Genomic DNA, 114328 nt, shown 5'->3' with positions numbered 1-114328 from the left:
CTCGACCTTCATCTGCGCACACAGCGCATTGGCAATGTCGATGTCGAAGCCCTCGATCTTGCCGTCCGCGGTGATGGTGTTGAAGGGCGGATAAGCGCCCTCGGTGCCGATCTTCAATTTCTCCTGCGCCTCAGCCAGCGAGCCGGCCGATATCACCAGCATGGCAGCGCCCGCTGCCGATATGATCCATCTTGAAATCTGCATTTTGGTTCCCCTTGCGCGCCGTTCTCTTGCCGGCCACCGAAAGGCAGCCAAGCATGGTGAGGCAGCGCAGGCAAGTATTTTGCCTGACGGTGATCGAAGGTTCAGCCGGCGGGGCGGAAATGCTTGGAGAGCTTGAGGCCTTGCGCTTGGTAATTCGAGCCGAGATCGGTGCCGTAAAGCGCCTGCGGCCGCTTCAGCATGTGTTCGTAGACGAGCCGGCCGACGATCTGGCCGTGGTCGAGGATGAACGGCACTTCGTGGCTGCGCACTTCGAGCACCGCCCGGCTGCCGGTGCCGCCTGAGGCCGAATGGCCGAAGCCCGGATCGAAGAAGCCGGCATAGTGAACACGGAATTCGCCAACCAGCGGATCGAAGGGCGTCATCTCGGCGGCGTAGAGCGGCGGCACGTGCACGGCTTCGCGGCTGACCAGGATGTAGAACTCGTCCGGGTCGAGCACCAGTTCGCCGGCGCCGCTCTTATAGAGCGGCTCCCAGAAATCGACGGCATCCTGGGCGGCGCGCTTGTCGACATCGACCAAGCCGGTGTGATGCTTGCCGCGATAGCCGACCAGGCCGTTCTGGTCGCCGTCAAGATCGATCGACAGCGCAATGCCGCCGCCGGAAATGTTGGGCGGCTCGGTCGCCACCAGCATCTCGGCGCGGTGCAATTCGTTCAGTTCTGCCTCCGACAACAGCGCGTTGCCGGTGCGAAAGCGGATCTGCGACAGCCTCGATCCGGCGCGTACGACGATCGGGAAGGTGCGTGGACTGACTTCGAGATAAAGCGGCCCGTGATAGCCGGGGGCGATCTTGTCGAACTCATGGCCGCGATCGGTCATCACCCGGGTGAAGATGTCGAGCCGGCCGGTCGAGCTCTTCGGGTTGGCCGAGGCCGACACGTTTGCGGGCAGCGCCAGGCTTTCGAGCAGCGGCACGATGTAGACGCAGCCGGTTTCCAGCACCGCGCCCTCGGCGAGAGTGAATTCGTGCAATTTCAGCCGGTGAAGCTTGTCGGCCACCAGATGATCGGGACCCGGCAGGAAGGAGGCGCGCACGCGAAAAGCCTTGTCGCCGAGCCTGAGATCGAGGCTCGCCGGCTGCACCTGGTCGACATCGAGCGCGCGCGGCGACTTCAGCGCGCCGGACTGAAACAGCGCGGAAATGTCCTGATCGGGAAGAATGCCTGTCTGCCGCAAAAGGCTGGCTCCGCTCCAAGGTCGGTCTCTTTGTGGCAGGTTCTTGCCGCAAAACCGCTGGATATTATTGCGGAACCTGCCTGGTACAAACCTCTTAATGAAGCCGGCAATTGACGCAAGCGCAGGTGAGGTCTAAAGGGTCGTTATCCCGTGGTGATTTGGCCGGTCGGCTTGCAGCCACGTTAAACAAGTCGCTAAAGGACCGTCGGGCCGCAAGGCCATATGGACCGGTTGCGACTTTCGCGGCCGGTTTTTTTGTGTCTGGAACAAAAGCGATGAGCACCAAGAAGCGTAACTGGAAACCTCAGACCGCACTCGTGCACGGGGGAACGCTGCGTTCCCAGTTCGGCGAGACGTCCGAAGCGATGTACCTCACCCAAGGCTATGTCTACGAGACGGCGCAGGCTGCCGAGGCCCGTTTCAAGGGCGAGGAGCCGGGCTTCATCTATTCGCGCTATGCCAACCCTACCGTCGACATGTTCGAAAAGCGCATGTGCGCGCTGGAGGGTGCCGAAGATGCGCGCGCCACGGCGTCCGGCATGGCGGCGGTGACGGCAGCGCTCCTGTGCAGCGCCAAGGCCGGCGACCATATCGTTGCGGCGCGCGCGCTGTTCGGCTCCTGCCGCTGGGTGGTGGAGACGCTGGCGCCGAAATACGGCATCGAGGCAACGCTGGTCGACGGCACCGACATCGCCAACTGGGAAAAGGCGGTGCGGCCGAACACGAAACTGTTCTTCCTGGAAAGCCCGACCAATCCGACGCTGGAAGTGGTCGACATCGCAGCGGTGGCGGCGCTCGCCACCTCGATCGGCGCCAGGCTGATCGTCGACAATGTCTTCGCCACGCCCTTGCAGCAGAAGCCCTTGCAGCTCGGCGCCCATATCGTCGTCTACTCCGCGACCAAGCACATTGACGGCCAGGGACGCTGTCTCGGCGGCATCATCCTGTCGGACAAGAAATGGATCGACGAGAATTTGCACGACTATTTCCGCCACACCGGCCCGAGCCTGTCGCCGTTCAACGCCTGGACGCTGCTCAAGGGCCTGGAGACGCTGCCAGTTCGGGTGCGCCAGCAGACTGAAAGCGCGGCCAAGATCGCGGATTTCCTGGCAGGACGGCCGGAAATCGCCCGCATCATCTATCCCGGCCGCGCCGACCACCCGCAGGCCGACATCGTCAAGAAGCAGATGACAGGCGGATCGACGCTAATCTGCCTCGACGTCAAGGGCGGCAAGCAGGCGGCCTTCGCCTTGCAGAACGCGCTCGACATCGTGCTGATCTCCAACAATCTCGGCGACGCCAAGAGCCTGATCACCCATCCGGCGACCACCACCCACAAGAACCTCAGCGACGAAGCTCGCGCCGAGCTTGGCATCGGGCCGGGAACGCTCAGGCTGTCGGTCGGTCTTGAGGATACGGACGATCTGCTGGAGGACGTTGCGCAGGCGCTGAAGGCAGCCGGATAGGCCGCGAGGCGTCACGCTCCCGACGAAACCTCTTCCAGTTCGGCCGTCTTGGTGCCGATGGTCATGATGTTGCCGCGCCAGTCGACGGCGCCGCTCAGCCAGCCGCGCGCCCAGATGGCGGGAAGCATCATGTCGCGCACCATCATCGCCGGGACCATGCGCAGCGACAGGTGCCAGCCCTTGGCCGCGGCCAGCGCGCATTCGGGAATGTAGGCCGCCGCCAGCACGGCCAACACCGTGGCCGGCAGGCTGACGCCGGCACTTGCTGCCGCCACCAGCGCCAACGCCAACGGCACGGCGACGCCGGTCAGGATCTCGGGTGCGAAAAACAGCGGGAAAGTGACGCGGCGCAACCGCGCCCAGCGCGCCTGACGCGACCAGATGTCGGCAAGTCGGCGCTGCCCCAGTGGTTGCTCGAAAGGCGAGGCAACGAGATTGACGCGCAGGCCCAGTCCGTTGACCAGCTTGGTTGCAGCAGCATCCTCGGCGATCTCGGCGGCCAGCGCGCGGATACCGCCATTGGTATCGAGCATCGGCTTGTTCCACAGCATGCTCTTGCCCTGGGCAAAGCCGAGGCCAAGCGCCTCGCCGGCATATTGCCAGCGCGCCTGCAGCGTGTTGAGGAACGCGCATTCGACCTCGGCCCAGAAGCCATCCGGCCGCGAGCCGATCGGCGTCGAGCAGATAAGCCCGGTATTGGTCCCCCAGGCCGCCATCAGGTGCTGGACGTAATCCCTAGGCATCAGCACGTTGGAATCCGCCAGAATGACCCAATGATTGCGCGCCGCTTCCCAGCCCTTGACGCAGTTGTTGAGCTTCGGGTTGCTGCTGACGCGGTCGTCGCCGATCAGCAGCCGGGCCGGCACGTTGGGAAACAGGACGATCGCCCTGTTTATCAGTTTGACGACGGGATCGTCGGCGTGAGCGACGCAGAAGATCAGTTCGTAGCGCGGCCAGTCGAGCGAGAAGGCTCGCTGCAGCGTCTCTTGTGTGAACGGCTCCACGCCGCGCGACGGCACGACGATCGAGACCGGTGGCTGCTCGTCGGACGGCGGAGGGATAAGGCGACGCGCTTGCAGTTTCGACGAAGCAAGCAGGATGCTGGCGAGATTGGAAAGAAGCAAAGCGGAGGAAGCGAAGGCGGCTGTGAGAGCTGGTTCCATGAGATCTGGTCACTCCGGAAAGGCCGCTCGCGGCTGCTTTGTCAGTCGACAGATGGGCCTTGAGTCGCCGGCAAGGTTTGCGCACACCAACACTGTCATGTGTCACTTAAATGACATTGTTTGTCGGCACCTCCGCTTTGAGGCTGGCAGGACATGCCGTTGTGCGCGTATCAAACCGCATAGCGCGACAAATGTTCCTTGCTGCGCAACCGGAGCAGCCCATGTACCGCGCCGTCACGCGCAACATCGAAGTGCAGGTCAGACCGTTCTACCTGGAGGACCGCTCGGACCCGGCGGAGAACCGTTATGTCTGGGGCTACCAGGTGACGATCGACAACCAGTCGGACGATTTCGTGCAGCTTATGGCGCGTTACTGGCACATCACCGACGGCAGCGGCCGGGTCGAGGAAGTGCGCGGCGCCGGCGTGGTCGGCGACCAGCCTGAGCTCAATCCCGGCGACAGCTATCAATACACGTCAGGCTGCCCGCTCTCGACGCCCTCCGGCTTCATGGTCGGCCACTACACCATGCGCAACAAAAAGGGCGAGACGTTCGACGTCGCTATTCCCGCGTTTTCGCTGGATCTGCCGGGGACCCGACGGACGGTGAATTAGGGGTTTTCTCCCCGTCACTATACGGGGAGAAATGCCCGGCAGGGCAATGAGGGGCAGCGCCAGAGTCATGAGGTTATCTTCCACGCACATGACCTAGGCTATGCGCGGCCATTCACCAAAGTTCGCGCTGCCCTCATCCGCCCTTCGGGCACCTTCTCCCCGTGAACGGGGAGAAGGAAGAGATGCTACTGAGTTGCAAACTCCGCCGGGTCGAAGTCGTACTGCTTCGAGCAGAACTCGCAGGCGACGTGGATGCCGCCATCTTCGGTGCTGTCCTTGATCTCCTGCGCGGAAAACCCCTCGAGGATGCCGCGTATCTTGTCCCTTGAGCAGGAACATTGGTCGGCGACCGGCACGCCGCCGAAGACGCGCACGCCATGTTCGTGGAACAGCCTGTAGAGCAGCCGCTCGGCGCCGATGGTCGGGTCGATCAGCTCGGTCGGCTCGATGGTGCCGAGCAGCGCCACCAGCTCGCGCCACGAATTGTCGGCCGGCTCCTGCGTCACGTCACGCGGATCGCCGTCGCCGCCCGAAATGTCGGGCACGCGCATGCGCTCGGGTGACTGCGGCAGGAACTGCGCCAGGATGCCGCCGGCGCGCCACTGCTCACGAGCGCCGCCGGGACCTGGCGTCAGAAGCTTGGCCACCGACAGCCTGAGGTCGGTCGGGATCTGCTCCGACTGGCGGAAATAGGTGCGCGCGGCGTCCTCCAGCGTCTCGCCGTCGAGCTGGACGATGCCCTGATAGCGCTGCGTGTGCGCGCCCTGGTCGATGGTCAGCGCCAAAACGCCGCTGCCCAGCAGCGTCTGCTGCGAGGTCTGGCCTGCGGCCACCAGGGCCTCCAGCCGGTCGGCGTCGAAACGCGCATAGGCGCGCAATGCCGAAGGCGTGGAGAAATCCGCGACCAGCATGTCGACCGGGCCGTCGGTGCGGGTCTGCAGGATGAACTTGCCTTCGAATTTGAGCGAGGTGCCGAGCAGCACCGTCAGCACACAGGCTTCCGCGAGCAGGCGGGCGACCGGCTCGGGATAGTCGTGACGGTTGAGGATGGCGTCGAGCATCGGCCCGAGTTGCACGGTGCGGCCGCGCACGTCGAGCGGGCCGACCTCGAAGGGTACGACATGATCGTCGCCGGCATAGCCGAACTCGCCGAGTTTGGGGTGATGTTCAGTCACTTGATGCGTTTCCAACATGACAAAGCTCCAGGGCGCGGCCATGCGGCCCCGGAGGGGTGCATGCGTCCAAACGCGCTTGATTTGCGTGATGGGGCGCAAATAGGCATCGCGCCGCCCCGGATCAAGCGCTTGGAGATCAAGCGCCTGGAGATCAAGCGCCCAGACACCAGGCCAAAACCGCCTTCTGGGCGTGGAGCCGGTTCTCGGCTTCGTCGAAGACAACCGAATGCGGACCGTCGATGACCTCGTCGGTGACTTCCTCGCCGCGATGCGCCGGCAGGCAGTGCATGAACAGGGCGTCGGGCTTGGCCCTGGCCATCAGCGCCGCATTGACCTGATAGGGCGAGAAGACATTGTGGCCGCGGGCGCGGTGTTCCTGGCCCATCGACACCCAGCAGTCGGTGACGATGCAGTCGGCCTGGTCGACGGCTTCCTCGGGCGAGCGGGTGAAGTGCAGCTTGCCGCCATTGCTCTTCGACCAGTCGATATGCTTTTGCGCCGGCTCGCTGCCTTCCGGCACTGCGACGTTCAGGTTGAAGCGGAACCGCGCCGAAGCTTCGAGCAGCGAATGCAGCACGTTGTTGCCGTCGCCGGTCCAGGCGATGGTCTTGCCGGCAACCGGACCGCGATGCTCCTCGAAGGTCATGATGTCGGCCATCAGCTGACAGGGATGGGTGTCGTCGGTCAGCCCGTTGATGACCGGAATCGTGGCATTCTCGGTCAGCTCGAGCAGCCGCTCATGCGACGTGGTGCGGATCATGATGGCGTCGACATAGCGCGACAGCACCTTGGCGGTGTCGGCAATGGTCTCGGAACGGCCGAGCTGCATTTCGGTCCCGGTCAGCATGATGGTCTCGCCGCCGAGCTGTCGCATGCCGACGTCGAAGGACACGCGCGTGCGCGTCGACGGCTTGTCGAAGATCATGGCCAGCACCTTGCCTTCGAGCGGTTTGGTCCGTTCGCCGGCCTTGAGGCGCGCCTTGCGCACCACCGCATCGTCCAGCATCAGGCGCAGATCGCCTTCGGAAACGGCGGAAAGATCGGTGAAATGGCGAAGGCTCATCGGGAATGGTTCTCGGGATTACTTCGCGGCGGCCGCGGCGATGGCGTCGGTCAGGCCCTTGGCGCCGGCGCGGATGCGATCGAGCGCTTCGCCGATCTCGGCGTCGGTGACGGTCAGCGGCGGCAGCAGACGAATGACGTTGTCGCCGGCCGGCACCGCCAGCAGATGCTGGTCGCGCAGCGCCATGTTGACCTTGGTGTTGGGCATGGCGCATTTCAGGCCAAGCATCAGGCCGCTGCCCCTGATGCCTTCGATGACATCAGGAAATTCGTCGGCGACCGCCGCCAGGCCCTGCTTCATCAGCAATGCCTTGCGCTGGACGTCTTCGAGGAAGCCGTCTTCCAGCACGACGTCGAGCACAGCGTTGCCGACCGCCATGGCCAGCGGATTGCCGCCGAAAGTGGTGCCATGCACGCCTGCCGTCATGCCGACGACAGCGTCGTCGGTGGCGAGGCACGCGCCCATCGGGAAGCCGCCGCCAATGCCCTTGGCAATCGCCATGATGTCGGGCGTCACGCCGGTCCATTCATGCGCGAACAGCTTTCCGGTGCGACCGATACCGCACTGGACCTCATCGAAGATCAGCAGCAGGCCGTGCTGGTCGCAGAGCTGCCGCAGCCGTTTCAAGGATTGCGTCGGCACCGGGCGGATGCCGCCCTCGCCTTGCACCGGTTCGATCAGGATCGCGGCGGTCTCTGGTGTGATCGCCTTCTCGGCGGCGTCGATGTCGTCGAAGCCGACCTGGTCGAAGCCTTCGACCTTGGGCCCAAAACCTTCGAGATATTTGTACTGGCCGCCGGCGGCGATGGTCGCCAGCGTGCGGCCGTGGAAGGCGCCTTCGAAGGTGACGACCCGGAAGCGCTCGGGATGGCCCTTGACGAACTGGTAGCGCCGCGCCGTCTTGATCGCGCATTCGAGCGCCTCGGCGCCGGAATTGGTGAAGAACACCTTGTCGGCGAAGGTGGCGTCAGCCAGCCGCTCGCCGAGCCGGGTCTGCCCCGGGATCTCGTAGAGATTGGAGACGTGCCAGAGCTTGGCCGCCTGTTCGGTCAGCGCCGAGACCAGATGCGGATGGCTGTGGCCCAACGAATTGACCGCGATGCCGCCAGCGAAATCGAGATATCGCTCGCCCTTGTCGGTAACCAGCCAGGTGCCTTCGCCATGATCGAAGGCCAAAGGGGCGCGGGCAAAGGTCTCGTAAAGCGCCGAACCGCTCATTATATGCGTCTCCGGTACCGGAAAAATCAAAAAAGCCGCCAAAGCGGCGGCCTTTGCGGCTTATCGTGTTTTTCGGCCATGAAGTCAACGAAAACGTCGTGCAGAGGCGCCTGGCCAGCTCCCGACGAGACGCCGGCTCATAAGCGACCGGGCAAGTTGGGGAAAACCTAAAAAACCGATTCGTGTTGCACCTGGGACTCTTGTCACCGAGTCAACACATGAGGTAATTGTAGTCGGGAAATAACTAGATTTCGTGCGGCGGACCTAATCACCTAATATATGTGGTGTCTGCCCCGGCAAAGATTGCCGGGTCGGGAACGGATTGCGGCTGCCGCACACTTAGCAGGAGCGCGGTCTCATGAACTGGACTGACGAGCGGGTCGAACTTCTCAGGAAACTGTGGTCGGAGGGCTTGAGCGCAAGCCAGATCGCCGCACAACTCGGCGGGGTCAGCCGCAACGCGGTCATCGGCAAGGTGCACCGGCTGAAGCTGTCGGGCCGCGGACGCTCGACCGCGACGCCGGCGCGTCAGAAGAAGACAACGCAGGGATCTTCGATCCAGAAATCGGTGCCGCGCGCCGCAACCACGCAGCGCCATGTCACGACGTCGATCGGGGCGAACGCGCTGCAGGCGCAGTTCGACGCCGAGCCAGTGGCGCGCCACTACATCCGCCCGGTCGAAAACGTCGTCGTGCCGATCTCGCGGCATCTGCAGCTCACCGATCTCACCGAGCGCACCTGCAAATGGCCGAATGGCGACCCGCTGTCGGAAGACTTCAACTTCTGCGGCAACGAGGCGGCCGAAACCGGACCTTACTGCAAGTACCACGCAAGGGTGGCGTTCCAGCCGGCTTCAGAGCGGCGCAGAAGCCGGTAGTTAGGAATAGGGATTGGGGACTGGGCAGTAGGGAATGGGGTAGCGCTCGTGAGGCGCTACCTTATTCTGCCTACTGCCTACTGCCTACTGCCTACTGCCTACTGCCTACTGCCTACCATCACAGCCACCCACTCTTCCGAAATCGCCAATACAAAAACGAGCAGATCAGCGCGATCGAGACCAATACGACGGGATAGCCGTATTGCATCTTCAGCTCCGGCATGTCGTCGAAATTCATGCCGTAAATGCCGGCGAGCGCCGTCGGCACCGCCAGGATCGCGGCCCATGAGGCCAGCTTCTTGGTGTTCGCGGTTTCCTGGCTCTGGCCGACCAGCAGGCTGGCTTCGAAAGCGAAGGCCAGAACCTCGCGCAGGCTGTCGATCTTTTCCTGCACGGTGCGGATATGATCGGTGACATCGCGAAACAGCGGATGCATGGCGGTATGGATCTGCGGCAGGTCGGCGCTGGTCAGCCGGCGGCAGACCTCGACCAGCGGCAGCGCCGCATTGCGCAGGCGCAACAGATCGCGGCGCAGCATATAGAGCCGCTCGATGTCGGGACCGGTCATCGGCTTCAGCAGCACCCTGTCCTCGATCGCCTCGACCTCGTCCTCGATCTGCTCGAGCACCGGCATGTAGTTGTCGACGATGAAGTCGAGAATGGCGTAGAGGACGAAATCCTCGCCCTTGGCCAGTGAGTGCGGACAGCTTTCCCAGTGCTGGCGCACGGCGGCGTATGAGGTCGAGGGACCATGCCTGACGCTGACGATATAGCCTGAGCCGACGAACAGATGCGTCTCGCCGAAGGTGACGCGTCCGTCGATCAGCTGTGCAGTGCGGGCAACGATGAACAGCGCATCGCCATATTGCTCGATCTTCGGCCGCTGGTGCGGATGTTCGGCGTCTTCAATCGCCAGCTCATGCAAATGGAATTGCGCCTTGACGCGCAGCAGAAGCTCGCGGTCGGGTTCGAGCAGCCCGATCCAGACGACATGGCCCGACTTCTTGGCCCATTCGCCGGCTTCCTCGATCGGTATGTCGGCGATGCGCTTGCCGGCGGTGTAGACGCTCGACGCGATGATGCCGGACGATGCCGGCGCCGGCTTGAACTCTCGGACATATTCCATCGCAGCCTCCTGAGCGCCTGGCCTTGGCCAGGAACCGAGACGCTAACATCCGGGCAGTTTAGCGCAATATGATTAAGCATTCGAGGGGCGCGCGATCACTTCACCGGCAGCGCCGGCAGGGCAACCTTGTCGGTCTTGTCGCCCTTGGGACGCTCGGCCGGCAACTGCTCGCCGGTGACGATGTAGTAGATCGTCTCGGCAATGTTGGTGGCGTGGTCGCCGATGCGCTCGATGTTCTTGGCGCAAAACAGCAGATGCGTGCACGGCGTGATGTTGCGCGGATCTTCCATCATGTAGGTCAGCAATTCGCGAAACAGCGAGGTGTACATGGCGTCGATCTGGTCGTCGCGGTCGCGAACGAAGCCTATTTTCTCGACCGAGCGCGAGGCATAGACGTCGAGCACTTCCTTGAGCTGGGTCAAAGCGAGTTCGGCCAGCGCCTCGAGGCCGCGAAACAGGCTGGTCGGCTGGCGGCCGTCAATGACGCTGACCACACGCTTGGCGACGTTCTTGCCGAGGTCACCGACCCGTTCGAGGTCGGCCGAAATGCGGATGGCGCCGACGATCTCGCGCAGATCCGTCGCCATGGGCTGTCGCTTGGCGATGATGACGATGGCTTTGTCGTCGATTTCGCGCTGGCCATCGTCAAGCACGATGTCGTCACGAATGACCTTCTGGGCGAGGCCGGGATCGGCATTGACCAGCGCCTGGATCGCCTGCTCGACCATGCGCTCAGCATGGCCGCCCATCGCAGCGATGCGCTTCGCCAGGTATTTCAGCTCTTCGTCATAGGCGCTGACAATGTGTACGGACTGCATGGGCGAAATGCCTTCCTTAAATCTTTGGCCTTTTGAGTCGTTTTCCTCGACCCTGTGCTGATACGCTAGCCGGATGACAGAAAGAAGAAACAGGCAGTTAGCAGATAGTACCGCCTCAGCCTGCCGGCAAATGGACCGTGAACGCCGCGCCCTTGCCAACCTCCGACTTGATCGAAAGCCGGGCGTTGTGGCGCGTCAGAATATGCTTGACGATGGACAGGCCAAGACCGGTGCCTTTCTGCGTGCGGCTGCTCTCCACGTCGACGCGATAGAAGCGCTCGGTAATGCGCGGTATGTGCTCTTCCGGGATGCCCGGGCCGTAGTCCCTGATGGTTACATCGATGCCCGGTTCCGGGCCGGCCTCGCCCCGCGCGATCGACACCGTGACGCGTCCGCCAGGCTGGCCGTATTTGCAGGCGTTTTCCAAGAGATTCTCGAACACCTGGAACAGCTCGTCGCGGTCTCCGGGCACGTCGAGCGGCCCTTCGGCGTAGTCGCGTTCGATGACGACGCCGTTCTCGCTGGCGAGCGGGCCTAGTGAATCGATGACGCTGTCGATGGTCTGGCGCAGATCGACCTCGGTTCCCGGCCTCAGGTAAGGCTTCATTTCAAGCCTCGACAGCGACAGGAGATCGTCGATGAGGCGCGCCATGCGGCCGGTCTGGTTCTGCATGATCTGCAGGAACTGCTCGCGCGCCGCCGGATCGTTGCGGGCCGGGCCGCGCAACGTCTCGATGAAGCCCGAGATTGAAGCAAGCGGGGTGCGCAACTCGTGGCTGGCATTGGCTATGAAGTCAGCGCGCATGCGGTCGATGCGGCGCGTCTCACTCTGGTCCTTGAATACCAGCACATAGAGATCGGTGGCGTGGCCGACCGAGGACGCGCTGACCCGGTAGGCCCGTTCCACCGGCAGCTTCTCGGTGTAGTCGACGGCATCGGAGGCGACGGTTCCCGACAGCACGCCGTCCAGCAAGGCCTGCATTTCCGGCGCGCGGAATTTTAGCGACAGCGACAGGCCGGGCGCGATACCGACAAAGGCGGCAAAGGCGGCGGCATTGGCGTGGACGATGGTGGCGGTGCGGTCGAAGATGATCAGCGGATCGGCAACGGCAGCCGCAAGATATTCGCCGGAAAGCCGCTGCAGCCCGCTCGCCTCGATCGTGGCAATGGTCTCAGCAGACCGGCTGGCGCCTCCGGTTGGCAGAAGCGCGGCGGCCAGCAGCACCGTCAACGCAGCCAGGACGACATAGGCGGAGATACCGGCAAAACCATAAACGGCCAGGATGGCGATCGCACCGGCGGCAAGCAGCCATCGGCTGTTCCACAGCCGGCCGGCGACGGCCTGCCCCGTGGTTGTCCGCTCTGCGCCGGTGTCAGCCATTCGTGCTTTCCGTGCTTCTGCGCCGGTCCCGCCGAAACTTCCGCTGGACCGGGTTTGAGGCCCCCCATAGCATGAGTCCGCAAGCTGGAAAGGTTCGTCTCGATGAAAAAAGCCAAGGAAAGTCCCGCCGCAGAGCCGGCAAAGGGGCCGCTGAAGATCAAGGTGGACGGCAAGGAGCGGGAGTTCGACATCGAAAACCCCGAGCTTCCCAGCTGGATCGAGGACCACAAACTGACCGCAGGCGACTACCCCTACGACAAGAAAATGAAGAGCGAGGAGTATGACGAGACGCTGGAGCGGCTGCAGATCGAACTGGTCAAGGCGCAGGCCTGGCTGCAGGCGACCGGCAGCAGAGTGATGTCGCTGTTCGAGGGGCGCGATGCCGCCGGCAAGGGCGGCACCATCTCGGTGCTGCGCCAGTATCTCAATCCTCGAACCGCGCGCAACGTGGCGCTGACCAAGCCGACCCCAACCGAAGTCGGGCAATGGTACTACCAGCGCTACGTCGCCCATTTCCCGACATCGGGCGAATTCGTCACCTTCGACCGGTCCTGGTACAACCGCGGCGGCGTCGAGCCGGTGATGGGCTTCTGCACACCGGAACAGCATGCAAAATTCCTCGACGAGACGCCGCATTTCGAGCGGATGATCTCCAATGAGGGCATCTATTTCTTCAAATTCTGGCTCAACATCGGCCGCGAGACCCAGCTCGAACGGTTTCACGACCGCCGCTGGTCGCCGCTGAAGAACTGGAAGTTCTCGCCGATCGATATTGCCGGCATCACCAAATGGGACGACTACACCAAGGCGCGCGACCAGATGGTCGAGCGCACGCACAAACAGTTCGCGCCCTGGATCATCGTGCGGGCCAATGACAAGCGACGCTCGCGGCTGGCCGTCATGCGGCGCATCCTGTTGTCACTGCCCTATGATGGGCGCGATCTCGACGCCATCGGCAAGGAAGATAAGAAGATCGTCGGCGAAGGGCCGTCGTTTCTCGAGAAGTAGAGACTGGCCTCGATAGGCAGAGGCTGAAATTACAGAGCCCACCCCCACACGGAGGTGGGCTCTGTGGCCATTGTCTAAAGCGCATCGCATTTGAACGGATTCACGCGACGCGCTTTAGGTCTTTGTTTCATGCATGTCGTTCTCTCAAAACCGGGGCCACTTTGAGCGACATGCATTAAAGCGCGTCGGGTGAAGACAGTCTCACGACGCCTGCCGCATGCCGAGCATGTGGGGGGTGCCCCTGACCAACACCGGGGCGTGATGGTTGCGGCGCGAACGCACGACATCCAGCGTATGCTCGTTGAAGGTCAGCAGTGTGGCGACGACCTGCTGGTTGCCATAGGTGCGCTGGTAACCGAGCGGCGTCGCCAGGAAGTGCAACTGCAGCGTCCGCAGCACCCACACCGGCTCGACCTCGATAATGACCTGATCGACATTGCGAGCAAGGCCCCATTCGACGAAGCCGGCGATCAGTTCGGTGCCGACCGTAGACACGCCGCGCTTGCCATCGCGAAAGCCTGGCGCCACCGCGTAACGGGTTAGCTCCCAGACATTCGGTCCCGAAGGGCGCTTTCCCTCGCAGAGTTCCGGCATCACATCGCTAAGGAGATGCGGCCGTGTGGTCGGCAGCATCCGATGATAGCCTGCAAGCTCGCCATTGCGGATGACCAGGTGGTGTTCGGCCTCATCATGGTCGAATTGATCGATTTCGAGGCCGTCCGGGCGATCGAGATCGGTCCACCGCATCTCATCGACGAAGACCTTGTAACGCAGGCGATGGACGGCCTCCCATAGGTCGGGACGTTCCATCAGTTGTTGAGTGGTAAGGGAAAATAGCATTAGCCGTCTCCTGGGCTTAAGAGGAAGATACGGCCGGGCTTTCCCGAAAAAATTGCGCGAAGGTGTTGGCAAGGATTTCCAGGCTGCCACAGCCGACATGGCTAATATAGCTGCGCCTAAACGCCTCCGCGATGGCGTGCACCCTGTTGGCGACGCCGAGTCTGCTTTTGGCGTTAAGAAAGCATTAGCCGTCTCAAGAGGACGACAGGGGCCGGTCTTTTCTGAAGATATGACGCCGACAATGCGGCCATAAATTTCGGGCCGCCAGAACCGGCCTAGCTGATATAGCCGTGCCTGACTGCTTCGGCGACTGCCTGCACGCGGTTGGCGGCGCCTAGTTTGCTCTTGGCGTTGAGAAGGTGTTTCTCAGAGGTATGCTCCGAGATGCCGAGGATCTGCGAAATCTCCCACTCGGATTTTCCGACCGCCGCCCATTGCAGGCATTCGCGCTCGCGCGGCGTCAATTCAATGTGATCGATAGATTTGCCGGCCGTCGTTTGAAGCTGCATGGCGCGGCCGATGGCATAGGTGGAGGCCAGCGAGACCATTGCGAATTCGGCTTCGGACAGTTCGACCGCCTCACCGCCCAGCGAGACCAGCGCGATCTGGCCTTCGAGCGTGATCAGCGGGAAGGCGAGGCCGTCACGCAGCTTGAACTGCCGGGCGTCGCGCATTACCTCGGCGCTGCTCTTGTCGGCGGGCATGCTTTGAACGGCATCGCGCCATTGGAATGGCGCCCGAAACTGCTTCAAATGGCTGACGACCGGATCGTGGTCGACGTAGTTGCGCGATAAGTAACGCTCCAGCCATTCGCTAGGCCAATCGCAGAGCAGCACATGGTCCTTCGTCTGGCTGCTTGGTGTACCGGGCTGCGGCACCGTTGCGGCTATCAGGGCCGTCAATCCGAAATTCGAGGTGACACTAAGTAGCTGCTCGCACACCGCAGCCGACGTGTCGGCACGCTGCACCCGGTCAATATATTCAAGTGTCCGGTCAAAATAACCCATCGCAACATCTACCCCATGTTGCCTACCGCTCTTGAGACCGATGCTACGTGCCTGACCCGCACTTCGCCATCAACCCCGGATTGCATAGCCACATCCTTAGCTTTTCTAACGCCAGCGACCGCCAACCTCGGGCCGACTCTGTGCGGCTATTTGCAACCTCACCAAAGCATAACCCGAAATTTGCCCGTTGAAATCAAAAACAATTGTGCCTGCGCCGTTTTCGTATCACAAGCCAACGGCCAAGACGGGCGGAGTTTTTTCGTGACACCTCGCTGGATAGCCATCGCCTTACTGTCGATGCTGATGGGAGTGCAGCCGTTTGCCGGCGCTGCGCGAGCCGCGGAACCGCAGGTACCGGTGCTTTGGGATGCCAAGGAGCGGCTGCCGAAACCGGACCTTTCGGCGCTGCCAAGGCTCAGGTTCCTCACCACAACCGATTTCCCGCCCTTCAACTTTCTCGACGGCACGGGCCGATTGTCCGGCTTCCACATCGACCTGGCGCGGGCGATTTGCGCCGAACTCGACATCGCCGACAAATGCCAGATCCAGGCGCTGCCCTGGGCCGAACTCGACGACGCGTTGCAGAAGGGCGAAGGCGAGGCGATCATCGCCGGCATCGCCGCTACGCCGGAGACGCGGGCGAAGTACAGCTTTTCGCGCTCCTATCTACAGTTTCCGGCGCGCTTCATCATGCCGAAGACCAAGGCCTTCGCCGAGCCGATCCTCGACAAATTGCGCTCGAAGCGGGTCGGCGTGCTGGCCGGCTCGGCGCATGAAAAGATGCTGCGCGACTATTTCGGCACCGTGCAGATCATCCGATTCGACCGGCCGGAAGACCTCTACAGCGACTTGAAGAGCGCCAAGATCGATGCCGCCTTCGGCGACGGCATGCGCTTTTCCTTCTGGCTGGGCGGCACGGACGCCGCCGGTTGCTGCCGCTTCGCCGGTGGCCCTTACCTGGCGCCGGAATATCTGGGCTCCGGCATGACCATTGCCACCCGGGCCAGCGACCCAGCGCTGGCCGCAGCCATGGACTACGCGCTGCAGGAGATATCGGTGAAAGGCACCTTCGCCGAATTCTACCTCCGCTATTTCCCGGTCAGTTTCTTCTGATCCGGTTCCAGGTCGTTTCTTTCTGATCCGGTTCCCGGTCAGTTTCTTCTGATCCGGTTCCCGGTCAGCTTTTTCTGATCCGGTCCCGGTCAGCTTCCTCTAGGGGCTGGATCAGGTCAGCGTGCGCAGGCGGGCCTTCGCCCCGCGCGCGATGGCCGCGGCAGTTAGCGTGTCGAGATCGAGTTCACGCCGGATCAACTGCAGCACCCGCAATTCCTCCATGCGCATTTCGAGATCGACCGCGGCAACCTCGAAGGCCGCGGCATAGGCGGTGTCGTGCAGCCGTTCGGGCAAAGTCTCGGCGACACGCTCGAGCACGCCTTCCAACCCATCCTTTTCATGCAGCATCTTCTGGCAGTCCTGCGCAATGGCGATCAGCCTGTCCTGCTTGAAATCCTCGAACACCGGCCAGCTGCGGACGACGTCGCCGATGCGCGCCAGTTCGATATCGGTCATGTCGCGATCGGAAGCCGAGGTGATGACCATCAGGTAGATCAGGGCTTCATGGGTGGACGGCAACGGCATTCAAGACTCCTTGATAGTGAGGGTCGAAGGTAGGGACGCTACGGCGCCGTCGCAACGAAAACGCCTGATATCGTTGACGCTCCGCCCTGTCGCGCCTAGAGACCCGGTTGAAAAATCTTACCAGCCGCGAAAGCCGGCCATGACTGGAACTTTGACATGACGGGATCAAACATCGCCGATCTCAACCCCGAAATGCTTGCGGCAGCCGCCGAAAGCAAGGCTTGGCCGTTCGAGGAAGCCAAAAAGATCATCGAGCGCTACAAGGGCGGCGACTTCCCGGAGATCATCCTGTTCGAGACCGGCTACGGCCCGTCGGGCCTGCCGCATATCGGGACGTTCGGCGAGGTCGCGCGCACCTCGATGGTGCGCCATGCCTTTCACGTGCTGACCGGGAACAAGGTCAAGACCAAGCTGCTCTGCTTCTCCGACGATATGGACGGCATGCGCAAAATCCCCGACAATGTGCCGGATCGCGCAGCCCTCGAGCCCTATCTGCATATGCCGCTGTCGGCGGTGCCCAATCCGTTCGGCGGCGACTATCCGAGCTTTGGCGACCACAACAACGCGATGTTGTGCCGCTTCCTCGACACGTTCGGCTTCGACTACGAATTCGCCAGCGCGACGCAGTACTACAAGGCCGGCCGCTTCGATGCGATGCTTGTGCGCGCAGCCGAGCGCTACGACCAGATCATGGCGGTGATGCTGCCGACACTGGGACCCGAGCGCCAGGCGACCTACAGCCCGTTCCTGCCTATCTCGCCGAAGAGCGGGCGCGTGCTCTACGTGCCGATGAAGCATGTCGACGCCAAGGCCGGCACCATCACCTTCGACGATGAAGGCACCGAGACCACGCTTTCGGTGACCGGCGGCAAGGTCAAGCTGCAGTGGAAGCCGGATTTCGGCATGCGCTGGGCAGCGCTCGGCGTCGATTTCGAAATGTTCGGCAAGGACCACCAGACCAATGCGGTGATCTACGACCGCATCTGCAACATTCTCGGCGGACGCGCGCCGGAGCATTTCGTCTACGAATTGTTCCTCGACGAGAACGGCCAGAAGATCTCGAAGTCGAAGGGCAACGGGCTGACCATCGACGAATGGCTGCGCTACGCGCCGACCGAAAGCCTCGGCCTCTATATGTACCAGCGGCCAAGGCAGGCGAAAAAGCTCTATTTCGACGTCATCCCACGCGCCGTCGACGAGTACTACACCTTCCTCAACGCCTATCCGCGCCAGGACTGGAAGGAGCGGCTGGGCAATCCGGTCTGGCACATGCATGACGGCAAGCCGCCTTCCATCGACATGCCGGTGCCGTTCTCGCTGCTGCTCAACCTGGTCAGCGCCTCCAACGCGCAAAACAAGGATGTGCTGTGGGGCTTCATCTCGCGCCATGCATCTGGCGTGACGCCGGCGACGCATCCCGAACTCGACCAGCTGGTCGGTTTCGCCATCCGCTACTTCGACGATTTCGTGAAGCCGACGAAGACCTTCCGGCCGGCCGACGATGTCGAACGCGTGGCGCTGGAAGCGCTTGGCAACGCGCTTGCTGGCCTGCCGGCCGGCGCCGACGGCGAAGCGATCCAGAACGCTTCGCTCAACGTGGCGCGCAAGATCGAACGCTATCAGGACCATTCGAAGAAGAGCCCGGACGGCGGCCCTGGTGTCTCGGGCGCTTTCTTCCAGATGATCTACCAGGTGCTGATCGGCCAGGAACGCGGACCGCGCTTCGGTTCGTTCGCAGCCCTCTACGGCATCGCCGAAACCCGCGCGCTCATTGAGCGGGCGCTGGCTGGTCAGCTGGCGGCGTAATTTCCGTCCCGGCCGGCGGCGTGTCCATCGCCGGGGCATCGAGGATCGGTTGCGACGCCGTCGATGCCGCAACCGGCGTTGGCGCCGGTGGCAGGCCGCCAAGATCGGGCGCGGCACCGAAGACGCCCTTCTTGGCGGCGCGCGCCTTGTCGCCCGCTTCGACATAGGGGCCGCCTGCCGTGGCGCGCGCCCAGCCGTTTTCGACCAGCCACTGGCCGACATCCAGCTTGCCGATGCGGCATTCGGCGGCGATCAGCGCACGGTCGGCCTCCGGCGGCACCTTGCAGGCAACGGCCCGGCCGCGCAGGAAAGACCGGAACGCGGTGCGCGCCCTGATACCGCAAGCCCAGGACTTGCCGCCCTCGGTGCAGGTCTCGTCTTGCCTGACGATGTCGATGCCGGAGACCGTCACGGAATAACCATTGGCTTCGATCAGGCCGGCGGCGGCCGCGACCGGCTGGAACAGTTTTGTTCCTCCCCAGTCGTCGACCGCTCTGCGCCCACGCGGCTTGGGCGGTCCGGCCAGCGCCAGGTCGCTCAGCGGCTCGCGTGGCTCAACCCGTTCAAGTTCTTCTACCGGCAGCGGCGGCGGTGCGATGGCCTCGGGATCGATCGCCCTCGAATGCACCTGAGGCGAGTGCATCGGAGGCTTGACGGGCTGGACCTCGGGGATCGCCGACGTCGCCGGCTCCTCGGGCACGGCCTCGGTTTCCGGGTCGATCTGGTCGACAGTAATGGCGGGGCCGTCGCGATGCAGCGCGCGACCGCCGGCGACGACAATGGCGACCATCACCGGGATCGCCAGGAGGGCTATGAGGATTTGAAGCAGACGCACCGCGAGACCTACTGGCTTGCCCAGACGATCCGCGCCACCCATTCGACATCGCGCATCGCGATGTCGCGGTCCGGATGGTCGGGGTTGAGCGAAATCAGCACGATCGATTTCGTCGTCTGGCGGTCGAGCACCTTGGCCATGACTTCGCCGGCATTGGTCTTGACGACGACGCGGTCGCCCTTTCGGGTAGCGGCCCCGGGCTCGACGATCAGCACATCGCCATTGCGGTACAGCGGCAGCATGGAATCACCCTGCACCTTCAACGCATAAGAGGTTTCGGTTGCCCGCGCCGGAAGCTCGACAAGGTCCCAACCCTGGCCGGAGGGATAGCCGGCATCATCGAAGAAGCCGCCGGCGCCGGCCTGGGCGAAGCCGAGCAGCGGCACCGCCGAACGCTGCGGGGCTAACGAGCCCGAAGCTGTCTTGGCGCGGCCTTCGACCAGTCCGGTGAATTCGTCGAGCGAAGCGCCTGTCGCCTCGATGATCTTGGCCAGCGATTCGGTCGAGGGCCAGCGCGGTCGCCCATCCGAGGACAGCCGCTTCGACTTGTTGAAAGCGGTGGAGTCCAGACCGGCTCGCCGGGCCAGGCCGGAGGCCGACAACGAATAGCGCTCGGCGAGAGCGTCGATGGCTGCCCAAACTCGGTCATGCGAGAGCAATTCGCTCTCCTCAAAACAGGAAAAAATACCTTTTCCTTCTAACGCGCGGTCATCCGATTGTCCACCGGCGCGCGGCCCGATCCCCTAAAAAGCGGTGTGCGGCGAAGTCGTCATGGATGCCTCAAACTGCCTTGGCAAGGCTGCGCAATCCCTGGTCGGAGCTCATGAAAACCCGCTCGGCCTCGGTCGGCGGTCGCGGTTGAACGGAGCGGGCAAGCGTACTGTTGGACGCGCCAAGGACGCTGTAGCATTTTGATTTGGCACATGACCCCGAAAATCGATTCCGATTTTCGGGGTCATGCGCGAGGTCGGCGAGCATCATGTAGCGGGCGTTGTTGAGATGGAGGTTGAAGTCGATCTCGGTCGGCAGGCAGCGAAAAGCCAGTCGGCTTTCGCTACCGACCGCGTAAGGCCACGGCGCCTTGCCGTGGCCATCATGCGCGCAAGGCGCCCCCAGACGTACATGGGGCGCTAGCTCAAGCGGCCTTCTGCACCTCGCCTTTCGCATAGGGATCGAAGCGCTGGTAGAAGGTCTCGCCCTTCTCGGCCAGGTCGAGCAGCAGCTTTGGCGCCTTGAACTCGGCGCCGTATTTCTTCTGCAGGCCTTTGGCTATTCTGACGAACTCCCTGGCGCCGATGCCGTCGATATAGGACAGCGCGCCGCCGGTGAATGGCGCGAAACCAAAGGCGAGGATCGACCCGAGATCGGCCTCGCGCGGATCGGTGACGATGCCTTCCTCCATCACCCGGGCCGCTTCCAGCGCAATGGTTACCAGCAGGCGCTGCTGCAGTTCCTCATAGTCGACCTTCTCGGCCTCCAGCTGCGGATAGAGATCCTTCAGGCCCCGCCACAGCTTCTTCTTGGCAGGCTTGGCGGGATAGTCGTAAAAACCCTTGCCGTTCTTGCGGCCGAAGCGGCCATGGGTGTCGACCAGCGTGTTGATCAACGCCATCTGCCTGGGGTCGACGGCCTTGTCGCCGAGGTCCCTGATGGTCTGCTTCATGATCTTCTGGGCAAGGTCGATCGCCGTCTCGTCGGTCAGCGCCAGCGGGCCGACCGGCATGCCGGCGGCCTTGGCGGCATTCTCGATCATCGGCGCCGGAACGCCTTCGATCAGCATCTTGTAGGCTTCCGACATGTAGCGCAGCACGCAGCGGTTGACGTAGAAGCCGCGCGTGTCGTTGACGACGATCGGCGTCTTCTTGATGGCGCGCACGAAATCGATCGCGGTGGCCAGCGCCTTGTCGCCGGTCTTCTTGCCCAAAATGATCTCGACCAGCATCATCTTGTCGACCGGCGAGAAGAAGTGGATGCCGACGAAATTCTTCGGCCGCGCCGAATTCTTGGCCAGCGCGGTGATCGGGATGGTCGAAGTGTTGGAGGCGAAGACCGCTGACGATTTCAGCACGGCTTCGGCCTGCTCGGTGGCAGCCTTCTTGACGGCCGAATCCTCGAACACCGCCTCGACCACCAGATCGCAGCCGGCGAGATCGGCATAGTCGGCCGTCGGCGTGATCAGCGACAGAAGTCTGTCCTTCTCCTCGGGCTTGGCGCGGCCTTTCTTGACCTGATCGGAGATCAGGCTGTCGGAATGCGCCTTGCCCTTTTCGGCCGACGCCATGTCGCGGTCGAGCAGGACGACCGGGATGCCGGCCTTGGCGGTGACAAAGGCGATGCCGGCACCCATGAAGCCGGCGCCGAGAATACCGATCTTCTTGAACTTGGTCTCCGGCACGCCGGCCGGGCGGCGGGCGCCCTTGTTGAGCTCCTGCAGCGACACGAACAGCGAGCGGATCATCGCTGCTGCTTCCTTCGACTGCATGATTTCGGTGAAATAGCGCTGTTCGATCCGCAGACCGGTGTCGAACGGCACCAGCAGGCCCTCATAGACGCATTTCAGGATGGCCGCGGCGGCCGGATAATTGCCGTAGGTCTCGCGGCGCAGGATGGCGATGGCCGGCGGCCACAGATTGAAGCCGGCCGGCGTATAGATTTGGCCGCCAGGCAGCTTGAAGCCCTTCTCGTCCCAGGGCTGGACGGCTTTCAGGCCGTTCCTGATCATCGCTTTGGCGGTCTCGATCAGCTTGCCGGGTTCGGCGATCTCGTGGATCAGCCCCATCGCCTTGGCTTTCTGCGGCGACAGCGTCTGGCCGGTGGTCAGCATCTGCAACGCCTGCTGCTGGTCGGTCAGGCGCGGCACGCGTTGGGTGCCACCGGCGCCGGGGAAGATGCCGACCTTGACTTCCGGCAAGGCCATCTTGACCTTTTCGGAGTCAGCGGCAACGCGGCCATGACAGGCCAGCGACAGCTCGAACGCGCCGCCCATGCAGGTACCGTTGATCGCCGAGACCCAAGGTTTGCCCGACGTTTCGAGCTTGCGCCACAAGCCACCCATGCGGCCGGCATTGTCGAACAGGAGCTGTGCCGCCTTCTCCGGGTCCTTGGTCTTCTCCTTGGCAAATACGGCCAGCATCTTCTGCAGCATGGTCAAGTCGGCGCCGCCCGAGAAGCTGTCCTTTCCCGAGGTGATCACCGCGCCCTTGATGGCGGCGTCGGCCACCACCTGGTCGATGATCTTGTCGAGCTCGTTCATCACCTCTTCGGTGAAGACGTTTATCGAGCGGTCCGGCATGTTCCAGGTGACCATCGCGATGCCGTCTGCGTCCGTGTCGACCGTGAAGTTTGTATAAGTCATGTCTCTCTCCTTCCGGCCGAAAATCAGACGCGTTCGATAATCGTTGCGGTGCCCATGCCGGCGCCGATGCAGAGCGTCACCAGAGCGGTGTTCAAATCGCGGCGCTCGAGCTCGTCCAGCACCGTGCCCAGGATCATCGCGCCGGTGGCACCGAGCGGATGGCCCATGGCGATGGCGCCGCCATTGACGTTGATCTTGTCGTGCGGGATTTCGAATGCCTGCATGTAGCGCAGCACCACCGAGGCGAAGGCCTCGTTAAGCTCGAACAGGTCGATATCCGACAGCTTCATCTTGGCGCGCTTCAGAAGCTTCTCGGTGACGTCGACCGGACCGGTAAGCATCAGCACCGGCTCGGAGCCGATGTTGGCAAAGGCGCGGATGCGGGCGCGTGGCTTCAGGCCCATCGTCTTGCCGGCCTTCTTCGAGCCGAGCAGTACGGCGGCCGCGCCATCGACGATGCCGGACGAGTTGCCGGCATGGTGGACGTGGTTGACCTCTTCCACCTCAGGGTGCTTCTGCACGGCGACCGCGTCGAAGCCGCCCATTTCACCAGGCATGACGAAGGACGGGTTGAGCGAAGCCAGCGACTGCATGTCGGTCGACGGCCGCATATGCTCGTCATGATCGAGGATGGTGAGGCCGTTCTGGTCCTTGATCGGTATGACGGAGTTCTTGAAACGGCCATCGGCCCAGGCCTTGCCCGCACGCTTCTGGCTCTCGACCGCATAGGCATCGACGTCGTCGCGCGAAAAACCGTATTTGGTGGCGATCAGGTCGGCCGAAATGCCTTGCGGCACGAACCAGCCGGGCAGGCCGACGGACGGGTCCATGAACCACGCGCCGCCCGAGGCGCCCATGCCGACGCGCGACATCGATTCCACGCCGCCTGCAATGACGATCTCGTCGGCGCCTTGAGCGATCTTGGCGGCGCCGAAATTGATGGCGTCGAGGCCTGAGGCGCAGAAGCGCGAGATCTGCATGCCCGGCGCCTTGTTATCGTAGCCGGCCTCGAAGGCGGCGGCACGCGGAATGACGGAGCCGGCTTCGCCGACCGGATCGACGCAGCCGAAGATGATGTCGTCGACGTTTGCAGTGTCGAGGCCGTTGCGGTCGCGCAACGCTTCAAGCGTCCTGGCCGCAAGCCGCACCGCCGGCACCTCGTGCAGCGAGCCATCCTTCTTGCCCTTGCCGCGCGGTGTGCGCACGGCGTCATAGACATAAGCTTCAGCCATTTGCTTGCTCCTTGCTTTGCCGACGTCGCTCTCAGAGAGAGCGGCCGATCAGCAATTTCATGATCTCGTTGGTGCCGCCGTAGATGCGCTGGACGCGGGCGTCGCGGAACATGCGGGCGATCGGATATTCATTCATGTAGCCATAGCCGCCATGCAATTGAAGGCATTCGTCGACGACTTTTCCCTGCAGGTCCGAGAGCCAGTATTTCGCCATCGACGCCGTCACCGGATCCAGCCCGCCATTGATGTGGCGGGTGACGCAATCATTGTAGAAGACGCGGCCGATGGTGGCCTCGGTCTTCAGTTCGGCGAGCTTGAACTGGGTGTTCTGGAACTCGATGATCGCTTTGCCGAAAGCCTTGCGATCCTTGACGTAGTCGATGGTCAGCGCCAGGGCGCGTTCGATCATGGCGATGGCGCCGGTGCCGATCTGCAGGCGCTCCTGCGGCAATTGCTGCATCAGCTGGATGAAGCCCTGTCCCTCTTCGTGGCCAAGCAGGTTCGAGGTCGGCACGCGCAGATCATTGAAGAACAGCTCCGACGTGTCGTTGGCTTTCAGGCCGATCTTGTCGAGGTTGCGGCCGCGTTCGAAGCCTTCGGCCTCGTCGGCCTCGACGACGATCAGCGAGGTGCCCTTGGCGCCTTTGGCCGGATCGGTCTTGGTGACGACGATGATGAAATTGGCCAGTTGGCCATTGGTGATGAAGGTTTTCGAACCGTTGATCTTGTACTGGTTGCCGTCCTTCTCGGCGCGCGTCTTGACGCCTTGCAGGTCGGAGCCGGCGCCCGGCTCGGTCATGGCGATGGCGCCGATCAGTTCGCCGGTTGCCAGCTTCGGCAGCCATTTCTTCTTCTGCTCCTCGGAGCCGTAATGAAGGATGTAAGGAGCAACGATCGCATTGTGCAGGCCGATGCCGAAACCGTCGACGCCGACATGGCCGATCGCCTCGATGATGGCGCTCTCATGCGCGAAGGTGCCGCCGGAGCCGCCATATTCCTCCGGCATAGAGGCGCAGAGCAGGCCGGCGGCACCCGCCTTGCGCCAGCTCTCGCGGTCGACCATCTCGTTCTTCTCGAACTCGTCGTAGCGCGGCGCGATCTCTTCCGACATGAAGCGGTGCGCCATGTCGTAGAGCATGCCGACCTCGTCCGCCGCCCAGGCGGGCTTCGGCAAGGAGAGCACTTCGGCTGGATTTGTCATGCCGTTTCTCCCGCGCCAACGTCCCCCTCCCCCTCGAGGGGAGGGTGGCCGCGAAGCGGTCGGGTGGGGTCGCCGATGACGTGCTCGACCTTATCTTCGGAATTGACGCGGGTTTGGGGCATTGCGATCATCTCCTACCAAAGCGCCAACCAGCCGGCGCACTGCACGCAAGGACCCCTCCCGGCCCTTCGGGCCACCCTCACCTCAAGGGGGAGGGGGACGCCAGCCATTTCTAGAACGCTTCCGCAGGCAGCGCCATTAGCGTGTCCGCACCACTGGAAATGCGGGCGAGATGTGCCGATGTCTCGGGCATGATCCGCTCCATGAAGAAGCGCGCCGTCACCATCTTGTTATCGTAAAAAGCCCCATTTTCGTGGACAGATTGGGAGCCATTGGCCCCGGTCTTACCGAGCGCGGCCTTGGCCATCTGCGCCCACATATAGCCCAGCGCGACCAGGCCGAAGAGATGCATGTAATCGGTCGACGCGGCGCCGGCATTGTCGGGCTTGGCCATGCCGTTCTGCACCAGCCACATGGTCGCCGCCTGCAGATCGTTGAGGCCCTTCTTCAGCGCCTTGGTGAAAGGCGCCAGCTTCTCGTCGGCGCGGTTCTCCTCGCAGAACTCGCCGACGTCCTTGAAGAAGGCCTGCACGGCGCGGCCGCCATTCAGACCTAGCTTGCGGCCGACGAGGTCGAGCGCCTGGATGCCGTTGGCGCCTTCATAGATCATGGCGATGCGGGCATCGCGCACGAACTGGCTCATGCCGTGCTCTTCGATGTAGCCGTGGCCCCCGAACACCTGCTGCGCCATGACTGCATGGTCAAAACCCTTGTCGGTGAGCACGCCCTTGATCACCGGCGTCAGCAGGCCGGTATAGTCGTCGGCCGCCTGGCGATCCTTGTCGTCGGCGGAGCGGTGGGCGATGTCGGACTTGATCGCCGTCCACAGCGCCAGCGCGCGGCCGGCCTCATTGAAGGCCTTCATGGTCATCAGCGAGCGGCGGATGTCGGGATGGACGATGATCGGATCGGCTTGTCTGTCCGGCGCCTTGGCGCCAGACAGCGAGCGGCCCTGCAGCCGGTCCTTGGCGTAGGAGACCGCGTTCTGGTAGGCGATCTCGGACAGCGACAGGCCCTGCAGGCCGACGCCGAGGCGGGCTTCATTCATCATCGTGAACATCGCCTTCAGGCCGCCATTGGCCTCGCCGAGCAGCGTGCCTTCGGCCTGGTCATAATTCATGACGCAAGTCGAATTGCCGTGGATGCCCATCTTCTCCTCGATCGACCCGCAGGAGAGCGTGTTCTTCTCGCCCGGATTGCCCGAGGCATCGAGCTTCAGCTTTGGCACGATGAACAGCGAGATGCCCTTCACGCCTGCCGGCGCGCCTTCGATGCGGGCCAACACGAGATGAACGATGTTTTCCGACATGTCGTGCTCGCCGGCCGAGATGAAGATCTTCTGGCCGGATATCTTGTAGGTGCCGTTGCCGTTCGGCACCGCCTTGGTGCGCAGCAGACCGAGATCGGTGCCGCAATGCGGCTCGGTCAGGTTCATGGTGCCGGTCCAGGACCCCTCGACCAGCTTCGGAAGCCATGTCGCCTTCTGCTCGTCGGTGCCGTGGGTGATGATCGCCGCGATCGCGCCTTGCGTCAGGCCGGGATACATCATCAGCGCCATGTTGGCCGAAACCATGTATTCGGCAACCGCGGTGTGCACGGCATAGGGCAGCCCCTGGCCGCCGAACTCGACGGGCGCCGCCAGTCCCATCCAGCCGCCTTCGCGATACTGGTCGTAGGCTTCCTTGAAGCCCTTCGGCGTCGTCACCGAGCCGTCCTCATGGCGCACGCAGCCTTCCACGTCACCGACGCGGTTCAGAGGATGCATAACGTTTTCGGCGAGCTTGGCGCCTTCGGCGAGGATCGCCTCGACAACGTCGGGCGTCGCGTCGGCAAATCCGGGAAGGTTGGAGTAGCGCTGATAGCCCAGCACCTCGTTGAGCACGAACAGCGTGTCCTGGACCGGCGCCCTGTAGATCGGCATGTGTTTCCTCCACCATGCGGGTCTTGGCCGCGAGATCGAGCCCCGAAACATGAGGTTGGGGCGGCATGCGGGCCAATGTTGAAAGCGGGATAGCAAAAATTGACGTTTGCGTAAACGTCAATTTAGTCGCCGCGACAAAATTTACTTATGCCAGCCTGTCGCACGAGCGGTGCATGGCTTTGCGCAAAGCAAGGGGGGTCAAACAAAAAGAGCCGCGCGGGCGGCCGCGCGGCTCTTCCGTTCAAAGCTTTCGCCGGGAGCTGCGGAGCAAAATCAGCTGGCGGCGCTGGCCGGGGCCGAACGCTCGGACAGCATCTGGCGCACGGCCGACATCGAGCCGCTCAACTCGTTGATGGCGTCGTCGATCAGCGCGCGCTGCTTCTGCAGGCGGGCAAGCTGCTTCTCCGACTTGTCGAGAGCCAGCCGCAGCTGCTTGGTGTTGGATCCCGTCGGATCGTAGAGATCCATCATCTGCTTGACGTCGCGTAGCGAGAACCCGACCTTGCGGCCGAGCAGGATCAGCTTCAGCCGCGCCTTGTCGCGACGCGTGTATAGCCGCGTCGCCCCATCGCGCTTTGGATTGAGCAGGCCCTTGTCTTCATAGAAACGCAGCGTGCGCAGCGTCACGCCGTATTTCTTGGCCATCTCGCCGATGCGCACGAGCTCCTCACTGGCTTCGGCAGACATATTGTTGGTGTTGGCCGCGGCTTCGCCGGGCGAAACAAGTTTCATAGTCACTGGCTTTCCCCTGTCGTGGCATCGCGGTCTCGGACCTTGCAACGCCTGAGTGGAAGCGGGGGCATGCTTCCAGTCGTGGTTTCAACTAATTCATCGCAAAAGGCACGAACGGCGCCCCTCTTACGTTTACGTCAATTCTATATCGATAGCCGCCGCATGACGCAAGGGCGTTCTGGGATTGCGAAACCTTATGCCGCACCCCCGGCGCCGGGTCCGAACGGGCACCGCCTGTATTTCAGCAATGCCGTAACTTCTTAAGCTTGGTTAACACCTTGTTTACCACGATGGGTGAAATGTGCGGATGTCGGTCACCCGTGTTTATCCTGTAGCGAATTTTTCACGGTTTTTCGGAGAGCGGGCCTGGCCCGGGAAGCTCGTCTTCCGCCGCAGCAGTGCCGCGCGGCCGCCTTCGTTCCCGACAAGGACTTGGGAAACTGGCAGCAAGCCAGCCATTCTGAAAAACGGACGCATCGATGAACAGCAAGCGGTCCTATCTCGATACACTCAACGCCGGCAGGCCGCGCAGGCCGAACACCACACTTGATGAATTGAACCGCTCGCTGGAAACGCTGGAGCAGCGGCTGGAGCGCAAGCGCGAGGACGCCGCCGAGCGCTTCGATCCGCGCCGGCCGCCGGCAGAGCCGCGCTACGCAAGCGCCCAGCCCTACGCCCCGCCGCGCTGGTACGAGGACCCGCAGCCCACGCCGCGGCCGAAAGGCGCCGGGCCGGCCGGCTTCGACCAGAACTATCAGGCGATCGCGCGCGACATCGACCGCGTGCGCGGCCAGGAAGACAGCGTCGCCGTGGTCGGCAAGATCGCCGGCGAATTGCGTGGCCTGCGCGAGGAACTGCGCCATCAGATGACGGCCGGCCTGCAGCGCGAATTCGCCGCGTTGCGCAAGGACATCGAACGGGCCTTCCAGGCGAGCAACCAATCGGGTGGTCAGGCAGGCGGCTTGCCCGGCAAGGGCAGCGCCGAACTCGGCGTCGAATTCGAGCGGCTGTCCGGCGCCATCCAGACGCTGGCCGAGAAGAGCGACGACCGAAGCGTCAACATGCTGCGGCTCGAGCTCGAGCAGGTAAAGACGGCGCTCGACACATTGGCGCGCGAGGAAAGCGTGCTCAAGGTCGACCGCCGCTGGGACGATTTCGACCGCCGCTGGAGCGCGTTCGAGGACCGTGTCGACGCCGACCAGCGCAACCGCGCCGACGGCCCCGGATTTTCGACCCTGACCGACCGGCTCGAACAGATCAGCAATGCGGTCCACAATCTGCCGGAATCGCTGTCGCTGCGCTCGATGGAAGAAAAGGTCCGCACGCTTGCCGGCGCCGTCGATCATTTCGTCAGCCAGCAGAGCAACCGCGGCGGCGACACGCTTGGCCTGATCGATGAACGGCTCGACGAGATTTCGCGCGCCATCGTCGCCTCGACCGTCGCCGCACAGGCCAATTCCTTCGACCCCGAACCGTTCGAGCGCATCGAGAAGCGGATCGCCTCGCTGGCGCAGCAGATCGAGGAAGTCGTGCAGGTTCGTCCGAGCGGCGAGGTTCTCGACCGTCTCAGCACGCTGTCGAACAGGGTCGACGAGCTTGCCGGCCGCGCCAATCTGCCGGAACAGGCGATGGAGCGCCTCGGCAAGCAGATCGCGATGATCGCCGACAAGATCGACCGCGCCCCGGCCATGCCCGACGCCGACTATATCTTCCAGGGTCTGGAACAGCGCTTCGACGTGCTGTCGGGCATGATGGAACGTCGGCAGGGCGATGCCATCGAACAGGGCAACATGCTGTTTCGCGATCTCGAGCGGCGGCTGGACGAGGTTGCCGACCGGCTGGACCAGCGCCAGCCGCAGGCTGACAGCGCCGGCATCATGGACGCCATCGATGCACGCTTCACCGCGCTCGCCCAACGCATGGAGACGCGCATTCCCGATCCTGCCAACGAGGCGGCGATCCGCGGCCTGGAAAGCCGGCTCGAAGACATTTCAAGCCGGCTGGAATCGTCGGCCGCGCAGGTCGCCGGCATCGATCCGGCACTGATCCGCAGCCTTGAGGCGCAGGTCTCCAGCCTATCGGCGCATCTGTCGAAGCCCGGCACGCCGCTGCCGGAATTCGAGGACATCAGCCCGCGCCTCAACGAAATCGAGAAGTCGCTGGCCGGAACCCGCGAATCCATCATGGGCGCGGCACGCGAAGCAGCCGAGAGCGCCGTGCGCTCGCTGGCAGATTCCAACGCCAACACCGCGGCCGTTACCGGCCTTGCTCAGGATCTGAAGACGCTGGAAGCGCTGACGCGCCGTTCGGACGAGCGCAATTCACGGACATTCGAGGCTATCCACGACACGTTGCTCAAGATCGTCGATCGTCTGGGCTCGCTGGAGACCAGCGAACCGGCCGAGGCGGTGAGCGAGCTTCTGGATGCCCAGGCCGAGCCGGCGCGGCGGGCCCGCGCTGCACGCGCCTCCAAGATTTCGGTGCAGGACGCGCCGTCGATGGATATCGACCAGCCGCTGCCGCTGACCGGAGACATGGCCGATCTCGACGGCCGCGCCGCCGCCATCATGCGCAGCGAGCCGGATATGCGCAGCGACCCGGGTACGCGTAGCGACCCGGTCATGGGCAGCGAACCAGTGCGGCGCTCGCCAGCCGAAGCTGCCGCGGCCGCTGCCCAGGCAGCGCTCGGTTCCGACAGGATTGCCGAGAAAGGCGAAGGCACGGCCAAGAAGTCGCTGTTCGGAGGATTGGCGCGCGCCTTCAGGGGCAAGAAGCCGGCTGACATGCCGCCGCTTGCCGGCTCGGGGCCCAATGTCGACATGCCGAGCGTCGATCTCGACGAGCCGCTCGATCCGAAGCTCGCCAACCGGCCGTTGGAGCCGGGCTCCGGCGCGCCCGACCTCAACGCCATCATGAAGCGCGTGCGCGACGAGCGTGGCCCACCGGTGCGCCAAAACTCCGGCGATGCATCGAAATCCGACTTCATTGCCGCGGCCAGGCGCGCGGCGCAAGCCGCGGCCGCCGAGGCCGACGCACTGAAACGCCAGTCCACCATGAAGGGCCCGGTCAAGGCGCTTCGTATCGGCGACCTGCTCAAGGCGCGGCGCAAGCCGATCCTGATGGGAGCGGTCGCGATCATGCTGGCGCTTGCCGGCCTCCAGTTGGGCAAGGCCTTCTTCGCCGACCCGGTCGAGGTCGCAAGCAACGATACAGCGCCGATCGTCGCCTCGCAGCCGGTCGAGACTGCCTCGGTCAACGCTGCCAGCCAACCCAAGGCAGAACAGCAGGTGGCCGTGCAGGACGTGCCGGCCCGGATCGTCAGGCAGGCGGAGCCCAGGGAACCGGCAGCTGGCAACGATGCGCCAATGAATGCCGCCTCGGTCGCTGGGCCCGAAGTGCCGGCGGTGGAGCCCGCGCCGATGGCTTTGGCCGATCCGGCCCCCACGCCAAATGCAATGCTGCCGACCACCGCCACTGCGGAACCGGCGGCTGCCGACGCGCAGCCTGCGGCCGCCGTCATGGCGCCCTCGGCCTCGGATACGACGGCCTCGGATACTACCGGCGCCGTTCCGCCGGCTGATGCCGCGGCAACACCTGTCGTGGCCAAGATAGACGTTCCGGCCGATGCCGGCCCGCAAGCCTTGCGCGACGCGGCTGCCGGCGGTGACGCCAAGGCGCTGTTCGAGCTCGGTTCGCGCTATGCTGAATCGCGCGGCGTCAAGGAAGACATGGCGGCAGCGGCCAAATGGTACGAAAAGTCGGCCGAGCTCGGCTTCGCACCGGCGGAATACCGCATCGGCAATTTCTACGAGAAGGGCATCGGCGTCACGCGCGACGTCAAGAAGGCAAAGACCTTCTACCAGCTCGCCGCCGCGCAGGGTAATGCCAGCGCCATGCACAATCTGGCCGTTCTGTTTGCCATGGCCGCCGACGGCGTGACCGACAATGAATCGGCCGCGCACTGGTTTCAGGCGGCGGCCGATGTCGGCGTCAAGGACAGCCAGTTCAATCTCGGCATCCTGGCGGCAAAGGGCGTCGGCATGAAGCAGAGCCTGGAGGAATCCTACAAATGGTTCGCGCTCGTCGCCAAGACCGGCGACAAGGATGCGGCTGCAAAGCGCGACGAGGTCGCCACTGCGCTGCGCCCCGAACAGCTGGAGCGGGCGCGCGCCGCCACGGAACTGTGGAAGCCGAAGCCGCTCGACCCGGCGTCCAACTCGGCCGATATTCCTGAATCCTGGCAGGAAGGCACGCCGCAGACCACCGCCAGCGTCGACATGAAGAAGGCGGTCAAGAACATCCAGCTCATCCTCAACAAGAACGGCTACGATGCCGGCGGCGCCGATGGCGTGATGGGCGGCAAGACCAAGACCGCAATCATGGCTTTCCAGACTGACAACAAGATGCAGGCGACCGGCGAAATCGACGAAAAGCTGGTGAAGGCGCTGCTGGCGCACAAATAACGGCAGATGCGTCGCTAACGCGACGCCCTTGCCATACATTTGCCTGTTAACTGCTTGAGATGTTTTTTGTTTCGGTAGGGCGGCGGGGTTCGATCCCACTGCCCCGGCGGTGCAAGAAAGAATTGGCTTTTCGGTGCGACAATGCCCTGGAATGGCTGCAATCGCCGACAGGCAAACTGATCGAGACTGACGGGTGGGCATCTATCTCCCGATCGCGGAAATTTCCGTCAACGTCTTCGTGCTGCTGGCAATGGGCGCGGCGGTGGGTTTCCTGTCGGGCATGTTCGGGGTCGGTGGCGGCTTTCTGATCACGCCGCTCTTGATCTTCTACAACATCCCGCCGGCAATCGCCGTTGCCACTGGCGCCAACCAGGTTATCGCCTCCTCCTTCTCCGGCGCGCTCTCGCACATGAAGCGCGGCACGCTCGACTTCAAGCTCGGCGGGGTGCTGCTGGCCGGCGGCATCGTCGGCTCGACCGGTGGTATCTTTGTCTTTGCCTTCCTGCGCCGGCTCGGCCAACTCGATTTGTTCATTTCGCTGCTCTACGTCGTGCTGCTCGGCACCGTCGGCGGGCTGATGCTGGTCGAGAGCGTCAATGCGCTACGCGCCACGCGCAGCGGTGCGGCGCCGGTCTTGAAGAAATCCGGCCAGCACAACTGGATCCACCGGCTGCCGCTGAAGATGCGCTTCAGGGCCTCGAAGCTGTTCGTCAGCGTCATTCCGGTGCTGGGGCTCGGCGCCGGCATCGGCTTCCTGTCGTCGATCATGGGTGTCGGCGGCGGCTTCATCATGGTGCCGGCGCTGATCTATCTCTTGAAAGTGCCGACCAACGTCGTCATCGGCACCTCGCTGTTCCAGATCATTTTCACCTCGGCCTACACCACGCTTGTCCACGCCACCACCAACCAGACGGTCGACGTCATGCTTGCCTTCCTGCTGATGGCGGGCGGCGTTGCCGGCGCGCAATATGGCGCCAAGGCAGGACAGAAGCTGCGCGGCGAACAGCTCAGGGCACTGCTGGCGCTGCTGGTGCTGGCGGTCGCGATCCGGCTTGCCATCGATCTCTTCGTCACGCCGCCAAACCTCTATTCGCTGACCGCCGCGGGCCTGAACTGATGCCGCGGTGGGGGATTTTTTCGGCCGCCGCTTTGCTTATCGCCGTCGCTCTGCCGGCCGCAGCGCAATCGCCGAACCCCTTGCCGGAAGGCATCCAGATCGGTCTCTCCACCGACGCCGTGTCGATCACCGCCGGTTTTTCCGGCGCCGACCTGACCATTTTCGGTTCGCTGGAAAATCCCGACCCGCTGGTCGCGCGGCAGGGGCGCTACGACGTCATCGTCGTGCTCGAAGGCCCGCCGCGGCCGGTGGTGGTGCGCCGCAAGGACCGCGTGCTCGGCGTCTGGGTCAACCTGGAATCCGAGACCTTCGAGAACGTGCCGGTATCCTACTCCGTCGCCACGACGCGGCCGCTGCAGGACATCACCGAACCCAACAGCTACAAGCAGCTGTCGCTCGGCGCCTCCAACCTTTACATGCAACCGGCCGACGTAACCGACAGTCCGGCGACGATCGGGGAATTCACCGTGGCGCTGCGCGAGCGCAAGGCGGCGACCGGCCTCTACAGCGAGAATGTCGGCGGCGTGCAGTTCCTGTCGCAGAACCTGTTTCGCGCCACGGTGCGGCTGGCGCCCAACGTCCCGGTTGGAACGCATAAAGCCCGCGCGTTCCTGTTCAAGAGCGGCCTGTTCCTCAAGGAAAGCTCGGCCCAGCTCGAAATCCGCAAATCGGGTTTCGAACAGTCGATCTTCCGCGTCGCGCATGATTACTCCTTTCTCTACGGCGTCTTCTCCGTGTCGCTGGCCATGATCACGGGATGGCTCGGCAGGCTGATTTTCCGCAGGGATTGACGCGCAGGACCCATTTCCGGGGAAAAGGGGTTCCCCTTTTCTCAGTCTTGCGATAGACCGCCGCCTCCCAACCCTCGGGTAACACGCACAATCATTCGGCAGAACGGTCAGGCCTCTGGACGGCGCGCGCCTTGCGGACGCCTGCCACAGCGACGACCCAATGACAGGAGGCTGCAATGCACCAGGCATTTGGCGGCATCGATTTCGGCACGTCCAATTCTACGGTGGGCGTGATCCGCAACGGCCAGGCACGGCTGGTGGCGCTGGAAGGCGGACAGCCGACATTGCCAAGCGCGGTTTTCTTCAACTTCGAGGACGGTCACACCTATTTCGGCCGCCGCGCCATTGCCGACTACACCGATGCCATCGAAGGCCGGCTGATGCGGTCGCTGAAGAGCGTGCTCGGCAGTTCGCTGGCGCATGAGAAGACGCGGATCAAGGCCCGGCAGATCGGTTTCATCGACATTGTCGGCATGTTCGTCGGCCATTTGAAGAAGCGGCTTGAGGAAGATGCCGGCGCTCCGGTGGAGAACGTTGTGCTCGGCCGGCCGGTGCAATTTGTCGACGACGATGTGGAAGCCGATGCCAAGGCGCAAAGCGAGCTTGAAAAAGCGGCGCGCGCGCAAGGCTTCAAGCACATCGCCTTCCAGTTCGAACCGATTGCGGCAGCACTCGACTATGAGCAGGACGTGAAGCGCGAGGAACTGGCGTTGATCGTCGACATGGGCGGCGGCACGTCCGACTTCTCGATCGTGCGCGTTTCGCCGCAACGCGCCCGCTCACGCGACCGCAAGGACGATATCCTGGCCAACCGCGGCATCCATATTGGCGGCACCGATTTCGACCGGCTGCTCAGCATCGCCCATGTCATGCCCAAGCTCGGCTATCTCTCGCCCACAAAAGACGGCAAGCGCAACCTGCCGGCGAGCTATTTCATTGATCTCGCGACGTGGCAGCGCATCAACCTCGTCTATACTGCCAAGGCGATGACGCATCTGAGGCAAATCCGCTTCGAGGCCGTCCGCGCCGACCTTGTCGACCGCTTCATCCATATTGTCGAGCACCGTTACGGCCATGCGCTGGCCGGCCTCGTCGAACGAGCCAAGATCGCGCTGACGGATCAGGCTTCGGCCGATGTAACGGTGGCGCTGCCTGGCGCGCATTTCGCCGCCGAGATCTCGCGGACCGGCCTGGAAGAGACCATCGCCGCCGACATCGAGCGGGTGTCCGCTACGGTGCGGCAGACGATTGCCGATGCTGGCGTGAAAGCGTCCGACATCACCGCCGTGTTCCTCACCGGCGGCTCGACCGCCATCCCGCTGGCACGGCGCGAAATCCTGTCGCTGGTGCAGCAAGCCGCCGTTATCGAGGGCGACATGTTCGGTTCGGTCGGCCTTGGCCTGGCGCTGGATGCACAGCGGAAGTTCGCCTGATCGCTTACGCCGGATTGCTGACGGCCTCAGCGCCGAGATGCGCCTTGAGCGCCATCTGGGCGAGGCTTGCCTGGCGGTCGCGATGGGTGATCATGGCGAAGTCGCGCTTCGGCAGTTCGAGCGGCACCGACCGGAGACTGCCCTCGGCGACGGCGCGTCCGACGACGAGGTCCGAGATGATGGTGGCGCCGGCGCCGGCCTCGACCGCCTGGCGAACCGCCTCGTTGCTCGGCAGCACCAGAAATATCTGCAGGTCGCCAAGCGATATCCCCTCGCGGCGGGCCAGGTCCTCCAGCACCTCGCGCGTGCCCGAACCACCCTCACGGATGATCCAGCGCAGCCCTCTGATATCCGGGCGGCCCGGCGCGATCTCGGCGATTTCGGGATGCGAGGCGGCGACGACCAGCATCAACCTGTCGACGTCGACCTTGGTGCGGCGGAGGATGTCTGACTCGGTGCGCCCCTCGACCAGACCGAGATCGGCGGTGCCGTCGAGCACATTGGCCTCGACCTGCCTGGTGTTGCCGATGCTGACGCTTAAGCGCACCGCCGGGTAGGCTTCATGGAAAGAGGCCAGCCTGCGCGGCAGCCAGTAGCTGGCGATGGTCAGGCTGGCGGCGATCGACAGGCTGCCGGCGACCGTCTGCGAGACATGCTCCAGCACATTTCGGGCGGCGGCGGCGCGTTCCAGCACCGCCTTGGCCTCGGGCAGGAAACGGTGGCCGGTCTGAGCCAGCTCGATGTTGCGGCCGACACGGTTGAACAGATGAACGCCATGCTGCTCTTCCAAAGCGCGGATGGCCGCCGACGCCGCCGACTGGGAGATGCCCAAAAGCTCCGCCGCCTTGGTCATATGGCCGCGTTCGGCAACGGCAACGAAAATGCGCAACTGGTCCAGCGTCATGTGTGCATTAAGAACCAATTCCGATCGAATTTACAAGAACAACTGATTAGACGGATCGATAGCTTTATTCTACTTTTTCAGTCGAAGTTAGAAAAAATTCGCCAACAAATCGCGGCCAACAAAATGATCGGGCGGTTCAGATCCCTTTTTGCGCATTGGACCCGTGGCCTCAGGCGGCGGCTGGCCGGCGATCGATATCATCCTGAAGAACACTATATGCGTGGCCCCGGACCGAAGACGCGGGCCAAATTCGCAGGTAGCAAAAGCACGCCGGCATCATGAATCCAGCTGCGCCGCGCGGGGCCAATTCCGCACCGTCGCAACGGCCGCTTCCCAATACACGCGCGCCTGATGAAGGCGACGGTGTCGACACCTCGCCAACCGTTTCCGACAGCATCGCCAAGACCACCTGCTATATGTGCGCCTGCCGCTGCGGCATCGACGTCCACATCAAGGACGGCAAGGTGCGCTACATCAACGGCAACAAGGACCATCCGGTCAACCGCGGCGTAATCTGCGGCAAGGGCAGCTCCGGCATCATGCAGCATTACAGCCCGGCGCGGCTGAAGAAGCCGCTGTTGCGCAGCGGCCTGCGGGGCTCGGGTGAATTCCGCGAGATCGAGTGGGAGGAAGCGTTTTCGATTGCGACCGAGCGGCTATCGAATATCCGCCGAACCGATCCGAAAAAGCTCGCCTTCTTCACCGGGCGCGACCAGTCGCAGTCGCTGACCGGCTGGTGGGCGAGCCAGTTCGGCACGCCGAACTTCGCCGCCCATGGCGGCTTCTGCTCGGTCAACATGGCGGCCGGCGGGCTCTACACGATCGGCGGCTCGTTCTGGGAGTTCGGCGAGCCGGACTGGGACAATACGAAATACTTCATGCTGTTCGGCGTCGCCGAGGACCATGATTCCAACCCGATCAAGATCGGCTTGGGTAAACTCAAGGCGCGCGGCGCCAAGGTGGTGTCGATCAACCCGTGCCGCACGGGCTACAACGCGATTGCCGACGACTGGATTGGGATCCGGCCCGGCACCGACGGCCTCTTCGTCTTCGCCCTCATCCACGAACTGCTCAAGGCGGGCCGCGTCGATCTCGATTATCTGCTCCGCTACACCAACGCCCATGTGCTGGTCATCCAGGAGCCGGGTGCGGCGGACGACGGGCTGTTCCTGCGCGACAGCGACAACAATCTTCTCGCGTGGGACAGAGTGGCGAAGACAACCGTCAACGCAGCCGATGCGGATGCGAAGCCGGCGTTGACCGGCAGCTTCACGTTCGCCGGCCGCCGCTGCGTGCCGGTGTTTCGGCTTATCGCCGACCGCTACATGGACGACAGCTACGCACCCGATGCGGTCGCGGCACGATGCGGCATTCCGGCCGACACCATCCGCCGGATCGCTGCCGAACTCGCCCACGTCGCCTTCGAACAGACGATCGAACTGCCGGTTGCGTGGACCGACTGGGCCGGACGGCGGCACGAGACGATCAAGGGACGGCCGGTGTCGATGCATGCCATGCGCGGCATCTCGGCCCACTCCAACGGCTTTCACTCCTGCCGTGCCATCCACCTGCTGCAGGTGCTGCTCGGCACGGTGGACGTGCCCGGCGGCTTCCGTTTCAAGCCCCCCTACCCGCGCTCGGCGCCCCCGGGACCGAAGCCGGCCGGCAAGGTGGTCAGGCCGATGACGCCGCTCGACGGCATGCCGCTCGGCTTCGTCTGCGGGCCGGACGATCTCCTGGTCGACGAGGCCGGCACGCCTTTGCGCATCGACAAGGCTTATTCCTGGGATGCGCCGCTCGCCGCGCATGGGCTGATGCATACGGTCATCCGCAATGCGTGGGCCGGTGACCCGTACCCAATCGACACGCTGATGATGTACATGTCGAACATGGCGTGGAATTCCTCGATGAACACCGTCGAGACCATTGCCATGCTCACCGACCATGACGAAGCGGGTAACTACAAGATCCCCTTCATCATCTATTCCGACGCCTATTATTCCGAGACGGTGCCGTTCGCCGACCTGGTGCTGCCCGACACCACCTATCTCGAACGTCACGACTGCATCAGCCTGCTCGACCGGCCGATCAGCCATGCCGACGGGCCGGGCGACGCGATCCGCCATCCGGTGGTCGAATCGGACCGAGATGTCAGGCCGTTCCAATCGGTGCTGATCGAACTTGGCGCTCGGCTTGGCCTGCCCGGCTTCGTCGAGGACGATGGCTCGGCCAGATATGCCGACTATGCCGACTACATCGTCAATCACGAACGCACGCCGGGCATCGGCCCGCTGGCCGGCTGGCGCGGCAAGGACGGCACTTCCGTCGGCAAGGGCGAAGTCAATCCCGACCAGTTGCAGCGCTACATCGGCAATGGCGGCTTCTGGCACCAGGATTTTGCTGAGGACCAGCGCTATTACAAGATGGCCAACCGCTCCTATCTCGACTTCGCAGAGCAGATGGGGTTCATCCCCAAGGCCGAGCCGATCGTGTTCCAGCTCTATTGCGAACCGATGCAGCGCTTTCGCCTCGCCGCGCGCGGTCATGGTCGCGTCCAGCCGACCGAGAGCGAACGCCAGCGCATCGAGACCTATATGGATCCGCTGCCGTTCTGGTTTACGCCGTTCGAAGAGGCCGCGGTCGATCCGCAGAAATACCCGCTGCATGCGCTGACGCAGCGGCCTATGCACATGTATCATTCCTGGGGCTCGCAGAATGCGTGGCTGCGGCAAATCACCAGCCAGAACCGCCTGTTCGTGCACCACCAGACCGCGGCAGTTCTCGACCTGGCCGACGACGACTGGGTGTGGATCGAAAGCATCAACGGCCGGGTGAAGGGACAGATCAAGCTGGTCGACGGGGTCAATGCGGATACGGTCTGGACATGGAACGCCATCGGCAAAAGGCGCGGCGCCTGGGGGCTGAAGGACAACGCCGCCGAGAGCAATCGCGGCTTCCTGCTCAACCACATCATCGGCGACCAGACATCGGCTGACGCGAAAGGCAAACGCTATTCGAATTCCGATCCGGTGACCGGCCAGGCGGCGTGGTTCGACCTCAGGGTACGCATCGTCAAATGCTCTGATGAGGAAGCCGGCTTCACCGAACCGCAATTCGAGCGTTTCAGCCAGCCGCCAAATGTCGAGCCTTCGCCCGACATCCTTCGCTTCGGCGCCGAGTTCCGCGTCAATAGGGAAGCCGTGGAATGACCTGCCTTCCCGCCCATACAGACAAGAAGCTTGGCCTGGTCATCGACCTCGACACCTGCGTCGGCTGCCAGGCCTGCGTCACCGCCTGCAAGGAGTGGAACACCGGCGGCCACATGGCGCCACTGACCGACATCGACCCCTATGGCGGCCGTGTCGACGGCGTCTGGTTCAACCGCGTGCACAGCTATGAGCACACGACCGAGGCGGGCGGGCGCACGGTCAACTTTCCGCGCTCCTGCCTGCATTGCGAGACGCCTGCCTGCGTCACTGTCTGCCCGACCGGCGCGTCCTACAAGCGGGCGTCGGACGGCATCGTGCTGATCGACGAAAGCAAATGCATCGGCTGCAAACTGTGCAGTTGGGCCTGCCCCTATGGCGCGCGCGAATTCGATACCGACGTCGGCGTGATGAAGAAATGCACGCTGTGCGTCGATCGCATCTACAACGACAATCTGGCCGAGGAAGACCGCGTGCCGGCCTGCGTTGCCGCCTGCCCGACCAGCGCCCGGCATTTCGGCGATCTCGGCGATCCCTCGTCGGCTGTCTCGCAACTGGTGGCGGAGCGTGGCGGCGTCGACCTGATGCCGGAGATGGGCTACAAACCGACCAACAAATATCTGCCGCCGCGCGCCCAGCGCGCCGCATGGGTGCCGGCGCCAAGGCTCGAGCCAATCACGGCCGAAGGCGGTTTTCTCGGCTGGATCGACCGCATGCTTTCGAACTGACCAATGCATCCAGCCTTTTCCGTCGTCTTCTTCACAACTGCCACAGGAGCGGGCTACGGCCTGCTGGCGCTGCTTGGCGTGCTTGGCGGACTGGGTTTTATCCCGGCCCATTTCTGGCTCGGCCTTATCGGCATGGGGCTGTCGCTCGGCCTGATCGCCGCCGGCCTATTGTCCTCGACCGGCCATCTCGGCCGCCCCGAACGTGCATGGCGCGCCTTCTCGCAATGGCGCAGTTCCTGGCTGTCGCGCGAAGGCGTGGCCTCGGTCGCGACCTTCATTCCCGCCGGGCTGTTCGGCATCGGCTGGGTGTTTTTTGGCCGCACCGGAGGCTGGATGGCCATCGCCGGGTTTCTCGCAACAATCGGCGCAATCGTCACCGTCTGCACCACCGGCATGATCTATGCCTCGCTGAAGCCGATCGCGCAGTGGCATAGCCCGTATACGCTGCCGGGCTATCTCATCTTTTCGGCGATGACCGGCAGCGTGCTGTTGAACGCGCTGCTGCAGGCTTTCGCCATCAGCCCGACCGCCGTTGCGGTAGCCGCCCTGCTGCTGACCTTGCTCGGCTGGGGCTGGAAGCTGGCGACGTGGCGATACAATGACGCGCTGGAGATCGCGACCACCGCCAACACGGCGACAGGCCTCGCCGGAGGGACGGTGCGCTCGCTGGAATGGCCGCACACCGAGGAGAACTACCTGCTCAAGGAAATGGGCTTTCGCATCGCCCGCAAGCACGGTGCAAAGCTGCGGCTGATCACGCAGTTGCTGGCTTTCGCCTTGCCTGCCCTGCTGCTGCTTTCTGTCTTATTCGCTTTGCCCTGGCCATTCGCAGCGGTGCTGTCGGTGCTTGCGGCAACCGTCCAGTTCGCCGGCATGCTGGTCGAGCGCTGGCTGTTCTTCGCCGAGGCCAAGCACACCGTCACCCTCTATTACGGCCGGTAGAGCGTCCCGCCGTCAGGCGGCCCGTGCTCGTGGCGCCGCCGGCAAATCCTTAAGCAGGATTTCGATCGCGGCATCGATTACAGCTGTCCTGCGGTCGTGCGCGTAAAGGCCGTATTGGACCGTGAGCGGCTCGGGCAGGCCGGCTGACGTCTTCAGCACCCGCATCGAAGCAGTGCGCACGGATTCGGGCGGAAGCAGTCCAACGCCCAGTCCGTTCTCGATCGCGGCCTGAAGGCCGGTGACGCTCTGGCACGACAGGACGATCCGGTGCTCCCGGCCGGCGGCGACCAGCGCCTCGATCATCCGCCTGCGCCAAGGGCAGGTTGCGCCGAAGGCGGCGAGATCGAGTGGCCGGTCATGGTCCAGCACATAGTCCTGGGCGCAGACCCACTGCAGTTCGACGTTCCATGTCGTCACGGCATCGGCCGCGACGACGGATGTCGGGGCAATCATGACATCCAGCGCATCCTCGCTCCACAGCCGTCCCAGCGCGACGCTGTGCTCGACCATCGCGTCGAGGCTGATGTCGGGATAGGTGCGATGCAGCCGCCCAAGCGCGGCCGAAAGCGCGGCCGTGGTGACCTCTTCGGCAAGACCAATACGCACGCCGCCGCCAATGCTAGCCTGCTGCAGACGCGCCACCGCTTCATCGCCGAGAGCGAGGATGCGGGTCGCGTATCCCAGAAAGAGCTCGCCTTCCGCAGTCGGCACAACGCCGCGGCCGGTGCGCTGGAACAGATGCCGCTGGAGCAGGCCCTCGAGCCGACGCATCTGCATGCTCATCGCCGATTGGGTCTTGCCGGTCTGCGCGGCGACCCTGCTCAGGCTACCTTGCCGGCAGACCGCGACATAGGTGCGGAGAAGGTCGAGGCCGATCTGTTCAGATATCATTTTGTTTGAACTCTGATGTCATAGGTATCAGTCTACAATGATATCTCGCCACGCGCTATCTCACACTCAAGAGAACAGCGCAGGAGAGAAAACCATGAAAGCGATCCGTGTTCACCGCCATGGCGGGCCAGATGTGCTCGCCTACGAAGATGTCGACATCGGCCAGCCCGGACCGGGCGAGGTGCGCGTGCGCAACCGGGCGGTCGGTCTCAACTTCGTCGACATCTATTTTCGCACCGGCGAATACGCGCCGCCCGCTCTGCCATTCATTCCCGGCAATGAAGGCGCCGGCGAAATTGTCGCCGTCGGTGAAGGCGTCAGCGGCTTCGCGCCTGGCGACCGAGTCGCCTATGTCGAGACGCTCGGCGCCTATGCCGAAGAACGCATCGTGCCGGCGCATTTCGTCGTGCATCTGCCCGACGCCATCGATTTCGAGACGGGCGCGGCCATGATGCTGAAGGGGCTGACGGCGCAATATCTGCTGCGTCGCACGTTTCGCGTCGAGGCGGGCCATACAATTCTGGTGCATGCCGCAGCGGGCGGCGTTGGCCTCATCCTGACGCAATGGGCAAAGCATCTCGGCGCCATCGTCATCGCCACGGTCGGTTCACCCGAAAAGGCCGAACTTGCGCGCGCCAATGGCTGCGACCATGTCATCGACTACAGCAAAGAGAATTTCGCCGCACGGGTGAAAGAGGTCACCAACGGCGAGGGCTGCCACGCCGTCTATGACGGCGTCGGCAACGCGACCTTCCCGGCCTCGCTCGACTGCCTGCGGCCGTTCGGCACCTTCGTCAGCTTCGGCACAGCGTCGGGATCGATCCCGCCCTTCGACATCATGCTTTTGATGCAGAAGGGTTCGCTCTTCGCCACCTGGCAGTTGCTGTTCCATCATCTCGCCAGACGTGAGGACGTCGTCGCCATGAGCGGGGAGCTGTTCAGCGTCGTGCTCAGCGGCGCAGTGAAAATCCCGGTGCACACAAGCATGCCGCTTGCCGAAGTGGCGGAGGCGCATCGCCGGCTCGAAGCACGGCAGACGACAGGCGCAACCGTGCTTATACCGTAGAAACTCAGCCCGGCCGCAGCATCGAACCGGAAATGGCGAAGATGCGCGCGGCGCCCATCATATAGGCTATCAACGTCTCGCGGCGGAACAGGCCGGCATAGGCGCGGTCGAGCACGTTGAGCGAGCCGGTATAAGCGCCGAAGGCCGGCATGATCATGCGGCCGCCATCGCCGGCAAAGCAGCGCCGCCGCACCGAGCGGCCCTGCTGGACGATGCGGGCGCAAGGGTGAAGATGGCCGGCGACTTCGCCCTCGGTTCTTATCTTCGACGGCTCGTGGCGGAACAGCAGCGAGCCGATGGCGAGTTCGCGCACCGTCTCGCCGGGCAAATCCGCCGGCGCTTCCGGGTCATGGTTGCCGGCGACCCAGAACCAGTCGCGGCCGGCCATCAACGCTTCCAGCCGATCGCGGAAGGTTTGATGCATGCGCTCGGCGCCGCCGCCGTCGTGGAAGGAGTCGCCCAGGCTGATGACGATGGCCGGCTGGTAGTCCGCGATTACCGCCTGCAGCCGGAGCAGAGTGGCGCCGGTATCGTAGGGCGGGATCAGTGCGCCGCGCCTGGCGAAGGACGAGCCCTTTTCCAGATGCAGGTCGGAGACCGCGAGCAGCCTCAGATCGGGGAAATAGAGCACGCCGCGCGAATCACAGACCGCGCGCTCGCCGGCGATGCCGACAAAGTCGGCCTCGGCGATCAGCGATGCCCGCGCCAGCGAAAAATTCATTCCTCAACCATCCCAGGACCCATGGCTTCCTCGACCAAAGTCGCGGCATCCATCAGCAGCGTTTCGTCGGCCTCGCCGTTCACCGGCATCTTGCCGATTTCGAGCATGATCGGCACGGCCAGCGGCGATATCTGTTCGAGTGCCTTATGCACGATTCGACCCTGGATACGCGAGAGCATGTCGGCAAGTCTGCTGACATCGAGCAGACCGGTCGCCGCGTCGGCGCGCGTCGCCTGCAGCAGGATGTGGTCGGGCTCATGGCTGCGCAGCACGTCATAGATCAGATCGGTCGAGACGGTGACCTGGCGGCCGCTTTTCTCCTGGCCGGGGTGACGTTTCTCGATCAGGCCTGAAATCAGCGCGCAGTTGCGGAAGGTGCGCTTGAGCAGCCAGCTGTCGGCCAGCCAAGCCTCGAGGTCGTCGCCCAGCATGTCCTGGTCGAACAGAGCGCCAAGCGAAGGTTTCCGCGATTTGAACATCGCGCCCATATCGCCCAGCGACCAGATGGCCAATGCGTAGTCGGTGGCGACGAAGCCAAGCGGCCTGGCGCCGGCCCTGTCCAGCCGGCGGGTGAGCAGCATGCCGAGCGTCTGGTGCGCCAGCCTGCCCTCGAAAGGATAAGCGACGAGATAGTGACGGTTGCCGCGCGGAAAGGTCTCGATCAAGAGGTCGTCGCGTTTGGGCAATACCGATTTGTCGGCCTGGAACCGCAGCCAGTCCGATACCTGCTCGGGCAGCTTCTTCCAGCGCTGCGGGTCGTCCAGCATGGCGCGCACCTGCTCGGCGAGGTAAGTCGAAAGCGGAAATTTGCCGCCGCCATAATAAGGAACCTTGGCGTCGCTTCCCGGCGCATTCGAGACGAAGCATTCGTTCTCGCGGATGCCTTCGAAGCGCAGCACTTTGCCGGCAAACATGAAGGTGTCGCCATGCGTCAGCGTTTCGAGGAAGGCCTCCTCGATCTTGCCCAGAGCCCGGCCGCCGTGCGAAGCCGAGCCTTTGCTGCCGGCCTTGACGTAACGCACATTGAGCGCCGGCACCTCGATGATGGTGCCGACGTTCAGCCGATATTGCTGCGCGACGCGGGGATTGGAGACCCGCCACATGCCGTCCTTGTTGAGGCGGATGCGGGCGTAGCGCTCGTAGTTCTTCAGTGCGTAGCCGCCGGTGGCGACGAAATCGATGACGCGGTCGAATGTCGGCCGGTCGAGGCTGGCATAGGGCGCTGCTGTCAGCACTTCCTCGTAGAGATCGTCGGCGCGAAACGGCGCTCCGCAGGCGCAGCCCAGCACATGCTGGGCCAGCACATCGAGCCCGCCATTGACCAGCGGCGGCGTATCCTGGGCGCCCAGATAGTTGGCGTCCAGCGCTGCCCGGCACTCCAGCACCTCGAAACGATTGGCCGGGATGAGGATCGCCTTCGACGGCTCGTCCATGCGGTGGTTGGCACGGCCGATGCGCTGCGCCAGCCGGCTGGCGCCCTTGGGCGCCCCGACATGCACGACCAGATCGACGTCGCCCCAATCGATGCCAAGGTCGAGCGTCGAGGTGGCGACGATGGCACGGAGCGCGTTTTCCCCCATCGCCTTCTCGACGCGTCGGCGCTGGGCGACATCGAGCGAGCCGTGATGCAGCGCGATCGGCAAGGTATCCTCGTTGACCCGCCACAATTCCTGAAACAGCAGCTCGGCCTGGCTGCGGGTGTTGACGAACAGCAGGGTGGTCTTGTGGCGCTTGATCTCGCGGTAGATTTCCGGCGTCGCATAGCGCGCCGAATGGCCGGCCCATGGCACGCGCTCTTCCGAATCGAGGATCGAGATTTCGGGCTTCGCGCCGCCGGTTACGACGATGAGCTCAGACATATCGGGACTTGCCAGGCCTTTGGGCGGATTCTGGCTCACCAGCCAGCGCCGCAACTCGTCGGGCTCGGCCACCGTTGCCGACAGACCGATCGTCTGCAGGCCGGGCACGATGCTGCGCAGTCTCGCCAGGCCGAGTGCCAGCAGATGGCCGCGTTTCGATGTCACCAGCGAATGCAGCTCGTCGAGCACGACATAGCGCAGGTTCTCGAAGAAGCGCCCGGCATCGCCGGCCGCGATCAGCAGCGCCAATTGCTCGGGTGTGGTGAGCAGGATATCGGGCGGCGCCAGCTTCTGGCGCTGCCGCTTGTGGGAATGCGTGTCGCCGGTGCGCGTCTCGATGGTGACGGGCAGGCCGATCTCCTCCACCGGCTTGCCGAGGTTGCGCTCGATGTCGACGGCCAGCGCCTTCAGCGGCGAGATGTAGAGCGTATGGATGCCGCGCCGTGTCATACCGGCTTTGCGTCTGGGGCGGTTGGCCAGTTCGGTCAGCGATGGCAGGAAGCCGGCCAGCGTCTTGCCGGCGCCGGTCGGTGCGATCAAGAGCACCGATTGCCCGGCTTGAGCCTTCGCCAGCAGCTCGATCTGGTGAGCGCGCGGCGACCAGCCTTTTTCGCCGAACCATCTGATGAATGGCTCGGGCAGAAGGACGGCGGCATTCTGTTTGGCAAGGCGCGGCTGCTCGGTCACGCGAAAGAGGTAGCGCGATGGCGCGCGATCGCCAAGGAAAATCGGAACAAAAGGTGATCGGGTGAGCTATCCCTCGCCGCGTTTACGGGGAGAGGATGCCGGCAGGCAGGTGAGGCGCAGCGCGACCTTTCAGTCGCTGGCGTCGCCCCTCATCCGCCCTTCGGGCACCTTTCCCCGTGAACGGGCGAGGAAGAGGCGCTAGGGCCGCCGAAACCCAGTCGGCCCGCCATACAGATACCCAATCCGATCAACCGCATCCTTCAGCCCTTCGCGCGAGACCAGCATGGTGTGGCCGTTGGCGTGGATCATTGTCTCGGCGTCGGTCATGATCGCGACATGGCCCTTCCAGAACACCAGGTCGCCGCGTTTCAGTCCGGCATAATCGAATCCCGGATCGAGCGGCTCGCCGAGGCCTGCCGCCTGCATGTCGGAATCACGCAGCACATTGCGGCCGGCCATGCGCATGGCCAGTTGCACAAGGCCCGAACAGTCGATGCCGAAGCCGGAGGTGCCGCCCCAGAGATAGGGCGTGCCGAGAAACATCTCGGAGACCGAGACATAGTCGGCGGCGATGTCACTGACCGGGCAAATATGGCCGGCGCTCAGCGCCTCGCCGGAGGGCAACAGCGCATAGTGCGTGCCGCGCGTTTCGGCGGCACCGGTTACCGTCACCGTCGAGCCCATCGACAATTGGCCGCTGATCGGGAAGCGCAGATCCGGGCCAGGATAGAGGAAGGTGCGCGGCGCCGTGACGATGTGGGTTGGCGCATGCTCGCGTGCGCCCAGCATGGTGGCGCCGACGTAGCCGACATAGCCGTCGCGTTCGGCCTGGACCCAGGCCCATCCCTCGGCTTCCTCGAAGACAAGCACATCGTCGCCGAACAGTACCTGGGTGTTGACGCCGGCATCCGGGCGCGGAGCCTTGCGCACGTCAGCCACGGAGGCTGTGATCCGAGCCGGACGGCCGGTGACGAAGCGATCGGCCGAAACCTTCCCTTTCAGCCTTGCATCGGCGAGGTCGGAACGGAAGGCGTGGAGGCGGGCATCCCTGGCAGTCAAATCGGTACTCGTTCTAATTCATGGATTGATCAGATGGGCAGTTCATGAGCCCTGGCAACGATACCATCCCCGAAGCGCTCGACAAAGAGCGCGCCTTCGACCGTGCGCCGGATCAGCACATTGCGCTTGTCGAGCTCGTCGCGATGGCGTGACACCAGTTTCAGCGCACCCATAGTGTCGAGGGCGCGGGTGATGACCGGCTTGGTGACATTGAGGCGGGCTGCCAGGCCGCGCACCGTGTGCGGCGGCGGGTCGAGATAGATGGTGAACAGGATCGCCGTCTGGCGCATGGTGAGATCTGGCGCGCCGGCGCGCACCTGCGACAGCATCACCTGCTGCCATAGTCGCATCGCCTGGCTCGGACGCATCGAAATCGACATCGCGCGAGCATGACGGCAAATTGTTTCGGTTCCGTTTCAGTTTAGAGGCAGTGTGCTTTGCTCACGACCCTAGGCATAGCGCCTCGAAATGACCCGCTCCAGTGCACGGATGCCTTGCGCCTCGCCGCCGGCGGGTCCATAGGGGCGATCGGACGGGTTCCAGGCGAAGATGTCGAAATGCGCCCAGCCCGTTGTCCGTTCGACAAAGCGCTTGAGGAACAGCGCCGCGGTGACCGAGCCGGCGAAACCGTCCGTGGTGACGTTGTTGATGTCGGCGATCTTCGACGCCAGCCTGGCGTCATAGGGCCGCCACAACGGCATGCGCCACAACGGATCCTCGACGGCCACCGAGGCCGCAGCCAGTTCGGACGCCAGCGCTTCGTCGCCAGTGTAGAAAGGCGGCAGATCGGGACCGAGCGCGACACGCGCTGCCCCGGTCAGCGTCGCCATGTCGATCAGCAGTTCCGGCTCCTCGTCATCGGCCAGCGCCAGCGCATCGGCCAGCACCAGCCGCCCTTCGGCGTCGGTGTTGCCGATCTCGACGGTAATGCCCTTGCGGCTGGTCAGTACATCTCCAGGCCGGAAAGCGTTGCCGGCAATCGAATTCTCGACCGCCGGGATCAGGACGCGCAGCCGGATCTTCAGCCCGGCAGCCATGATCATCGAGGCCAGGCCCAGCACATTGGCGGCGCCGCCCATATCCTTCTTCATCAAGAGCATGCCCGACGACGGTTTGATGTCGAGGCCGCCAGTGTCGAAACAGACACCCTTGCCGACCAGCGTCACCTTCGGCGCGCCTTCCGGTCCCCAAACCATGTCGATCAGTCGCGGCGCTCCGACCGAGGCCCGGCCGACCGCATGGATCATCGGGAAATTCTGCTTCAGGAGATCATCCCCCTTGATCACCGACACCTCGGCCTTGTGAGTGGCCGCCAGGGTCCGCACGGCCTTCTCCAACTCGTCCGGTCCCATGTCGCTGGTCGGCGTGTTGACGAGGTCGCGCGCCAGGAAGACGCCGTCGGCGATGCGCCGGACGCGTCCTGCATCTACGCCGAGCGGCAGCGCAAAACGCAGCGTCTTGCCTGATTTCTTTCCGTAGCGAGTGAAGACGTAACCGCCGAGCACCAAGGCTATGGCCGCGAGTTCCGGCTCGGCTGGAGCGGCGGCAAAATGCCAGTCGCCTTCCGGCAAGGCTCTCGCCAGCATGCCGACCGCCAGCGCGCCCTCGCCATCACCGACGCCGAACAAGGCGCCGGCAAGGGAACCGTTGTCGCCGGGGACGGCGAGCGTCCTACCGGCTTCGCCGGAAAAGCCGTTGGCGGCCGCCCATGCGGTCATGGAAGGCGAAAGCCCCAAGGCCTCCAGTCCATCGCTCGCGACCAGATGGACCGGCAGGGCAGTGTTTAGTGTCTCGATGAGTTCGACGGGCATTCGATGGTCTCCGGGAGGCTTGCAGGTCGTCCTCAGTCAAGTGACAGGGACGTCGGATGATTTCAACATCTATGCACAGGGGCCGGCATGGGACTGCCAGGCCAAAGGCTTCCGGCGGGCCGTTCACCGATCCGACGGCTCACTTTTTAACTGTCCGTTAGGGTTAACAGAATATTTCTGCGGGGATGAAGATGGCCACGTGAATGGCCACGCGCAGGAATGGAGAGCCCCGTGCCGATGCCCACCAACCGCAGGATGAACGTCACGGGCAAACGGTTGGTCACCACGGCACTGCTGATGGCGCTGGCGGCCGGTGTTGCCGGGTGCGGAACCAGCAAGCTCACGACCGGCTCGATCGGGCGCACCAGCGGCAAACCGCTGGAAACCATGTCGGCCAGCGAGTTGCACGGGGCGACCGGGCGGCTGGGCGAATCCTACGCAAAGAACCCCAACGACAAGCGGCTGGCGACAAATTTTGCGGCGGCGCTCCAGATGGACGGCGATGCCGACCAGTCGCTTGCCGTGATGCGCAAGCTGGCGATCGCCTACCCCAAGGATCGCGACGTGCTTGCCGCCTACGGCAAGGCGCTGGCCGCCAACGGCCAGTTCGAGCCGGCGCTCGACGCCGTGCGCCGGGCGCAGACGCCGGAATATCCGGACTGGCGGCTGATGTCGGCCGAGGCCGCCATTCTCGACCAGCTTGGCCAGAAGGATGAAGCGCGCCAGAACTACCGCAAGGCGCTGGACCTAAAGCCGAACGAACCCTCGATCCTTTCCAATCTCGGTATGTCCTATGTGCTGGAAGGCGATCTGCGCACCGCCGAGACCTATATGCGCTCGGCAGCCCAGCAACCGAATGCCGACAGCCGGGTGCGCCAGAACCTTGCGCTGGTCGTGGGACTGCAGGGCCGCTTCGACGAGGCCGAGAAGATCGCGTCGCAGGAGCTTTCACCCGAACAGGCGCAAGCCAATGTAGCCTATCTTCGCCAGATGCTTGCCCAGCAGAACGCCTGGAGTCAGCTCAAGGATCAGGACAAGGCAAAGCCGGCGACCAACTGAGCGCCGCATGGGCGCCGGCTCCGCACAGCGCAAAATCCGTCCACATCTCAAAGCTGAAAACAAGAGCCGCACTGCATTGGCAGTGCGGCTCTTTTGTATGGCTGCAACGAGGCCTACTGGCTTGAGGAATTGTGCTGGTCGCCGAAGATGCCGCGCTGACTGACCTGAATGCCGGCTGGGCCCAGAATGATAGCGAACAAAACCGGCAGGAAGAACAGGATCATCGGCACGGTAAGCTTCGGCGGCAGGGCGGCGGCCTTCTTCTCGGCGGCATTCATGCGCATGTCACGGCTTTCCGAGGCCAGCACGCGCAATGCGTGCGCCACGGGTGTGCCGTAGCGTTCGGCCTGGACCAGCGCCTGGGACACTGACTTCACCGACTCCAGGCCGGTACGAGCCGAGAGGTTTTCATAAGCCTGCTTGCGCTCCTGCAGATAAGAGAGTTCGGCGTTGGTCAGCACGAATTCCTCCGCCAGCGCCACCGACTGCGAACCGATCTCCTCGGAGACCTTGCGCAAGGCGGCCTCGACCGACATGCCCGATTCGACGCAGATCAGCATCAGGTCGAGCGCATCCGGCCACGCCGCCTGGATCGACTGCTTGCGCTTGGCGGCACGATTGTTGACGTAAAGGATCGGCGCGTAGAAACCGGCGTAGGCGACAAGGATGCAGACGAACAGTTTCACGAAGGCCGGCCGGTCAGGCAGTCCGCCGAGCACGAACAGATAGATCGCTGCCAGCGCGAAACCGACAAAAGGCAGGATCAGGCGGAAGAACAGGAAGCGGGTCAGCGGGTTCTGGCCACGAAAGCCCGCCACCTTGAGCTTCTGCAACGTGCCTTCATCGGCCAACGCACGCCGCAGGTCCAGCCTGTCGACGATGTTGCGCATGCCGATCGACTGCTCTTCGCGCAGCCCCTTGCGGCGACGATCGGCTTCATTGGCAAGCCGCGCGCGCTGCTTGGCGCGCAATTCGTCACGCTCCAGCGCCACCGATCTCATGCGAGTCTTGAGCTGATTGCCACCAAGGGCCGGCAGCACCGTGAAGACGGTCGCGAACACCGCAATGCCAACCAGCAACGCTATCAGGAAGGCAGGATCGGTCAGCGATTTTACGACTTGGTCGGTCATTCGTTTTCAGTCTTTTCGTTTCGAGCTTTCCAAGGTCGGCCTAAACTTCAAAGTTCATCATCTTGCGCATCACCAGAATGCCGATCGACATCCAGACGCCGGAACAGCCGAGGATCAGATTGCCGGTGCTGGTGGTGAACAGCGGCATGATGTAGTTCGGGCTCGACAGATAGACGAGAAGGGCGACGACAAAAGGCAGCGCGCCGATGATGACGGCCGACGCCTTGGCTTCCATGGAAAGCGCCTGGACCTTGGCCTTCATCTTCTTGCGATCGCGAAGCACGCGCGACAGGTTGCCAAGCGCCTCGGAGAGATTACCGCCGGCCTGTGACTGGATCTGGATAACGATGCCGAAGAAGCTTGCCTCGCTGCACGGCATGGTTTCAGCCATGCGCAAGGTGGCATCGGGGATGGACATGCCAATCTGCTGTGAATCGACGATCCGGCGGAACTCGGTCTTGACCGGCTCCGGCGATTCACTGGCGATCAGGCGAATGGCGTCGTTGAGCGGCAGGCCGGATTTGACGGCGCGCACGATGATGTCGAGGGCGTTGGGAAATTCGTTGAGGAACGCCTTGACCCGGCGCGCGCGGCGAAACGAGACGAACCAGCGCGGCAGGCCGAGCGCCCCCGCCAGCAGCGCGCCCGGCAGGACCAGAAGCGGCGCGCCGGCGAGATAGGCAAGCACCGTCAGCGCGATGCCGCAAATGACGGAGTAGATATAGAAACGCTCGATCGAGACCTGCATGCCGGCCTGACGAATCTGGGCCTTTAACGGTGGCTTCTTGACGGCGAGTTCGTTGGTTTTCTGCTTTTCGTCGAGCAGTTTCAGCGTGTCCTGGACAGATTTACGCCGCTTGACCGCCTCCGCGACACGGTCGCGCGAAGCCTTGACGACCGAACGATCGGTCTCGGCGGCCTTGATCGTCTCGAGCCGCTTGCCGGCCTGCTTCTCGTTGCTCATCTTGGTGAACAGGAAGGCATAGGCGACCGCACCAGCGCTGAAGCCGGCGAGCACGATGAACGCCATTACGGTGGTGTCAATTCCGAACATCGACCTCGGTCCCCAGCGCATATCGCCGTTTCAAGGAAACGGCGATATGCGCTATCGCTTTGTTTTGACGCAATCCCCAAGGGAAAGCGCTACGCGCTTTTCCCGGGAAAACCGCTTCACACTTTTCCTGGAATTGCTTCCAACCTCGATATGCGTCAGTCAGCGCGTTTCTCCATCGATTCCAGCGCATTGGCGAGGCGCTGTTCCTCGCCATAGTAGCGGGCGCGATCCCAGAAATGCGGACGGCCGATGCCGGTCGACACGTGCTCGCCAAGCAGCCTTCCATTCGAGTCCTCGCCCTTGATGTTGTAGAGCACGATATCCTGCGTGATGATGACGTCGCCTTCCATGCCGATCACCTCGGTGATGTGGGTGATGCGGCGCGAGCCGTCGCGAAGGCGTGCTGCCTGGATGATGACATCGATGGAGCCGACGACGATTTCACGCACGGTCTTCTGCGGCAGCGAATAGCCGCCCATGGCGATCATCGATTCGATACGGTTCAGGCATTCGCGCGGGCTGTTGGAGTGGATCGTTCCCATCGACCCATCATGGCCGGTGTTCATCGCCTGCAGCAGGTCGAAAACCTCCGGTCCGCGCACTTCGCCGACGATGATGCGTTCGGGCCGCATGCGCAGGCAGTTCTTGACCAGGTCGCGCATTGTCACCTCGCCTTCGCCCTCGAGATTGGGCGGGCGGGTTTCGAGACGCACCACGTGCGGCTGCTGCAGTTGCAGTTCGGCCGAGTCTTCGCAGGTGATGACGCGTTCTTCGCGGTCGATATAGTTGGTCAGGCAGTTGAGCAGCGTCGTCTTGCCGGAGCCGGTACCGCCGGAGATGACGATGTTGCAGCGGACGCGGCCGATGATCTTGAGGATCTCGGCGCCCTGCGGCGAGATGGCGCCGAACTTGACCAGCTGATCGAGCGTCAGCTTGTCCTTCTTGAACTTGCGGATGGTGAGCGCGGTGCCGTCGATGGAGAGCGGCGGGGCGATGACGTTGACGCGGGAGCCGTCGGGTAGGCGGGCGTCGCAGATCGGACTCGATTCGTCGACGCGGCGGCCAACCTGGCTGACGATGCGCTGGCAGATGTTGAGCAGCTGCTGATTGTCGCGGAAGCGGATGCCGGTCTGTTCGACCTTGCCATTGACTTCGATGTAGACGTTCTTGGAGCCGTTGACCATGATGTCGGCGATATCGTCGCGGGCGAGCAGCGGCTCCAGCGGGCCGTAGCCCAGCACATCGTTGCAGATGTCCTCGAGCAACTCTTCCTGCTCGGCGATCGACATTGCGAAATTTTTGATGGCGATGATGTCGTTGACGATGTCGCGGATTTCCTCGCGCGCGCTCTCGGGATCGAGCTTGGCGAGTTGCGACAGGTCAATGGTGTCGATGAGCGCGGAGAAGACCTGGCTCTTGGTGTCGTAGTAGGTTTCACTTTTTTCGCGCTGGATCTTTTTTGGCGGCTCCGGCGCCATCGATGGCGCCTCAACGGCACGGCGAGTTGGCGGGGTTCCCGGCGCTCCAGGCGGCGCTGCCGCGGGCCGGGCAAGTACCGCCATGTCCGCAGGCGTTGCAGTGGCCGGCGCCGCTGGCGCCGGTGCTGGCTGACGGAACTCCGGGGTGAACCGGCCGCCGTCGTCGGAGCCTCTTTTACCAAACATGATCGACTACCAATTCCGTCCAGAACATGATGCCGAAGCGGTTTTCGGACGACATCATGCTCTACTTCTTGATTTGGAGGGGAGCGTCATTTCTTGTTACGCGAGAGCTTGCCGAGCAGGCCGCCAAGGCCTGCCTTCTTCCTGGCCTTGATTTCGCTGCGACCGGTCAGGACATGCGCGATTTCGTTGATCATGCCGACGACCGGGCTCCTGGCATCCATCTCGCCCAGCATGCGGCCGTTGTTGGCGGCATTTCCAAACAACAACGGGTCGAAGGCGATGACCGACATCGGCGTGAGGCTGAGCGGTTCGGCGAAGTCGGAAGCGGATATCTCGGGTCGCTTCGGTACGCCGGCCTGGTTGATGATCAGTTTCGGCGGCGGATCGTTCGGGCGAAGCCGCGTCAGCATATCGACCAGATTCTTGGTGTTGCGCAGATTGGCCAGTTCCGGCGTCGCCGTGATGACGATCTCGTCAGCCTTGATCAGTGTGTTCTTGGTCCAGCCAGTCCAGACATGAGGAACGTCGAGCACCAGCAGCGGCACACTGCGCTGCGCGGTGTCGATGAGTTGCGTGAAGGCATCGGGATCGAAATCATAGACACGTTCGAGGGTGGAGGGCGCGGCGAGCAGCGACAGATGTTCGGCGCACTGGGCAAGCAGACGGTCGAGATAGACCTCGTCGACGCGTTCGGGCGAAAATACGGCTTCGGCGATGCCTTGCGCAGGGTCCTGGTCGAAATTTATGTTGGCCGTCCCGAAAGCCAGGTCGAGATCGGCGACGACCACTTCCGACTTGAACAGCGATGACATCGCCCACGCTACATTGTGGGCGATGGTCGAGGAGCCGACGCCGCCCTTGGCACCGATGAAGGCGATCGAGCGGCCGATCGGCTCGGCTTCCGGATCGACGAAGATCGATGACACCACGGAGACGATATCGGCCATCGACACCGGTGCGATGACATATTCGGAAATACCGAAGCGAATGAGTTCGCGGTAGAGACCGACATCGTTGTAGTGGCCGATCACCACGACTTTGGAGGAGGGATCGCAATATTCTGAAAGCTGGGCAAGCTGCTCCAGCAATTGCTTCGGTTCGCTGCGCGATTCCAGCAGGATGAGGTTCGGCGTCGGCGCCGATTGATAGAATTCGATCGCCGTGGCGATGCCGCCCATATGCACTTTCAGATGCGCCTTGGCCATGCGGCGATCCTCGCCGGCCCGCTCCACCGGATGCGCGACACCTTCCGTCTCGCAAAATGCCTGGATAGAAATACGCGGCACCGGCCGCAGCGCCTGCATCGCTGCAACATCCGATTGGGAGCTGTCGCCGCCGTCTCCGGGCGTGTCGTAGGCAAGATTGCTCATCGTCATGCTCTTTTCCGTGACTTCTCGTTCCGGTCTCTACGCGGGACCGGCGCTCCTAATACGTCACTTCCGAACTGCCGAGGAACTCGTCCGAAATACCTCTGCCGCGATAGACGTCGATCACCGCGCCGCGGTTCTCGGCGTCGATATCGGACGACTTTCTTGGCCCGAGCAGATCGGCCGGATTGGCGAGTTGCGCAGCGAGGTTGTTTTGAGAGGAGCAGCCGTAATCGGCGTAGTGCTTGTTTTCGGAGGTTGCGAGGATGTCTTCGGGCCAGCGCCCGCATTTGTCGGTCTGGGCTCTCACCGAAATATAGGAAACGCGGATAGGCGCCGAGGCTTCCGGGGAAACCGACTGGTAGGAGGTCACCACGATCCGATTTCGCTTGATGCCGCCGGCAACCGCCAGCCTGGCGAAATCGCGCGCCGCGGCAGTCGCCGCCACCTCATTGGCCGAGCCGATCGGGATTGCGATCGTCAGCGCCGGGGCAGCGCTCCTGTCGTAGCCGTCAAGGAAGCCCAGAAGCGTGTCGCGCTGCGAGCCGGTCATGCCGCGATCGCCGGCGCCGACCGGGAGGTCCAGCTTCTGGTTCTTCTCGGCAATCACGATCGGATGCGTGGTGCGATAATCATCGGGAATCGCCCCAACCGTGATGCTGTCGCGCTTGGCGCAACCGGCGAGCGAGGCGGCGATCGCGATCGCCAGGATCGGCATTGCCGATCGGCTGATCCGGGCACGGCCGGACCGCACTGTCGCGGCGACCGCCACTGCCTTCGATGCTGACTGAGACATGTCCGCTCCCCGCTTACTTGTAGATGAAGCCGACAACGCCGTGGTAGCGGCCGTTGGGCTTGTCTGTCTGCATGGTGCCGTAGACGCGGTTGACGCGGCCAAGGAACATGGCCGGGCCATCGCCGGCGGCGTTGAAATTGTCATCCGGCTTGGCCAGGTCGTTGCGCGCCACCGGCCGCGCCAGATAAGGCGTGATGATGATGACCAACTCGCTTTCGTTGCGGACGAAATCGCGGCTGCGGAACAGCGTGCCGAGCACCGGGATCTTGGTCAGTCCGGGCAAGCCGTTTACCGCCTGCCTGACGTCGTCGCGGACGAGGCCGGCTATCATCATCGATCCACCCGAAGGCAGTTCCACGGTCGTGTCGGCCAAACGTTTGCGCAGCGATATGACGTTGGTGTCTCCGAAAGAGACCGCGCCTTCGGTGGTCGGTTCGGAAACCGACGTCCTGACCTTCAGGCTGATGCGACCGGGCGACAGCACCACAGGCTGAAATTCCAGGCCGATGCCGTATTCGATTTTCTGAGCCGTCCAAACCCTGTCGGCATTCTGATTGGCATCCGACTTGGCATTTGTAACGGCGCTGACCATATTGTACTCGCCGCCGACCTTGAAGGTCGCCTTCTCACCGGAGACGGCCGTCAAAGTAGGCTCGGCCAGCGTTTTCATGACGCCGGACTGCTCCATCGCAGTGATGTAGCCCTGCAGAGCAGAGGTGGCAAAATTGACCCCCGAACTCGACAACGGCTTGCCTAGGCCGGGGAAGGTGTCACTGGTCGCATTGAAGCTGATGCCGTTGGAGCTGCCTTTGCCAACCATGTTGACGCCGAGCTGCTTCATCACCGAGCGGCTGACTTCGGCCACGGTCACCTTCAGCGTCACCTGGTCGTCGCCGATGATCTGCAGCAGGTTGACGATCTTCGAGACCCGGCGTTCGGCATCCGGATTGTTGATGTCGACGCCGCCATTGGCATTGCCGCCTGCCGCGGTCTGCGAATACTGACCGGTCGTCGCTTCACCGCCGGACACGAAGATGGTTGCCAGATCGACGGCGCGCTTGGCATCGAGCGGCGTGTCCACCGTCCCGGTCAGGACGACGTTGTCGTTCAGCAACTCGACCTTGATCTCGGCATTCGGAAGGAAGCGCTTGAGATAATCTTCCAATCCGGCGACGTCGCGTTCGACGGCCAGATCCAGGCTGGCGATCTGCTCGCCATTGGGACCGAAGACGAAGATGTTGGTTTCGCCCACCGACTTGCCGAACAGATAGATCCGCCTTGCGGTGCGGGTCACCGCATCGGCGACCGCGGGGTTGGCGACCAGGATGTCGTAGGCGTCGCTCGGCAGATCGATGACCACCGATTTGTTGAGGCCAAGCTTGACACGTTGCGTGGCCGACGAGGCCATGACCCCGACGCTCTTTCCGGCGGCCTTGGCGTCGACAAGGCCACTTGCATGGGCTCCGAGAAAAAGCAGGCCGATGGCCGCAGCCGTGGTGACCGGCAGTCTAGCGACTAACCTCATTTCCTTGCCCCTACTTCGGAAACTTCGCCCGATTTGATCAACCGCACCGTTCCGCGCCGCCCATTGCCGGAAACGAGGTAGTCGGCTTCATCGGTACCCTTTTCCTTGTTGTCGGTGATCGAGCGCAGCGCCAGCGTCAGGCGATCGGCCATCTGCTGGGCGACGGTGATGATCTCGGCCTGCTGCGGCGTCAGCTCCAGCGTCGCCGTCTGTCCGACCCTGGTCTTCTTGCCTTCCTCGTCCTCCTGGATGGTCTGATCGATCGCCAGGACGCGGATGTTCTTGAGGATGGTCTCGGTGGTGAATCCGCTACCGGCGTTGCCGGTGTCGGATCTGCGGGTCATGATGACGTCGACAAAATCGTTAGGCAGGATAAAGCCGCCTGCCGACGTGTCGGCCGAGATCGCGGTGGCGACGGCACGCATGCCGGTGGGCAGGATCGAAGACATGAAGCTCTGCCCCTCGCCGATCAGCTTGGAGCGCCGCAACGGCTCACCGGTGTACATCGCCATGCGGGCGACGGAGCCCTTCAGCTTCTCCCGCGCTTCGGGTTCGGCGGCACGGGTGATGAAATTCGCATTGATGCCATCGGACGGCCAGGACTCCCAGCTGAGATTGTTCTCAAGCGGGCTTCCCATCGGCACGTCGCCGGAAAGCACGAGCACATCCTGCAAGGCGATGGCCGGCGCCTGCGGGGCATCGACGACGACCTGCTGGGGCGGGACCGCCACCATATTCTTGGCAACATAACCTGCACCACCCGCCGCGGCCACCGCCACGCCCAGAATGATCAGTCGGGATGCTGGCATCTGTCCGAACCCTCGCCTTTAGGCAACCACCTAGCCAGGCCGGACTTTGCAGCGGCAATCGTCAAAACAAGGTTAATACAATGCTTACGATCGTGATTAATTCAAGGTTTACATAATTACACGACCATGCTCCGACAAATGAAAAAGGCGGCCAAGCCGCCTCTTTTCAGGATCGATGCCGAAAGCGCAGAGGAGGTTCGCTACATCAGGTCGCCAACCTTGCCAATGCCCATTCCATCAAGGGCGAATCGGGATAGGTCAGCAGCCCGCCAATGCCGAGTGCGATGCCATAGGGAACGCCATTCATCTCGTCGGCGAAATGGCGCAGGACCGGATTGTGACTGGTGTAGGTCGCCAGCGGCGATTTCCGATAGAGGAGAATGGCGAGCGTCAGCAGGCCACCGATGAACGTGGAAGCCACGAGGTAGTTGACAAGGTGAATGTTGAGCCCCATCCAGATGGACGTGGCTGCCAAAAGCTTGGCATCGCCGCCGCCCATGCCGCCGAGCGCAAACAGACCGAATGTCACCGCCAGCACCAGGCCGCCGGCGGCGAAATGCCAGCCATAAGTTGCCCAGTCCATACCCGTCAGTGGCGCAACCACGGCAAAGACAGCCACAAGCAGCACCGGCACCCGATTGGAGATTGTCATCGACAGGGCGTCGGAGATCGCCGCAAAAAGCATGCAAAACGGAAAGACAACGAAGATCAGTGCGTTGAGCATCGGTCTCTCATGGTTGGAAAGGCAACGATGGCTGCAGGTTAGGCGGCTTGGGTTAAGGATTGGTGAGTTCTGCTCATCCGGGCCAAATCCCGATAGATATCAGCGCGCTAAGCGGCGCAGCAACAACCCAAGCCAAACGATCCGATCTCTAAAGACAAAAGGGCCGCCAGCGAGGCGGCCCTTCCAGTCTGCCTGTCGAAACAGGATGCTAGATTATTACTTACAAGCAGCAGGGTTCGACGGATCCTCCACGCAATCCGCGATGGCCGTGAACTTGGCGTTCAGGGCATTGCCGAGCTGACCAGCGCCAACCATGATGGCAAGCGCGATGAGAGCGGCGATCAGACCGTATTCGATAGCGGTCGCGCCGGATTCGTCCTTCGCGAAACGTGCGATGAGATTAGACATTCGAGAGCTCCTACTCCACGTGTTACAGCACTTCCGTCAACTTCTGTGGTGGTTGATCGGATGCTGCCAATCTACGGAGAAGCTCTTTCAATCGGCTTAATAAACAGCCTTACCGATTCCTTTCCCGCTTCGAACAGCTTGCGTGGTTAACCGTAAACTAAACGCTGGACAGTAGCTCGCCTGCCCGTGAAGAGCTGTAATTTCACGGCTATCGGCAGGATGCATTGTTATATTAGCTGGCAGCAGGATTGGTGCGAATACCCCGGCGCCGGTCAAGGGTTTAACCGTTGGTTCACCAATCTCCTTCATGTTTCTTTGAACAAGTTTTGCCGCTGTGGAGCGCCTTGATGACTGCCATGAAATCGTCATTCCTGCTTGTCGCGCTTCTCGCCGTCCCGGCTTTTGTGCTACCGGCCAAGGCCGGAGCCGGCATCGAAGTGACGATGAATCAGGCCAAGATCGTCAAACTGACACGCCCCGCCGACACCATAGTCGTCGGCAATCCGGCGATTGCCGACGCCTCCGTCCAGGATGCATCGACGATCGTACTGACTGGCAAGGGGTTCGGCGTCACCAATCTGGTTGTCCTCGACCACGATGGCAGCCCGATCGTCGACGAGCAGGTGACCGTGGTGCGCCAGGACGCGTCGTCCGTGCGTATCTACAGGCGCGCCTCGGTACAGACCATGTCCTGCACGCCCTATTGCGAAAGCTCGTACAAGAGCGACTCGGAAAAGTCGTCCGAAGCCGAGATGAGCGCTGGGCAGTAAGCGCCTCAGTTGGCTCGATTGTCTCGGGAAAGCCGCGTCGGTTAGCGGCCGGTTAATGTCGCCTGGTCGAATTTAACGGTCATTCAAACCGGAGCTAAATGGGTTCTTGATAGTGGTGCTGACGGTACCGCATCAGGATCGGCAGGAACGGGATATGGGCGACGTTTTGGACGAGGATTCAGAACGCGAGATCAAGGCCAAGGCAGGGCGCGTGACGTTTGCCCGTCGTTTCCTGCGTGATCGGCGCGGCAGCACGGCGATAGAATTCGCGATGCTTGCGTTACCGTTTGCGGCTCTCGTCTTCGCCATCCTCGAGAGCTGCGTTTCATTTGCCGGACAGGAGGTGATGGCCAACATCACCGATGATATCGCCCGTCAGTTGCGTACTGGCCAGTTGAGGCAAGCCGATGTGACGGAAGAGAAGCTGAAGGGCTTGGTCTGCGCCAGACTCGAGATCATTGTCGCGAAGGGTTGCCCCGGTTTGCTGGTGGATCTGCGCCCGTTCAAGACCTTTGCCGGGGCAGCCAGTGCGGGTTTCACGATTTCCGGCTCGACCATCACGCTGACGGGCAAGGATCCGGATACAGGCAAGGACCCGGCTTTCGGGACCCCTACAATAGGTCCGGCAGAATCAAAGAACATGCTGCGGGTCTTTTACCCTTGGCCGGTCATGACCGATTTCATGGCTCAATACATGTCGAATATGGATGGCGGCAAGACTCTGCATTACGCGACGACAACGTGGCAAAACGAGCCATTCGACAACTGAGTTTGCACGTGTAAGCAAAAGGAAAAGTGCATGTTTCGTGCGGGGGCACATCCGGGGATGTCGGTTGTCTGGAAGAGAGCGGCGCGGTTTTTTTCCGATCGGCGCGGCATAGCGGCCGTCGAGTTTGCCCTCATCGTGCCTGTCTTGCTGATCATGTATTTCATTACCATGGAGGCCTCGCAAGCCATCGAGGCCAGCAAGAAGGTCAGCCGCATCAGCTCCATGGTTGCCGACCTCGTCACGCAGCAAACGTCGGTGGTCAACGCAGATCTCACCGACATCATGAAGATCGGCAACTCCAGCCTTCAGCCTTACAACCGCTCGGTCGCCAATATCTCCATTACGGCAATCGACATCAGAACCGACCCGAACAATCCGATACCGCAAGCAAAGGTGGCGTGGTCCTGGAGCGTGCTGGATGGGAAGACTGGCCGCGACTCCAACCCGACAACTTCCACCACCGTTCCGGCGACGCTCAATGTTGCGGGGACTTTCCTCATTCGTGTCAAAACCACTCTAGCATACCAACCGATCATCTCCTGGTCGGAAGGCTCCGAAAAGCCGCTCGGATTTATCTCGGCCTTCAACGAAGGCAAGATAACGATGAGCGAAACCTACTATCTCAGGCCGCGCCGGGCCACGTCGATCCCGTGCAGCGATTGCTGAAGCAGTTCTACCCATTCAACCCGGGTTCATTGCGCGCTGCTGTCGGTGCTGGCTGACACCAGGCGCACGATGGAAGCGGCCATCACATAGTCACTCGCAGCGGCGAGCGTGAACCCTCCCGAATGTCTCGATTCCACGAAATCGTAGACTTCCGGCGACTGCGATCTGAGATTGGTGAGGAAGACGGTCAGTCGGCGTTTGGCTTCGGGGTCGAGATCGCTGCGGACGGCGTGAGGGCCGTATCTGAGCACGCCGGAAGTCCAGATGATCTGGAGCGCGGCTTCTGGAATCCCCGCCGCCTCCAGCCGCGCCGCCGTGCCGTCCGGATCAGCCGGCTGATCGCCAGCAATCGCCGTCCGGTTTTCCGCCGTGGCCCGCTCCCAGCCGAATACGGCATCGGCCTGGCCATCGGCCAGCATCGCTTCTGCGGCGGCAGCCGAGCCGGCATGAACGAGGAATGGCGCATCCTGGCTGATCTTGATGCCGTCGGCCGCCAGCCCGGCGAGCGGTAGAAGCGAACCGCCGACATTGTCGGAAGGCGCCATGGCGATGCGGTGCGTTTCCAGGGCCGCGAGATCGGAAAGCCTGCCGTCGCGCGTCAAAAGCACGGAGCGGATGCCCGTGGCACCGTCGGCATCGACCGGCGCCACAAGAGGTTCGACGCAGCCGCAGCGCTCCGAGGCGGTGGCGTAGGCGGTCGCCGAATAGACCGCGTACTGAATCCGGCCATTGGCCTGTGCCTCTATCAGCGCCGCATAGTCATGCGCGACGACGAATTCCACCTTCATGCCGAGCGCCCTGCCGTAGGCGTCAGTCAGCATGGCCAGACCCGGAACCGTGTTGCCGGCGCCCGGCTCGGCAACGATGCCGATCCGAAACGTGCCGATCTGGTCGCGCCAGTCGGCGTGCGCGGCGAGCTGCGAGGCCAGCAGCGCTACAGTGGTCGCCAGTGCACTCCAACCCAGGTCAGCCCGTCTCATCGATCCATGCCCCGCACGCCGTTCCTTGAAGCGCATCGCATGTCTCAAGGATGCGTACAGCGCGCCTGCCCGACTTCGCGACCATCGCGTCAGGCCGTTGCCGCCTGGTTTACGATTTGCCAATGCCGCGACGGGACCTTATGTCTGGTCAACCAGACTGGCAATGACGGCACCGATGGCACGCGCTTTCCTCTTCGTTCTCGATTCTTTCGGCATTGGCGGCGCCGCCGATGCCGAACCCTATGGCGACGCCGGCTCGAACACATTCGGACATATCGCGCTGGCCTGCGCGGAAGCCCGCGCCGATCGCGAGGGCCTGCGCGAGGGACCGCTGAAGGTGCCCACCATGGTTTCGCTCGGTCTCGGCCGCGCAGCAGAAACCGCAACCGGCTTCCAATTCGACAGCAAAGCCGCTGTTTCAGCCTCCGCTTTCCACGGCGCCGCGCAGGAGATTTCGAGCGGCAAGGATACGCCGTCGGGTCACTGGGAAATCGCCGGGCTGCCCGTGCGGTTCGACTGGGGCTATTTCCCCGATAAGGTGCCCACCTTCCCTGCCGAACTGACCGAAGCGATGATCCGCGAGGGTAAGGTGCCGGGCATTCTCGGCAACTGCCATGCGCCCGGCACGGAGATCATCGAGCGCTTCGGCGAGGAGCATATCCGCACTGGCCAGCCGATCTGCTACACCTCGGTCGATTCCGTCCTGCAGATAGCAGCGCACGAAGTTCATTTCGGCCTGGAGCGGCTCTACGAGTTCTGCAAGACGGTACGCCGGCTGGTCGATCCGCTGAAGATCGGACGGGTGATCGCACGGCCTTTCCTGGGCGAAACATCGGCCACCTTCGAGCGCACCTACAACCGCCATGACTACGCCGTGCCGCCGCCTGAGCCGACGCTGCTCGACCGCTTGACCGGGCGCGGCAGCCGGGTGATCGCGGTCGGCAAGATCGGCGACATCTTCGCCCATCGCGGTATCTCGGAAGTACGCAAGGCGCCCGGCAACATGGCAATGTTCGACAAGGCGCTGGGTGCGATGGACGATGCCGGCGACGGCGACCTGGTGTTCGCCAATTTCGTCGACTTCGACACCGATTTCGGCCATCGCCGCGACGTCGCCGGCTATGCTGCAGCGCTCGAAGCCTTCGACCGCCGGCTGCCCGAGGCACTGGCAAAGCTGAAGCCGGGCGATCTGCTCATCCTCACCGCCGACCATGGCAACGATCCGACATGGCGAGGCACCGACCACACGCGCGAACGCGTCCCGGTCATCGGCACCGCACCGGGTCTCACGGGCGGCGACATCGGGCTCAGGACCACCTTCGCCGATATCGGCGAGACGGTCGCCGAACACCTCAAGCTGGCGCGCGGCCGCCACGGCGCTTCCTTCCATGCGGCGATAGGCGGCCATGCCTGAACTGCCCGAGGTCGAAACCGTCCGGCGCGGCCTGCAGCCGGTTCTGGAAAGCGCGCGGATCGTACGCGTCGAGGCGCGCCGGCCCGATCTCAGATTTCCGTTTCCGGCGAAATTTGCGCAGCGGCTGACCGGCAAGACGGTCATCGCGCTTGGCCGCCGCGCCAAATATCTCACCATACACCTGGACGATGGCCCGGTGATGATCTGCCATCTCGGCATGTCGGGCTCGTTCCGCATCGAGACCGCCGATGAGAAAGAGACGCCCGGCACGTTCCATCAAGAGCGCTCGAGGAATGCCAAGCACGACCATGTGGTGTTCCATGTCGTGTCGCCTGTCGGCGTCCAGTCTCGCGTGGTCTTCAACGACCCGCGTCGGTTCGGCTTCATGCTGTTTGCGGAAGGCCTGGCCGAGGCGCATCCGATGCTCGCGGGACTGGGCGTCGAGCCGACCGGCAATGCGCTGGAAGGCGCCCTGCTCGCCTCTCTGCTGAAGGGCCGCAGATCGCCGTTGAAGGCGGCGCTGCTCGACCAGAAGCTGATTGCCGGGCTCGGCAATATCTATGTGTCGGAAGCGCTGTGGCGCGCCGGCCTTTCGCCATTGCGCGAGGCAGGCACCATCGCCGGGACCAGCAAGAAGGCCAAGGAACAGAGCGAACGACTGGCCGAGGCAATCCGTTCGGTGATCGCCGATGCGATCGCCGCCGGCGGGTCTTCGCTGCGCGACTATGTGCACACAGACGGGTCGCTGGGCTATTTCCAGCATTCCTTCGCGGTCTACGATCGCGAAGGCGAGCCCTGTCCGACGCCCGGCTGTCGCGGCCACATCGAGCGCATCGTGCAAAGCGGCCGCTCGACCTTTTATTGCCGGACCTGCCAGCGGTAAGCTAGACGGTCCTTCAGTGCCGCAACCAGGAGGCCAGCCCATGAGCTATGAAACCATCATCGTCGAGACGCGCGGCAAGGTCGGCCTGATCACGTTGAACCGGCCTAAGGCGCTCAACGCGCTGAACGCGCAGGTGCTGGCGGATTTGCTGACGGCGGCAAAGGGGTTCGACGCCGATCCCGGCATCGGCGCCATGGTCATCACCGGTTCCGAGAAGGCTTTTGCGGCGGGCGCCGACATCAAGGAAATGCAGGCCGTCACCTACGCGGAGGCCTATGTGCAGGATTTCTTCGTCGGCTGGGAAGAGTTTACCCGTGCGCGCAAGCCGATGATCGCCGCTGTCGCGGGCTATGCGCTGGGCGGCGGCTGCGAACTGGCGATGATGTGCGATTTCATCATTGCCGCCGACACGGCCAAGTTCGGCCAACCCGAAATCACGCTTGGCGTCATTCCCGGCATGGGCGGCTCGCAACGGCTGACCCGCTTTGTCGGCAAGTCGAAGGCCATGGACATGTGCCTGACCGGTCGGATGATGGATGCCGCCGAAGCCGAGCGCAGCGGCCTGGCCTCGCGCGTCGTGCCGGCCGGCGAGTTGATCGAGGAGGCGATGAAGGCCGCGGCCAGGATATCAGAGTTTTCACTGCCATCGGTGATGATGGCCAAGGAGGCAGTCAACCGCGCCTACGAGACGACGCTGGCGGAGGGACTGCGCTTCGAACGCCGGCTGTTCCACTCGCTGTTTGCGCTCGACGACCAGAAGGAAGGGATGGCAGCCTTTGCCGAGAAGCGGAAGCCGAATTTCACCAATCGCTAGAGTGGCGGCGGCGAGGACCAAAAAGAAGCCAAAGCGGCGTTGACGCGCCGGAAAAGCTGAACTATAAGCCGCTCCAACCGAGGCGGCCGTTGGCTGCCCGTTTGTTTTTTGCGCCCTGCGGCATCCCGCATGCGCCCACCAGATCAGAAGAGAGGCATCATGGCCAATACCTCCTCGGCCAAAAAAGCAACGCGCAAGATCGCCCGCCGCGCAGCGATCAACAAGAACCGCCGCTCGCGCGTGCGTACATATGTCCGCCAGGTCGAAGAGGCACTGGCTGCCGGCGACAAGGCAGCCGCGCTGGAAGCCTTCAAGACCGCAGAGCCGGAATTGATGCGCGCCGCGACCAAGGGCGTGATCCATAAGAATACGGCATCGCGCAAGGTGTCGCGTCTGGCTCACCGCCTCAAGGTGCTGTCGGCCTGATTGACCGTTCCTGAACTGTCGTTCTTTCAAACCCGGCCAATCGTGCCGGGTTTTTTCGTTTGCCGGCAAGCACTTAAAAAGAACGGCCGCAAAGCACGCCCGAGCCGCATTCCAGAGTCTGGAAATGCTTTGCCGGCACATACACTCCCACTGATATTCCAATCCGCCGAAACGGCCCACGCCAATAAATTTGGCTGTCACAAATTGCTGATATTTTTCAACGACTTGCTGGAAGTGATCCACAGCTTGTTCACATCGCCTGTGGGCGATAGGCAGCAAGTTGGTGTCAAGCGAATTATTTCAGAAAATTTCAAACCGCACAGCCATTTTCATATTCGCGGCAAAAGGGTTTGAATCCCAATGGCTTTGTCAAAATATGCGCTTCCAGCACGGAGCCCGAACCGTTGTTCACTAACCAGATTCCTTAAAAATCCGTTAGAGGTGGCCTTGCCCTATCCACAGCGATTTCGGTAATGTCGGTCTATCGAAAGGGACGGGCCATTAGCCCTTAACCCAGCCTGAATCGGCCAGCTAACAGTGGCAGAATTCATGACGTGGATCAATTCCGCGAACGGGTATGGCTTGCCTTTTCGATACGATAGGGGACTGGCGTAATTGTACATGGCAGCTTGATGGCGCACCGGCGTTTTCGCCGGGTAGCACCGCTTTGCCCGAACATGTCAGACGGACTGGCTTTAAGCAGCCGGGACCCATCCCATTCTGACGAGGCAACGTCATCCGCCGGCGGCGGCGGTGGTGTTGTAGCGAAGATACGGTCGCCGGAAACATGGGTGCAGGAGGCGCACTCCCGGCGGAAAAAAGGTACAAAGGAAAAGGGACGCACAATCATGCAGAGCGGCATCGAGCGGGAGCTTACGGGCGACCTGCCATTTCCCGGAACATTGGTCGGAGCGCACGATATGGCGGCTTCCAGCGACGCGGAACAGAAGTTCGACCGGGTCAAGGCCCAGTTGAAGGCGCGCCTGGGAACCGAGGTCTATTCGAGCTGGTTCGGCCGTATGAAGGTGGCTGAGGCTTCCCGGGGCATTGTACGCATCTCGGTGCCCACGGCCTTCCTGCGCTCGTGGATCAATGGCCATTATCTCGATCTCATCGCCGATCTGTGGAAGCACGAGGATCCCGAAATCCTCAAGATCGAGATGGTCGTGCGCACCGCGACCCGTCCTGCCCGCAATGGCGTCGAACCCGAGGCCGTGCCGGCGCGCAAGATGACCAAGCATACGCAGACCGCATTGGCGGCCGGCACGGTCGGCCCCGGCAGGGTGGAGCGGGCGCCCGCCCCTCGTCCCGGCACGCCGATCGAGAGCGAATTCCGGCACAATGTGCTGGGGTCGCCGCTCGACCCGCGCTACACGTTCGGCTCCTTCATCGAAGGCCCGTCGAACCGGGTGGCTTTCGCCGCAGCCAAAGCCGTGGCGGAATCGCAGTCGAGCGCGGTGCGCTTCAACCCGCTGTTCCTTCATGCGACCGTCGGGCTCGGCAAGACGCACCTTTTGCAGGCGATTGCGGCCGAATCCCTGAAACAGAACCCGAAATCGCGCGTCGTCTATCTGACGGCCGAATATTTCATGTGGCGCTTCGCCACCGCGATCCGCGACAACAATGCGCTGACGCTGAAGGAACAGCTGCGCGACATCGACCTCTTGATCATCGACGACATGCAGTTCCTGCAGGGCAAGTCGATCCAGCACGAATTCTGCCATCTCATCAACATGCTGCTCGACAGCGCCAAGCAAGTGGTGGTTGCCGCTGACAGGCCGCCGTCGGAACTGGAATCGCTGGAACCGCGGGTGCGCTCGCGCCTCAATGGCGGTGTCGCGCTGGAAATGTCGGCGCCGGACTTCGCCATGCGCATAGGGATGCTCAAACTTCGGCTTGCCACCGCCAAGGTCGACGATGCATCGCTCAATATTTCGGAGGAGATCCTCAACCATGTCGCCCGCACGGTGACCGGCAGCGGTCGTGAGCTGGAGGGCGCGTTCAACCAACTGCTGTTTCGTCAGTCGTTCGAGCCGGCGATCACCATCGACCGCATCGACGAGATCCTGGGGCACATCTATCGCTCTGGCGAGCCGAAGCGGGTGCGCATCGAGGACATCCAGCGCATCGTGGCGCGCCACTACAATGTGTCGAAGACCGAGTTGCTGTCCAACCGGCGCACGCGCACCATCGTGAAGCCCAGGCAGGTCGCCATGTACCTGTCGAAGGTATTGACGCCGCGCTCGCTGCCGGAGATCGGCCGGCGGTTCGGCGGGCGCGACCACACCACGGTGCTGCATGCGGTGCGCAAGATCGAGGACCTTTCCGGCGTCGACAACACGCTGGCGCAGGAACTGGAACTGTTGCGCAGGCTGATCAACGACCAAGCCTGATCGGCGCGGCAAACGGTCGTCGCGCTTTAAATTTTCTTGTTTTGATGCATGTCGTTGTCCCAAAACCGCTGCGCAGTTTTCGGCGACATGCATCGGTTGCCGGCCAACGTCCGCTTTATCCCCAGAAAGCCCGCTTAACCGGCGCGAACCGGTGGCCCGGACTTGCGTTTGCTGGCTTTTTCCTGTCAGTTTGCATAGATTCTGAGCCTGTTCAGACCTTTCGCGGGGCGCCGCCCACTGGTGACCCGTCCATTCATTCAAGCGAGCCTGTTTCGTCATGCGTGTTATCCTGGAACGGTCCAATCTCCTGAAGTCGCTCAACCACGTTCATCGCGTGGTCGAGCGGCGCAATACCATACCGATCCTGTCGAACGTGCTGCTCAGCGCCGAGGGCGCCAGCCTTGAAATGAAAGCCACCGACCTCGACCTCGAAGTGACCGAAGCGACGCCGGCAAAGGTCGAGCGCGGCGGGGCGACGACGGTTCCGGCGCACCTGCTCTACGACATCGTGCGCAAGCTGGCCGACGGCGCCGAAGTGATGCTGAAGACCGACGAGGACGGCAACGCCATGACGGTAACGTCGGGCCGCTCGAGCTTTCGCCTGCAATGCCTGCCGCAGTCCGATTTCCCGGAGCTTTCGGCGGGATCCTTCTCACACATCTTCCGGCTCGATTCCGTCGCCCTGAGAGGCCTTATCGAAAAGACCCAGTTCGCCATCTCCACCGAAGAGACGCGCTACTATCTCAACGGCATCTACCTGCACACGCATGAAACTGGCGGCAAGCTGAAGCTGCGTTCGGTGGCGACCGACGGCCACCGCCTGGCGCGCGCCGAGATCGACGCTCCGGCCGGGTCCGAAGGCATGCCGGGCATCATCATTCCGCGCAAGACGGTCAGCGAGTTGCAGAAGCTGGTCGACGATCCCGATGTCGCGGTGACCACCGAATTGTCCGACACCAAGATCCGCTTCACCATCGGCAGCGTGGTTCTGACCTCGAAGCTGATCGACGGCACTTTCCCGGACTACCAGCGCGTCATTCCGACCGGCAACGACAAGAAGCTGATCATCGACCGCCAGAGCTTCGCCGCCGCCGTCGATCGCGTCTCGACCATTTCCTCCGAGCGCGGCCGCGCGGTGAAGCTTTCGATCACCGAAGGCCAGGTGACGCTTGCCGTCAACAATCCGGATTCGGGCAGCGCAACCGAGGAACTGGCCGCTGATTACTCCTCAGACCCGATCGAGATCGGCTTCAACGCCAAATATCTGCTCGACGTCGCTGCTCAACTGACCGGCACGGAAGCCAAGTTCATGCTGGCCGATGCCGGTTCGCCGACGCTGATCCACGACATGGCCGATGAGACCGCGCTCTACGTGCTGATGCCGATGCGGGTGTAGCAGCCGCACTGCGGCACACCGCAGCATAATTGATTGCGGCGACTTCTACAGGCGGATAGCGGTTGCCGGAACAAAGTCACATAAGGAAGCTAACACTTACGAATTTCCGCAACTATGCGGCGCTGTCGATCGGCTTTTCCCCCGGCCCTGTGGTGTTTTCCGGCGACAATGGCGCCGGCAAGACCAATCTTCTGGAAGCCATCTCCCTGCTGACGCCGGGCCGCGGCCTGCGCCGTGCGCCCTATGTCGACGTGGCCCGCGAAGGCGGCGATGGCGGCTTTGCGCTCCACGCAAGGCTCGACGGGCCGGAGGGACAGGTCGAGATCGGCACCGGCATCACCGGGGGTGAAGCGGCCGGCGAGGGCGGTCGCAAGGTGCGCATCAATGGCGCGCCGGCACGGTCGGCAGACGCCATGCTGGAATGGCTGCGCGTCGTCTGGCTGACGCCGGCCATGGACGGCCTGTTCCCCGGACCTGCCGCCGACCGGCGGCGCTTTCTCGACCGGCTGGTTTTGGCTGTCGATCCCGGCCACGGCCAGCGTGCGCTCGATTACGAGAAGGCGATGCGCGGACGTAACCGCTTGCTTACGGAAGGCTCGCGCGATGGCGCCTGGTTCGACGCCATCGAGATGCAGATGGCCGAAACCGGCGTGGCGATCGCGGCTGCGCGCGCCGAACTGGTACGCCTGCTTACCGCCATGATCGACAGGCTGCCTTCCAGCGGGCCGTTTCCGCAGGCCGACATCAGCCTCTCCGGCGACCTTGAAAGCGACGTCGCCACAGCACCCGCCGTGGACGTCGAGGAACGCTATCGCGCCGCCCTTGCCGACGGCCGCGAGCGCGACCGCGCCGCCGGACGCACGTTCGATGGCCCGCACCGTTCGGATCTGCTGGTGCGCCACCGCCCCAAGGCGATGCCGGCCGAACTCTGCTCGACCGGAGAGCAGAAGGCGCTGCTGGTCGGCATCGTGTTGTCGCACGCAAGGCTGACCGGCGAGATGTCGGGGATGACGCCGATCCTGTTGCTCGACGAGATTGCCGCGCATCTCGATGCCGGCCGGCGCGCCGCGCTGTTCTCGATCCTGGAAGAGCTGAGCTGCCAGGCCTTCATGACCGGAACCGACGCCGCGCTGTTTTCCAGCCTGAGGGGACGCGCGCAGTTCCTCACCGTCGACCACGGCACGGTTGGGCCAACCGAAGAGACCTGACAAGCTTTTTGCTCCGCTATATGGTCCGGCAATGACCCCTGCCGCCCTCACCGACGAAGAGCTCGAACGCTATGCCCGCCACATCGTGCTGCCCGAGATCGGCGGCGCCGGCCAGCAGAGGCTGAAGCGGGCGCGGGTACTGGTGATCGGCGCCGGCGGCCTCGGCGCGCCGGTGCTGGAATATCTCGCTGCCGCCGGCGTCGGCACGCTTGGAATCGTCGACGACGATATTGTCTCGCTGTCCAATCTGCAGCGGCAAGTGATCCACGCCACCCATACGGTCGGCACGGCGAAGACCGAGAGCGCCAAAGCAGCGATCGCCCGGATCAATCCCCATGTCGCGGTGGAATTGCACGATTTCAGGCTGACGGCCGACAATGCTGCCGTTCTCGTCGCGCGCTACGACGTGGTCGTCGACGGCTCCGACAATTTCGAGACGCGCTATGTGGTGGCGGATGCCTGCGCGGCGGAAAAGCGGCCGCTCGTGCATGCCGCCGTCGGCCGCTTCGACGGCTCGGTGACGGTGTTGATGCCGTTCGGGACCGGCGCCGACGGCAGACCGAACCCTGGATATCGCGACCTCTTTCCTGAAGCGCCGCCGGAAGGACTGGTGCCGTCCTGCGCGGTGGCCGGGGTCGTCGGTGCGCTGACCGGCGTCATCGGCACCTTGCAGGCAATGGAAGCGATCAAGCTGATCACCGGTATCGGCGAACCACTGGTCGGCCGGCTGCTGCTCTACGATGCGCTGTCGGCGCGCTTCGACACGATCCGCTACAAGAGAAGCTGACCGCATGGATCAGCCTGCCAGTGTTTTGGTCACGCAGTTCGCCCCCGGCTTCGACCGCTGGGACGAACTGCTCAGCCTGATCATGCGCGCCTTTGCACCGATGGACGGCGTCATCGACCCGCCCTCCTCTGCGCATCTGCTGTGCGTCGAAAGCCTGAGGGACAAGGCTGGGCGGGAAACGGTGTTCGTGGCTCTGCAGGGCGGCCAGATCGCAGGCTGCGTTTTTGCGCTGGAGAGACCCGATGATTTCTATATCGGCAAGTTCGCCGTCGAACTCGGGCTTCAGGGCCAAGGCATCGGCAGACGATTGATGCAGGCTGTCGAGGACCTTGCCCGCAACCGCAACAAACCCGCCATCGAACTGCAGACGCGGGTCGAGCTCACGGCAAATCACGCAACCTTTGCGCGTCTCGGCTTCCGCGAAACCGCGCGCACGGCGCATGACGGTTATGACCGGCCGACCTCGATCACCATGCGCAAGGAGTTCGCGTGAGCCTCGCCCTCAGCGCACAGGAGCAGACAATCGCCTCCGGCCATGACGGGGCGGCGATGGCGATGCGCATCGTTGCCGAAAGCGCTGCGCTGCTCGGCGCGCCGCGACTGATCCCGATCGCCTCGACGCATATAGACGGCGCGCTCTATCACGGCGATTCCGGCACGCTGTTTGCCGAAAGGCTGGTCGATGGCGGCGCCAGGGTCGCGGTGCGCTCGACGCTCAATGTCGGCGCGCTCGACCTGATGGGCTGCTCGCGCGTGCGCCTCGAAGAGCCGGCGCGCGGCATGGCGCGACGAATGATGGAGGCCTACCGCAAACTGGGCTGCGAGCAGAGCTGGACCTGCGCGCCCTATCAGGCCGGCCACAGGCCAGCGCTTGGCAGCGATGTCGCCTGGGGTGAATCCAACGCGGTGGTGTTCTGCAATTCGGTGCTGGGGGCACGCACCAACCGCTATGGCGACTTCCTCGACATCGCCTGCGCCATATCGGGCCGCGCGCCGGATTACGGCCTGCATCGCCCCGAGAACCGGCAGGCACGGCTGGTGTTCGATGTGTCCGGCCTCTCCGCCTCGTTCCTTGGTTCGGAGATCGCCTGGCCGGTGCTGGGCAACCTCTACGGCCGTGAGGTCGGCAACGCGGTCTGCGTCGTCACCGGCATATCCAGCCATCCCGGCGAGGATGCGCTGAAGGCCTTCGGCGCGGCGGCGGCATCGTCGGGCGCCGTCGGCCTGTTCCATATCGCTGGGGTAACGCCAGAAGCGCCCGACGCCGAGACCATCCTGGTGGGCGGCAGGCCGGAAACGATGATCCGCGTAACGCCGGAGATGGCCATGAAGGCCCGCGCCGGCCTGTCCACCGCAGCCACGCAGACCGCCATCGATGCCGTGGCGATCGGCAGTCCGCATCTGTCTTTGGCCGAATTCGATGCACTTGAGCGGCTGATTGGCGGGCGGCGGCTCAGCGTGCCGATTTACGCCTGCACCGGCCGCCACGTGCTCACCAGGCTGGAGCAGAACGGCAAGCGCAAGATGCTCGAAGCCAGCGGCGTCATCATCGTCGCCGACACCTGCGTGGTGGTGACGCCGATCCTGCCGAATCTGGCCGGCGGCGTGCTGATGACCAATTCGGGAAAATTCGCGCACTACGCGCCGGGCAATACCGGTTACGCCGTGCTTTACGGCTCGCTGGCCGACTGCGTGGAAAGCGCGGTTGCCGGTAAGCCCAGGTTTACGGATATCGCCGCATGAGCGCCGTCGCTGAAATCCTGGTGCCGGGCAGCGGAGGCGAAGGGCTGGCCTTGGTGCTGATGGCGCCGATCAGCTTCTGGGGCGGCGTCGATCCGAAGAGCGGCCGCATCGCCGATGTCCGTCACCCGCAGCATGGCGAGACCATTTCCGGGCGTGTGCTGTTCCTGCCCGGCACGATCGGCTCGTCCTCAGCGTCAGCCGTGCTGATGGAACTCGTCCACAATGGCCATGCGCCGACGGCACTCGTGCTGCACGAGCCGGACGCGATCCTGCTGCTTGGCTTGATTGTGGCCAGGGAAATGGGCTGGCCGACGCCGGTAGCGCTCAGGCTCAGGCGCGACGCTTTTGAGGCCTATCGCGGCAAGCGTGTGAGTGTCGCGGCGGATGGCGCCCTCACAACCGCATCCTGAACGCGGCCCGCTTCAAGTCCGTAGCGGCAGCACGCGGTCCGGCGGCCGGTGGCCGTCGAAGAAGGCGCGGATGTTGATGATCACCTTCTCGCCCATGTCGATGCGGCCCTCGATCGTCGCAGAACCCATATGCGGCAAAAGCACGACTTTGTTCTTGGCGGCAAGCTTCAGCAGTTTCGAGTTCAGCGCCGGTTCGTGCTCGTAGACGTCGAGGCCGGCGCCGGCGATCTTGCCGTCCTGGATCAGCTTGACCAGCGCTTCCTCGTCGATGATGTCGCCGCGCGCGGTGTTGACCACATAGGCGGTGGGCTGAAGCAGAGCTAGGCGCCGCGCCGAAAGCAGATGAAAGGTCGCCGGCGTCGACGGGCAGTTGATCGAGATGATGTCCATGCGGGCAAGCATCTGGTCGAGGCTTTCCCAATAGGTCGCCTCCAGCCCTTCCTCGACCGCCGGCAGCACGCGATGGCGGTTATGGTAGTGGATCGACAGGCCGAAAGCCTTGGCGCGCCTCGCAACCGCAGTGCCGATGCGGCCCATGCCGACGATACCGAGGCGCTTGCCCCAGATGCGCCGGCCGAGCATCCAGGTCGGCGACCAACCGGCCCATTTCTTGTCGCTGGTGAGCACATTGGCGCCTTCGGCCAGCCGCCGCGGCCCGGCCAGCATCAGCGCCATGGTCATGTCGGCCGTATCTTCGGTCAGCACGTTCGGCGTGTTGGTGACGGTAATGCCTTTCTTGGCCGCCGCCGCCACATCGATCTTGTCGACGCCATTGCCGAAATTGGCGATCAGCTTGAGATTGTCGCCGGCCTGGGCAATCAGCGCCGCATCGATCTGGTCGGTGATGGTCGGCACCAGCACATCGGCTTCCTTGATCGCCGCGACCAGCTCCGGCTGCGTCATCGGGCGGTCCTCGACATTCAGCCTGGCGTCGAAGAGTTCGCGCATGCGGGTCTCGACCGGATCGGGCAGCTTGCGCGTGATGACGACGAGAGGCCGTTTTTTGCCTGCCATTGTTTCCTCGAACCCGATCTCGTTGAGACCTCTTTAACCAAGACAGGCGAAACTGAATACCGGTCGCGGTGCCTGCCACTCCTGTAACAAGCGGTGCCGCCGAAGACAAAGAAAAAGGGGCGCCCGGGCCAAAGGGCACGCGCCGAAAGGAATGAAAGTGTCTGGTTTCGCGTCGCTTCGCCTGATCCTCAGCGCAGCGCTTCTCGGCGCTCTCCTGCATTTCCCGCAAGCCGCGGCGCAAGGTGCCGCCGCACCTGTGCAGACGGTCACGCTCGGGCCGAGCGGCCTGCCGCTGCCGCGTTTCGTCAGCCTGAAATCGGCTCGCGTCAACTCGCGCGTTGGGCCCGGCGCCAACTATTCCGTCGACTGGATGTACACAAAGGCCGGCCTGCCTATGGAGATCATCCAGGAATTCGATACCTGGCGGCGCGTGCGCGATGCCGATGGCTCGGAGGGTTGGATCAACCAGTCGCTGCTGTCGGGCCGCCGGACCGCGATCGTCGCCCCCTGGCAGCGCACCAAGGGGGGCCGAATCAATCTGCTCGACGATGCCGACAAGGACGCCAGCGTCATCGCCATCATCGAGCCGGGCGTTACGGGCACGATCAAAACCTGCGATGGCCAGTGGTGCGAAATGACCTTCGACGGCCACACCGGCTGGATCGCCCAGTCGCAGGTGTGGGGCGCCTATCCCGGCGAGCACGTCAAGAATTGAGATTGCTGGAGGCCTAACGGCCGATACGGCCGAGATGGGTGTCCCGAAAACCGGCCGACAGTTTGAGACCGTAGCCGAGCGCGCGGTCGACGGCGATGTGGATGATCCAGATCAGACCAATCGCGGTCGCCGTCGAATTGGCCAGAACATATCCGGCGAGCGCCAGCAACAGCGGGACGATCAATATGTGCAAGGCATTGTAAGCGACAGCGCCGATCCGTGCCCCGGCGAGATAGCCCAGCATCGACAGGTCTGGCGCCAGGATAAGCAGGGCGAACAGCCACCAGGAAACGCCTGACGCGGCATAGGCGACTATAGCCACGACCGCGACCGCAACCCATTCGAGCCGGATTGCAAAATCGACAGGTTTCACGGGTTGGGGCTTAAACGCTGCGTTTCGGGCGCAGCCTCACCACGATGTCGACATTGGCGATCTCCATACCTGCGGGTGGCTCCGGCAGGTTGGAGACGGTCACCGGACCGCTTTCTATATCGAAGATCCTGTTTTCGCCTTCGATGTAAAAATGATGGTGATCGGAGGTGTTGGTGTCGAAATAGGTCTTGGACCCCTCGACCGCCAGGATGCGCAGCAGGCCGGCCTGGGTGAACTGGTGAAGCGCGTTGTAGACGGTGGCGAGCGAGACCGGCACGCCGGCGGCGACCGCCTCTTCATGCAGTTCCTCGGCCGAAAGGTGGCGGTCGCCCTTGGCAAACAGCAGATCGGCCAGCGCAATGCGTTGGCGTGTCGGCCTGAGGCCGGCTTCGCGAACCCGCTTGTCCACAGCGACATTTTCCTTCCGGCAGCCCAGATCCATCTATCCGTCCAAGCCCACAGTTCTGCCTCAAGACACGCCCAGAGTGGCGAAAAAACGTCATCAACCGAAACTGGATACCTCCCGACATATATTCTGTTGGCGGAATACGATCAATAGAGCGACGTGCGTCCAGTTGGACGCACTAAGTGCGCTCTATTGCTTTTTTGGCGTCACATCGTGCTTTCCGGAATCGAAATCGATTTCGGGCCGATGCGAGAGCGCGCATTGACCCGGGCAGACGGGCGGGTTAAGCGCAAACGCCGGTTTCCGGCCCGAAAGGGATTGTGTTAGGAAACCAACGACAAGGGCGCCCCACCGCCCGGGACATTATGGGGACGAGACATATGGCGGGTTCGAAATCCAACTACGGTTATGAGGAATTGCTTGCCTGCGCCCGCGGCGAACTGTTCGGGCCCGGCAACGCCCAGCTACCCTACCCGCCCATGCTGATGTTCGACCGCATCACCGAGATCAGCGAGACCGGCGGCGCCCACGACAAGGGCTTCATCCGCGCCGAATTCGACATCAAGCCGGACCTGTGGTTCTTCGCCTGCCATTTCATCGGCAATCCGATCATGCCTGGGTGCCTGGGCCTCGATGCCATGTGGCAATTGACGGGGTTCTACCTCGGCTGGCTCGGCGAGCCGGGCAAGGGCATGGCGCTGTCGACCGGCGAAGTGAAGTTCAAGGGCATGGTGACGCCTTCGGTCAAGAAGGTGGAATACGGCATCGATTTCAAGCGCGTCATGCGTGGACGCCTGGTGCTCGGTATCGCCGATGGCTGGCTTAAGGCCGACGGCGAACCCATATACGCTGCGACAGACCTCAAGGTGGGGCTGTCCAAGCAATCGGCCGCCTGACCGGCGCCACTGCAGCAGGGCGTTCCCGGACGCGCAACGACGCTGCGGCATTTTGATTTTGCGTATGATCGCCGGCGAAAACCGACTAGGGTTTCGGGATCATCCGCTGGAAGGAGTTGCGAATGAGAAGGGTCGTCGTCACAGGCCTCGGCATCGTATCGTCGATCGGCAACAACGCCAACGAGGTGCAATCCTCGCTCCACGATGCCAAATCAGGCATCAGCTTCTCCGATTCCTTCGCCGAACACGGCTTCCGCTGCCAGGTCTGGGGCGCGCCGACGCTCGACCCGACCCCTATGATCGACCGGCGTGCCATGCGCTTCCTGAGCCAGGGCGCGGCCTGGAACCATGTCGCGATGGACCAGGCGATCGCCGACGCCGGGCTTGGCGAAAGCGACATCACCAATGAGCGCACCGGCATCGTCATGGGCTCGGGCGGCCCCTCGACCCGCACCATCGTCGAGGCGGCCGAGACCACGCTCAAGAACAACAGCCCCAAGCGCATCGGTCCGTTCGCGGTGCCGAAGGCGATGTCGTCGACCGCGTCGGCGACGCTCGCCACCTGGTTCAAGATCCACGGCGTCAACTATTCGATCTCGTCGGCCTGCTCGACCTCGGCGCATTGCATCGGCAACGCCTACGAACTGATCCAGTGGGGCAAGCAGGATGTGATGTTTGCCGGCGGCCATGAAGACCTCGACTGGACGATGTCGGACCTGTTCGATGCCATGGGCGCGATGTCGTCGAAGTATAACGATCGTGCGCCGACAGCTTCCCGCGCGTATGACGCCAATCGCGATGGCTTCGTCATCGCGGGCGGCGCGGGCGTCCTCATCCTGGAGGAGCTCGAACACGCCAAGGCGCGCGGCGCCAAGATCTACGCTGAGATCGTCGGCTATGGCGCGACGTCGGACGGTTACGACATGGTGGCGCCGTCGGGCGAAGGCGCGGTGCGCTGCATGCGCCAGGCTCTGGCGACGGTGTCCACGCCGGTCGACTACATCAACACCCACGGCACCTCGACGCCGGTCGGCGATTCCCGGGAAATGGGCGCCATCCGAGAGGTGTTTGGCGACACGATGCCGTTCATCACCTCGACCAAGTCGCTGACCGGCCATTCGCTGGGTGCCGCCGGCGTACAGGAATCGATCTACTCGATCCTGATGATGCAAGGCGGCTTCATCGGCGAGAGCGCCCATATCGAAAACCTCGATCCCGAATTCGAGGACATGCCGATCGTGCGCAAGCGCATCGACGACGCCAGGATCGACACGGTTTTGTCCAACTCGTTCGGCTTCGGTGGCACCAACGCAACGCTGATTTTCCAGCGCTATTCCGCATAAGGCCAGCGTTTTATTGTAGGGGGATTGCCGGCCATGGACGGACTGATGAAGGGCAAGCGCGGGCTTGTCATGGGCGTCGCCAACGATCATTCGATCGCCTGGGGCATCGCCAGGAAATTGTCCGAACACGGGGCGGAGCTTGCCTTCACCTATCAGGGCGACGCATTCGGGCGCCGCGTCAAGCCGCTTGCCGAGAAGCTTGGCGCGTCTCTGGTGGTGCCCTGTGACGTCGAGGACAGCGCATCGGTCGCCGCCACCTTCGAGACGCTCGGCAAGGAATGGGGCGGGCTCGACTTCGTCGTCCACGCCATCGGCTTTTCCGACAAGAACGAGCTCAAAGGGCTCTACGCCGACACCAGCCGCGACAATTTCGTCCGCACCATGGTCATCTCCTGCTACTCCTTCACCGAGGTCGCCCGCCATGCCGCCCCGCTGATGAGCGAAGGCGGCGCGATGATCACGCTGACCTATGCCGGCTCTGTCCGCGTCATGCCGAACTACAACGTCATGGGCGTCGCCAAGGCCGGGCTGGAAGCCAGCGTGCGCTATCTCGCCAACGATTATGGCCCGCGCGGCATCCGGGTGAACGGCATATCGGCGGGACCGGTGCGTACTTTGGCCGGCGCCGGAATCTCGGACGCCCGCCACATGTACTCCTACCAGCAGCGCAACTCGCCGCTGCGCCGCACGGTGACCATCGACGAGGTCGGCGGCTCGGCGCTCTATCTTTTGTCCGACCTCTCGTCAGGCGTCACCGGCGAAATCCATTATGTGGATTCCGGCTATCACATCGTGTCGATGCCAACCCTGGATGAGTTGAAGCAGACCGACAGCGTACGCGATTAACTCACCAGTAAAATTAGATGCATCGGCGGAAACTCATTTTAAGGAGATATCCGCTAGAAGTCCTATGGGCTTGGGCTCTGCGCGTTCTTGCTGGGCGCAAAGGATGCTTTAGCCTTTATGAATTTGCGCTTGATATTTCCCGAAAGTCGAGTTGATTTCGGGATCATGCGACAGGGACTGAGCAATGCCTGCTGTCAGCAACCCGAAGCGAACACCTGTGTTCCGGCTGCTCACCGTCGCCAGTTCGGGCCTTGGCAGTTTCATCCTTGGGCTTTGGGGCCTCCGGCATGGTTTCGGGGACGGCTTTGCCGGCATGCAGGCGGAAACCATGATCGGCGTCGCGTCGGCGCTATGCGCGCTGGCCGCCGCCGGTGCTGCCTTGTCCTTCTTCGCCGGCGTCGATGAATCGGTGGACTACGTTTTCAACGAAACCCATTTCGACAAGCTGACCGGGCTTTTTGCGCGGCCGGCGATGGTCGGCAGGATTGCCGACGCGGCGTCCGCGACGATCAGGACCGGTGAGCCGGTGTTCCTCATCGACATCGACATCGACCGCTTCAAGCAGATCAACGACGCCATCGGCTACAGCCATGGCGACGAACTGATCCGCGGCTTCACCAAGCGGTTGAAGGCCTGCATGCCCGAAGGCGCGGTGATGGGGCGCATCGGCGCCGGCGAGTTCGCTATCCTTGTCTGGGAACACCAACTCCAAAGGTCCATGGAAAGCACCGTCGAAACCATGATCGAGGAGATGCTGAAGCCGTACCAGCTCGATTCTCACCTGCAGTCGGTCGGCCTGTCGGTCGGCATCGTGGCGATGCCAAAGGATGGCGTCGATCCGGTCCTCATCCTGCGCCGCTCCAACCTGGCGCTGCAGAATGCCCGCGCCGGCGGCGTGGGCAACTGGTCGTTCTTCCATTCCGACATGGGCCAGGTCGCCGACTACCGCCACTGGATCGAATCCGAACTGCACATCGCCTTCGTCCGTGGCGATTTCGACCTTCACTACCAGCCGCAGCTCGACCTGCCGACCGGCCGTATCGTCGGCTACGAGGCGCTGATCCGCTGGAAGCACCCGGAACGCGGCATGATCCCGCCGATGGAATTCATTCCGATCGCCGAAGAGACCGGCATGATCCACCCGATCGGCAATTGGGTGCTGAACAAGGCCTGCAGCGATGCCCGTCATTTGCCCGAGGACTGCTTCGTTGCCGTCAACATCTCGCCGGTCCAGTTCATGACCAAGGATTTCGTCGGCATCGTGCGCGATACGATGGCCAGCACCGGCATCAAGCCGTCGCGGCTGGAGCTCGAAGTGACCGAGACGGCGATGATGCAGGACCGCGACCGCGCCGCCACCATCCTGCAGCAGCTTGCCGACATGGGCATTTCGGTGGCCGTCGACGATTTCGGCACCGGCTATTCCAATCTCAGCTACCTGATCGACTTCGCCTTCGGCAAGCTGAAGATCGACCGCTCCTTCGTCAGCCGCATCGACACCGATTCGAATTCGGGCGCCGTCGTCTCTACCATCGTCGGCCTGTCGCGGGCGCTCGGCGTCGGCATCATCGCCGAAGGCGTCGAGACCGAGAACCAGGCGACGCTTTTGCGAGCAGCTGGTTGCGAGATGGTGCAGGGCTATCTGTTCGGCAGGCCGGCGCCGCTCAAGATCAAGCCTGGCGATATCAGACCGACCATTCCCGTCCACGAGCCGGCGCGCATCGTCAGCATGCATTGAGGCGACCGGCACCGTCCTATCGGCGCGCGGAGAAAACCTTGAACATGCCGTCGCGGGCGAGCTCGGCATGGCTGGAGAAGACGGCCTTCAGAACCGGTTCGTAAGGCAGCTGACGGTTCGCCACCATGAACAGCCGCCCGCCCGGCTTCAGCGCCTTGCCCGCCGCCTGGATCATGCCGGCGCCGATTTCCGGCTCGGCCGCCCGGCTGCGATGGAAGGGCGGGTTCATGACGATGGCATCATAGCGCCGCTCGACCGGCTCGCTCAGCAGATCGGTCCAAAAGAAGCCGGGCTCGAAGCCTGTCTGGCCGATATTGCCCTTGGCCGCCTCAAGCGCGTCGAAATCCGCTTCGTAAAGGTCGAGCCCCGTTATGCCGGGTGAACGTGCCGCGACCTCGGCGGCGACATAACCCCAGCCGGCACCGAAATCCGCAATGTTGCCGCGCAGGTCTTTGGGCAGGTTGTCGACCAGAAGTTTCGAGCCGGCGTCGATCCGGTCGAAGGAGAACATGCCGGGCGCGGTGCGGAAGCGGTCCTCTACGACCAAGGCGGGATTGGCGACGCGCAGTTTTTCCGCAGGCGCCAAATCGACCGGACGGCGAAGCCAGAAGGCGATGCCGTGATATTTCGGCAGATGCCCTTCGATGGGGACAAGCTCGTCGATGCGCTTGCGCAGGCTGGCGATGCCTTCGTCCTTACCGCCGGCGACAATGATCAGACCGCCCGGCGTGACGCGTTCGATCGCCTCGGCAATACGCATCTCGTTTAGCCCACGATGGCGGCCGGCAAGCACGAGCGCTGCATCGAATGCATCGCCTTCCGAGCGGGGCGTTACCTTGTGACCGGCACGCTCCAGCGCTCGGAGATGCGGCCGGAAACCCTGTGCAAGATGGAGCTCTGCCTCGAAGCCTTCCGGCAAGCGGAAGCCGGGCTCCGCACCCAGGAACAACACACGCTCGCCCTTTTGCGGCAGAGGGAGCCCCTCGGCCTCGAAGGGATGGAACAGTGTCTTCAGCGGCTCAGCGGCCATCCTTCGATTCTCATGTCGTAGACGGGTATTAAACGAAAACGGGCGCGACATAAGCCGCGCCCGTTCAACTCTATTGTCAGACCACTCAGGCGGCGTTTTCTTCGCCTTCGGCCTTCTTGTCGCGGGCGATTTCCTTGCCGGTGGCCTGGTCGACGACCTTCATCGACAGGCGGACCTTGCCGCGCTCGTCGAAGCCCATCAGCTTGACCCAGACCTTGTCGCCTTCCTTGACGACGTCCGAGGTCTTGGCGACCCGGTCGTTGGCAAGCTGCGAGATGTGGACGAGGCCGTCACGCGGACCGAAGAAGTTGACGAAAGCGCCGAAGTCGGCGGTCTTGACGACCGTGCCTTCGTAGATTTCGCCGACTTCCGGCTCGGCGACGATGGTATGGATCCACTTCTTGGCCGCCTCGATCTCCTTGGCGTTCGACGAAGCGATCTTGACCGTGCCGTCGTCCTCGATGTTGATCTTTGCGCCGGTCTTCTCGACGATCTCACGGATAACCTTGCCGCCGGAGCCGATCACGTCGCGGATCTTGTCGGTCGGGATGTGCATAACCTCGATGCGCGGTGCGAACTCACCGAGTTCGGGGCGGGCGCCGGTCAGAGCATGCGCCATCTCGCTGAGGATATGCTGGCGGCCGTCCTTGGCCTGGTCCAGCGCGATCTTCATGATCTCCTCGGTGATGCCCTCGATCTTGATGTCCATCTGCAGCGAGGTGATGCCGCCTTCGGTACCGGCAACCTTGAAGTCCATGTCGCCGAGGTGATCTTCGTCACCCAGGATGTCGGACAGAACCGCGAAGCGCTCGCCTTCCTTGATCAGGCCCATCGCGATACCAGCAACCGGCTTGGCCAGCGGAACGCCGGCATCCATCAGCGCCAGCGATGTGCCGCAGACGGTGGCCATCGACGACGAACCGTTGGACTCGGTGATCTCCGAGACGACGCGCAGCGTGTAGGGGAACTGGTCCGCGCTCGGCAGCATCGGACGGATGGCGCGCCAGGCGAGCTTGCCGTGGCCGATTTCGCGGCGGCCCGGCGAACCCATGCGGCCGGTCTCGCCGACGGAGTAGGGAGGGAAGTTGTAGTGAAGGAGGAACTTCTCCTTGTACATACCGGTCAGCGAATCGACATACTGCTCGTCCTCGCCGGTGCCCAGCGTGGCAACGACCAGCGCCTGGGTCTCGCCGCGGGTGAACAGCGCCGAACCGTGCGTGCGCGGCAGGACGCCGACTTCCGAGACGATCTTGCGGACAGTCTTGAGGTCACGGCCATCGATGCGCGAACCGGTGTCGAGGATGTTCCAGCGCACGACCTTGGCCTGGAGTTCCTTGAACACCGAACCGATCTGCTCGGAGGTGTACTTGGCGTCTTCGCCTTCAGCCGGGGCAAACGCAGCCTTGACCTTCGCCTTGACGGCGTCGACGGCAGCGTAGCGCTTCTGATTGTCGACGTTCTTGTAGGCATTGCTGAGCTCGTCGCCGACGATCTTCAGCATTTCGGCTTCAAGCGCGGAGTAGTCCGGCGCCGTGAAATCGCGCGGCTCCTTGGCGGCAACTTCGGCCAGCTTGATAATGGCGTCGATCACCGGCTGGAAGCCCCTGTGGCCGAACATGACGGCGCCGAGCATCAGCTCTTCGCCGAGTTCCTTGGCTTCGGACTCGACCATCAGCACGGCGTCGGCGGTGCCGGCGACAATGAGGTCGAGCCTGGATTCCTGCATCTCATCGACATGCGGGTTGAGCACGTATTCGCCGTTGATGTAGCCGACTCGGGCGCCGCCGATCGGGCCCATGAAGGGAACGCCCGACAGCGTCAAAGCGGCCGAGGTGGCGACGATCGACAGGATATCGGGATCGTTCTCGAGGTCATGCTGGACGACGGTGACGACGATCTGGGTGTCGTTCTTGTAGCCGTCGGCGAAGAGCGGGCGGATCGGGCGGTCGATCAGGCGGGAAACCAGCGTTTCCTTTTCGCTCGGACGTCCCTCGCGCTTGAAGTAGCCGCCGGGGATCTTGCCGGCGGCGTAGGTCTTTTCCTGGTAGTTGACGGTCAGCGGGAAGAAATCGAGGCCTGGCTTCGGCTCCTTCATCGAAACGACGGTGGCGAGAACCTTGGTTTCGCCGTAGGTCGCAAGCACCGCGCCGTCAGCCTGACGTGCGATCTTGCCGGTTTCCAGGATGAGCGGACGGCCGCCCCATTCGATTTCCACTTTGTGGTAGTTGAACATATCTTGTCCTTAATAAGCGGAAAGGGCCGCGCCGTTTCACGGTGCGCGGATGCCCTTTCCCTGGCTTCCTTTCTCGGGCAGCCACGGGCAAGACAACGGGAAGCTCGGGTAGATTTCGGCACTGGTTAGCGCACGAGCGTCCTGCAATCCTGCCCCATGACCGTCCATGGGCGGTTTCGAGTGGCCTCTGCGCGCTCGAAACCGGGTCTAGCCAATCGATGCGACTGGCAGAATGCGCGACCGGCGGGCTCTCCTTCGAAAGCCCGCCGGTCAATTCGTCAACGGCGCAGACCGAGCTTCTCGATCAACGTCTGATAGCGCGCGTCATCCTTGCGCTTGAGATAATCAAGCAGGCTGCGGCGCTGGGAGACGAGAGCGAGCAGACCACGGCGGGAATGGTTATCCTTCTTGTGGTCCTTGAAGTGGTCGGTCAGGTTCTTGATGCGCTCGGAAAGGATGGCCACCTGGACTTCCGGAGACCCGGTATCGCCCTTGGCGGTTGCGAATTCACCCATCAATTCCTGTTTGCGCTCGGCAGTAATCGACATCGTGTTTTTCCTTATCTGTTTGAGGAAACGGGTCGCCCTCAGCCGGGATGTCGTCCAGCAGGGGCCGGTGCAAGCAAAGCGACATGGCGCGATGCTGCGGCGCATATAGGGCAATTCCCCGGAAAACACCAGCCCATTCATAAAGCCGGCTTGTCGCAGCCCTTTGCTCGGGAATCCAGGATTCCCCTGACACCGAAACCTTACAGCCACTTCTTGCTTTTGAAGAAGACGATCAGCCCGACAGCAACGGCCAGCATGAACAGCAGCGAAGCCGGGTAGCCATAGTAGGCTTTCAGTTCCGGCATGTTCCACGGCGAGCTCTCGGGATCGAAATTCATCCCCCAGATACCGACCAGGAAGGTTAGCGGCATGAAAATCACCGAGACGATGGTGAGATAAGAGATCACATCGTTGGTGCGTGCCTGGCTCAGCGACAAATGCATTTCGATCAAGCCGGTCAGCATATCACGCTGGTTCTCGACCAGCTCGATCAGCCGCAATGCGTGGTCGAGCGTGTCGTTGAAGAAGATTTTCGTCTCCGGCTTCACATAGGGCACGTCGTTGCGGATCAGCGTCGCCAGCGCGTCGCGCATCGGCCACAGCACGCCCTTGAGCACATTGGCGTCGCGCCGCAATTCGTGCAGCTGGCGCATCTGATGCTTGTGAGGCGTGTTGAGCATCTCGTCCTCGATGCCATCGACCTCCTCGCTAGCGCCCTCAATCGGCGGGAAATAGCTGTCGACGATGGAGTCGATGAGCGCATAGGCCAGATAGTCGGCGCCGCGCATCCGCAAGCGGTTGGGCAACGCTGCCGCGATGCGCTTGCGTACGGGGTCGAACGGATCGCCTTCGCGCTCCTGGAAGGTGACGACGAATTTCTTGCCGAAGAACACCGCGATCTGCTCATAGCGATGCACCTTGACGTCGTCGATCATGCGCATGACGACGAAGGCGTGGTCCTCGAAGAAGTCGACCTTCGGCCGCTGGCCGGTGTTGACGACATCTTCCAGAGCCAGTGGATGCAGGTTGAAGATCCGGCCGATCTCCTCGATCAGCTGGATGTTGGCGAGACCGGTGCAGTCCAACCAGACGACCGGCCAGTTGTCGCAATGGGTGTTGAGATCGTCGATGCTGGCATCGTTGATGGTCTTGAATTTTTCAGGCGAAATCAGCGTCAGCCGCAGCTCGGACCGTCGCGCCGCCGGATCGGCGATCAGCGTGCCAGGCGAGGCGCCAACCGGCGGCCGGCGCGTTGTCACCGGCGCCCGCTTCTTCACCGCCTCAGCCTTTGCCATGTGCCCCTCGGATGTGACGTCGACGTAAGACTAGACGAGAGTGGTCAGCCGGCAAAGACCCGCTTCGGCTTGAACATGCCTTGCTCGATGGCGCCGATGGCGACAAGCTTGCCGCGCGCGGTGGCGCAGGCTTCCTCGGCTTCCACGGGCGCGTCGCGGCCGCGGATGATGACGGGATTGCCAAGGCGGATCTTGGTCGCCGCTTCGTCGCTGATGGCGATCTGGGGCAGGCAGTCGAGCGCGGCGGCCGTGTCGACAAGCAGCGCATCGATGGCGCCAAAGTCGATCGGCGCATCGGCAACATCGGCGTCGCCCTCTCCGTCAGCTTCGCGCTGTTCGCCGAAACGGGCGACTTCCAGTTCGGCGAGGGTGACGAAATCCTCCTGGGTGAACGGCTCGACCTCGACCCGGCGCAATTCGGCGATATGACCGAAGCAGCCGAGGTCGCGGCCCATGTCGCGGGCCAGCGAGCGCACATAGGTGCCCTTGCCGCATTCGACCTCGAACAAAGTGTGGTCGGCAGCGTGCTCGACGATGTCCAGACGGCCGATCTCGATCTCGCGCGCGGGGATGTCGACCGCCTCGCCCCCACGGGCGAGATCGTAGGCGCGTTCGCCTGATATCTTGATGGCCGAGAATTGCGGCGGTGTCTGCATGATGACGCCGGTGTAGTTCGGCAGCAGCGCCCTGACGTCGTTTTCCGCCGGACGGCGGTCGGAACTTTGCGTCACCGGGCCTTCGAGATCGTCGGTCGAACGCTCCTCGCCCCAGGCGACGGTGAACCGGTAGATCTTGGCGCCGTCCTGTACATAAGGCACGGTCTTGGTTGCCTCGCCGAGCGCGATCGGCAGCATGCCAGAGGCCAGCGGGTCGAGCGTGCCGGCATGGCCGGCCTTTTCGGCCTGGAAAAGCCATTTGATCTTGGAGACGGCTTCGGTCGAACCCATGCCAACCGGCTTGTCCAGCACCACCCAGCCGGAGATCGGCCGGCCCTTCTTCTTGCCGCGGCGCCCCACTATTTCTCGTCCTTGTCGTTGTCTTCGCCATCGGCACCCAAGTCTCGCGCGACTTCGGGCGATTTCAGCAAATCGTTGATCCTGGCGAAATTGTCGAAGGACGTATCGAGCTTGAAGCGGAACTCCGGCATGAACTTCATCTGGCGGAGCGCGCCGGAGACGCGGCCACGGACGAACTTCGCATGCTTGTTGAGCGCGTCGATGACCGCACCCGTGTCCTTGGCGCCGAGCGGCGAAACGAAGGCCGTTGCGACCCTCAGATCAGTCGACATGCGCACTTCCGAGACCGAAACCACGGTGTTCTCGATCAGCGGGTCGATAATCTCGCCGCGCTGCAAGGTTTCCGACAGCGCATGGCGCACCTGTTCGGCGACGCGAAGCATGCGCTGGGATGGGCTGGAGGCGGTTGGACGGGGCATTTTTCTCAATCCGGAAAGCGTGAGGCGCGGGATGGGACCGTGCCGCATGTCTCATACTTGTTTCTATGCATGTCGTTTATCCCGCACTTTTGGGCGACAGGCATTAAAGTTAGGGCGGCGGTCTTTCGACCACCGCCCGGTCGTATCGACAGTATACGAACTCAGAGCGTCCGGGTCACCATCTCGACGCGGAAGCACTCGATGATGTCGCCAACGCGCATGTCCTCGTAGTTCTGGAAGGCCATGCCGCACTCCTGGCCGCCCGGAACTTCCGCGACTTCGTCCTTGAAGCGCTTGAGGGTCTTCAGCGTGCCTTCATGGATGACGACGTTGTCGCGGATCAGGCGCACGCCCGCTCCACGCTCGACCTTGCCTTCGGTGACACGGCAGCCGGCGATCTTGCCGACCTTGGTGATGTCGAAGATCTCGAGGATCTCGGCATTGCCGATGAAGGTCTCGCGGCGTTCCGGCGACAGCAAGCCGGAAAGTGCTGCCTTCACATCATCGACAAGGTTGTAGATGATCGAGTAGTAGCGGATTTCGATGCCCGCGGCCGCCGCGGCCGCACGTGCCTGCACGTTGGCACGGACGTTGAAGCCGATGATCGCGGCCCCCGAGGTCTCCGCCAGCGACACGTCGCTTTCGGTGATGGCGCCGGCGCCGGCATGAACGATGCGCGCACGCACCTCGTCGGTGCCAAGCTTGTCGAGAGCGGCGTTGATCGCCTCGATCGAACCCTGCACGTCGCCCTTGATGACCAGCGGGAATTCCTTCAACCCGCTCGTCTGCAACTGCGACATCATCTGTTCAAGCGAGCCGCGCTGGCCGGCATGGCGAGCCACTGCCTTCTCGCGCGCCAGACGCTGGCGATATTCGGTGATCTCGCGGGCGCGGGCCTCGTTGTTGACGACAGCGAAGCGGTCGCCGGCTTGCGGCGTGCCTTGCAGGCCGAGCACCTCGACCGGCATTGCCGGCGGCGCCTCCTTGATCTGCTCGCCACGGTCGTTGACCAGCGCGCGCACCCGGCCCCATTCGTTGCCGGCGACGAGGATGTCGCCCGGCATCAAAGTGCCGGTCTGCACCAGTACGGTGGCGACGGGGCCACGGCCCTTGTCGAGCTGGGCTTCGATGACCACGCCCTCGGCGGTACGGTCCGGATTGGCCTTGAGGTCGAGGATTTCGGCCTGCAGCAGGATCGCCTCGAGCAGCTTGTCGAGGTTGGTGCCCTTGGTCGCCGACACTTCGACGTCCAGCACTTCACCGCCCATCGATTCGACGAACACCTCATGGCGCAGCAGTTCCGACCGCACCTTCTGCGGATCGGCATCATGCTTGTCGATCTTGTTGATCGCCACGATGATCGGAACGCCGGCCGCCTTGGCATGGCTGATCGATTCGATGGTCTGCGGCATGACGCTGTCGTCGGCCGCCACCACCAGGATGGCGATGTCGGTCGCCTGAGCGCCGCGGGCGCGCATCGCCGTGAAGGCGGCGTGACCGGGCGTGTCGATGAAGGTGATCTTCTGACCGTTCTTCTCGACCTGGTAGGCGCCGATATGCTGGGTGATGCCGCCGGCTTCGCCGGAGACGACATTGGCATTGCGGATGGCGTCGAGCAGCGAGGTCTTGCCGTGGTCGACATGGCCCATGATGGTCACGACAGGCGGCCGCGACACCAGGTCCTCGGGATTGTCGGCAATGTTGAACAGGCCTTCCTCGATGTCGGACTCGGCGACGCGGCGGACCGTGTGGCCGAATTCGGTGGCGACCAGCTCGGCCGTGTCGGCGTCGATGATGTCGCCCGGCTTCAGGATCTGGCCCTGCTTCATGAAGTACTTGACCACATCGACAGCGCGCTCGGACATGCGCTGCGCCAGTTCCTGGATGGTGATGGTTTCAGGCAGGATCACTTCGCGCATAACCTTCTCGCGCGGCTCATTATGCATCGCGCGCTTGAATTTTTCCTGGCGGCGACGCATCGACGACAGCGAGCGGGCGCGCGCGTCCTCGTCGGAAAGCGCCGTGTTGAGGGTCAGCTTGCCGCGACGACGGTCTTCCTCGGCCTTGGTCGGCTTGGCCGGGCGCGCCACTTCGGGCGTAACCGGACGGCGTACCGGGGCGCCGGCGGCGGTGCGCTTCGGCTTGACCTCTTCCTCGTCGTCCGATGCCACAAGCTCGGCAGCCTGCGGCGCGCGGCGGCGCGCTTCTTCCTCGGCGCGGCGGCGGGACTCGGCCTCGGTCTGCAGGCGGGCTTCTTCCTCGGCCTGACGGCGCGCGGATTCCTCGCGCTCGCGCTTGCGGCGTTCCTCATCCTCGTTGCGGCGCTTGGCCTCTTCGATGGCGCGTTGGCGGTCCTCGACGTCGCGAACCTTGGAGCCTTCGAGCGCCCTGCGGCGCGCTTCCATTTCATTGCGCGACAGTTCGTTCAGCACCATGCCGCCGCGTTCGGCCGGGGGCGGAGGCGGCGCCTTGGGCGCTTCCTGCACGACGGGGGCTGCCACTACCGCGGGCTTGGGCGTAAATACGGGTGCAGCCACCGGCTCCGGCTTGTCGCCGGGCATGGAGAATTTGCGCTTCTTGATCTCGACCTGGACCTGCTTGGTGCGGCCATGCGAGAAATTCTGTCGCACGACGCTCTGCTCGGTACCGGGGCGCTTCAGCGTCAAGGTCTTCTTCGGTGTAACACTCAACGTCTTATCGTCGCCCGATTTCGTATCGCTCATTCCATATCCTCTGCAGCATCATCTTCGTCAGCAACGGCCGCAAGCATTGCCAGATCGTCGGGGGTTCCGCCCCGATATCGGTCGAGCGCAACCATGCGCCTCTCAACCGCCTTGCCCGCGTCTCCCGCGAGAACGGCAGCATGTATCACATTTGTACCCCCCAATGCCAAGCTCAACTCGGCCTCGGAGAAAAGTTTGTAGGCAAGGACTGCAGGCCCGCCGAGGTGGACAGTTGCCCGCCGCGCCTGACTGATCTTGCGCACGCCATCGTCGGATGCCTCGCTCGCGTGGAGCACGAAAAGCGCCAACCCCGAGCGCACCGCGCTCTCGACCTTGGTTGCGCCGAGTGCGATCGAGCCAGCCTTGCGGGCAAGGCCAAGCATACCCAAAGCGGATCGTGCAAGCAGTCCGTCGACCATGCCGCCGAGATCGGGCGGCACGACGACCTGCGCCTTGAAGGCGCGGGCAAACAGGTTCTTCGCCGCCGCCTTGTCGATATGTAGGCGGTCGGCGCTCACCCAACAACCACGGCCGGGCAGATTTCTCTTCAGGTCAGGAACGACGGCCGAATCCGGGCCGACGACGAAACGGATCAGCTCATCCGGCTCGGCTTGCTTGCGCGTGACGATGCAGGTGCGATCGTTCATCTCGTCCTGGGGCGGGTTGTGTGCGATGCGGTTTCACCTCACGCACCAACGGCTTCGTCAGCCGGGACCTGTTCGGCTGCAAGCTCGTCTTCGGTGATCCAGCCGGCCTTGAGGCGGGCTGCCAGAACCATCTGCTCGGCGTCGGCGCGCGACACGCCGTGATTGGCGAGCACACCCGGGAATACCTTGGTCTCGCCGTCCTTGCGTTCCTTCCAGCCGGTCAGGTCGTCGGCGGCATAGCCGGCGAAATCCTCGATCGTCTTCACGCCATCCTCGCCGAGCGTCACCATCATGGCGGTGGTGACCCCAGGGATCTCGCGCAGTTCGTCGGTGACGCCCAGCGCCTTGCGCTTGTCGTCATGCTCGGCTTCGATCTTCTCCAGATATTCGCGGGCGCGGGTCTGGATCTCCGAAGCGGTGTCTTCGTCGAAACCGTCGATCGAGGCGATCTCGCCCGAATCGACGTAGGCAACTTCCTCGACGCTGGTGAAGCCTTCGGAGGCCAACACCTGGCCGACCATCTCGTCGACATCAAGGGCTTCCATGAACAGCGACGAGCGTTCGACGAATTCCTTCTGGCGGCGCTCAGACTCCTCGGCCTCGGTCAGGATGTCGATGTCCCAGCCGGTGAGCTGCGAGGCAAGACGCACGTTCTGGCCGCGACGGCCGATGGCCAGCGACAGCTGGTCGTCGGGAACCACCACTTCGATGCGCTCGGCATCCTCGTCGAGCACCACCTTGGCGACTTCCGCCGGCTGCAGCGCGTTGACGATGAAGGAGGCGGCCGAAGGCGACCACGGAATGATGTCGATCTTTTCGCCCTGCAATTCGCCGACCACGGCCTGGACGCGGCTGCCGCGCATACCGACGCAGGCGCCGACCGGATCGATCGACGAGTCACGCGAAATGACGGCGATCTTAGCGCGCGAGCCTGGGTCGCGGGCGACCGACTTGATCTCGATGATGCCGTCATAGATTTCCGGCACTTCCATGGTGAAGAGCTTGGCCATGAACTGCGGATGGGTGCGCGACAGGAATATCTGCGGGCCGCGCTGTTCGCGGCGCACGTCGTAGACATAGGCGCGGACGCGGTCGCCGTACTTGTAGTTTTCACGCGGGATCAGCTCGTCGCGGCGGATAATCGCCTCGCCACGGCCGAGATCGACGATGACGTTGCCATATTCGACGCGCTTGACGGTGCCGTTGACGATCTCGCCGATGCGGTCCTTGTATTCGTCATACTGGCGGTCGCGCTCGGCCTCGCGCACTTTCTGCACGATGACCTGCTTGGCTGACTGGGCGGCGATGCGGCCGAAATCCATTGGCGGCAGCTGTTCGGCGATGAAGTCGCCAAGCTGGGCGTCCGGATTGCGCTCGCGGGCCGAGGAAATGGCGATCTGGGTGGCGTAGTCGTCGACCTTCTCGACCACTTCCATCAGCCGCTGCAGCTTCATCTCGCCGGTGTTGGCGTTGATGTCGGCGCGGATGTTGGTTTCCTGGCCGTAGCGCGAGCGCGCGGCCTTCTGGATCGCATCAGCCATGGCGGCAATGACGATCGACTTGTCGATCGACTTTTCACGCGCCACCGCGTCGGCGATCTGCAGCAGTTCAAGTCTGTTGGCGCTTACAACCATCTTATTTCTCCCGAGCTTGTTGCCGAGCTTTTAGGCCCGGCCGCTCATCATAGTTCCTGTTCGATTTCGTCTTCCGCGCCGCCTTCAGCACCTTCGGGTGCATCATCAGCTTCGCCGCGGCGTTTCTTGGCTTCCTTGCGTTCCCGGTTGTCCTTCGAAAGGGCATCGCGAATAAGGTCGTCGGTGAGGATCAGCCGCACATCGGCGATCGCGTCATAAGGAATGCGAACCGTCGGCTCTTCGCCGTAGGCGGCCTTGTCGCGCTCGAGCAGCATGTCGTCTTCGCCGGCTTCGGCGATCTTGCCCTTGAAGCGCTTGCGGTCGGCGACCGGCACCGAGGTTTCCATCTTCACCAGATGGCCGGTCCAGGTGACGAAATCCGACTTGCGTACCAGCGGCCGGTCGATGCCCGGCGACGACACTTCGAGATGATAGGCCTTCTCGATCGGGTCATCGACGTCGAGCGCCGGCGACACAGCGCGGCTGACCTCTTCGCAATCCTCGACGGTCATGGTGCCGTCCTCGCGTTCGGCCATGATCTGCAGCGTCAGGCCGTTCTGGCCCGACAGATGCACCCGCACGAGGCGGAAGCCAATGCCTCGCAACACCGGCTGAACGATCAGCGCGATGCGCGCATCGATACCGCTTTCGCGGATGATGCGGTCGTCGGCTTCGCTTGCCGTTGCAGTCATGCGGTTCCTGTCGTTCTCTGGATCAGGATGATCGTCGTCCCGAACCATCTCTTTGCTGATGGCTGACCGGCAGGTAATAAAAAAGAGCGGGACCGGGTGGACCCACTCTTCGTCATACCGACCAAGAATTTGAGGCTGATATAGACGATCCCGGCCGGTGTTTCAAGTCTGTTGACGGGCCGGGCAGAGTGCAGCCGGGGACGGCTGGCAGGATTGCGCGCGGCGCATGCCGGCTATGCGGTAACGGCCCTGTGATCCCGGATTTCACATCCCTATCTATGTTGCACTGCACAAATCAAAGATGAGCGCGCGGTGGCGCGCGAAAGGTCAAGACAGTGAGCAACCGTACCGTGTTTTCCGCCATAGGCGACGCCTTTGCCCTGTTCGGCAGCGCCGTTGCCGCCTCGCGGGCCGTCGAAGCCGGCCGCAAGCCGCGCGCCAACGATCTGCGCCGGCTCGGCATGGACCCGACCGCTTTCGGCAAGATCGGCCGTTTCTGAAGCCAGACCGGCTGTCGATGCGGGACACTTTCCCGCATCGAACTATTTTCTGATGAAGGTGAGATAGGCCGGCCGTCGGCCCTCGCGAATGGCTTTTGCCTCGTAGCGTGTGCCCGGCCAGCCTTCATAGGGCCGATGCCAGTCGGCCCCATCTTGCACCTGCCAGAGGAGCCCGCCATGCGCCCGACAGTGCAACAAGGTCCAGTTCACATAGGTGTCGATGTCGGATGCGAAGCGGAATTTTCCGCCCGGCTTCAGCACGCGCGCGAACCGATCGAGGTTGAGCGGGCTGACAAAACGCCGCTTCCAGTGCTTTTTCTTCGGCCAGGGATCGGGGTAGAGCAGATCGATGCCGTCGAGCGACGCCTGCGGCAACCAATCGAGCAGGCGCGTGGCGTCGTCGTCATAAACGCGAAGATTGGCAAGCGGCTTTTCCCGCACCGCCATCATCAGCTTGGCCATGCCGTTGACGAACGGCTCGACACCGATGAAGCCGGTCGCCGGTGCCTCCGTGGCACGGTGCAGCAGATGCTCACCGCCGCCGAAGCCGATTTCCAGCCGAACCGTTGAAACATCCGCTGAGAATAGCGCGCGCAATTCTGCCGGTGCCTGGACGGAGAGGTCGAGGCCATAGGCCCCAAGACCGCTTTCCAGCGCCGCCGCCTGCTGCGGGCGAATGGTCTTGCCGTGCCGGCGGCCGAAGAACCCTTCGGTCGCCCGGCTCCGCCTGTCCTGTGGATCCATGGCCTGGTCGCGCGCCGCGCTTAGATTGAGATGAGATTTGGGATTGAGATGAGATTTGGCTGAAATCTCATCTCAATCTAATCCTTTGTTGGAGCATGATCTTTTCCAAAAAACCGGTACCCACTTTTTGGAATCATGCCTAAGCAGCGATCGCGTCCTTGAGCGCCTTGGCCAGATCGGTCTTTTCCCAGGAGAAGGACCCGTCTCGGCCGGCCTTGCGGCCGAAATGGCCGTAGGACGAGGTCTTTGCGTAGATCGGCTTGTTGAGGTCGAGATGCCTGCGGATGCCGGATGGCGACAAATCCATCACCGTGCGCAGCGCTTCCTCGAGCTTGGCCTCGTCGACCTTGCCGGTGCCGTGCAGGTCGACATAGACCGACAGCGGCTGGGCAACGCCGATGGCGTAGGACAGCTGGATGGTGCAGCGGTCGGCGAGCTTGGCCGCCACTACATTTTTGGCGAGATAGCGCGCCGCATAGGCGGCAGAGCGGTCGACCTTGGTGGTGTCCTTGCCGGAGAAGGCGCCGCCGCCGTGCGGGGCAGCACCACCGTAGGTGTCGACGATGATCTTGCGGCCGGTCAGGCCGGCGTCGCCGTCCGGTCCACCGATGACGAACTTGCCCGTCGGGTTGATGTACCACATGCAATCGTCGGCGATCTTGAGGTCGCCGAGCGCCTCACGGATGTAAGGCTCAACGACCTTGCGGACCTTCTTGGAATCCCAGGTCGCGTCGAGATGCTGCGTCGACAGCACGATCTGCGTCGCTTCGGCGGCTTTGCCATCGACATAGCGAACGGTGACCTGGCTCTTGGCGTCGGGTCCGAGCTTGCCGGCTTCGCCGTTGTTTTCGTGACGGGCAGCGGCGAGCAGTTCGAGAATCTTGTGGCTGTAATAGATCGGCGCCGGCATCAGATCCGGGGTCTCGCGGCAGGCATAGCCGAACATGATGCCCTGGTCGCCGGCACCCTCTTCGCCCTGGCGGTCGGCGGCGCTGTCGACGCCCTGGCCGATGTCGGGCGACTGGCCGTGCAGCAGAACCTCGATCTTTGCCGTCTTCCAGTGGAAGCCGGCCTGCTCGTAGCCGATTTCGCGGATCGCCTTGCGGGCGACCGACTTGAACTTGGCCGGGTTGACGACCGAATGCCCGGCGGCGTCCTTGAGGATGTTGCCGGCTTTGTCCCGCTTCAGCAGAGTATCGGGAACCCTTACTTCGCCGGCGATGACGACGCGGTTGGTGGTGGCGAGCGTCTCGCAGGCGACGCGGACTTTCCACGGGTCCATGCCGGTCTTCTTGGCCTCGCGATAGACCAGATCGACGATCTCGTCCGAGATGCGGTCACAGACTTTATCCGGATGACCCTCGGCCACGGATTCCGAGGTGAAGAAGTAGTTCTGCCGCGTCACGGGTGTCCCCTCTTGAAAAAACGATCGGCAGGGCTGCCGATTTTGGCGCGCCACGTGTTAACGGTGCCGGGCGCCGCTCGTCAAGCGGTGCCGCGGTTCTGGGATGAGTGTCGCAGCAATATATCTTGTACCACCGGCGGCTTGGCGCCGCCGGCAGTCGAGCCTCTGGGCTACTCGGGCCCAGGGGATTACTGGGGCCAATGGGTCAATCGACCCACCGAATCACTCGGCATCTTCGGCAGAAAGGGACTTCACAAGGTCGATAATCCGGCGGCGCACCTTTACATCCGCGATCTTGACGAACGCGCGGTTGAGCTGAAGCCCTTCCGGACTGCCGCAGAATTCGACGGCGAAAGCCATCGAAGTGTCCTCGGCAAATCCTCTATTACCCACCGGCTCCTGCCCTGGCGCATCCTCGAAAAAGAAGGCGACAGGCACGCTGAGTATCGAGGCTATTGCCTGCAGACGGCTGGCGCCGACGCGGTTCGTTCCTTTTTCATATTTTTGGATCTGCTGAAACGTAATACCGAGATTTTCACCAAGCTTTTCCTGGCTCATTCCAAGCATATTGCGCCGAAGGCGGACGCGACTTCCGACATGGATGTCGATCGGATTCGGTTTCTTCTTGTTTTCTTCTGTCATTTTTTCCTCGCCGAATTTTTCCGGCCTTTTCTATTTTTCTCGCCCAAACGAAGCCGGAGCCAACTGCCCCAACAGAAACACCAACCGACTTCGAGAAAATTAGGCGGTAACAGTATGAGTTTCTAATGTGTCGACTGTCAATTCACCCGTAGCCGTTGCCTTACGTTCAAGCTGAGGGCGATTGCGGCAAACACCAACATGATCAGCATTCCGTTAATGCGCCGCCCCGCGGCGGAGATGAAGGCTTGGCCGGAGATCGGCACCCGCACGTCGATGGCGCCACGTGCATCGACCGCCAATGCGTCGACGATGCGTCCCCGCGTATCGACAACGGCGGAAATGCCGTTGTTGGCGGCGCGCAACAACGGCAATCCGTTTTCCACCGCGCGAATCTGAGCCTGCCTGAAATGCTGGTACGGCCCGGGCGTGTCGCCGAACCATGCGTCGTTGGTGACGTTTACAATAAGCTGGGATGACGTGGCGTCAACAGCCACCAGATCAGGAAAGATCACCTCGTAGCAAATAAACGGCAAGGCGCTGATGCCGCCGGGCAGAGCGATCGGATGGCGCTCGTTGCCGGCGGCGAAGTTCATCGGCCCGGCGACGAGTTGTCCGATGCCGAAGCGGCTGAGCAGACCGGAAAACGGCAGATACTCGCCGAACGGCACCAGATGGACCTTGTCGACGGCATCAGCGATTTCGCCCTTGTCGTCGATCGCCACCACCGAATTGTAGTAGCGGCTGTCGGAATCCGCCCCCGATCCGCGCTCCTCGCGCACTACGCCGGCAATCAGCATCTGACCAGGCTGCAGCATGTCGCCGAGCGCGGTCAGCGCGTCCGGACGCTCGGTGAACAGGAAGGGTACCGAGGTCTCCGGCCACAGGATCAACTGCGGTTTGTCATGACCGGGATCGGGCGCTGCGACCGACAGGCCCATCATGGTGGCGAAGATGCGGTCGCGCACCGAGGCGTCCCATTTTTCGCTGAGGTCGACATCCGGTTGCACGATGCGGACATCGAGAGTGCGGGTTGCCGGCTTGTCGGGGGTCGCGAGCCTGACATAGCCGAAGCCGGCATGAGCGGCGACGAGAATGGCAAGCAGGACCACACCGAGACGGACATGCCGGCGTGCTGCAAGCAAGGCCGGCATGGCGAAGACAAAGACCGCCAGCGCGTTCATGCCGACCATGCCGGTCACCGACACGCTTTGCATCAACAGCGGCACGGGCATCGCCGCGTAACCGACGGCATTCCAGGGAAAGCCGGTGAACAGGAAGCCGCGCAGCCATTCCGTCAGGCCAAAAGCAAAGGCAAGGGCGGCAACGCGGCCAATATCGTTGGTCCATAACAGCCGCGCGACGACGGTGGCGAAGCCGTAGAAAAATGCCAGCGCCAAAGGAATGCCTACGACCGCGAAGGGTAAGGCCCAGGCGAAACTGTCGGCCTCGACCAGAAGCGCCTCGCCGATCCACCATAGGCCGGCGAGGAAATAGCCGAAGCCGAACCACCAGCCGATGGCAAAAGCCGGCCGCAGGCGCCTGAGCCAGCCGTCGGAAGCCTCGCCGGTGGCGCCGTCGAGGAGCCAGACCAGCAGTGGAAACGAGACGAAACAGACGGCGAAGAAATCGTAAGGCGCCTGGGCGAGCACCGCCAGCGCCCCGGCAAGAAACGCCACCAGCGCGCGCCGCCAGCCCCAAAGCAGAATTATCCGGCCGGCAAGGCGCTCCATACAGACTTCCCAGGTCGCGCGAATCAAGAGCCAAGATTTATCAGATTTATTGAAACGCGAACCGGCCGATCGCTGCGCTATCGGTGCCATCCCTCGATGGGTAGCCCGCTCAGGTGCTCGGCCTCCTCGCGCGGCACGGTGCGCAAGGTCTGGGAGAAGGTCCAGACATGGCCTTCGGGGTCGCGTGCCCGATACTGCCGTTCGCCGTAGAAATGGTCGGCAGGCTCCTCGACGATTTGGGCTCCAGCCGCCATTGCCCGCCCACAATGCACGTCCAGGCCGTCTTTCAGACGCACACAGACCGACTGAGTGTTCTTGCCGCCGACGCTTACCGGACTGGCAATATGATCGGCCCATTCGGAATCGACGATGATGTAGCCGTCGCCAAAGCGCATTTCGGCATGGACCAGCCGTCCGTCGGCATCGCTGACCACCATGCTCGGCTCGAAGCCGAAGGCCGTTTCGAGCCATTTCAATGCGGCTCGCGGGTCCTTGTAGAAGACACCCGAGCCAAAGGTTGAGTGCTTGAAGGGATCGTCGATCGTCATCGGCCGGGCAACGTTCTGTCCTAGGCCTGCTCGGTGCGGGGGGCGGTCACGCGGCGGCGACGCTCGCCCTTCTGGTTCTGGACGATGCGCACCCGCTTGACGCGGCGCGGATCGGCGTCGAGCACGTGGAATTCGAAGCCGGGGATGGCTTGCACAACCTCACCACGCGCCGGCACGCGACCGAGCGTGTTGAAAATCATGCCGCCGATCGTGTCGACATATTCACCATGCTCACCGGCGGTAAAGTCCTCGCCGATCATCTTGGCGACCTCGTCGATCTCGGCCTTGCCGTCGACGACGAACACGCCCTCGCCGGTCTGGGTGATCAGCGGCTCGTCCTCGTCATGCTCGTCCTCGATATCGCCGACGACCATCTCGACGATGTCTTCCAGCGAGGCGAGACCATCGGTGCCGCCATATTCGTCGATGACCAGCGCCATCTGGGTTCGCGTCGTCTGCATATGGCCCATCAGGTCGGAGGCAAGCATCGAGGGCGGCACGAACAGCACCGGGCGGATCAGATTGAGGTCGCCGATGGTGCGGCCGAGATCGACCTGGGCGAGGTCGAGAAGCGTCGTTGCCGGCGTCTTCCTGGATGTTCTGCCCTTCTTGACCCGGGCGACGTTGGTGATGTGGGCCAGCACGTCGCGGATGTGAACCATGCCGCGCGGATCGTCGAGCGTCTCGGAATAGACCGGCATGCGGGAATGGCCGGACTGCTCGAACAGACCGAGCAGATCGCCCAACGTCGTGGTGATCTCGACGGCCTCAATATCGGCGCGCGGCACCATGACGTCCTCGACGCGTACCTCGCGCAGGCGCAATATGTTGTTGAGCATGGCGCGTTCGCCGGGCGAGAAAGACCCGGCATCGCTGGTCGTTTCGGCAAGCGCGCCGGCGATTTCCTCGCGCAGGCTGGTGCCGTTCCGCTGCCTGAAAAGGCCCAAGACGCGGTCGAACAGGGACGGACCGGCAGGCGATGGCTCGCTGGCAATACTACCAGAAGCGGGGCTGCCGGAACTGGGACTCGGACTCGATCCCTCTTCCGTCGTATCGGAAGGCTTTGTCGCACTGCCAGCCTCGGGGCGGGCGGCAGTTTCTGGTTTGTCGTTCATCGTCGTCCGGTCAATTGGTCTTTTGTCATTACGTGTAGGGATCGGGAATGGCAAGCCTTGCGAGCGCTGAGCGCTCGATGGCTTCCATCTCCTCGGCCTCTGCATCGGTCTCGTGATCGTAGCCCAGCAAATGCAGCAGGCCGTGGATGACGAGATGGGTGATATGGTTCTCGAAGGGCTTGTCTTCCAGGGCTGCTTCGCGCGCCACCGTCTCGGCGGCCAGCACGATGTCACCCAGCATGGGCGGCAGCTTGCCACCCCTGGGGAACGGAAAAGCAGGGAAAGACAAGACGTTGGTCGCCTTGTCCTTGCCGCGCCAGCCGGCATTGAGGGTACGGATATGGGCATCGTCGGAAAAGACGATGCTGAGTTCGGAAGGACCGGCAGCAGCGGTTTCGGCAAAGGCAGCCGACACGGCGCGATTGACCAGACGCGTCAGCGCCGCCTCATCGGGCCAGTCGCCGGCCCCGACCGACATATCGATCTCGACGGGAACCGAACTATCCCCGCCGCCAGGTCTTATGTCTTCAGGCATGAGCCCGCATCGTCACATCAGCTCTCGGCGCCGAGGCCCCGCGCCAGCTTGGCGTCGCGGTCATAGGCCCTGACGATTTCGGCCACCAGCGGGTGGCGCACAACGTCGACATCGTTGAAGCGCACGGTTACCGCGCCGGCCACGCCGTCAAGGACACGCAAGGCTTCGACGAGGCCCGACTTGGTGCTTGGAGGCAGATCGATCTGCGTCGGATCGCCGGTGACGATCATGCGCGAATTCTCGCCGAGGCGGGTCAAAAACATCTTCATCTGCATCGGCGTGGTGTTCTGCGCCTCGTCGAGGATGACGGCGGCATGCGCCAGCGTGCGGCCGCGCATGAAGGCCAGCGGCGCGATTTCGATGACCTCGGCAGCGATAGCACGTTCGACCTTGTCGGCCGGCATCATGTCGTAGAGCGCGTCATAGAGGGGCCGCAGGTACGGATCGACCTTTTCCTTCATATCGCCGGGCAGAAAACCCAGCCGCTCGCCGGCCTCGACCGCCGGCCGTGACAGGATGATGCGCTCGACCATGCCGCGTTCGAGCAGCATCGCCGCATGCGCCACCGCCAGATAGGTCTTGCCGGTGCCGGCCGGGCCAATGCCGAAGACAAGTTCCGAACGCTCCAGCGCCCGCATATAGGCGTCCTGATTGAGCGAACGGGCATAGATCGTCTTCTTGCGGGTGGAGATCTGGGCGGCCGAGACCTTGCCCTTGCGTTCCAGCGTCGGCAGCGTCAGCTGGTCGTCGGCGGCAATCGCCATGCGCACGGCGCCATCGACGTCGGACTGGCCGATATCGGTGCCCTTCTGGAGAATGCCGTAGAGATTGTCGAGCGCGCGGCGCGCCTGCTCGGCCGCCGAGGCCGAGCCCTTGATGGTCAACTGGTTGCCGCGCGAGCGGATGTCGACGCCGAGCTTCTGCTCAAGCCGGGCCAAATTCTCGTCGAACTGACCGTACAGGGCGCTGGCAAGCTTGTTGTTGTCGAAAGTCAGAACGATGTGCGCCATGTCAGAGGCCCCGGATATCTGGTTCTGGGGCAGAGTCTTCACTTCAGCAGCGCTCAACCGTCTCTCCTCATCTGCCGAGGCCATCAAGCCAACTCGGCGAACAGGCTATTGTAGCCCGTCTTCGTGATTCGCACCCGGATAATGTCACCGATTTCGCCGGCCTTTTCATCAACAATAACCGGCTGCAGCCAGGGCGAGCGGCCGACCTTCTGGCCGGCCTGACGGCCGGGCTTCTCGATCAGCGTGTCGATGGTGCTGCCGACCAGGCCCAGGCCGAAATCCTGCTGCTGCTTGAGCAACAATGCCTGCAGCTGTTGCAAACGTTCATCCTTGACCGCTTCCGGCACGTGATCGGGCATATCGGCGCCCGGCGTGCCGGGACGCGGCGAATATTTGAACGAGAAGGCCGAGGCGTAGTTCACCTGGCGCACCAGACCCATCGTGGCCTCGAAATCCGCCTCGGTTTCACCGGGGAAGCCGACGATGAAGTCACCGGACAGCGCGATGTCGCCGCGTGCAGCGCGGATGCGCTCGAGCAGCGCCAGATAGTCCTTGGCCGTGTGCCTGCGGTTCATCGCCTTGAGGATGCGGTCTGACCCGGATTGCACCGGCAGGTGCAGATAAGGCATCAAAGCCGGGAGATCGCGATGGGCAGCGATCAATTCGTCGTCCATGTCGCGCGGATGGCTGGTGGTGTAGCGCAGCCGCGCCAGGCCAGGAATTTCGGCCAGCCGGAACAGCAGGCGACCAAGCCCCCATTCCATGCCATCCTCACCCTTGCCGTGCCATGCATTGACGTTCTGCCCCAGCAGCGTCACCTCGCGCACACCGGCATCGGCCAGCCGCTCGGCTTCGGCGACGATCTGCGCCACCGGCCGCGACACTTCCGAGCCCCTGGTATAGGGCACGACGCAGAAGGTGCAGAATTTGTCGCAGCCTTCCTGTACCGTGAGGAAGGCGGTGACGCCGCGCTTGATCATTTCGGCACGCTTCGGCTTCGGCAGATGCTCGAACTTGTCCTCGATGGCGTATTCGGTCTCGACGATCTTCTCGCCGCCACGCACCCGGGCCAGCACATCGGGCAGCCGGTGATAGGTCTGCGGGCCGATGACCAGATCGACAGCAGGCGAACGGCGGATGATTTCCGCGCCTTCGGCCTGCGCGACGCAACCGGCGACGCCGATCAGCATTTCGCGCCCAACTGCTGCGCGTTCAGCCTTCATGTCGCGGATGCGGCCGAGCTCAGAATAGACCTTTTCCGCCGCCTTCTCCCTGATATGGCAGGTGTTGAGCAGCACCAGGTCGGCGTCGGCGATGACATCGGTCGCGGTGTAGCCGTCGGCGGCCAGCGCATCGGTCATGCGCTGTGAGTCATAGACATTCATCTGGCAGCCATAGGTCTTGACGAAGACCTTTTTGGCCGGGGCGGACGCCGCAGCAGCGCTTTGCGAGGCGCTGTCGGTTTCGTTCCGCTCTATCGTGTTCAAATCCATCCGGCGGCTTCTAACGCCTTTTCGTGACAAAAAACAGACGATTCTCGGGCATCGGCCTGTAGGCGCCCGGCCTGCGCTAGCGGCTCGGACGGGGATCGGCGAGCGCGGCCTGCATCATGGCGCGCACCTGGCTTTCCATCAGCCTCGACGTTTCCTTGCGGTTCGAGCCCTTGGAAAAGGCGATGGGCTCGCCGAAATGCACCTCGACGTCAATGGCGCCTTCGGCCATCAGCACCTTGAGATGCGGCATCAGGTCCTGATCGCCGATCCAGGCAGCGAGCGGCCGGTGGCGGCGGCCGAGAGGCACGCCGTGCACCCGCGTGTAGGCAATCGCCAGCGGCTGGATGAAGACCTGCTCGGCCGCGCCTTCCGAAATCGCCATCGAGGCGGCGCCGAACAAGGTGCTCTTGAACGGCAGGATGGTGTTGCCGTCGCCGGTAGAGCCCTCGGCAAACAGCACCATGGCGTCGCCCTTGGCCATGCGGCTGGCGATCTCGCTGGCCTGGTCGCCAGCTGTCCGCTTGCGCTCGCGTTCGATGAAGACCGTACGCTGCAGTTTCGACAGCCAGCCGATCAGCGGCCATCCCTCCATGTCCGCCCGGGCGATGAAGGTGACATCGGCAAAAGAGCCGAGCACCATGATGTCGGTCCAGGAGATATGGTTCGAGGCGACCAGCAGCGGGCGCTGACTGGACAGTGCGCCTTTGACATGGATGCGCAGGCCGAGCGTCCGGACGATGAGGCTGTGCCAGACCTTCAGAATGACCGTCTCGCGCCAGATTCCGGTCTTCATCGACAGCAGCTGCAAAGGCACAAGGACCAGCGAACCGACGACAACGAGGCTCAGCGCCAGGAAAATCCTGATTTTTCCGATCATGCAGCTTGGCCCTGCCCCAAAACTTTGGCTAGCGAAGATCGCGGCGCATGACAAGCGCGCCGGTAGGACCATGTTCGGTCGAGCGGTAATAATTGGCGCGGTGGCCGACCTGGCGGAAGCCGAGCCGCCGGTAAAGGGCGATGGCAGCGACATTGGTCTCGTCGACCTCAAGGAACAGCGCCTCGGCGCGCTGCGCATGCAATTCGCGCAGTACCGCGTCCATCAACTGCCAGCCGAGCCCCTGGCGGCGATGCGAGCGCGCCACCGCCACGGTCAGAATTTCGCCCTCGCCGGCTGCAAGCCTGGCCAGCACGAAGCCGACCGGCGGCTTGGCGCCCTGGCCGATTTCGCGCGCGGCATAGCCGAACACGGTTTCCTGTTGGAGCAACGCGGCGAATTCGCCATCGGTCCAGGGCCGGACGAAATCCTCGCGATGCAGCACCGACGCTGCCGGGCTGTCGGCGATGGTCAGCGGCTCGAGCGCATAGTCCCTGCGGCGCGGCTGGAGGAAAGGGATGCGCATCACTTTTCCTGCCTCGACAGGATGAACCCGGCCTGCGGCTTGGCATCGGCGCCGCGCAGATAGAGTGGCTTCGGCTTGTCGCCCTCACCTTTTGCAGCGGCGAGCCGGGCGTAGACGGCAATGTCGGCGGTGGCAGCCGTCGGGCCGATATCGAAATCGCGACCGGCCGCGGCTGCGATCTGCACGGCGGCCGTGCCGGCAAGCACCGGACGATTGTCCGCCGCCATTCCCGCGGCTTGGGCAAGTGTGGTCACAGCCGGACCATAGCGCAAAATCGCTTCCGCATCGTAAAACGCGGCATGGATCTCCTCGCGGCCTGCATCGAGAGCGGCCAGGATCGGGCGGCCCGGAAATGCCGCCCTCGCCTCGGCCGCCAGCGCCTCCAGTGTCGTTACCCCGATCGCCGGGATCTTCAGCGCCAGCGCCAGGCCGCGCGCCGCCGAGACGCCCACCCGCAGGCCGGTGAAGGAACCCGGACCGATGGAGACCGCAACGGCGCCAAGGCCGGCATAATCGGTGCCGTCCGCTTTCAACGCTTCGTCAATGACGGCCATCAGGTGTTCGGCGTGGCCTTTGCCGAGATCGAGTACCGAGCGGCCGAGCTCTCTGCTGCCCGATGCGTCATAGACGCAAGCGGCGCAGAGATTGGCGGCACAGTCGATGGCGAGCAGTTTCATGGGCGACCGGTTCGAAAAACAGTCTCCCTCTGCCCGCCACGGCGCGCCGCCGCAAGAGCCAGCGCGTAAATTGTTAAGCGGCTTCGCTCGGTGCAGGCCGGACGACTTACGCCGCCGGCGCGATGCGCAGCATGTGGTTGTCCCAGACATAGTCGGGCTCGGAGCGCGTCGCGCCGCTGCCTTCGATGATTTCGCCGGCACCCGTGGTTGCCATGAAGCCCGGGCCGTCGGGCGCCAGGCCGCAGACCTCGACCAGCGCCTTGGTGGCGACGATCTTGCCGCTGGCGGCGTCGATCACGGCCAGCGAATTGCCTTCCGGCGAAGACACCGCGACCGTGCCGGCAATCGGGTTGGTGGCGACCGAGCCGATGTAGTTCCGGAAGCCGGATAGCACGTCCTGCGGCATGTCGAGCAGCTGCAGCCCCTTGCCGCGCGTGGCGCGGCCGATTAGCAGCGGGCGATCGGTGCCTGGCCCGCGATACTGGCAGCCGAACCAGACGGTGCCTGTGGGGTCGGCATCCATGTGGCGAATCGACAGCTGGTGCAGAGCCGGCGGCAGTTCGTGCTTTTCGATGAGATCGCCGGTTGTGCGATCGACCAGTACATAGGACGGCTTCATCGTCGCGATGTTGAGTTCGGCGCGGCCATAGTCGGGATGGGTCTCGATGCCGCCATTGGCGATGGCGATCGTCCGGCCGTCTCCGAGCAGCAAGAGCTCGTGCGGCCCCATGCCATAGGTCGGAAACTCGCCGATGCGGCTGAACTTGGCCCGTGCGTCGTAGATCCCGACGACGCCGGCGGCATTGTCGAAGTCATTCTCGGTGGCGTAGAGCAGCGCGCCGTCTGCGGAAAACACACCGTGGCCGAAGAAATGCCGACCGGTGATGCTGGCGATGGTCAGCGGCGGCTCGCGGCCGGCATGGTCGAAGACCACGGCGAAGGTGCCGGGTTGCCGGGCGAAGACCACGGAGCGCTTTGAGGCCGGATCGAAGGTGACGTCGTGGCCACGGTCGGGCAGGTCGATCGCATGCAATACTTTTCCGGCTTCCGACAACACAGCGGCGCCAAAGCTGCCGTCGCGCTTGCCGAAGGCGGTGGCAAAGACGGCATCGGCGGCAAGCGTGTCCGCCCAGGCCCGCGGCGCCATTGACGCGACGAAGCCGGCGCCGGCAGCCCTGAGAAAATCGCGGCGGTCGATCAGCGGCGTCCTCATGATCAGTCTCCGTCGAGCGAGGAGAAGCCGGCGGTCAGGCCGAACTCGGCGGTCAGCCTGGTTCCGATCAGGCCCGACAGGCTGGAGGTGATCAGCGCGAAATGCTCGAGTTTTCCGCGCTCCGCGGGATCGGCCAGCGTCTTGTCGATCGGACCCTGGATGGATTTGGCAGTGGCAACGCCATTGATGAGCTGGATATGGATGGATTCCGCCATCCATCTGCTATCCTCGGGCAGCGCGTCGCCGAGCTTCGAGGCCTGGAACAGCGCATCAATGCCGGAGAGGTTGCCGGCTAATGACAGGCCGGTGTTTTGCGACCGCCAGTAGATCGCCTGCCTTGGCTTGTCAGCCTCCGGCTTGGCGCCGAAAAAACCTTTGAGGCGCACGTCGCGGACCATTTCCAGCTCGTTGATGAAGACGCCGACCAGTTCGGTCACCGCTTCGGTGCCGTCGCGGTAAAGCGCATTGTCGGGTCCGGGATTAGCCCACGAGGCTGCAAAACCGTCCGGTTTTTTCCAGGCCGCGTCGACATCGGCCGCCATGGTCTCGATGTTCTTGGCGACTGCCGCGCCATAGGCGCAGCGATAGGGCTCGTCCTTGCCGACGAGCGTCTCGGCGCCGTCGCCGTAAAGCACGAACTCAAGCGCCCCTAATCCCTGCATCGCGACACTCTTGCCCGCCAGCTGCGCCGGATCGGTGGCGGTCGGATCCTTGCCGGCCAGCGCCGCCTGCACCTGCTTCAGGCCGATGCTCTTTCGGTCCGGCCAGTAGAGCATGCGCTCCAGCCGGTTGTTCTCCTTGATTGGCCCGAAGCCGATGATTTCAGCCGACGACCAAGCTGCGACCGTGGCCGAGAATCCGGCATGCGCGGCATCGAGGTTGCCCTGCGACGGCGCCTGGCAGAGCGCGTCCATGGCCTTCGCCAAGGTGCCGGCATGGCCATGCAGGCTGGCATAGGCGGGGCGGACAAAGCCGTCGATCGCTCTTTGGATCACGTCGGAGGCTTTCACCGAGGCCGATGCCGGGGACGCACCGAACAGAGCCAATGGGAGGAGGAGAACAGGCAAAACCCGCTTGAGCATCAGAATGACTCCAGGAATTTGATGAGAGCATCGCGGTCGGCCGTATTGGCGGCGGCAAAGCGATCGCGCGCCTTCTGCCCCTCGCCGCCATGCCACAGGATCGCTTCGGTAAGCGTGCGCGCACGCCCGTCATGCAGGAAGAAAGCGTTGCCGTTGACGGTCTTTGTCAGGCCGATGCCCCATAGCGGCGGGGTGCGCCATTCACTGCCCGTGGCATCGCCCACCGCCTGGCCGTCGGCAAGGCCAGGCCCCATGTCGTGCAGCAGAAAGTCGGAATAGGGCCAGATCAGTTGGAACGCCTGCGCCTTGTTCCCGCGCATGGTGACGAATTTCGGCGTATGGCAGGCAATGCAGCCCATCTCGTAGAACAGCTTCTTGCCGGCGAGCACGGCGGGTGCGCCGACATCGCGCCGCGCCGGCACCGCAAGGTTCTGTGAATAGAAGGTGACGAGGTCCATCACCGGTGGTGGCGCCTCGACCGGGCCGAGCCGCTTCTGCACGCCATTGGGCATGGCTAAGCAGGCCTCTTCGGCTGCGGTGCAATCGCCCCAGTGGCTGGGCTCTTCCGGCGTCGAAATGCCGATATCGCCGGCAAAGGCGTCCGCCGCCTGCTGGCGGATCGATGCGGTCTGCGCCTTCCAACCGAAGCGGCCAAGCGTCAGTTGCCCGCTGCTGAGGTCACGCACCATGTTGGGCTTGCCGGAAATGCCGTCGCGGTCGTCGGGATCGGCATGGGCAAGGATGTCGGCCGGCGCGATCTGTTCGATCAGGCCAAGGCCGATCATGGGCGGGGTCAGACGTGGCGACAGCGTGGTGCGCGGGTCAAGCGGGCCGTAGCCAAGCCCGTCGAGCGAATAGCTCGGCTTGCGCAGCGAAACGATGCTACCGTCGCCGAGCGTGACCTTTTCCTTGCGATAATCGACATACATGCGGCCTTCGCCCTTGAGGCCGGGCACCGCCAGTTCCTGCAACTGCGCGCCGTAGACCGGATCGGGGAAGTTCAGCACCTTGTGCACGGCAATCTCGGCTTTTTCCTCGGCCGTGCTCGCATCGCGCGCCAGCCGCAGGAACATCGACGTGGTGCGGCTGTCGGCGGCCGGCGGGCGGCCGCGGCCATCCTTCAAATGGCAATTCTGGCAGGCGCGCTCGTTGAACAGGGGTCCGAGACCGTCCGAGGCCTGGGTCGAGGATGGCGACGACACCCAGTTCTTGCGGAAAAGCGCATTGCCGAGCTTGAAATTGCCCTGTTCCTCGAAGGTAATGTTTTCAGAGGGTTGCGAGAAGGCGTCGCGGTCGACCTGCTTGCGCGACGTGCCGGCGCCGCCTTGCATCGTTTCGAAGGATTCGGGCTTGGAGAAATCCTGGGTTGGCCTGGTAACTGCAAGGACGCGGGCCTGGTCCTTCGGCGTCAGGTCGGTGCGGCTCGTGGCGAGGCCGACCGGTTCCGACGATCCGGCCAGGGCCGGGGCCAAAATTGCCGCCAGGGTTACAACCGAAAGCCCGCGAAAGGCCTGATATCGCGGGTTTTTGAGGAGCAGCGGGCCGGCGGCCCGCCGCAAGCGGCGCAGAATATCTATGGGGCGCCGCATTCCTGCATGGTCCTATTCCGCCTCGTCCGCCGATGCGGCGTTGAGCTGGCCGTATTTTTCCTCGCCGATCGAGGCAAGGAGGTCGAGCTGCGTCTCGAGGAAGTCGATGTGACCTTCCTCATCCGCCAGCAATTCCTCGAACAGCTTCATCGTCACGTAGTCGCCGGCTTCGTTGCAGATCTCGCGCGAACGCTTGTAGGCGGTGCGTGCGTCATATTCGCCGGCGAGATCGGATTCGAGCACTTCCTTGACGTTCTGGCCGATGCGCAACGGCGCCACGGACTGCAAATTGGGATGCCCTTCGAGGAAGATGATACGGGCCACCAGCCGGTCGGCATGGTGCATCTCCTCGATCGATTCGGCGCGTTCCTTCTTTGCCAGCTTGGCATATCCCCAATCTTCGAGCAGGCGGAAATGCACCCAGTATTGATTGACGGCGCCAAGCTCCAGGAACAGAGCCTCGTTAAGCCGCTCGATGATCTGCGGTTCGCCTTTCATGGATTCTGCTCCCATATTGGACGCGCAGGCCTCTGACGCGATCCAGGTGTGAAACGATGTCCACGCCGCTCGCCTCCGAACGGGTGTGGTAATTTTCGGTGACCCGAATGATCGTTTCGACCACATTTGGGAAGCAGCCGCAACAGCGACCGCGCTTTTGCATCGTGTGATAGACCTTCGCCGGCACGATCAGTTGCCAGGGGTCCTGATCCAGCAGATCGACGATCGTCTGCTCAATCTCCTTTTCGGTGATGATGTTGCAATGGCAGATCAGCATGGATTGGCTCTGGCTGACGGCGCCCCTCCGCGCCGTTTGGCTGGTAGTTGGTTGGGGTGCTACTTGAACACCTTGTCCGGTGCGTCGAGGCTGTCGGACCCCTCGAAGGCTATGTTGTTCAGGTTCAGCGCGCCGACGGCGCGTTCGATCGACTTGGTCTGGTCGACCAGCGCGTCGATTGCCGCCTGCACGGTAGCATTGCCTTCGGTGTTGCCCTCGGCGATCTGCTGGTCGTAGGCCTCGCCGGCCACTTCCCGCGCCTTGATCGCCTCCATCTTGGCGACCGAGACATCGAGCTTGTCGGACAGTTCCTTGTCGATCGCCGGATCGGCCGCCTTGACCACATCGTGCACCGACGGGCCTGAAACGACGGTGCCGTCGATGCGCGTGTAGCTGGCGAGATAGGCGGCGCGGATGCCGATGGCGTCATAGAGATGCGAGTTGTAGGTATTATCCGAGAAGCAGTCGTGCTCCTCTTCGGGATCGTGCAGCAGCAGGCCGAGTTTCATGCGCTCCCCGGCCAGTTCGCCGTAGGACAGCGAGCCCATGCCGTTGAAGATCACCGAGATAGCGGTGTTCGGCTGGCCATCGACGAGGTTCTTGCGGGCGGCGCCGTCTTCCTTCCAGTTGCCGACCATCTCCTGCAGGTCGGAGACCAGAAGATCGCTGGCCGACTTCAGATACTCGGCCCGGCGATCGCAATTGCCGCCGGTGCAGTTCTTGAGGTCGTAGTCGGTGTACGGACGCTCGCCGGCGCCCGGGCCGGTGCCGTGCAAATCCTGGCCCCAGAGCAGGAATTCGATGGCGTGATAACCGGTGGCGACATTGGCCTCGATGCCGCCGGCCTCCTGCAGCGTGCCGGCGAGGAACTCCGGCGAAAGCTTCGAGGCGTCGACCTTCTTGCCGTCGATCTCGATGTCCTTGTTGGCGATGACATTGGCGGTGTAGAGCGCGTTGGCGTCGGACTCGGTGCCGTAGCTCTTGGCGACGTAGTCGATCAGGCCTTCGTCGAGCGGCCAGGAGTTCACCTTGCCTTCCCAGTCGTCGACGATCTTGTTGCCGAAGCGGTAGACCTCGGTCTGCTGGTAGGGCACGCGCGACGCCTTCCAGGCATCGCGGGCGGCATTCAGCGTGTCCGCCGACGGGTTGGCAAGCAGCGCGTCGACAGCCTTGTCGAGCGCCTGCGCCGTGGTCAGCGAATCCTCGTACTTGGCCAGCGCGATGTCGGAATAGGTCTTGATGACCGCCTTGGCATCGATCTCCGCCGCCTTGGCCGGCAGGATGAAAACCGCCGCCGTCAACATAGCCGTGGCACCGATCGCAGCCAGTCTGCCGCCATATCGCGCTGTCATCATCAGTCTCCAGTTCAAAGGGGATTCGGTAAAAGGCGCGCGTGCCAAACGGTGCCGGGACATAGGCATGCCGTAGGACACCACAGATGCCGCGCCGCTCTGCGACTCACGGGAGAAAGACACCAAATGCCTCCAATCGAACGGGTTCAAGGCCCAAACATCAAAGGGATGCGCTGACGCGCGAGCCTCCATAAAACGATGGCGAGGCCGGAAGTCAACTGGTGAACCCTAGAAAATTCAATTGAAACAACAGTTTAGAATTATTCTAAACTAGGACTGTCAACTTTAAATCGTATAGCCAGCAGCCAAGATGAGAGACGGCGCGATTGACAAGCGACCGTTCCGGGTGCGACCCGGACCGGGGCTCTTGCGACGGCGGCAGACAATCGCCATCTGGCGGAACGGCTCACAATCAAAGCATGATGTCGTCCGAAAACCGCTTCACACTTTCGGCATCATGCTCCAGATTTGAAACAGGAATTCGGTTTGCGATGAAGAACGGGGTCGTCATTCTCGGTGCGGGTCATGCGGGCGTGCAAGCGGCCGCCAGCCTGCGCGAGGAAGGCTATGACGGGCCTGTCGTCCTGATCGGCGACGAAACCGATCTGCCCTATCACAAGCCACCGCTGTCGAAGACCTTCATCAAGGACGCCGATGCCAAGCCGCAACCCTTGCGCGGCGAGGCCTTTTACACCGGCAGCGCCATCGACTTCAGGCCGGGCGTCCGAATCGACAGCATCGATACGGCAGGCCGCAAGCTGGACATAGCAGGCGGCGGCGTGCTGCCGTTCGACCGGCTCATCCTGGCCACCGGTTCGCGGCCGCGGCTCCTGCCGCTGCCGGGCGCCGACCTCTCGGGCGTGCTGTCGCTGCGCTCGATCGCCGATGCGCGGCTGATCCGCCAGCTCAGCGCCCAAAGCGAAGACGTGGTCATCCTCGGCGGCGGCTTCATCGGGCTGGAGATCGCGGCTACGCTGAGGGCCGCCGGCCGCAACGTCACCCTGGTCGAGGCTGTCGACCGGCTGCTTGGCCGCGCCGTGGCGCCGGTGGTGGCGAGCCATGTCCGTCAACGGCTGGAGGCGATCGGCGTGCGTATCCTCACCGGCACCACCATTGCCAGGTTGGAAGGCGAAAACGGCCATGTCTGCGCCGCCATCACCTCCACCGGCGAAAGGCTGCCCGCGCGCATGGTCATCGTCGGCATCGGCGCCGTGCCGAATGTCGAACTTGCTCAGGCTGCCGGACTGACTGTCGCCAGTGGCATCCGCGTCGACCAACAGATGCGCACCTCAGTGCCTGATATTCTGGCCATCGGCGACGCCGCTTCCTACCGCCACTGGTCGACCGGCGGCGACGTGCGGCTGGAATCAGTGCAGAACGCCACCGACCAGGCGCGGCTTGCCGCACGCACGATCACCGGCCATACGGACGCCTATGCGGCGGTGCCGTGGTTCTGGTCTGACATCGGCGACATGAAACTGCAGATGGTCGGGCTGACCTCGGGCGGCGACAGCCATGTCGTGCTGGGCGACCTCGCTGAGAACAAGTTCTCGATCTACCACTATGCTGGAAGCCGGCTGCTCGGCATCGAATCCGTCAACAGGCCGGGCGACCATATGCTGGGCCGCAAGATGCTCGGGGCCGGGTTTTCGCCGATGGCGCAGACGATTGCTGAGGGACCTGACGGGCTGAAGGCTGCACTGGCAGCGTTCCAGCAGGATGAGCCGGCACGGGCTGCGGGCTAGACGCACTTACCCTCCCCCTTGTGGGGAGGGTCGCTGCGAAGCAGCGGGGTTGGGGTCGGCGCGAGGCCCCCCACCCGGACCTGCGGTCCGACCTCCCCACAAGGGCATAGGCGCTAAGATAGGTATTGCCCTGCGGAATCGGGTGTGATTCTACACTGCGATGACACACGAATCGCTTGTTGATGACGGCTGGGCCGAGACGATTGAGCTTCTCGGCGGCGAAGATTTGCTCACGCAGAGCGCCCGCGAGACGAAGGCGTTCCTGCGCCCGCGCGGCGTCAGGTCGGCGAGCGACCTGTTGCGCCTGACACTGGCTTACTGCCTTGGCAAGGTTGG

105 protein-coding genes, 1 pseudogene and 1 riboswitch (1 of these 107 cut by a window edge) are annotated in these 114328 nt (G+C 63.2%); of the genes and pseudogenes, 38 read left to right on the top strand and 68 right to left on the bottom strand.

The window, feature by feature from the left end; all coding sequences use genetic code 11:
• Both NKJ18_RS23685 and NKJ18_RS23680 read right to left on the bottom strand, forming a co-directional pair.
• Positions 1-204: the beginning of an ABC transporter substrate-binding protein gene (locus NKJ18_RS23685; protein WP_023688688.1), read on the bottom strand. 567 nt of this gene lie to the left of the window's left edge; the window shows 204 of its 771 coding nt (coding positions 1-204); its start codon is at positions 202-204; its stop codon lies beyond the left edge, outside the window.
• 101 nt (positions 205-305) lie between these two features.
• Positions 306-1400, bottom strand: coding sequence for a 2'-deoxycytidine 5'-triphosphate deaminase (locus NKJ18_RS23680; protein ID WP_023818781.1), 1095 nt, complete (start codon positions 1398-1400; stop codon positions 306-308).
• A 140-nt stretch (positions 1401-1540) separates the two neighbouring features.
• A riboswitch (SAM riboswitch) is annotated at positions 1541-1618 on the top strand.
• 57 nt (positions 1619-1675) lie between these two features.
• Here NKJ18_RS23680 and NKJ18_RS23675 point away from each other — a divergent pair.
• Positions 1676-2866, top strand: coding sequence for an O-succinylhomoserine sulfhydrylase (locus tag NKJ18_RS23675; RefSeq protein WP_352759897.1), 1191 nt, complete (start codon positions 1676-1678; stop codon positions 2864-2866).
• An 11-nt stretch (positions 2867-2877) separates the two neighbouring features.
• On the opposite strand, the gene NKJ18_RS23670 is transcribed toward NKJ18_RS23675, so the two are convergent.
• The gene (locus NKJ18_RS23670) at positions 2878-4029 is read right to left on the bottom strand and encodes a ceramide glucosyltransferase (protein WP_352543354.1); all 1152 of its coding nucleotides are present in this window, start codon (positions 4027-4029) and stop codon (positions 2878-2880) included.
• Positions 4030-4250: 221 nt separating this feature from the next.
• On the opposite strand from NKJ18_RS23670, the gene apaG reads away from it, so the two are divergent.
• A complete protein-coding gene (gene apaG, locus NKJ18_RS23665) occupies positions 4251-4643 on the top strand; it encodes a Co2+/Mg2+ efflux facilitator ApaG/CorD (RefSeq protein ID WP_023669631.1) in 393 nt (130 codons plus the stop codon).
• Positions 4644-4828: 185 nt separating this feature from the next.
• On the opposite strand, the gene NKJ18_RS23660 is transcribed toward apaG, so the two are convergent.
• The 3 genes from NKJ18_RS23660 to NKJ18_RS23650 all read right to left on the bottom strand — a co-directional run bounded on the left by NKJ18_RS23660 (position 4829) and on the right by NKJ18_RS23650 (position 8099).
• A complete protein-coding gene (locus tag NKJ18_RS23660) occupies positions 4829-5860 on the bottom strand; it encodes an Hsp33 family molecular chaperone (protein WP_031195623.1) in 1032 nt (343 codons plus the stop codon).
• 109 nt (positions 5861-5969) lie between these two features.
• Positions 5970-6881, bottom strand: coding sequence for an ornithine carbamoyltransferase (gene argF, locus NKJ18_RS23655; RefSeq protein ID WP_023669629.1), 912 nt, complete (start codon positions 6879-6881; stop codon positions 5970-5972).
• Positions 6882-6899: 18 nt separating this feature from the next.
• Entirely contained in the window at positions 6900-8099 is a 1200-nt protein-coding gene (locus tag NKJ18_RS23650) for an aspartate aminotransferase family protein (RefSeq protein WP_023669628.1), read from the bottom strand.
• Between the two features lie 358 nt (positions 8100-8457).
• On the opposite strand from NKJ18_RS23650, the gene NKJ18_RS23645 reads away from it, so the two are divergent.
• The gene (locus NKJ18_RS23645; RefSeq protein WP_023669627.1) at positions 8458-8976 is read left to right on the top strand and encodes a GcrA family cell cycle regulator; all 519 of its coding nucleotides are present in this window, start codon (positions 8458-8460) and stop codon (positions 8974-8976) included.
• A gap of 118 nt (positions 8977-9094) precedes the next feature.
• Here the strand turns inward: NKJ18_RS23645 and NKJ18_RS23640 are convergent, their stop codons facing one another.
• The 3 genes from NKJ18_RS23640 to NKJ18_RS23630 form a co-directional block, all read right to left on the bottom strand.
• Positions 9095-10102 carry a magnesium and cobalt transport protein CorA gene (locus NKJ18_RS23640; protein WP_023669626.1) on the bottom strand — a complete coding sequence of 336 codons (1008 nt, stop codon included), beginning with the start codon at positions 10100-10102 and terminating at the stop codon, positions 9095-9097.
• Between the two features lie 95 nt (positions 10103-10197).
• Positions 10198-10920, bottom strand: coding sequence for a phosphate signaling complex protein PhoU (phoU, locus tag NKJ18_RS23635; protein ID WP_023730970.1), 723 nt, complete (start codon positions 10918-10920; stop codon positions 10198-10200).
• Between the two features lie 115 nt (positions 10921-11035).
• Complete coding sequence (locus tag NKJ18_RS23630) at positions 11036-12301, bottom strand: ATP-binding protein (protein WP_352759892.1); 1266 nt, start codon at positions 12299-12301, stop codon at positions 11036-11038.
• A 102-nt stretch (positions 12302-12403) separates the two neighbouring features.
• On the opposite strand from NKJ18_RS23630, the gene ppk2 reads away from it, so the two are divergent.
• Positions 12404-13309: a polyphosphate kinase 2 gene (gene ppk2 / locus NKJ18_RS23625; protein ID WP_023669623.1), complete on the top strand. Its 906-nt coding sequence runs from the start codon at positions 12404-12406 to the stop codon at positions 13307-13309.
• A gap of 201 nt (positions 13310-13510) precedes the next feature.
• Here the strand turns inward: ppk2 and NKJ18_RS23620 are convergent, their stop codons facing one another.
• Both NKJ18_RS23620 and NKJ18_RS23615 read right to left on the bottom strand, forming a co-directional pair.
• Positions 13511-14149 carry an acyl-homoserine-lactone synthase gene (locus NKJ18_RS23620; RefSeq protein ID WP_023692538.1) on the bottom strand — a complete coding sequence of 213 codons (639 nt, stop codon included), beginning with the start codon at positions 14147-14149 and terminating at the stop codon, positions 13511-13513.
• A gap of 275 nt (positions 14150-14424) precedes the next feature.
• A complete protein-coding gene (locus NKJ18_RS23615; protein ID WP_023669621.1) occupies positions 14425-15156 on the bottom strand; it encodes a helix-turn-helix transcriptional regulator in 732 nt (243 codons plus the stop codon).
• Between the two features lie 303 nt (positions 15157-15459).
• Here NKJ18_RS23615 and NKJ18_RS23610 point away from each other — a divergent pair, with 303 nt between their 5' ends.
• The gene (locus tag NKJ18_RS23610; RefSeq protein WP_502902101.1) at positions 15460-16269 is read left to right on the top strand and encodes an ABC transporter substrate-binding protein; all 810 of its coding nucleotides are present in this window, start codon (positions 15460-15462) and stop codon (positions 16267-16269) included.
• Between the two features lie 111 nt (positions 16270-16380).
• On the opposite strand, the gene NKJ18_RS23605 is transcribed toward NKJ18_RS23610, so the two are convergent.
• Entirely contained in the window at positions 16381-16794 is a 414-nt protein-coding gene (locus NKJ18_RS23605; RefSeq protein ID WP_023688697.1) for a tellurite resistance TerB family protein, read from the bottom strand.
• Between the two features lie 156 nt (positions 16795-16950).
• Between NKJ18_RS23605 and NKJ18_RS23600 the strand changes: the two genes are divergently transcribed.
• Complete coding sequence (locus tag NKJ18_RS23600; RefSeq protein WP_352759888.1) at positions 16951-18600, top strand: lysine--tRNA ligase; 1650 nt, start codon at positions 16951-16953, stop codon at positions 18598-18600.
• On the opposite strand, the gene NKJ18_RS23595 is transcribed toward NKJ18_RS23600, so the two are convergent.
• The 8 genes and pseudogenes from NKJ18_RS23595 to NKJ18_RS23565 all read right to left on the bottom strand — a co-directional run bounded on the left by NKJ18_RS23595 (position 18563) and on the right by NKJ18_RS23565 (position 27996).
• Positions 18563-19435, bottom strand: coding sequence for a thermonuclease family protein (locus NKJ18_RS23595; protein ID WP_352710378.1), 873 nt, complete (start codon positions 19433-19435; stop codon positions 18563-18565). The genes NKJ18_RS23600 and NKJ18_RS23595 overlap by 38 nt on opposite strands.
• Positions 19436-19443: 8 nt before the next feature.
• On the bottom strand, positions 19444-20094 hold the full coding sequence (locus NKJ18_RS23590) for a S24 family peptidase (protein WP_023715330.1): 651 nt from the start codon (positions 20092-20094) through the stop codon (positions 19444-19446).
• A 307-nt stretch (positions 20095-20401) separates the two neighbouring features.
• A pseudogene (locus NKJ18_RS33035) lies at positions 20402-20559 on the bottom strand (thioesterase family protein); the annotation flags it as partial.
• Between the two features lie 11 nt (positions 20560-20570).
• A complete protein-coding gene (locus tag NKJ18_RS23585) occupies positions 20571-22790 on the bottom strand; it encodes a 3-hydroxyacyl-CoA dehydrogenase NAD-binding domain-containing protein (protein ID WP_023696701.1) in 2220 nt (739 codons plus the stop codon).
• 23 nt (positions 22791-22813) lie between these two features.
• On the bottom strand, positions 22814-24022 hold the full coding sequence (locus NKJ18_RS23580) for an acetyl-CoA C-acetyltransferase (RefSeq protein WP_023669613.1): 1209 nt from the start codon (positions 24020-24022) through the stop codon (positions 22814-22816).
• 31 nt (positions 24023-24053) lie between these two features.
• Positions 24054-25223, bottom strand: a complete 1170-nt coding sequence (locus tag NKJ18_RS23575; protein WP_023696702.1) for an acyl-CoA dehydrogenase family protein — start codon at positions 25221-25223, stop codon at positions 24054-24056.
• 232 nt (positions 25224-25455) lie between these two features.
• Complete coding sequence (locus tag NKJ18_RS23570; protein ID WP_352710375.1) at positions 25456-27264, bottom strand: acyl-CoA dehydrogenase; 1809 nt, start codon at positions 27262-27264, stop codon at positions 25456-25458.
• A gap of 273 nt (positions 27265-27537) precedes the next feature.
• Positions 27538-27996 (bottom strand): MerR family transcriptional regulator, encoded by a 459-nt coding sequence (locus NKJ18_RS23565; protein WP_023669610.1) that lies wholly within the window; start codon positions 27994-27996, stop codon positions 27538-27540.
• A gap of 479 nt (positions 27997-28475) precedes the next feature.
• Here NKJ18_RS23565 and NKJ18_RS23560 point away from each other — a divergent pair, with 479 nt between their 5' ends.
• The 4 genes from NKJ18_RS23560 to NKJ18_RS23545 all read left to right on the top strand — a co-directional run bounded on the left by NKJ18_RS23560 (position 28476) and on the right by NKJ18_RS23545 (position 35800).
• A complete protein-coding gene (locus NKJ18_RS23560) occupies positions 28476-32459 on the top strand; it encodes a peptidoglycan-binding protein (RefSeq protein ID WP_352759885.1) in 3984 nt (1327 codons plus the stop codon).
• A gap of 193 nt (positions 32460-32652) precedes the next feature.
• Positions 32653-33576, top strand: a complete 924-nt coding sequence (locus NKJ18_RS23555) for a sulfite exporter TauE/SafE family protein (RefSeq protein ID WP_023669608.1) — start codon at positions 32653-32655, stop codon at positions 33574-33576.
• Entirely contained in the window at positions 33576-34367 is a 792-nt protein-coding gene (locus NKJ18_RS23550) for a TIGR02186 family protein (protein WP_023834315.1), read from the top strand. Before NKJ18_RS23555 ends, NKJ18_RS23550 begins: the two co-directional genes overlap by 1 nt.
• A 176-nt stretch (positions 34368-34543) precedes the next feature.
• Positions 34544-35800: an Hsp70 family protein gene (locus tag NKJ18_RS23545; RefSeq protein WP_352759882.1), complete on the top strand. Its 1257-nt coding sequence runs from the start codon at positions 34544-34546 to the stop codon at positions 35798-35800.
• 4 nt (positions 35801-35804) lie between these two features.
• Here NKJ18_RS23545 and NKJ18_RS23540 read toward each other — a convergent pair whose 3' ends face one another.
• Positions 35805-36704 (bottom strand): LysR substrate-binding domain-containing protein, encoded by a 900-nt coding sequence (locus NKJ18_RS23540; RefSeq protein ID WP_023699495.1) that lies wholly within the window; start codon positions 36702-36704, stop codon positions 35805-35807.
• Between the two features lie 278 nt (positions 36705-36982).
• Between NKJ18_RS23540 and NKJ18_RS23535 the strand changes: the two genes are divergently transcribed.
• Genes NKJ18_RS23535 through NKJ18_RS23525 form a run of 3 tightly spaced genes read left to right on the top strand, consistent with a single transcriptional unit; the run spans position 36983 to position 41580 of the window.
• The gene (locus NKJ18_RS23535) at positions 36983-39913 is read left to right on the top strand and encodes a molybdopterin oxidoreductase family protein (RefSeq protein ID WP_023703452.1); all 2931 of its coding nucleotides are present in this window, start codon (positions 36983-36985) and stop codon (positions 39911-39913) included.
• The gene (locus tag NKJ18_RS23530) at positions 39910-40638 is read left to right on the top strand and encodes a 4Fe-4S dicluster domain-containing protein (protein WP_352759880.1); all 729 of its coding nucleotides are present in this window, start codon (positions 39910-39912) and stop codon (positions 40636-40638) included. The genes NKJ18_RS23535 and NKJ18_RS23530 overlap by 4 nt, the downstream gene beginning before the upstream one ends.
• Positions 40639-40641: 3 nt before the next feature.
• Entirely contained in the window at positions 40642-41580 is a 939-nt protein-coding gene (locus tag NKJ18_RS23525; RefSeq protein WP_023688708.1) for a dimethyl sulfoxide reductase anchor subunit family protein, read from the top strand.
• Between the two features lie 12 nt (positions 41581-41592).
• Here NKJ18_RS23525 and NKJ18_RS23520 read toward each other — a convergent pair whose 3' ends face one another.
• Entirely contained in the window at positions 41593-42471 is an 879-nt protein-coding gene (locus tag NKJ18_RS23520; protein WP_352759877.1) for a LysR substrate-binding domain-containing protein, read from the bottom strand.
• A gap of 94 nt (positions 42472-42565) precedes the next feature.
• On the opposite strand from NKJ18_RS23520, the gene NKJ18_RS23515 reads away from it, so the two are divergent.
• Positions 42566-43537: a quinone oxidoreductase family protein gene (locus NKJ18_RS23515; protein WP_352759875.1), complete on the top strand. Its 972-nt coding sequence runs from the start codon at positions 42566-42568 to the stop codon at positions 43535-43537.
• 4 nt (positions 43538-43541) lie between these two features.
• Here NKJ18_RS23515 and pdeM read toward each other — a convergent pair whose 3' ends face one another.
• Together pdeM and NKJ18_RS23505 are read right to left on the bottom strand one after the other, a co-directional pair.
• Positions 43542-44258, bottom strand: coding sequence for a ligase-associated DNA damage response endonuclease PdeM (gene pdeM, locus NKJ18_RS23510; protein ID WP_023669598.1), 717 nt, complete (start codon positions 44256-44258; stop codon positions 43542-43544).
• The gene (locus NKJ18_RS23505; protein ID WP_352759919.1) at positions 44255-46759 is read right to left on the bottom strand and encodes a ligase-associated DNA damage response DEXH box helicase; all 2505 of its coding nucleotides are present in this window, start codon (positions 46757-46759) and stop codon (positions 44255-44257) included. The genes pdeM and NKJ18_RS23505 overlap by 4 nt, the downstream gene beginning before the upstream one ends.
• Here NKJ18_RS23505 and NKJ18_RS23500 point away from each other — a divergent pair.
• On the top strand, positions 46667-46861 hold the full coding sequence (locus NKJ18_RS23500) for a hypothetical protein (RefSeq protein ID WP_352759925.1): 195 nt from the start codon (positions 46667-46669) through the stop codon (positions 46859-46861). The genes NKJ18_RS23505 and NKJ18_RS23500 overlap by 93 nt on opposite strands.
• Before the next feature lie 141 nt (positions 46862-47002).
• Here the strand turns inward: NKJ18_RS23500 and NKJ18_RS23495 are convergent, their stop codons facing one another.
• From NKJ18_RS23495 to NKJ18_RS23485, 3 genes are all read right to left on the bottom strand, one after another.
• Positions 47003-47863 (bottom strand): C40 family peptidase, encoded by an 861-nt coding sequence (locus NKJ18_RS23495; RefSeq protein ID WP_352759873.1) that lies wholly within the window; start codon positions 47861-47863, stop codon positions 47003-47005.
• Between the two features lie 29 nt (positions 47864-47892).
• Complete coding sequence (locus NKJ18_RS23490; protein WP_023669596.1) at positions 47893-48243, bottom strand: MarR family winged helix-turn-helix transcriptional regulator; 351 nt, start codon at positions 48241-48243, stop codon at positions 47893-47895.
• 69 nt (positions 48244-48312) lie between these two features.
• Positions 48313-49674, bottom strand: coding sequence for a leucyl aminopeptidase family protein (locus NKJ18_RS23485; protein ID WP_023726845.1), 1362 nt, complete (start codon positions 49672-49674; stop codon positions 48313-48315).
• Positions 49675-49911: 237 nt separating this feature from the next.
• Here NKJ18_RS23485 and NKJ18_RS23480 point away from each other — a divergent pair, with 237 nt between their 5' ends.
• Positions 49912-50733, top strand: a complete 822-nt coding sequence (locus tag NKJ18_RS23480; protein ID WP_023669594.1) for a tetratricopeptide repeat protein — start codon at positions 49912-49914, stop codon at positions 50731-50733.
• Positions 50734-50846: 113 nt separating this feature from the next.
• On the opposite strand, the gene NKJ18_RS23475 is transcribed toward NKJ18_RS23480, so the two are convergent.
• The 9 genes from NKJ18_RS23475 to NKJ18_RS23435 form a co-directional block, all read right to left on the bottom strand.
• Entirely contained in the window at positions 50847-51863 is a 1017-nt protein-coding gene (locus tag NKJ18_RS23475; RefSeq protein ID WP_023696714.1) for a type II secretion system F family protein, read from the bottom strand.
• A gap of 40 nt (positions 51864-51903) precedes the next feature.
• On the bottom strand, positions 51904-52917 hold the full coding sequence (locus NKJ18_RS23470) for a type II secretion system F family protein (protein ID WP_023831957.1): 1014 nt from the start codon (positions 52915-52917) through the stop codon (positions 51904-51906).
• Between the two features lie 155 nt (positions 52918-53072).
• Positions 53073-54581 (bottom strand): TadA family conjugal transfer-associated ATPase, encoded by a 1509-nt coding sequence (locus NKJ18_RS23465; protein WP_023688717.1) that lies wholly within the window; start codon positions 54579-54581, stop codon positions 53073-53075.
• Positions 54582-54667: 86 nt separating this feature from the next.
• Positions 54668-55951, bottom strand: a complete 1284-nt coding sequence (locus tag NKJ18_RS23460; RefSeq protein WP_023806288.1) for a CpaE/TadZ family protein — start codon at positions 55949-55951, stop codon at positions 54668-54670.
• Between the two features lie 55 nt (positions 55952-56006).
• Entirely contained in the window at positions 56007-56744 is a 738-nt protein-coding gene (locus tag NKJ18_RS23455; RefSeq protein ID WP_023823743.1) for a CpaD family pilus assembly protein, read from the bottom strand.
• Positions 56745-56757: 13 nt separating this feature from the next.
• Positions 56758-58269 (bottom strand): type II and III secretion system protein family protein, encoded by a 1512-nt coding sequence (locus NKJ18_RS23450; RefSeq protein WP_023823744.1) that lies wholly within the window; start codon positions 58267-58269, stop codon positions 56758-56760.
• Complete coding sequence (gene cpaB, locus NKJ18_RS23445) at positions 58266-59078, bottom strand: Flp pilus assembly protein CpaB (RefSeq protein ID WP_023688721.1); 813 nt, start codon at positions 59076-59078, stop codon at positions 58266-58268. The genes NKJ18_RS23450 and cpaB overlap by 4 nt, the downstream gene beginning before the upstream one ends.
• A gap of 205 nt (positions 59079-59283) precedes the next feature.
• Positions 59284-59802 (bottom strand): A24 family peptidase, encoded by a 519-nt coding sequence (locus NKJ18_RS23440; protein WP_023688722.1) that lies wholly within the window; start codon positions 59800-59802, stop codon positions 59284-59286.
• A gap of 216 nt (positions 59803-60018) precedes the next feature.
• A complete protein-coding gene (locus tag NKJ18_RS23435; RefSeq protein ID WP_352759869.1) occupies positions 60019-60210 on the bottom strand; it encodes a Flp family type IVb pilin in 192 nt (63 codons plus the stop codon).
• 347 nt (positions 60211-60557) lie between these two features.
• On the opposite strand from NKJ18_RS23435, the gene NKJ18_RS23430 reads away from it, so the two are divergent.
• The 3 genes from NKJ18_RS23430 (at position 60558) to NKJ18_RS23420 (ending at position 62415) form a co-directional block, all read left to right on the top strand.
• Positions 60558-60980, top strand: a complete 423-nt coding sequence (locus tag NKJ18_RS23430; RefSeq protein WP_023681988.1) for a pilus assembly protein N-terminal domain-containing protein — start codon at positions 60558-60560, stop codon at positions 60978-60980.
• A 154-nt stretch (positions 60981-61134) separates the two neighbouring features.
• A complete protein-coding gene (locus tag NKJ18_RS23425) occupies positions 61135-61749 on the top strand; it encodes a TadE/TadG family type IV pilus assembly protein (RefSeq protein WP_352759867.1) in 615 nt (204 codons plus the stop codon).
• Positions 61750-61779: 30 nt separating this feature from the next.
• A complete protein-coding gene (locus NKJ18_RS23420; RefSeq protein WP_352759866.1) occupies positions 61780-62415 on the top strand; it encodes a TadE/TadG family type IV pilus assembly protein in 636 nt (211 codons plus the stop codon).
• 26 nt (positions 62416-62441) lie between these two features.
• On the opposite strand, the gene NKJ18_RS23415 is transcribed toward NKJ18_RS23420, so the two are convergent.
• Positions 62442-63395: a PhnD/SsuA/transferrin family substrate-binding protein gene (locus NKJ18_RS23415; RefSeq protein WP_352759864.1), complete on the bottom strand. Its 954-nt coding sequence runs from the start codon at positions 63393-63395 to the stop codon at positions 62442-62444.
• 175 nt (positions 63396-63570) lie between these two features.
• Here NKJ18_RS23415 and NKJ18_RS23410 point away from each other — a divergent pair, with 175 nt between their 5' ends.
• The 12 genes from NKJ18_RS23410 (at position 63571) to NKJ18_RS23355 (ending at position 74869) form a co-directional block, all read left to right on the top strand.
• Entirely contained in the window at positions 63571-64809 is a 1239-nt protein-coding gene (locus NKJ18_RS23410) for a phosphopentomutase (RefSeq protein ID WP_023681992.1), read from the top strand.
• A complete protein-coding gene (gene mutM / locus NKJ18_RS23405) occupies positions 64802-65692 on the top strand; it encodes a bifunctional DNA-formamidopyrimidine glycosylase/DNA-(apurinic or apyrimidinic site) lyase (protein WP_023681993.1) in 891 nt (296 codons plus the stop codon). Before NKJ18_RS23410 ends, mutM begins: the two co-directional genes overlap by 8 nt.
• 40 nt (positions 65693-65732) lie before the next feature.
• Positions 65733-66506: an enoyl-CoA hydratase gene (locus NKJ18_RS23400; protein WP_023681994.1), complete on the top strand. Its 774-nt coding sequence runs from the start codon at positions 65733-65735 to the stop codon at positions 66504-66506.
• 159 nt (positions 66507-66665) lie between these two features.
• Positions 66666-66932 (top strand): 30S ribosomal protein S20, encoded by a 267-nt coding sequence (gene rpsT, locus NKJ18_RS23395; RefSeq protein WP_023681995.1) that lies wholly within the window; start codon positions 66666-66668, stop codon positions 66930-66932.
• Positions 66933-67286 carry a hypothetical protein gene (locus NKJ18_RS23390; RefSeq protein ID WP_156932360.1) on the top strand — a complete coding sequence of 118 codons (354 nt, stop codon included), beginning with the start codon at positions 66933-66935 and terminating at the stop codon, positions 67284-67286. It abuts the gene before it with no gap.
• A gap of 494 nt (positions 67287-67780) precedes the next feature.
• On the top strand, positions 67781-69325 hold the full coding sequence (gene dnaA / locus NKJ18_RS23385; protein ID WP_031195619.1) for a chromosomal replication initiator protein DnaA: 1545 nt from the start codon (positions 67781-67783) through the stop codon (positions 69323-69325).
• 277 nt (positions 69326-69602) lie between these two features.
• A complete protein-coding gene (dnaN, locus tag NKJ18_RS23380) occupies positions 69603-70721 on the top strand; it encodes a DNA polymerase III subunit beta (RefSeq protein ID WP_023669575.1) in 1119 nt (372 codons plus the stop codon).
• A gap of 62 nt (positions 70722-70783) precedes the next feature.
• Positions 70784-71929 (top strand): DNA replication/repair protein RecF, encoded by a 1146-nt coding sequence (gene recF, locus NKJ18_RS23375; RefSeq protein ID WP_023726852.1) that lies wholly within the window; start codon positions 70784-70786, stop codon positions 71927-71929.
• 31 nt (positions 71930-71960) lie between these two features.
• Positions 71961-72716, top strand: a complete 756-nt coding sequence (locus tag NKJ18_RS23370; RefSeq protein ID WP_023681998.1) for a molybdopterin-synthase adenylyltransferase MoeB — start codon at positions 71961-71963, stop codon at positions 72714-72716.
• Between the two features lie 4 nt (positions 72717-72720).
• Positions 72721-73209 (top strand): GNAT family N-acetyltransferase, encoded by a 489-nt coding sequence (locus NKJ18_RS23365; RefSeq protein ID WP_023755156.1) that lies wholly within the window; start codon positions 72721-72723, stop codon positions 73207-73209.
• A complete protein-coding gene (locus tag NKJ18_RS23360) occupies positions 73206-74459 on the top strand; it encodes an aconitase X (RefSeq protein ID WP_352759861.1) in 1254 nt (417 codons plus the stop codon). The genes NKJ18_RS23365 and NKJ18_RS23360 overlap by 4 nt, the downstream gene beginning before the upstream one ends.
• Positions 74456-74869 (top strand): aconitase X swivel domain-containing protein, encoded by a 414-nt coding sequence (locus NKJ18_RS23355; RefSeq protein WP_023682001.1) that lies wholly within the window; start codon positions 74456-74458, stop codon positions 74867-74869. The genes NKJ18_RS23360 and NKJ18_RS23355 overlap by 4 nt, the downstream gene beginning before the upstream one ends.
• Positions 74870-74881: 12 nt before the next feature.
• On the opposite strand, the gene NKJ18_RS23350 is transcribed toward NKJ18_RS23355, so the two are convergent.
• Complete coding sequence (locus NKJ18_RS23350) at positions 74882-75883, bottom strand: 2-hydroxyacid dehydrogenase (protein ID WP_023703476.1); 1002 nt, start codon at positions 75881-75883, stop codon at positions 74882-74884.
• Positions 75884-76040: 157 nt separating this feature from the next.
• Between NKJ18_RS23350 and NKJ18_RS23345 the strand changes: the two genes are divergently transcribed.
• On the top strand, positions 76041-76598 hold the full coding sequence (locus NKJ18_RS23345; RefSeq protein WP_023703477.1) for an SH3 domain-containing protein: 558 nt from the start codon (positions 76041-76043) through the stop codon (positions 76596-76598).
• 13 nt (positions 76599-76611) lie between these two features.
• Here NKJ18_RS23345 and NKJ18_RS23340 read toward each other — a convergent pair whose 3' ends face one another.
• Together NKJ18_RS23340 and irrA are read right to left on the bottom strand one after the other, a co-directional pair.
• The gene (locus NKJ18_RS23340) at positions 76612-76971 is read right to left on the bottom strand and encodes a DUF4260 domain-containing protein (RefSeq protein WP_023703478.1); all 360 of its coding nucleotides are present in this window, start codon (positions 76969-76971) and stop codon (positions 76612-76614) included.
• 10 nt (positions 76972-76981) lie between these two features.
• A complete protein-coding gene (gene irrA / locus NKJ18_RS23335; protein WP_023688734.1) occupies positions 76982-77413 on the bottom strand; it encodes an iron response transcriptional regulator IrrA in 432 nt (143 codons plus the stop codon).
• 344 nt (positions 77414-77757) lie between these two features.
• Here irrA and fabA point away from each other — a divergent pair, with 344 nt between their 5' ends.
• The 4 genes from fabA (at position 77758) to NKJ18_RS23315 (ending at position 82200) form a co-directional block, all read left to right on the top strand.
• The gene (gene fabA, locus NKJ18_RS23330; protein WP_023745272.1) at positions 77758-78273 is read left to right on the top strand and encodes a 3-hydroxyacyl-[acyl-carrier-protein] dehydratase FabA; all 516 of its coding nucleotides are present in this window, start codon (positions 77758-77760) and stop codon (positions 78271-78273) included.
• Positions 78274-78395: 122 nt separating this feature from the next.
• A complete protein-coding gene (gene fabB / locus NKJ18_RS23325; RefSeq protein WP_023738184.1) occupies positions 78396-79616 on the top strand; it encodes a beta-ketoacyl-ACP synthase I in 1221 nt (406 codons plus the stop codon).
• A gap of 33 nt (positions 79617-79649) precedes the next feature.
• On the top strand, positions 79650-80462 hold the full coding sequence (fabI, locus tag NKJ18_RS23320; RefSeq protein ID WP_023669564.1) for an enoyl-ACP reductase FabI: 813 nt from the start codon (positions 79650-79652) through the stop codon (positions 80460-80462).
• Positions 80463-80646: 184 nt separating this feature from the next.
• On the top strand, positions 80647-82200 hold the full coding sequence (locus NKJ18_RS23315; protein ID WP_352759859.1) for a putative bifunctional diguanylate cyclase/phosphodiesterase: 1554 nt from the start codon (positions 80647-80649) through the stop codon (positions 82198-82200).
• A gap of 16 nt (positions 82201-82216) precedes the next feature.
• Here NKJ18_RS23315 and NKJ18_RS23310 read toward each other — a convergent pair whose 3' ends face one another.
• The 10 genes from NKJ18_RS23310 to rimP all read right to left on the bottom strand — a co-directional run bounded on the left by NKJ18_RS23310 (position 82217) and on the right by rimP (position 94437).
• On the bottom strand, positions 82217-83230 hold the full coding sequence (locus NKJ18_RS23310) for a class I SAM-dependent methyltransferase (RefSeq protein ID WP_352759857.1): 1014 nt from the start codon (positions 83228-83230) through the stop codon (positions 82217-82219).
• Between the two features lie 85 nt (positions 83231-83315).
• The gene (gene pnp / locus NKJ18_RS23305; protein ID WP_352759855.1) at positions 83316-85463 is read right to left on the bottom strand and encodes a polyribonucleotide nucleotidyltransferase; all 2148 of its coding nucleotides are present in this window, start codon (positions 85461-85463) and stop codon (positions 83316-83318) included.
• A 278-nt stretch (positions 85464-85741) separates the two neighbouring features.
• A complete protein-coding gene (gene rpsO, locus NKJ18_RS23300) occupies positions 85742-86116 on the bottom strand; it encodes a 30S ribosomal protein S15 (RefSeq protein ID WP_280790898.1) in 375 nt (124 codons plus the stop codon).
• A gap of 95 nt (positions 86117-86211) precedes the next feature.
• On the bottom strand, positions 86212-87306 hold the full coding sequence (corA, locus tag NKJ18_RS23295) for a magnesium/cobalt transporter CorA (RefSeq protein WP_352759852.1): 1095 nt from the start codon (positions 87304-87306) through the stop codon (positions 86212-86214).
• A gap of 44 nt (positions 87307-87350) precedes the next feature.
• Positions 87351-88322, bottom strand: a complete 972-nt coding sequence (gene truB / locus NKJ18_RS23290) for a tRNA pseudouridine(55) synthase TruB (protein ID WP_023821531.1) — start codon at positions 88320-88322, stop codon at positions 87351-87353.
• Positions 88322-88741 carry a 30S ribosome-binding factor RbfA gene (rbfA, locus tag NKJ18_RS23285; RefSeq protein ID WP_023669558.1) on the bottom strand — a complete coding sequence of 140 codons (420 nt, stop codon included), beginning with the start codon at positions 88739-88741 and terminating at the stop codon, positions 88322-88324. Before rbfA ends, truB begins: the two co-directional genes overlap by 1 nt.
• A 161-nt stretch (positions 88742-88902) precedes the next feature.
• Positions 88903-91464 (bottom strand): translation initiation factor IF-2, encoded by a 2562-nt coding sequence (gene infB, locus NKJ18_RS23280; protein ID WP_023755159.1) that lies wholly within the window; start codon positions 91462-91464, stop codon positions 88903-88905.
• Entirely contained in the window at positions 91461-92111 is a 651-nt protein-coding gene (locus NKJ18_RS23275; protein WP_023755160.1) for an RNA-binding protein, read from the bottom strand. Before NKJ18_RS23275 ends, infB begins: the two co-directional genes overlap by 4 nt.
• A gap of 38 nt (positions 92112-92149) precedes the next feature.
• Positions 92150-93745, bottom strand: coding sequence for a transcription termination factor NusA (nusA, locus tag NKJ18_RS23270; RefSeq protein WP_023669555.1), 1596 nt, complete (start codon positions 93743-93745; stop codon positions 92150-92152).
• 47 nt (positions 93746-93792) lie between these two features.
• Positions 93793-94437 (bottom strand): ribosome maturation factor RimP, encoded by a 645-nt coding sequence (gene rimP, locus NKJ18_RS23265; protein WP_023669554.1) that lies wholly within the window; start codon positions 94435-94437, stop codon positions 93793-93795.
• A gap of 335 nt (positions 94438-94772) precedes the next feature.
• Between rimP and NKJ18_RS23260 the strand changes: the two genes are divergently transcribed.
• Entirely contained in the window at positions 94773-94937 is a 165-nt protein-coding gene (locus NKJ18_RS23260; RefSeq protein WP_023669553.1) for a hypothetical protein, read from the top strand.
• A 42-nt stretch (positions 94938-94979) separates the two neighbouring features.
• Here the strand turns inward: NKJ18_RS23260 and trmB are convergent, their stop codons facing one another.
• The 18 genes from trmB to NKJ18_RS23170 form a co-directional block, all read right to left on the bottom strand.
• Positions 94980-95681: a tRNA (guanine(46)-N(7))-methyltransferase TrmB gene (gene trmB, locus NKJ18_RS23255; RefSeq protein ID WP_023699459.1), complete on the bottom strand. Its 702-nt coding sequence runs from the start codon at positions 95679-95681 to the stop codon at positions 94980-94982.
• 139 nt (positions 95682-95820) lie between these two features.
• Positions 95821-97086, bottom strand: a complete 1266-nt coding sequence (gene metK, locus NKJ18_RS23250; protein WP_023826825.1) for a methionine adenosyltransferase — start codon at positions 97084-97086, stop codon at positions 95821-95823.
• Positions 97087-97308: 222 nt separating this feature from the next.
• Entirely contained in the window at positions 97309-97728 is a 420-nt protein-coding gene (locus NKJ18_RS23245) for a helix-turn-helix domain-containing protein (protein ID WP_023669550.1), read from the bottom strand.
• Between the two features lie 137 nt (positions 97729-97865).
• Positions 97866-99458, bottom strand: a complete 1593-nt coding sequence (lnt, locus tag NKJ18_RS23240) for an apolipoprotein N-acyltransferase (protein WP_023831940.1) — start codon at positions 99456-99458, stop codon at positions 97866-97868.
• A gap of 77 nt (positions 99459-99535) precedes the next feature.
• A complete protein-coding gene (locus NKJ18_RS23235; protein WP_023831939.1) occupies positions 99536-100006 on the bottom strand; it encodes a VOC family protein in 471 nt (156 codons plus the stop codon).
• A 20-nt stretch (positions 100007-100026) separates the two neighbouring features.
• Positions 100027-101121, bottom strand: coding sequence for a hemolysin family protein (locus NKJ18_RS23230; protein WP_352759847.1), 1095 nt, complete (start codon positions 101119-101121; stop codon positions 100027-100029).
• Between the two features lie 28 nt (positions 101122-101149).
• Positions 101150-101656, bottom strand: coding sequence for an rRNA maturation RNase YbeY (gene ybeY, locus NKJ18_RS23225; RefSeq protein ID WP_023692587.1), 507 nt, complete (start codon positions 101654-101656; stop codon positions 101150-101152).
• A 17-nt stretch (positions 101657-101673) separates the two neighbouring features.
• Positions 101674-102666 (bottom strand): PhoH family protein, encoded by a 993-nt coding sequence (locus NKJ18_RS23220; protein WP_027049340.1) that lies wholly within the window; start codon positions 102664-102666, stop codon positions 101674-101676.
• An 83-nt stretch (positions 102667-102749) separates the two neighbouring features.
• A complete protein-coding gene (gene miaB, locus NKJ18_RS23215; RefSeq protein WP_023834328.1) occupies positions 102750-104159 on the bottom strand; it encodes a tRNA (N6-isopentenyl adenosine(37)-C2)-methylthiotransferase MiaB in 1410 nt (469 codons plus the stop codon).
• 76 nt (positions 104160-104235) lie between these two features.
• Positions 104236-105036 (bottom strand): lyso-ornithine lipid O-acyltransferase, encoded by an 801-nt coding sequence (olsA, locus tag NKJ18_RS23210; RefSeq protein ID WP_023745264.1) that lies wholly within the window; start codon positions 105034-105036, stop codon positions 104236-104238.
• Positions 105037-105064: 28 nt separating this feature from the next.
• The gene (gene rimI, locus NKJ18_RS23205; RefSeq protein ID WP_352459199.1) at positions 105065-105559 is read right to left on the bottom strand and encodes a ribosomal protein S18-alanine N-acetyltransferase; all 495 of its coding nucleotides are present in this window, start codon (positions 105557-105559) and stop codon (positions 105065-105067) included.
• Positions 105559-106236: a tRNA (adenosine(37)-N6)-threonylcarbamoyltransferase complex dimerization subunit type 1 TsaB gene (gene tsaB / locus NKJ18_RS23200; protein ID WP_352759843.1), complete on the bottom strand. Its 678-nt coding sequence runs from the start codon at positions 106234-106236 to the stop codon at positions 105559-105561. Before tsaB ends, rimI begins: the two co-directional genes overlap by 1 nt.
• A gap of 106 nt (positions 106237-106342) precedes the next feature.
• Positions 106343-107449, bottom strand: coding sequence for a DUF1513 domain-containing protein (locus NKJ18_RS23195; RefSeq protein ID WP_352759841.1), 1107 nt, complete (start codon positions 107447-107449; stop codon positions 106343-106345).
• Between the two features lie 2 nt (positions 107450-107451).
• Positions 107452-108531, bottom strand: a complete 1080-nt coding sequence (locus tag NKJ18_RS23190; RefSeq protein WP_023692589.1) for an imelysin family protein — start codon at positions 108529-108531, stop codon at positions 107452-107454.
• Positions 108531-110120 carry a di-heme oxidoreductase family protein gene (locus NKJ18_RS23185; protein WP_023692590.1) on the bottom strand — a complete coding sequence of 530 codons (1590 nt, stop codon included), beginning with the start codon at positions 110118-110120 and terminating at the stop codon, positions 108531-108533. Before NKJ18_RS23185 ends, NKJ18_RS23190 begins: the two co-directional genes overlap by 1 nt.
• A gap of 12 nt (positions 110121-110132) precedes the next feature.
• Positions 110133-110618, bottom strand: a complete 486-nt coding sequence (gene bfr, locus NKJ18_RS23180; RefSeq protein ID WP_023669537.1) for a bacterioferritin — start codon at positions 110616-110618, stop codon at positions 110133-110135.
• Positions 110584-110895 carry a (2Fe-2S)-binding protein gene (locus tag NKJ18_RS23175; RefSeq protein ID WP_023669536.1) on the bottom strand — a complete coding sequence of 104 codons (312 nt, stop codon included), beginning with the start codon at positions 110893-110895 and terminating at the stop codon, positions 110584-110586. The genes bfr and NKJ18_RS23175 overlap by 35 nt, the downstream gene beginning before the upstream one ends.
• Before the next feature lie 59 nt (positions 110896-110954).
• Complete coding sequence (locus tag NKJ18_RS23170) at positions 110955-112247, bottom strand: imelysin family protein (RefSeq protein WP_352759916.1); 1293 nt, start codon at positions 112245-112247, stop codon at positions 110955-110957.
• Between the two features lie 491 nt (positions 112248-112738).
• On the opposite strand from NKJ18_RS23170, the gene NKJ18_RS23165 reads away from it, so the two are divergent.
• Positions 112739-113992, top strand: a complete 1254-nt coding sequence (locus NKJ18_RS23165; protein WP_352759838.1) for an NAD(P)/FAD-dependent oxidoreductase — start codon at positions 112739-112741, stop codon at positions 113990-113992.
• Positions 113993-114328 lie beyond the last annotated feature (336 nt).

The organism is Mesorhizobium sp. M0217 (assembly GCF_040321955.1).
In the GTDB taxonomy this organism is placed as follows: Bacteria; Pseudomonadota; Alphaproteobacteria; order Rhizobiales; family Rhizobiaceae; genus Mesorhizobium.
This window is presented reverse-complemented; position numbering and strand designations above follow the sequence as displayed.

Bases quoted from the DNA above. Each gene is read 5' to 3' on its own strand.
- NKJ18_RS23675 (WP_352759897.1), top strand. From the start codon at position 1,676: ATGAGCACCAAGAAGCGTAACTGGAAACCTCAGACCGCACTCGTGCAC.
- NKJ18_RS23670 (WP_352543354.1), bottom strand. From the start codon at position 4,029: ATGGAACCAGCTCTCACAGCCGCCTTCGCTTCCTCCGCTTTGCTTCTT.
- apaG (WP_023669631.1), top strand. From the start codon at position 4,251: ATGTACCGCGCCGTCACGCGCAACATCGAAGTGCAGGTCAGACCGTTC.
- NKJ18_RS23660 (WP_031195623.1), bottom strand. From the start codon at position 5,860: ATGGCCGCGCCCTGGAGCTTTGTCATGTTGGAAACGCATCAAGTGACT.
- argF (WP_023669629.1), bottom strand. From the start codon at position 6,881: ATGAGCCTTCGCCATTTCACCGATCTTTCCGCCGTTTCCGAAGGCGAT.
- NKJ18_RS23650 (WP_023669628.1), bottom strand. From the start codon at position 8,099: ATGAGCGGTTCGGCGCTTTACGAGACCTTTGCCCGCGCCCCTTTGGCC.
- NKJ18_RS23645 (WP_023669627.1), top strand. From the start codon at position 8,458: ATGAACTGGACTGACGAGCGGGTCGAACTTCTCAGGAAACTGTGGTCG.
- NKJ18_RS23640 (WP_023669626.1), bottom strand. From the start codon at position 10,102: ATGGAATATGTCCGAGAGTTCAAGCCGGCGCCGGCATCGTCCGGCATC.
- phoU (WP_023730970.1), bottom strand. From the start codon at position 10,920: ATGCAGTCCGTACACATTGTCAGCGCCTATGACGAAGAGCTGAAATAC.
- NKJ18_RS23630 (WP_352759892.1), bottom strand. From the start codon at position 12,301: ATGGCTGACACCGGCGCAGAGCGGACAACCACGGGGCAGGCCGTCGCC.
- ppk2 (WP_023669623.1), top strand. From the start codon at position 12,404: ATGAAAAAAGCCAAGGAAAGTCCCGCCGCAGAGCCGGCAAAGGGGCCG.
- NKJ18_RS23620 (WP_023692538.1), bottom strand. From the start codon at position 14,149: ATGCTATTTTCCCTTACCACTCAACAACTGATGGAACGTCCCGACCTA.
- NKJ18_RS23615 (WP_023669621.1), bottom strand. From the start codon at position 15,156: ATGGGTTATTTTGACCGGACACTTGAATATATTGACCGGGTGCAGCGT.
- NKJ18_RS23610 (WP_502902101.1), top strand. From the start codon at position 15,460: ATGGGAGTGCAGCCGTTTGCCGGCGCTGCGCGAGCCGCGGAACCGCAG.
- NKJ18_RS23605 (WP_023688697.1), bottom strand. From the start codon at position 16,794: ATGCCGTTGCCGTCCACCCATGAAGCCCTGATCTACCTGATGGTCATC.
- NKJ18_RS23600 (WP_352759888.1), top strand. From the start codon at position 16,951: ATGACGGGATCAAACATCGCCGATCTCAACCCCGAAATGCTTGCGGCA.
- NKJ18_RS23585 (WP_023696701.1), bottom strand. From the start codon at position 22,790: ATGACTTATACAAACTTCACGGTCGACACGGACGCAGACGGCATCGCG.
- NKJ18_RS23580 (WP_023669613.1), bottom strand. From the start codon at position 24,022: ATGGCTGAAGCTTATGTCTATGACGCCGTGCGCACACCGCGCGGCAAG.
- NKJ18_RS23575 (WP_023696702.1), bottom strand. From the start codon at position 25,223: ATGACAAATCCAGCCGAAGTGCTCTCCTTGCCGAAGCCCGCCTGGGCG.
- NKJ18_RS23570 (WP_352710375.1), bottom strand. From the start codon at position 27,264: ATGCCGATCTACAGGGCGCCGGTCCAGGACACGCTGTTCGTGCTCAAC.
- NKJ18_RS23565 (WP_023669610.1), bottom strand. From the start codon at position 27,996: ATGAAACTTGTTTCGCCCGGCGAAGCCGCGGCCAACACCAACAATATG.
- NKJ18_RS23560 (WP_352759885.1), top strand. From the start codon at position 28,476: ATGAACAGCAAGCGGTCCTATCTCGATACACTCAACGCCGGCAGGCCG.
- NKJ18_RS23550 (WP_023834315.1), top strand. From the start codon at position 33,576: ATGCCGCGGTGGGGGATTTTTTCGGCCGCCGCTTTGCTTATCGCCGTC.
- NKJ18_RS23545 (WP_352759882.1), top strand. From the start codon at position 34,544: ATGCACCAGGCATTTGGCGGCATCGATTTCGGCACGTCCAATTCTACG.
- NKJ18_RS23540 (WP_023699495.1), bottom strand. From the start codon at position 36,704: ATGACGCTGGACCAGTTGCGCATTTTCGTTGCCGTTGCCGAACGCGGC.
- NKJ18_RS23535 (WP_023703452.1), top strand. From the start codon at position 36,983: ATGAATCCAGCTGCGCCGCGCGGGGCCAATTCCGCACCGTCGCAACGG.
- NKJ18_RS23530 (WP_352759880.1), top strand. From the start codon at position 39,910: ATGACCTGCCTTCCCGCCCATACAGACAAGAAGCTTGGCCTGGTCATC.
- NKJ18_RS23525 (WP_023688708.1), top strand. From the start codon at position 40,642: ATGCATCCAGCCTTTTCCGTCGTCTTCTTCACAACTGCCACAGGAGCG.
- NKJ18_RS23520 (WP_352759877.1), bottom strand. From the start codon at position 42,471: ATGATATCTGAACAGATCGGCCTCGACCTTCTCCGCACCTATGTCGCG.
- NKJ18_RS23515 (WP_352759875.1), top strand. From the start codon at position 42,566: ATGAAAGCGATCCGTGTTCACCGCCATGGCGGGCCAGATGTGCTCGCC.
- pdeM (WP_023669598.1), bottom strand. From the start codon at position 44,258: ATGAATTTTTCGCTGGCGCGGGCATCGCTGATCGCCGAGGCCGACTTT.
- NKJ18_RS23490 (WP_023669596.1), bottom strand. From the start codon at position 48,243: ATGTCGATTTCGATGCGTCCGAGCCAGGCGATGCGACTATGGCAGCAG.
- NKJ18_RS23485 (WP_023726845.1), bottom strand. From the start codon at position 49,674: ATGCCCGTCGAACTCATCGAGACACTAAACACTGCCCTGCCGGTCCAT.
- NKJ18_RS23480 (WP_023669594.1), top strand. From the start codon at position 49,912: ATGCCCACCAACCGCAGGATGAACGTCACGGGCAAACGGTTGGTCACC.
- NKJ18_RS23475 (WP_023696714.1), bottom strand. From the start codon at position 51,863: ATGACCGACCAAGTCGTAAAATCGCTGACCGATCCTGCCTTCCTGATA.
- NKJ18_RS23470 (WP_023831957.1), bottom strand. From the start codon at position 52,917: ATGTTCGGAATTGACACCACCGTAATGGCGTTCATCGTGCTCGCCGGC.
- NKJ18_RS23465 (WP_023688717.1), bottom strand. From the start codon at position 54,581: ATGTTTGGTAAAAGAGGCTCCGACGACGGCGGCCGGTTCACCCCGGAG.
- NKJ18_RS23460 (WP_023806288.1), bottom strand. From the start codon at position 55,951: ATGAGCAATCTTGCCTACGACACGCCCGGAGACGGCGGCGACAGCTCC.
- NKJ18_RS23455 (WP_023823743.1), bottom strand. From the start codon at position 56,744: ATGTCTCAGTCAGCATCGAAGGCAGTGGCGGTCGCCGCGACAGTGCGG.
- NKJ18_RS23450 (WP_023823744.1), bottom strand. From the start codon at position 58,269: ATGAGGTTAGTCGCTAGACTGCCGGTCACCACGGCTGCGGCCATCGGC.
- cpaB (WP_023688721.1), bottom strand. From the start codon at position 59,078: ATGCCAGCATCCCGACTGATCATTCTGGGCGTGGCGGTGGCCGCGGCG.
- NKJ18_RS23440 (WP_023688722.1), bottom strand. From the start codon at position 59,802: ATGCTCAACGCACTGATCTTCGTTGTCTTTCCGTTTTGCATGCTTTTT.
- NKJ18_RS23435 (WP_352759869.1), bottom strand. From the start codon at position 60,210: ATGTCTAATCTCATCGCACGTTTCGCGAAGGACGAATCCGGCGCGACC.
- NKJ18_RS23430 (WP_023681988.1), top strand. From the start codon at position 60,558: ATGACTGCCATGAAATCGTCATTCCTGCTTGTCGCGCTTCTCGCCGTC.
- NKJ18_RS23425 (WP_352759867.1), top strand. From the start codon at position 61,135: ATGGGCGACGTTTTGGACGAGGATTCAGAACGCGAGATCAAGGCCAAG.
- NKJ18_RS23420 (WP_352759866.1), top strand. From the start codon at position 61,780: ATGTTTCGTGCGGGGGCACATCCGGGGATGTCGGTTGTCTGGAAGAGA.
- NKJ18_RS23415 (WP_352759864.1), bottom strand. From the start codon at position 63,395: ATGAGACGGGCTGACCTGGGTTGGAGTGCACTGGCGACCACTGTAGCG.
- NKJ18_RS23410 (WP_023681992.1), top strand. From the start codon at position 63,571: ATGGCACGCGCTTTCCTCTTCGTTCTCGATTCTTTCGGCATTGGCGGC.
- mutM (WP_023681993.1), top strand. From the start codon at position 64,802: ATGCCTGAACTGCCCGAGGTCGAAACCGTCCGGCGCGGCCTGCAGCCG.
- NKJ18_RS23400 (WP_023681994.1), top strand. From the start codon at position 65,733: ATGAGCTATGAAACCATCATCGTCGAGACGCGCGGCAAGGTCGGCCTG.
- rpsT (WP_023681995.1), top strand. From the start codon at position 66,666: ATGGCCAATACCTCCTCGGCCAAAAAAGCAACGCGCAAGATCGCCCGC.
- dnaA (WP_031195619.1), top strand. From the start codon at position 67,781: ATGCAGAGCGGCATCGAGCGGGAGCTTACGGGCGACCTGCCATTTCCC.
- dnaN (WP_023669575.1), top strand. From the start codon at position 69,603: ATGCGTGTTATCCTGGAACGGTCCAATCTCCTGAAGTCGCTCAACCAC.
- NKJ18_RS23370 (WP_023681998.1), top strand. From the start codon at position 71,961: ATGACCCCTGCCGCCCTCACCGACGAAGAGCTCGAACGCTATGCCCGC.
- NKJ18_RS23365 (WP_023755156.1), top strand. From the start codon at position 72,721: ATGGATCAGCCTGCCAGTGTTTTGGTCACGCAGTTCGCCCCCGGCTTC.
- NKJ18_RS23355 (WP_023682001.1), top strand. From the start codon at position 74,456: ATGAGCGCCGTCGCTGAAATCCTGGTGCCGGGCAGCGGAGGCGAAGGG.
- NKJ18_RS23350 (WP_023703476.1), bottom strand. From the start codon at position 75,883: ATGGCAGGCAAAAAACGGCCTCTCGTCGTCATCACGCGCAAGCTGCCC.
- irrA (WP_023688734.1), bottom strand. From the start codon at position 77,413: ATGGATCTGGGCTGCCGGAAGGAAAATGTCGCTGTGGACAAGCGGGTT.
- fabA (WP_023745272.1), top strand. From the start codon at position 77,758: ATGGCGGGTTCGAAATCCAACTACGGTTATGAGGAATTGCTTGCCTGC.
- fabB (WP_023738184.1), top strand. From the start codon at position 78,396: ATGAGAAGGGTCGTCGTCACAGGCCTCGGCATCGTATCGTCGATCGGC.
- fabI (WP_023669564.1), top strand. From the start codon at position 79,650: ATGGACGGACTGATGAAGGGCAAGCGCGGGCTTGTCATGGGCGTCGCC.
- NKJ18_RS23315 (WP_352759859.1), top strand. From the start codon at position 80,647: ATGCCTGCTGTCAGCAACCCGAAGCGAACACCTGTGTTCCGGCTGCTC.
- NKJ18_RS23310 (WP_352759857.1), bottom strand. From the start codon at position 83,230: ATGGCCGCTGAGCCGCTGAAGACACTGTTCCATCCCTTCGAGGCCGAG.
- pnp (WP_352759855.1), bottom strand. From the start codon at position 85,463: ATGTTCAACTACCACAAAGTGGAAATCGAATGGGGCGGCCGTCCGCTC.
- rpsO (WP_280790898.1), bottom strand. From the start codon at position 86,116: ATGCGCCGCAGCATCGCGCCATGTCGCTTTGCTTGCACCGGCCCCTGC.
- corA (WP_352759852.1), bottom strand. From the start codon at position 87,306: ATGGCAAAGGCTGAGGCGGTGAAGAAGCGGGCGCCGGTGACAACGCGC.
- rbfA (WP_023669558.1), bottom strand. From the start codon at position 88,741: ATGCCCCGTCCAACCGCCTCCAGCCCATCCCAGCGCATGCTTCGCGTC.
- infB (WP_023755159.1), bottom strand. From the start codon at position 91,464: ATGAGCGATACGAAATCGGGCGACGATAAGACGTTGAGTGTTACACCG.
- NKJ18_RS23275 (WP_023755160.1), bottom strand. From the start codon at position 92,111: ATGAACGATCGCACCTGCATCGTCACGCGCAAGCAAGCCGAGCCGGAT.
- nusA (WP_023669555.1), bottom strand. From the start codon at position 93,745: ATGGTTGTAAGCGCCAACAGACTTGAACTGCTGCAGATCGCCGACGCG.
- rimP (WP_023669554.1), bottom strand. From the start codon at position 94,437: ATGACTGCAACGGCAAGCGAAGCCGACGACCGCATCATCCGCGAAAGC.
- trmB (WP_023699459.1), bottom strand. From the start codon at position 95,681: ATGGATCCACAGGACAGGCGGAGCCGGGCGACCGAAGGGTTCTTCGGC.
- NKJ18_RS23245 (WP_023669550.1), bottom strand. From the start codon at position 97,728: ATGACAGAAGAAAACAAGAAGAAACCGAATCCGATCGACATCCATGTC.
- lnt (WP_023831940.1), bottom strand. From the start codon at position 99,458: ATGGAGCGCCTTGCCGGCCGGATAATTCTGCTTTGGGGCTGGCGGCGC.
- NKJ18_RS23235 (WP_023831939.1), bottom strand. From the start codon at position 100,006: ATGACGATCGACGATCCCTTCAAGCACTCAACCTTTGGCTCGGGTGTC.
- NKJ18_RS23230 (WP_352759847.1), bottom strand. From the start codon at position 101,121: ATGAACGACAAACCAGAAACTGCCGCCCGCCCCGAGGCTGGCAGTGCG.
- ybeY (WP_023692587.1), bottom strand. From the start codon at position 101,656: ATGCCTGAAGACATAAGACCTGGCGGCGGGGATAGTTCGGTTCCCGTC.
- NKJ18_RS23220 (WP_027049340.1), bottom strand. From the start codon at position 102,666: ATGGCGCACATCGTTCTGACTTTCGACAACAACAAGCTTGCCAGCGCC.
- miaB (WP_023834328.1), bottom strand. From the start codon at position 104,159: ATGGATTTGAACACGATAGAGCGGAACGAAACCGACAGCGCCTCGCAA.
- olsA (WP_023745264.1), bottom strand. From the start codon at position 105,036: ATGATCGGAAAAATCAGGATTTTCCTGGCGCTGAGCCTCGTTGTCGTC.
- rimI (WP_352459199.1), bottom strand. From the start codon at position 105,559: ATGCGCATCCCTTTCCTCCAGCCGCGCCGCAGGGACTATGCGCTCGAG.
- tsaB (WP_352759843.1), bottom strand. From the start codon at position 106,236: ATGAAACTGCTCGCCATCGACTGTGCCGCCAATCTCTGCGCCGCTTGC.
- NKJ18_RS23195 (WP_352759841.1), bottom strand. From the start codon at position 107,449: ATGAGGACGCCGCTGATCGACCGCCGCGATTTTCTCAGGGCTGCCGGC.
- NKJ18_RS23190 (WP_023692589.1), bottom strand. From the start codon at position 108,531: ATGCTCAAGCGGGTTTTGCCTGTTCTCCTCCTCCCATTGGCTCTGTTC.
- NKJ18_RS23185 (WP_023692590.1), bottom strand. From the start codon at position 110,120: ATGCGGCGCCCCATAGATATTCTGCGCCGCTTGCGGCGGGCCGCCGGC.
- bfr (WP_023669537.1), bottom strand. From the start codon at position 110,618: ATGAAAGGCGAACCGCAGATCATCGAGCGGCTTAACGAGGCTCTGTTC.
- NKJ18_RS23175 (WP_023669536.1), bottom strand. From the start codon at position 110,895: ATGCTGATCTGCCATTGCAACATCATCACCGAAAAGGAGATTGAGCAG.
- NKJ18_RS23170 (WP_352759916.1), bottom strand. From the start codon at position 112,247: ATGACAGCGCGATATGGCGGCAGACTGGCTGCGATCGGTGCCACGGCT.
- NKJ18_RS23165 (WP_352759838.1), top strand. From the start codon at position 112,739: ATGAAGAACGGGGTCGTCATTCTCGGTGCGGGTCATGCGGGCGTGCAA.